Genomic DNA, 114,365 nt, shown 5'->3' with positions numbered 1-114,365 from the left:
CTACAAGGCTGTAACTTCAAACCTTCAGTAACCAAGGCTAATGCTTGAATATTTCCAGCATCTAAATTTACATCTCCTGTAAAAGTGTAATAATCTGGACTAAAACCATGCTCGTCTATCAATGCCCAAGTTACTTCCCAAAGCATTGTTGCCCAAACGGAACCAACTCCGTGTGGTACAGCAGCAGTTTTTATAAAATCGTATGTTTGAGGGTTAACACCCATATCTGTATTGTATGGATAATCACGAATTCCTCCGCCACCTTGACCTTGACCAAATAAGTATGTTCCAACAGCTCTAGAGTCTGTTCCTAAATCGCCTGCTTCAATAGTTAAAATAACTCCAAAAAAGTCGCTCCATCCTTCACCCATTTGCTCTTGATTCTGCAAACATGATGAAGCTAAAGGGCCTCCTGTTAAACGATTTGAAATTCCATGACCATATTCGTGTAAGATTACTAAATTGTCGAAATCTCCATCTTTATCGCCACAAATGTACATTTGCATTGTTGGATTACCACCATCTGGAGGAGTTCCGAAGTTAGCGTTACAAGTTCCTGAACCATCTTGTGCTTCTGCATTTACAGAATCACTTCCTATGCCACCATTTCCGTAGTTATTTTCTTGAAAGTTTCCTCCCACTTCATCAAAACCAAATTGATACATAATGTCGTGAAAAACATTATTCATATAAAAAAGGTTTGTAATCGCTGCATCCTCATATTGATTCGCATTAGTATAAACTTGACTAAACGGATATCCAGTAAATTCTAAATTTGCACCTGCGTCTGGTTGGTAGCCTGAGTTATTTCCATCTTCGTAAGCATTTACGTTGTTACCACGAGTTTTAGTAAATTCTGCTCCAGCAACACCATTGGTATCATGCCATCCAAATGGAGAAGCAGTAGCATTTGCCGGTTGAACCTCAATAGTTCGTGCTCCGTAATATGGGCTTTCAAGTGGTAAAGCAATTACTTCGTAACATTCTGTACACGCAGCAGCTTCTGCTACAAGCGCATTATAATTTGGAACATCGTACAAGTTTGCATTAAAGTTCATTTCTTTCACATCATTGCTATGATCGTGGTGCATTGCACAACTCACCATCCAGTTTGCCTGATTTACAATTGCCCCGGTATTAGCATCAACTCTTAAACTCCACCAATCTTGTTGGCCTTTTTCTTGTATTGAAATATCCCAAGTTAAAACCAATTCATTACTATCGGTTAAGGCATACATCAATTTTGCAGGAATAGGGCTTAAAGATATGCCGCCATTGCTCAACAAAGTTTCTTTAGCAACACCCTTTGCACCTTCCAAAACTGAAAGTGAACCAGAAATTGAATAGTTTAAGTGGCTAGCAGCAGCTTGTACAGCTTGCGCGGCTTTAAGTGATGGCGCGTTAGACCCTTTTAATTTTTGAGAAGTATTTTTTATAAAACTACTATTCTTGGAAATTACCTTCCCATTGGACAATAGATGGATACTTGAATCAGTACCATAAATTTCAATTCCATTAAATAGTTGTCTGTAATAAACATGTTGAATTCCACTAGTGCTACTTACTGTTTCACTAGTTACTTGCCATGTAGTGTCTTGTGGTAATAAATCATTTTGCTCAACAAAATTACTCAATTGTTGATTGATCGCTCCTTTAGAGCTTTGTGCAACCATAGTGCCCGAAAAGACGAGCATAATTGCCAGGAATAGACTCTGGGTAACTTTTTTCATTTGTTTGTTTAGTTTAATTAAAATTTAGACTTTTGGATGGTTAACTTCTGTAAAGCTATTCATTTATAAAGTTTTCACAACATTTTCTTAATGTTCACACAAGTTTTAACATAATTAACCGTCAACTCAATTGTTAATGTTAGTCAGAACAGATTTAATGTAATTATTTATTTCTGTACTTTTACTTTCAAAAAATCAACGGTTCTATGGAACAACCAAACGATCTCATTATAGAGATGCAAAACGGAAGTGAAAAAGCCTTCTCTAGATTATACACTATGTACAGTGAAGCTATACAAGGTATAATCTATAGCATCGTGTTAGACGAAGAAACTGCGGAAGAACTCCTTCAAGATGTTTTTATAAAAGTGTGGAATAATGCAAGCTCTTATTCAGTAAATAAAGGTAGATTTTTTACTTGGTTACTGAATATAGCTAGAAATACCGCAATAGACGAAACACGCTCCAAAGCATTTAAAAACTCTAGGAAAAACCTAAGTACCTCAAACTTCGTAGATATATTGTCATCCTCTGATAGTTTAAACAGAATGACTAACTCCATTGGTATAAAAAAGTTTGTTGACGCGCTCAAGCCTGCCTGTGTAAAAATAATAGACCTCTTATATTTTAAGGGCTATACACAAGCCGAAGCCTCGAAAACACTAGATATACCTTTAGGAACAATAAAAACAAGAAACCGAACCTGTATCAATGATTTACGGGTGATGGTGTTAGGATAAAAAAATTATGAACCCCGAAGAAATTATAGCATCAGGAAAATTAGAAATGTACGTCTGCGGCGCATTGCCGGATGATGAAACATTGGAGGTTGAAGAAGCCATAAATACCTTTCCAGAGGTTAGGCACGAAATTGGACTCATTGAGAAATCATTATTGCACTTAGCAGAAACTGTTTCGCCACCCGTGCAAGCAATGACGTGGACTTCAATTTTAGATTCAATTAGAAAAACTGGCAATTCTGAAATTAATAAAGTTAGAACGCTTAACTGGCCTGCTATGACGGGTTGGGCTGCGGCAATTTTATTTATGGGCGGAATTATGTGGATGATGAAACAAACTAGTGATCTTAACAATTCACTTAGAGTATCTTCTACTGAAAATACGGTTTTACGCGAAGAAAATTCAAAAGCTCAAAGCCAACTCGCAAACAATACGGAAGTTCTTGAGGTTTTAAGATCTAAAGACTACCAAGCCTATACGCTTCCTGGGAACCAAGCTGTTGCTCCCGAAGCATTTGCCAAAGTATATCTAAACAAAAAAGATAACGTTGCATTTATAGATACCAAAGGTTTGCCAATACCGCCACGCGGAAAAGTCTACCAAGTATGGTCGCTTAAAATGGAACCACTTACACCTACGAGTGTGGGCTTAATTTCTGCTGAAAACGAAATAGGTGAAGGAATTTACAAATTTGTGAACTTCCCAGATCCAGAAGCTTTCGGAATAACATTAGAGCCTGAAGGTGGAAGCGAATCACCAACACTATCACAACTATATACTTTAGGAATGATAACCATTTAAGAAGTAATAACATAGTAAACTAAAAGCCTGCACGTATATAGTGCAGGCTTTTTTTTGTTTGAAAAAATATAGAATATTATTTTATAAGAATACAATTTCAATAAAGTTGAAAAAGGTTTTAAATGAAAAAGCGCCCGCAAATTGCGAACGCTTTAACTAACAAAAAAACTCTAAAACTGGATTAACCAGTTTTGTAAAACCTACCAATTTCGTGGTAGATAACCAACCTCTAACATATTTACGTAAATAACTAAAGTGTGGTTTTAATCTACCTATAGTTTCTCAATTTCCTTTGCATTCACAGGTCCTAATTCATAACTAGCACCTAATAATTCTTCTTTTAAAGGCGCTACTTTTTCTTCCTTTCCATTTGCTTTGAAAACCAATGCGGAATGAAAAAGAGCGTTTGGTTCTGAAGTTTTACCAGCTACGTTTTCCTCTATTGTTTTTAAAGCTGCTTCTTTTTGTCCAGCTTTTAATTGTGCATAAGCCAACAATTGATATGTTTCTGGAGTTGCACGATTTTTTACTTCAGTTTCAGCAAGCAATAATGCTTTTTCCGGCGCTGTCTCAGCATATAGATTTATTAAATATGTGTTGTACATTCCCCCATAATTAGGGTTTTCAGCGGCCTTAATAAATAGCTCTTTTTGTTTTTTGGCTTCGGAAGAGTTTCCTTCATATTCCGCCATTTCAGCTTTTAACAGATGGTAATCTGGCACTTTGTGGTTTACCATTACTGAATCTAAAATACGGTTTGCTTCTTCCGTGTTTTTTTCAAATGAATAAACCATCCAAGCAATTTGCTTTTTTACATAATGATTATCTGGTTCTAGCTCTAAAGATTTTAGATAACTATTGTAAGAATCTTCAAGCCGACCCGCGTGACCATAAAAATCGCCAATATTACTATATATCCATATTTTGTAACCTCTATTGTCTCGCTCTTCAGCAATTTGCTTAGCTTGTTCTAAATATTTAATAGCAGCGTCAAGATTGCCGTTATGATCGCTCCATTTTGCTAATCGAATTAAATAATTAAAATCTTTTGTGTTTTTTATTTTTCCCAACAGCGTGTCTGCTCTTTGGTAATTTCCTAATTCCATTGCCACATCAAAAAGCATCATTTCGGTCTCTTTATGATTGTCTGGATAGGTGTACGCACTGTCCAACAAAATTTGAGCTTCCTTAAAACGGTGTTGCGAAATGTAATTATGAGCCAAACTTCTTAAATAACTGTCTTTATTTCTGGCTGAAACTTCTAATGATTTCTTAATTAATTGTTCCGAAATTTTTAATTCTGAAATATCCCCCGTTACTCCAAAAAGCGCTGCGTGTATTCCAGACATTCTACTCATTTCCATTAAATGGGTGGAGTCGTTATTGAAACGTTGCTGCCAAAATTCAAAATCTTTTTCAATGGCATCTTTTGAAGGCGTGAATTCAGTACTTAAATATTGATTGTAATCTTTACTATCTGTGATGTGTTTTGGCTTTTCCTGACATCCAAAAAGAACCACAGCAACAGCTATTGCGAATAATTTTTTCATGACAAATTATATGTTTTTAGGTTGTTTACAGTTTCTGTTAAACCAAAAAAGAGAACCTCAACGGCTCTCTTTTTGAGTTTTGAATTATACCTTTTAAAAAGGTCCAGCCAAATATGGGAAGCTTGTAGAAAAAGCAACATCGTTTGTTGGCACTCCATCGCTGGTTAAACCAGGGTTTTCTGTTCCATCTGCACCACCAAAGATTAAAAGTAACGATACATCAATTACATCGTCGCTTAACGCTCTTCCTGTTAAAATTTCAGTTCCATTAAAGTAAGTGGTAACACCTGTTTGCGCTAACCAAAGTACATCATTAGAAAGTACAGTTGTAAAAACCTCTGCATTTAGGCCTAGTGCATTGCTAGTATAAGCAGGGTTTAAAGCCAATAATCTAGTTTCAAATTTAGTTTGGAAGGCTGCCTGCATTTGCGAAGGAACGGTAACGTTAAAAGCATCTTTAAAACCGGTTGTTCCAAATACTGTATTAATTCCTGGACGCCCCATTTGGTCTTCTTGCTTATAGGTTCCGCTAAAATCCAATGTTTGTCCGCAAGGTTCACAAGCTGTTCCACCGCAATCTATTTCTGTTTCGTCTCCGTTCAAAATTCCATCGGTACAAGTTTCTTGCGTAATTACATTGTCATCATCATCTGTACATTGCACAAAAAACAGTGAGGAAGTAATTACAGCAACAAGGGTTATATATTTATATGTTTTCATCTTTTTATATTTTAATAGTTAGCAATTTTTATTGTTTTCTTTTGGCTTCTACCCACACATTATACATAGGGGTTGATGATGCGAAAGGATTAACTCCAGCCGTTCCAGCAGGTAACATAGATTTTGGAAATTCTACTACAATACTCAAAACGTTTGTTCCCGCAAAAGTATCGGTTCCAGGATCGTCAAAGCTTGTAGCGGTTCCTGCAAGCACCGCATTATATTTATTAAAGTCAAAAAAGAAAGGATCTTCACGTGGTCCTGCAAAAAACTTCATTCCATCTTTTTCTGCTATTTGCACATCTTCTTTGGTAGAAATTTTTACACTTCTTCTTGTGGAAGTTGCAATGCTGCTTTCTAACCCAAGCATAGCAGGTTGAGAAGGACCGAAGAAATACATAGAATCGCCACGTTTAATTGCTTGAATTACTAAATCTTCTACTAAATCGTTATCTACATCTATATTAAATTCTAACAATACGGTTTCATCAAAAATTGCTTGATCGGTAGGTTGCCCAGGAGGCAATAAACCTTGAACATTTGCAGCAAATACAAAGTTGCTACTGTTCTCGCCCTGAAAGGCATAAAAGTCCGTAATATCTGCCGTAGTGCCTGCTACTGCGGGCGCGTCAATATGATCGGCGGATATTAAAAATATCGATAGAGCAGCTATTCCTAGCCCACCGATTACTGTAAAAAGTTTTGATTTTTTCATCTTTTTTGTTGGTTTATATTATTTATTTTTACTTGTTCGTTTATACTTACGTTTAAATGTAATTGCATGGTTTTTAAAGTTGCGTTAATCTTTTGTTAACGTCAAAAACAGTAGCTTTGAGGGCTCTAAAATAGTCAATAAATAAAAAGATGAACCCGTCTGCACTTGATTGGATTTTAAAATTTCTAAATCTTTTCGATAAGAATGATCTTGTAGCGCCTTTTCAAGACGACCATACATTCTATAATTCTTTAAAGGAAACAGGATTTATTTATGGAGTTTCTGTTTCGGCTGTGCCAAAAAAATCGCTTGGCAAATTAAAACTCACCAAAGAAGAGCTTACTAAAATTAATCTTTTCCACGCGTTATTATTTCAATTTCACCAAAAATATGATACTGCAACCAATAAAGAGGCTATAGATAGCATTCTTTTATTTTACGAACATCTTGAAAAAAAGAAGGCTGGATTCTTTAAAAAGTTTTCGCTTTCGCAAAGTCCGTCAAATAGGCTGGAACATATGCTCTCCACAAGATTGCAAGAAGCAAATACTTTGTTGAAGAAAAACACTGTTTCACTTTTAACATATTCGCTCCTATATTTAGATGTATTAGGCTATAAACAGTGGCTTATCGACGAGGCTTCTGCAAAAAATTATTACAAACAATTAGAGATTGCCGCACTTACAAGTTGTTTCTATACATTAAAATCGAAAAGCAAAAAGACAAAATACGACAAATTGTTAATAGACCTTTTTGAAACTTCTTCTGAATACATTATTGACGAAACAGATGGCGGAGTGGCTACATTTTTAGACAGTTTAAACTATTTAAAAAGCAGCGAAGATTCCTTAGAAAAAAATTATTTGTTGGATCTGTGTTGCCTTACCGTTTATGAAGATTTAAAGATGGACGAGGTGGAGCACCAGTTTTTGCAACAATTATTGGTTACGCTTAATCTTTCAAATAAAGAATTGCAAAATAGCCTTGTGGCACTAATTGACTTTTCAAAAAAATATACTGAAAAGATTCTGCTCTTTGAGTTTTCGCATCCTGTGAAGCAATTTTACAAACAATCCTCTTCAACAGTAAAACTTTTAATTATTCGAAATAAAGATCGCTTGGCGCGCGAACTGGAAGAAAGTGGCGAATTAGTGGTGCTTTTAGGACAATCAACTATTCGCGATTTATCGGCGGAAGAAAAATCGAAAGTGAGGGAGCAATTGCTAGATGTTTGTAAAACCATTCCATCGCTTACTATATTCCTGCTTCCAGGCGGCACGGTGCTTCTACCGCTTTTAGTAAAATTTATACCGAAGCTTTTACCGTCTTCATTTCAAGAAAATAGAATAGACAGATTCAGAAAAGAAGAATAACTTTATTCTAACCAGAGTTTAAAATCTTTCACGCGTTCGCGAGCAACAATAACTTCTTGCTCTTTATAACTGTTCAGTTTTAACTGTAGTCGTGAGTTTGTGTACGAAATTATATCTTTTATTGAATTGATATTTATATAGTATTTACGGCTAATACGGAAGAAAGTTGCGGGCGACAGTTCGTTCTCTAATTGCTCTAACGTAGTTTCTAAAAGATAATCGCGGCCGTCTACAGTGTGCGCGTACGTGCCTTTGTTTTCGGAATAAAAACATTCAATTTCATCAACCGAAATCATTTTTATGTGTTGCCCAATTTTAGTGGTAAAGCGTTTTTTATACTCGCGTTCCACAGGATTTACAAGCAATTTTTTAATATCGTCAAAATTGAATTGTACGTTTTTAGGGTTGGGCTTAAAGGTTTGGTATTTTTCAACGGCAGCTTGCAGTTCTTCTTCATCAATTGGTTTCAGCAAGTAGTCGATGCTATTGAGTTTGAAAGCTTGCAGCGCATATTCATCAAATGCCGTGGTGAAAATGATAGCGCTTTTCACTTCAACAGCGTCAAAAATTTCAAAAGAAAGTCCGTCGCTTAACTGAATGTCGAGAAAAATTAAATCGGGGTGCTCGTTATTCATAAACCATTCCACTGCTTCTTCTACGCTGTGCAGCATCTGGCTAACATTTACTTCCTGTTTTTCCAACATACGCTGAAGGTAACGCGCAGATGGTTTTTCGTCTTCAATAATTAAAACGTTCATTTTTTTAATAATTCTTTAATTTGAAATTTTCCTTTAAAATATAATTAATCCGCTTACTATATACTCTCACTGAGCACTGAAAGCTTTTTCTAATTATCTTCATCTAAAAATTGCTTCATCTTCTTTTCTTCCCAGCGTTTTAGAAAGTTAGATTCAAAATTCATCACAAAGAAAACATAAAGTCCGTGACACATCAGGCCAATGCCCCAAAAAAAGGTGCTTACATAATTGGTCCAATGCTCAAAATCTATTGCTCTATCGTTAAACACATTTGCTGAAATAAGTACTATTACAGTGTTTACAAGTATATAAACCACTAAATGACTGTAAAATGCCTTCAAGGTTTCCACTTTTTTCTTGGCCTTTAAATAGGCTAAACTCTTGTTAGTTTCCATTTTGGTCTAGGTTTTATTCTTCTTTTATAAATTTTTCAATTTGTCTTTTTTCCCAGTTTTTTATAAACTTCAATTTATATTGAAAGGCTTTTGAAGCGTGGAAAAGCAATCCGATTCCCCAAAATATTGGAACTATTAAAATATTCCAATCTATCCATTCAACAAAATTTTTATCGGTTGCTTCATTCTGAAAAAACTCCAGCACCTGCCCTCGCACAACGAATAACGCAATATTCACAACAATATAAACTAGCAAGTGTTGATAGAAACTTTTTATCGCTTGTACTTTTTTTCGAGCATTTTTCAATTTTATGTTTTCAGAAATCCCCATCTTAATCCCAATTGGTTTTACCGTTTTTTTCTTCATCTTCCATAAACTTCTTCATCTTTCTCTCCTCCCAGTTTTTCCCAATAAACGGCGTCCATTGAAAAGCCTTTACTGCTTGAAATAAAATACCAATTCCCCATCCAAATGCAGCCCATAAAAACCAGGGATTGCGCAGTCCATCTACATAATAATTTAGCCCAGCCAATGCGCTAATAAAAACTAAGTAAAGCATAAAGCTGGTGTAGAATTTTTTTATATCTGCAACCCGCTTTTTGGCTCTATAATATTTATTGTCGTTGTTTTCGGTTTCCATAATCGTTGTTTTTAAATACAGTATAAAAATACCTAGGATTGAATTGTTGAAAAAAATGAAGCTACTCAACTGTAAATCTATTAGGATGAACTGTAACCTAATTGTCTTTATCCATTAACTCGCGGATTTTGCGCTCTTCCCAGTCTTTTCCTAAAAAGGGATTGTAATTAAAAGTTTCGGCAGCGTGCCCCATTATACCCATACCCCATCCTGCAATCGGGAAAATCGCCCATGGAAAGCCTGCATTCGAAATATAATTTAAGTAAATAAAGACAGGAACGAAAACCAAATAAACCGCAAAGTGGAAATAAAATGCCTTCAACTTCTCTACCCGTTTTTTGGCCAGCTTATATTTTTTTTCTGAAATAAATATGTCTGATGTATTCATAACTTGAATGTTTTCACCCAAAATAGGAATTGCGATTTTGAACTCTTTTTGGTTCTCTTTAATAATTACAGGACGCTTAGTTAAGAGCGCGTATCTATCGCGAATGTTTCGTAAACCAACGCCAGTACTTTCCCTTAAAACCTGTTTTGGCTGGCTGTTATTTGTAACAACCAAATTGCCGTCTTCTTCTGAAATAGTTATGTAAAGTTTTTTGGAAGGCATAACCTGATTGTGCTTCACAGCATTTTCTAACAATAACTGAAGCGATAGCGGAACTACTTTTGCCTGCGGATTCTCTAATTTTTCGGGCATCGTAAAAACAATACTATCCTCAAACCGAACTGCCAACAACGACATATAGAGTTTTGCAAATTTAAGTTCCTCTTCCAATGTTACCAGTTCCTTAGTTTTTTGCTCCAAAACATAACGATATACTTTTGAAAGTGAAGTGGTAAAACGTGTTGCGGCTTCGGGATTTTCTTCAATCAAACTTGTAAGTACATTCAAACTATTAAAAAGAAAATGTGGATCTAATTGGTTTTTTAGCGCATCAAATTTTGCCGAGGCAGTTCCAGCAATTAACTTTTGCTCTGTAACAATTGATTGCTGTTTATTTCGGTAATAATAATATGTGTAAAAAATAGCGGTAACTACTATCGAAATGATAAACGATATGTAATAATACTGCATCTTTTCCGCAGCAATAAATTCTGAAAAACTTCGTCCTTCAGTTACAACTTCCGTGATTATGCGAATAAAAAAGATTCCTAAAAGGGTGACGAAAATTCCACCAAAAATTCCTTTTAAAAGATTCTTCGCCTTAAATACTTGATTCGGAAATCTTTTCAGCAAAAATCCGAAATAAGAAGCATTTGCCATGTAAAGCACAACGGAATACAGCTGGTTATAAAGAAACATTATAAGTATTTCTCTACCATCTGTAAACTCGTACCCGTTGGCATATTGAATTACTCCAAGCACAATAAACACAAGGGATCCAACAGAAAAGGCTTTGCCAAGATCTTTTAAAATTCGCATCAAAATAGTATTTTGTTAAACCACGAAATCACGAATAATTTTACAATTACATTCGTGAATTCGTGCTAAGATTTTTTATAAACAGCTTTCCGCTTGTACTTGCTTTGCGCGTTCTTCACCATAAGTTGGGTAAAATTCGCCCGCTGGTTTAAAAGTAACAAAAAGATCTATTGCGCGCTGAATGTCTTTACAATACGGCTCCAGAGACTGTCCAAAATATTTTGCGCTGCCCATATCCCATTCGGCTTTTGCTAATATAATCCTTGGATTGTCTGGCGCCAAAGCTAACGCTTTTGAGTAAAGCTCCGTTGCTTTCGGCGAATACGTCATCCCGTATTGTTGCCCGTCAAAAATAATCCAAGCTAAGTACAATTGCGCTTGCAACACTAGCAAATCTGGGTTTTCTTTAGAGATTGCTGTTGCGTCGTTAATAAAGTTTTGAGCTTTTCCAAGTTGGGCGGTAAGCTTGGTTTTATCTTTTTCAGTAAAGCTATTAATTACATTTATTTGCGCAACATAATACGGTGGCAACCAATTGTCGGGCTCAGCGGTGGCAATGCGTTCAAATACATTGGCGGCATCCCAAGATTTATCTTCCTGCCAAAGTTTAAATGCTTTTTGCATTCCCTGTTGGTATTTGGAAGGCATAGCTTCATTGTTTTCTGATGAATCAGTTTGCCCCTGCATTATAAAGGCTGTAAAAACAATTAGTAAATAAGTGACTACATTTTGCATGGTTTCTATTATTTAATGGTTACAAATATTATTGATTGATTGTTGTAATTGTTATTCTATTCAAATTTCCTTTAAAAAACCGATTCCGAAAAAACCTATAAACCCAACTGTTGATTTTGTGGATTGAATTGTGATTTACCCTTCGGTCATTGAGCGGAGCCGAAATGAGACAGCGTGGCTTCGGCTCCGCTCAGCCACCGTTATCCTTCAACGGCTAGCTGGCTTTACAAATTATCAAGTTGGTTATCCTTCCCATCATCACTAATAGTCCAGAAAAAGCCAACAAAAAAGAACTGGTCTGCGGCAGGTAATAATTCTCTTCGGGCAAAGTTTCCATTGGCATCTGCAGTATTTGCATATTGATAGCCGTTTATATTTTTAGTAGCTAGCACATTATTGACCGATACATAAAGAATTTGTTGCTGCGAAATTAAATACGCCCAGTTTAAGCTAACACTATTATAAGCGCTCGTTTTATTCTGAAGAAAGCCAGGTTTGTTTAAATCTGTGTACGTTCTTCCGCTGCCATATTGATAACTGAAACCTATTTGGCTTTTCCAATCGTTAATCCAATATTTTCCAACTACAGAAATATTATGTGTATTTACAAAGCTGGGTGTAGTTTTAATAGGGTAATTTCGGTATTTCCGCTCTGTGTCTAAATAGGAATAGCTCACCCAATAATCCACGTTTTTGATGGATTCATTATCGCGCCAAAATAAGTCTAAGCCTTGCGCATATCCATCGCCATCGTTAAAAAATGAAGTGTTTAAATCGGGGAATTCGTCATTATAAGTAACAAGATTGCCGTACTCTTTTCTATAAATTTCCGCACGGAAAATTCTGTTATTAGCTGAATATTGATAATTCATAATATAATGTTGGGTGTGCTGCGCTTCCAAATTATTTGAAAATTTCAACACATCGCTATCTGGCTGCTGAAAGAAATCGCCGTAAGCCAAAGAAAGCTGACTATTTTTTCCAGTTTTATAAGCAAAAGAGATTCTTGGCGAAACTGTAAATTCTTTAAACAATTCACTGTATTCACCACGGACACCTAGTTTAAGTGCGAGCTTTCGTGAGAAAATAATATCAGCTTCCGTAAATGCTGCCGAAATATTATTGTTGAAACCAAGCTCTGCAGCAAAATCGGGATCTTCATAATTTTCGTTGAAATCGGCTACAAACTGTTCCGCCCCAAAATTGAGAATAAAGCGATTGCTAAAGCGTTTTTTCAACTTCAATTTAAAGTGTGCGGAATTTTCAACATCTTTAATCGCAGCTTCGTCGATGCCAATTTTAGTATTTCCGAGCGTGTAACTTCCACCGCCAAAAATTGTCCAATTATTATCTAACACCTCAGTATAATTGGCGTTTGTATAGAAATTTTTATTGTTGAGTTTAAACCGTGTTCCTGCGGGGTTATTGATGTCTTCCTGCGTAAGTTCAAAATCTGAAGTATCAAAAGCACCGTAAATTTTTAAAAGCCCATCCCCTATTCTCTGACGATAAACAGCTTCTCCTGCAGCGGTTTCAAAAGGTTTATGCCAATCATTTCTATCTGGAAAAAGTGCTGTATATGGCGCTAAATTTATATAAGTTGCATTCACGCTCAAAGAGCTTTTTTCCCACTTTTTAGTATGTCCTAAACCGCCACCCACGGTCATTATTGCAATATCTGTCTTTTCCTGAGTTGGCTCGTCAATGGTGTTTAAAAGTAAAACCGAGGAAAGTGCTTGCCCGTATTCTGCAGAATATCCACCCGTTGAAAACGTAATGCCATCAAACAAAAACGGACTGTAACGTCCACGCGTGGGTACATTATTGGTAGTTGGCGAATAAGGGGTAAAAACGCGAATGCCGTCTATAAAAATTTGGGTTTCGCCCGCATCGCCACCGCGAACAAAAAGACGTCCGTCTTCGGCAACTGTAGTTGTGCCGGGAAGCGTTTGCAGTGCGCCTACAAAATCGCCCAAAGCGCTTGCCGTTGTAACAATATCTAAAGGTTTTAAAACCGAAATCTTACTATTATCACCCGCCGAAAAAGACCCAGCGGAAATAGTTACAGTTTCCAAAGAATTTACGTCTTCGCGAAGTTGAATTTTGAGATTCGTCATTTTTGAAACGTCTTCGGTAATTTTAGTTGCTTCAAACGAAACGTAGGATATCACTAAAGTTTGCGTTCCAGTTTCAGAAGTTTCAAAGGAAAAATTTCCGTTTTCTATTGAAGTGCTGCCATCGTAAGCGCCTTCCAAATAAACATTGGCGCCAACAATAGGTATTCCTTTATTGTCTAAAACCGTACCTGATACGGTGGTTTGTGCCAAAAGCAAACTTGGAAAAGCAATAAGTATAAAAATGATGACTGAAATTTTCATGGGTTGGTTGGTTTAATTTTCAGTTCAAAGGTGAAGTTTCAGCTTAACTTTTTAGAAAAAAACAAACTGAACTGTATAATATGAATCCCCAACTGTAGTAAAAATTTAAGATTCTCTATCAATAAAAGATTTCTGTAAATCGTATCTTCGGAAAAAAGTACTCATAAAATGACGGATTCAGAAAAAGTAGATGTTTTCATAGAAAAGCAAACACAGTGGAAGGAAAAGCTAAAGCAACTTCGGACGATTATTGTGAAAACAGAGCTTAAAGAAGAGGTGAAATGGGGCAAACCAACTTATACGCTTAATGGAAAATTGGTGGTGGCTATGGCAGATTTCAAAAACCACATGGCGCTTTGGTTTCATCAAGGGGTATTTTTGAAGGACCAACACAAAAAACTAGTGAATGCACAAGAAGGCGTTACTAAAGCCCTGCGACAATGGCGAATTGAAGTAGATGACGAAATAGATTCCATAATTGTTAAGGAATACGTTGAAGAAGCCATTGCAAACTCGAAGGCTGGAAAAGAGCTGAAGCCAACTCCTAAAAAAGATGTAATTATTCCGCCATTATTAAAACAAGCCTTTAATAATGATAATTCTTTAAAAGATCATTTTAAAAAACTAACGCCCGGTAGGCAGCGTGAATATGCGGGTTATATTGCTGAAGCTAAGCGCGAAGCTACGCAACAAAATAGATTAGAAAAGTGCATTCCTATGATAGAAAAAGGCATCGGACTTCACGACAAATACAAAAACTGCTAATGGCAATAAAACCGCATTTTGAAAGATACACCACCCGCCAGATTTGGTTTTACACGCGGCGTGCATTTTGGATTTTAGTGGCTTGGGTACTAATTTCTAATATTATGTTTTTTTATGAATTCATCACGCTAAAAAGCAATGGCGTATTGAGTTCCAGCTACGATATGTATTCAGCGATAATGGCAAATTTAATCGTTGCAATTTCCGCTGGGCTTATAGGCGGCATTGTAACGGTAAACTTAATGGAGCGCTGGTTGCGGCGTTTGGTTTTCTGGAAAGCACTACTCTATTTAATTATAGCCTACACATTTACAGCCTTTCTCGTTGGATCCTTCGGAGCTATTTATATTAAGAGTGAAGACTTGGGAATACCCTTTTACTCATTTGAAGTATTGCAGCAAACGTTTTATTTCTTCGGATCGTGGCTATTTATAAAGAATTATGTTATTTGGCTTTTTATCATTTTGGTAACGCTAATTGTTTTGATGGTGAACGATAAATACGGTCCAGGAGTTTTTCCCGATTATTTAATAGGTAGATATTTTAGACCCAAACACGAACGCCGTATTTTTATGTTTGCCGATATAAAAAATGCGACTGGCATTGCTGAAAGTTTGGGTGAAGAGAAATATTTTAATTTTCTGAAAGATTTCTTTAGACACATCGCCCCCGCAATTGTGCAAACCCGTGGTGAAGTTTATCAATACGTAGGTGACGAAGTTGTAGTTTCTTGGAAAATGAAATGGGGCCTAAAACACGGAAATGCGATTCAATGTTTTTATAGTATGAAAAAAATTATTGCCTATAAAGCACCTAAATATTTAAAACGATATGGTTATGTTCCCGAATTTAAAGTAGGTCTGCATTACGGTACTGTGATGGTGGGCGAAATTGGACAAATAAAACGGGACATCGCTTTTTCTGGCGATGTTTTAAACACAACTTCTCGCATTCAAGCTATGTGCAACGAACTAGACGTAGAAATTTTAGTCTCCAAACCATTTGCTGATATTGCCTATAAATTACCAAAAGGCGTTTCAAAAAAAGAAATGGGTAAAGAAAAACTTCGTGGCAAAAGCGAAGAAATTGAACTAGTTACTTATTTGAAAAACTAACGTTTTTTCAAATGTAAATACCCCGCAATAGATTTTAAATTTCCGATAATATATCTTAAAAAGTGGGAAATAAAAAGCTACTCCTCTCCTTTTGGGAGACCGGAAGGAGACTTTTTAAACGGGCGAATAATTAACCGCGCGGCTTTGTCGTAATTTATATAGCTATACGTCCAATTAAAGAATGTAATTACTCTATTTCTAAAACCTACCAAAAACCATAAGTGCACGAACATCCATAAAAACCAAGCTATAGCACCGCCAAAGTGCAAATTGCCAATATCTACCACTGCTTTATTTCTACCCACAGTGGCCATAGTCCCTTTATCAAAATACTTAAAAGGATCCATTGGCGAACCTTTTAACATTTTCCTGAAATTTTTCCCTAACTGCTTTCCTTGTTGGATGGCTGGCTGTGCAACCTGCGGATGTCCTCTTGGAAAATCTTCACTTTCCATTAAAGCAATATCGCCTAAAGCATATATATTTTCAAAGCCTTTTATTCTGTTGAATTCATCAACCCGATAACGATTTGCTTTTTCTACCAATGCTTCACCATTAATTCCTTTTATTGGCGCCCCAGTTACTCCCGCCGCCCAAATGAAAGTTGCGGTTTCAAATTTTTTACCGTCTTTAGTAGTTACCGTTTTTCCGTCGTAATCGCTTATAAAAGTTTCAAGATGAACCTGAACGCCAAGTTTTTCAAGGAATTGTTGCGCCTTTGCGGAGACTTTTTCACTCATTGGAGGCAAAACCCTGTTCTGTCCTTCAATAAGATGAACGAACATTTCTTCTTCTTCAAGTTCGGGATAATCGTGTTCAAGAATTCCTTTTCTGAATTCTGCCAAAGCTCCAGCCAATTCCACTCCTGTGGGGCCAGCACCGGCAATCACGAAATTCAATAAACGTTTTCTTTCAGTTTCATCTGAAGTAATATCTGCTTTTTCAATATTCTGAAGCATCAAACTACGAATATTCAACGCCTGCGGAACCGTCTTCATCGGCATACTATTTTCCGCAATACTTTCATTACCGAAGTAATTAGTACGCGTGCCAGTGGCAATTACCAAATAATCAAAATGCAAACTGCCAATAGAAGTGGCAATCGTGTTGTTGTTGGTATTTATATTTTCCACCTCTGCCATTCTAAAGTGAAAATCGATAGTACGTCTAAAAATCTTCCGAAGCGGATAAGCAATGGAATCTGGTTCTAATCCCGCCGTGGAAACTTGATACAGCAATGGTTGGAAGGTGTGGTAATTATGTCTATCAAAAAGAACGATTTGCACATTTTCTTTTTGAATCTTTTTTATGAAGGAAATACCAGCAAATCCACCACCTATAACAACTATTCGTGGACGGCCAGTTTCGGGAATATTCATTTGTTTTTTCTTTCTATAAAGTTACTCATACTAGCAATAGTTAGGGTATTTTTTAGGATTTTTGTAACATAGTACTTTAAGTATACACTAATCAATTACCAACAAAATTACCATTGAACAAAGAACTGGAACATAGTTTTGTAACCCAACTTGAGGAGAACCAAAACATTGTACATAAAATATGTAGGTTATACACAAACGACAGCGACGCCCACAACGATCTGTTTCAGGAAATAACCATACAGCTTTGGCGTGCATTCCCCAAATTTCGGGGCGATTCTAAGTTTAGTACGTGGATGTATCGCGTGGCGCTGAATACCGCGATTACGTTGTATAGAAAATCTAAGCGTACCATAAAAACGCAGGATTATGAAGGGGTTAGCTTTAAAATTTCTTCGGTACCGTATGATGATACCGCAGAGCAACAACTAAAACTGATGTATACTGCTGTAAAAGTTTTAAATGATATTGACAAAGCGCTTGTTTTTCTCTATTTGGAAGACAAAAACTATAAAGAAATTTCCGAAACTTTGGGTATAACCGAAGTCAATGCACGTGTAAAAATGAATAGGATAAAGGAGAAATTACGAACTATTTTAAATCCGTAACCCACTATGGATCAACTAGAATTATTAAAAAAACAATGGCAAAGCACGGAACAAGAGCTTCCGAAACTTTCTTATACCGATATTTATAAAATGCTATTAAAGAAATCTTCTTCCATAGTGAAGTGGATTTTTTATATAAGCATTGCCGAAATTATTTTCTGGACTGTGCTAGCTCTTTTCGTTCCTGAATCCAGTAGAAAATTTACTGACGACATAGGTTTACATACAGTCTTAATTGCCATAAATGTTATAAACTATTCGGTTTTTGCGATTTTTATTTTTCTCTTTTATAGAAATTATCGAAAAATTTCAACCACAGATACCATCAAGGAATTGATGAAAAATATTCTGCAAACTCGTACCACTGTTAAGTATTTTGTCTTTTACAATATAACAGCTTCCATACTTTTAATAATTGGAATAAATATTTACTACTATCTAAATCAAGATATTGTTTTTCAATTTATGATTGAAGATTACGGGGTAGCAAAAATTTCACAAGAGAAGTTTATGAATATGTTTTTCCTTATTCAAATACTTTTTGGAATTGTTATGGTCGTGCTGATTTTGCTTTTTTACCGACTTGTTTACGGTATTCTGCTGAAAAGACTCAACAAAAATTATAAGGAATTAAAGAAAATAGAAGTTTAAAATAAGTTGGCAGTTGCAGTTTTCAGTAACGCCAATGCGAACTGCTTCTGAACTCTGAATACTATATTTAATATCTCCAGTGGCGCTCTTTGTTCAATTCTTCTTCGCTTTTCAATACTGCAGAAGGAATAACTTTTAAAAATGATGGATGTTGCTCTATTGCATATTCCAATTGTTCTACGATTTTCTCCATAGAATCATTTTCGTAATCTATTTCCAAAGGTGGTTTTATTTCCATGGTTTGAAGAATACCACGCTTTTTAATTCGGATTCCTTTTTTATCAAAAGATCTTCTGAAACCATCAATAACAATAGGTACAACTACAGGTTTATTCTTTTTAATAATATGCGCCGTTCCTCGTCTGATTGGTTTCCAAGGTTTCGTAGTTCCCTGTGGAAATGTGATAACCCAGCCATCATTTAATGCTTTGGTGATGTTACTTACATCACTCATTTTTACTTGCTTATTTATATCTTGGCCCTTCTCGCGCCAAGTACGTTCAATACTAACAGAACCTGCATAGGCTAGGATTTTTGGAAGTAAACCAGCTTTCATAGTTTCCTTTGCAGCAACAAAATAAATATTCAGTTTTGGACGCCATAAATAGCCCACGTTTTTAATACTGTCGTCTCTACCGCTTAGGCTAGCATTAAAGACGTGAAGCATTGCTGCCACATCTGCAAAATAGGTTTGGTGATTACTTACAAAAAGCACGTTAGTTTCGGGAAGCGATTTCAAAATCTCGCTTCCGTGAATTTGCAAATCGTTAAAACCTTTGAAACGTCTGTGGGTTAAAGCACCCGCAATCCGGATTAACCAGAGTTTTAAAAAAAGTGAATGCCCAAAAGGGTTTTTTTTGAAAAAAGTCATTTTCAGTGGTCAGTATTCAATGGTCAGTAATCAGTGGTATGTAGCCAGTTGTAGTACATTGTACTTTATCAAGCTCCGTAATTTTAATTCAGATATTTCAAACTATACATCATTCCTTCGGCATTATCCATTGCTAAATATTTAGTCAGGACAAATATACTAAAATATGCTTTTACAGTACCTTTTTAAGCAATTCTCGCACTTCGTTGAGCATCATAGCGGTAGCTCCCCAAACTATGTGTCCGTTCAGTTTAAAGGCTGGCACTTCAATGCTTGTAGCATATGATGTTGTCAGCGTTTGGGTAGTAATGTTTATATCGTTCATAAAATCGGTTAAAGTAACTTCTATTAAAGCTTCCACTTCTTCCTCCTGTGCAATAAATTTGGGCGACTGTGCTGTGATGCCCAAAAATGGTTGCACAAAAAAATCACTCGGCGGAATATAAATTTCGGTAAGTTGTTTTAAAACTGAAATAGTATCTCGCGGCACCCCCACTTCTTCCTCCGTTTCGCGTAAAGCTGCATCTTGTATTGAAAGATCGCTTGTTTCAAGTTTTCCTCCTGGAAAACCCACTTGTGCAGAATGTACGCCTTTATACGTTTTACGAAGAATTAAAATTAATCGTGTTTCAAAATCATCTGCTGGATAAAAAAGTGACATAACTCCTGCCCTCTTTGCGGTATCTTTTTCGCGAGCAACCCGTTTCAATTCCTGCAAGCGTTCCATGGGTGCCATTTTAAATTGGACCGATTCGCCGGGCAGTTCCATTTTTGTTACTTTTACAATCCGTTTTTCAAAATCGCGAAAATCCATTTATGAGAAAGTTGTTTATTTATTGCTTCGGAATAGTTCTATTTTTTGGCAGCTGTGAAGATAAGAAAAAGCAGTTCGATGCCGATAACTATCGGGACGAAACTGAAAAGGATACTTCGGCTACACTGAGTAACCAAAAAATAGAAGCAGAAAAAATCGACGAACCAGAATATGCCCAAATCACGAATGAAAATGTAGTTTCATTTTTAACCGAATACGGCAAAAACAATCCTGAAACCAAGGTTTTAATCACTACCCGTTTTGGCGATATTGAAATAAAGCTTTACAAAGACACCCCGCTACACCGCGCAAATATTATCTATTTGGTAAAGCAACATTATTTTGAAGAAACCTTTTTCCATCGGGTAGTTCCAAATTTTATAATTCAAGTTGGTAATAGCGATCTGTCTTCAACGCAAAAGAAACGTGCGGAACTTGGGAAGGAATATTTGCTTCCTGCTGAAATAATTCCGGGACGAATCCACGAATACGGAACCGTTTCTGGCGCAAAAGAATACCGCGAAAACCCAGATCATAGAACCGCACCTTATGAATTTTTCATATTCCTTGGCCCAAAATCTTCAACAACGCATTTGAATGGAAAATACACCATCTTCGGAAAAGTGACCAAAGGAATGGATGTGGTGGAAGAAATTTCAAAAGTAAAAGCCGATGATGGGGATTGGCCGTTGCAGAATATTTATATTAGTGCAAAGGTTTTAGAATAAAACTATTCTTTTATAAATTTTCCAACTCATCCTTCCTATAAATACTCGGCAACGAAAGATTGAAAGTCACAGCCAGCAACCGAACAACAAATACAATTGAACCTGAAATAACAACTATAAAAGTTTCAGAAATTGGAGTAGCGTGCAACACAAAATAAGCAGTAGCGCCTAAAATACAGGCGGTGGCATAAATTTCTTTTCTGAAAATAATCGGAATTTCATTACAAAGTATATCACGGATTACACCTCCAAAACAGGCCGTTATCGTACCTAATGCAACACAAATTATAGGTTCAAATCCTGCGGCAATCCCTTTCTCTACCCCTACAATTGTATAAAGCGCAATCCCAATAGTATCAAACAAAAACAGTGATCGCCGAATGTAACCTAGTCTTTTTCTAATTATCACTGCAAAAACAGTGGAACCGAATATTACGTACACATATGTTAAGTCACGCATCCACGCTACATTAGCATCAATAAGTATATCGCGCAGAGTTCCGCCACCAACCGCTGTTACGAAGGCAATTATTAAAATACCGAAGGGGTCTAAGCGTTTGTTAAGCGCCATAAGCACTCCTGATATTGCAAAGGCGATTGTTCCGAGTATATCTATTATAAGTAATAACTTCACATGTTCTGGGTATAGTAGTTATAATCTTTTATAACTTTATCAATAAATTTCATTGGTGTTTCTTCTAGTTTTACTTCCATAACTGACGAAACCCGATATGCAAGTTTCAAAATTACATTATGATTTCCGTTATTTCGTGCTTCCACGAAAAGATTCTTAATAGTCTGTATTTCCGAATCGCTAAAAACTGTGACTTGTGGATAACTTGGTTCGTGATCTTCGGGAATATCCATTAAAATAGTTTGAGCAAAATTAACGATTTGCTTCTCAGTAATAACCGTTGTGGCGGCTGCAATATCTCCCACACGCTGCCCTTTTCCGTTCAATAAAATTGTTACAAGCGCCAAGCCACCAGCAGTAGCCGTAATATCTATTAATCTTATAAGCCATCGCAACATATAATTAGAAAATGCAGGCTTTGAGCCATCAGTTTTCACAACGCGTAACTTCAATAAGGCTTTGCCGGGACTTCTTCCGTTCCAAAGTGTTTCCCATATTAAATGGTACAGAAACAGCGGGAGACCAATGGTCATACCGACAATCATATAATAGTCATCAGATAAACTGACGTTAGAAAATAGCATAATCACTATAAAAACGTATAAACCCATAATTATACCGTCAACAAGATACGCAACAATGCGGTCTCCAACTCCTGCAACATTTTGAAGAATGTTTACATTTTGGGCGGTTTCTATTTGAAAATCATCCATTAAATATGTTCCTTTGGGCAAAAGTACTGCACAATATGCGCGAAGCCGCTTTTGCGAAGCAAAATAAGGATAAATGGTTAAAATTTGAAAGTGTTCTTCGGAATAATGTTCAAATGAATCCCGACGAACTTAGCGCACTCTATATTGAAGTAACCGATCATTTAAGCTACGCCCGCACTTTTTACCCCAATAGTAACACACTCAAGTATTTAAACGGAATTTCCGTTTTAGCGCATCAAAAAATTTATAAAACCAAGCGCGAATCGCGTACTAGGTTTATTACATTTTACACAAAAGAATTTCCGTTGTTTTTCTCGCAATACCATAAACAATTGCTTATTGTGTTTGTTGTATTTCTACTTTTCTCAATAATTGGAGCATATTCCGCTGCTACGGATGGCAATTTTGTAAGGCTTATTTTGGGCGATGGTTATGTAAATATGACTCTAGCAAACATTGAAAAAGGTGATCCAATGGCGGTTTACAAAGAGATGGGAGCGCTAAATATGTTTTTAGGCATAACTATTAATAATATGACGGTAGCGCTTTACGCCTTTGTTTACGGGTTGTTTTTAAGTCTTGGAACAATATATATCATTATGCGTAATGCAATAATGCTTGGCTCATTTCAGTATTTCTTTTATGACAAAGGATTGCTTTGGGAATCTGTAAGAACTATTTGGATTCACGGTACAATTGAAATTTCTGTAATTATTATAGCCGCTTGCGCAGGCTTGGTTTTAGGAAATAGCATCTTATTTCCGGGAACTTATACAAGATTGCAATCTTTTATTCGCGGCGCAAAAGATGGATTAAAAATTATGTTAAGCACGGTTCCATTTTTTATAATTGCTGGTTTCCTTGAAGGTTTTGTAACGCGCCACACCGAAATGCCGGATTGGCTAGCAATACTCATAATAAGTAGCTCGCTTTTTCTAATTTTATATTATTATGTTTTATACCCTTTAAAATTGAAAAGAAGAATTGAAGGAGTTTAGAGAAATAATAGAATCATCCTTTTTATCAATACAATCAACACAATTAAACAATAATGAACGAAACAATAAATTTTAAACAACAGCGCGAGCTGGGAACTATTCTAACAGATATTTTCAAATTCATCCGGTTAAACTGGAAATTACTTTTTGAAATGATACTTAAAATTGCCGGACCTGCACTCTTGGTAATGCTTGTTGCTTATGTTTTCTATATGCAATCCATCGTAGGTAGCGCCGGAATTTTAGAAAGCGTTGGTTCTATGTCTGGCTTTTCAAGCAATATGGTCTTGGCTTTTATAGTTTTATTGTTATCAGGATTAGTCTATTACGCTCTTTTAAACGGTGTGATTTTACACTTCATAAAATCGTACATAAAAAATAATGGCGTTGTTATAAAAGAAGAAGTTTACGAAGGCGTAAAAGACGATTTTTGGAAACTTATTGGCACAAGCTTTTTGGTGAGTCTTATCGTAGGTGTCGGTACTATGTTCTGTGTTATCCCAGGAATCTATTTTGGTGTAGTACTCTCAATTGCTTACGCAGTAGTTGTATTTAATAATAATGCAGCATCAGATTCTATCAGTACATGCTTCAACCTTATAAAGGGCGAATGGTGGATTACTTTCGCAACTTTTATAGTTGTTTTCTTGTTGTACTACTTTATTGCTATCATTTTTCAAATACCGCAGTATATTTATTTCTTTACCAACACGCTTACAATGACTCAAGAAGTTTCTGCAGATCCTTCTACTATGTTTGATTGGGTTTACATAACCCTCACAACAATTGGAATGGTTTTTCAATACCTTCTCTATTCAATTATCGTTATTAGTACTGCTTTTGTATATTTTAATCTGAATGAAAAGAAACACTTTACCGGCACCATGGAGACCATAGAATCTATTGGAAAACAGGAAGAATAATATGCGAAAATTGGGGTTTATTTTTTACTTTTTGCTGTTGGTATGCTTTGCGCAATTCAAAGTATTTGCCCAAGATAGCATTGCTACACAGCCGAAAAAAGAAATTCTATACGATACGTCTGAAAATTTAAACCAACCCAATTTCAGCAAAGAAATCATTGGAGAATATAAAAAAGACAGCGCTTTCGATTATACCGAAAAACCGGTTGCCGAAAATTGGTGGTCGCAGTTTACAAACTGGATTTGGGAACTTTGGGTGAAATTCTGGCAATGGCTCGCAGGCGATTTTGAAGCGGGTGGCTTCATTTCATTTTTAGTTCACGTGCTGCCTTATATTTTTCTTATTGCCATTATAGGCTTTGTAATTTGGTTATTTTATAAACTGAATCCAGGTGCTACATTTTTTAAATCGAAAGAAAAACCTGGTGTGTTTTTTTCCGAAGAGGAAGAAATCATTAAAAGCAAAAACATTAAGAAATTAATTGACAAGGCATTGGCTAATAATGATTATAGGCTCGCAGTGCGCTATTATTATTTATTGATTCTGAAAAAACTGACAGATGCCGAACTTATAAATTATGAATTTGACAAAACCAATAGCGAGTATTTTACCGAAATATCTTCAGATAAATTAAATTCCGGATTCCGCAAAGTAACTACGCTGTACGACTATATTTGGTACGGAAGTTTTGCCGTTACCGAAACTGATTACAGAAAAGCCGAGCATACTTTTACTGCTTTGGAAAACCAAATACCAAAACCTCTTGACTAAGCTCCAAAAAATATTCCTCTTTGGTTTCCTGCTTGTGCTGGCTGGATTGGTATATATGGAAGCCAACAAACCACAACCCCTCAATTGGTTTCCCAGTTATAGCAAAGAAGATAAAATTCCGTTGGGAACTTATGTTCTGTTTGATTTGCTGAAAAATTCATTTGATGAAAAACTGGTTGAAAAAGATATTCCTCCTTTTGAAGCTTTGCAGAACAGCGCTTTAAAAGGAACATACTTTTTTTTGAATAACTCATTAGATTTTGACAAAACAGAACTCGATTCACTTTTGGCTTGGGCCGAAAAAGGCAACACGGTATTTATTTCGGCAAATAATTTTGGCGATAAACTGCAGGACACTTTAAAGCTAGAAATAAGTACCGAAGTAAATGTTGAAAAAATAGGCACCGAACCGTTACTGAAACTGGTGAATAAAAAGTTCGATTCACAGAAACCATTTCATATAAAAAAGGATTTACCAGTTCGTTACTTTTCAGAAATAGATACGTTGACTCAAACCGTTTTAGGCGTTTCAGGAACATATATTAATACGCTAGAAATAAAAGAGCCACGTGTTAATTTTATAAAAGCACCTATGGGCAAAGGATGGTTTTTTCTTCATTTGCAGCCTGAGATTTTTTCGAATTACTTTCTTCTTTCCGAAGAAAACGCCCAGCATACCTCGCAAGTTCTTTCGTACATTAATGATGGTAGCACTGTGTATTGGGATAATTATTACAAATCTGGAAAGCGCGTAGATATTTCGCCATTGCGGGTATTGCTTAGCAACAAATATTTTAAGTGGGCATATTATTTTGTACTTATTGGGGTATTGCTTTTCATAATTTTTGAAGGACGAAGAAAACAACGAAGTATTCCAATCATACAGCCGCTAACAAACAAAACCTACGAGTATACACGCACGATTGCCGGAATCTATCTTGATAAAAAAGAAAACCATTTAATTGCTGAAAAACAGATTGCCCTTTTTATGGAATTTATTCGAACCCGACTTAGGGTTCCGACAGAAAAGGTTAACGAACGATTTTATAAAGCGGTTGCGGAACGTAGTGGAAACACCCAAGAAGACACCCTAAAACTGTTTACTTTTATTGAAAAAGTGAACAATCAAAATAATACTTCCCAAGAGGAATTACTGAAATTATATAAAGAAATTAAAGAATTTAAAAAGAAGACCGATGGAAAATCCTGAAGAAAATAATGACGAGTTACACTTTAATAATCGCATTCCGCTGGATGAGCTGAAAACAGCGGTGGAGAGCATCAAAAAACAACTTTCTAAAATAATTATCGGACAGGAAGATTTTATTGAATTGCTTATCGTAAGCCTTTTGGCAAACGGCCACGTATTAATTGAAGGTGTTCCAGGAATTGCAAAAACTATTACTGCAAAGCTTTTCGCCAAAACGTTGAAAACAGATTTCAGTCGAATCCAGTTTACGCCAGATTTGATGCCGAGCGACGTTTTGGGAACTTCAGTACTGAATATGAAAACTTCAGATTTTGAATTTAAAAAAGGTCCAATTTTTTCGAACGTAATTCTAATTGATGAAATAAACCGAGCACCAGCAAAAACGCAGGCTGCACTGTTTGAAGTTATGGAAGAGCGCCAGATAACCATGGACGGAGAGCGACATATAATGGAATATCCTTTTATTGTTCTCGCCACACAAAACCCAGTAGATCAGGAAGGAACTTACGCGCTTCCGGAAGCACAATTAGACCGTTTTCTATTTAAAATAAAAGTGGGTTACCCCAGTTTGGAAGAAGAAATTACCATCTTAAAAACCCATCACGACCGTAAACAGGCAATTCCAGAAAACGCGATTGAAGGCGTTTTAACTCCTGAAGCGTTAAAAACCTTCCGTGCTCAAGTGCAAGAAGTGTTGATTGAGGATAAAATTTTCGCATATATTGCGCAGGTGGTTTATAAAACCCGAAATCATCCGCATTTATTCTTGGGCGCTTCGCCTAGGGCATCACTTGCAATTATGAATGCTTCAAAAGCGTTTGCCGCAATTAACGGACGCGATTTTGTAACTCCAGACGATGTGAAAAAAACTTTGGCTCCTGTTTTAAGACACAGAATAATTCTTTCGCCAGAACGTGAAATGGAAGGTATGACACCCGAAACGGTAATCGACTTAATTAGCCAATCTATAGAAATACCTAGGTAAGTGATTAAATTTCTAAAATCCTTCTACTTAACGCCGCGATTTTTTTACGTGATGGCAACGCTATCTGTATTATTTCTTTTTTCGTATTGGTGGCAGTGGCTTTTTGGAATTGTTTGGATTTTAGTTTTAGTTTTTGCTGTTTTTATTTTGTTCGAAATAACTATGGTTTTTAGCAAAAATGGCTTGGAAGGGCAACGAATTTTACCAGAAAAATTTTCGAACAGCGACAACAATTCTGTTTCTGTACAGCTAATAAATAGTTACCCATTTAAAATTGAAGTGGGCATTATTGACGAATTACCCGTACAATTTCAGAAAAGAGATTTTTTTAAAAGTATTTCAATTGTAGGTAAAAACAAAAACACATTCCAATACGAAGTGCGTCCTGTGGAACGCGGCGAGTACATATTTGGAAATTTAAATTGTTACGTTTCCACTGTAATTGGCGTTGTGCGAAGAAGATATACTTTCAACAATGAACAGTTAGTAAAGGTTTATCCTTCCTTTATTCAAATGAAAAAATATGATTTTTTAGCCATCGACAACAGATTGTCTTTTCTTGGTTTGAAAAAAATAAGACGCATAGGTCACACGATGGAATTTGAGCAAATAAAGGAATATATAGCTGGTGACGATGTGCGAACCGTAAACTGGAAAGCCACTGGAAAGCACGCTCGCTTGATGGTAAACCAATATCAAGATGAAAAAATGCAGCCGGTCTATTCAATCATCGATACGAGCCGCGTGATGAAAATGCCTTTTAATGGCTTGAAGTTACTGGATTACGCTTTAAATAGCGCTTTGGCTTTTTCAAACATTGCCCTAAAAAAAAATGACAAAGTGGGCTTGGTAGATTTTTCTAATATTCCTGGAAATTTTCTTCCTGCCAAGGCCAAGAAAACGTATTTAAACAATATTTTAGAAGCACTATATAATATAGACACCAAGTTTTTGGATGCGGATTATGGCATCTTGCAAGCATTGGTAAAAAGAAAAATAACACATCGAAGTCTTTTGATGCTTTATACCAATTTTGAACACATTTCTGCGCTTCATCGGCAATTGCCCTATTTGCAAGCGATTGCAAAAAAACATGTATTGGTCGTTATCTTTTTTGAAAATACTGAATTGAAAACTTTAACCAATACTGAAGCGAATAGTCTTTCTGAAATTGTGGACCAAACCATTGGACAACATTTCGAATTTGACAAAAAATTAATGGTTCGCGAACTTCAACAACGCGGCATACAAACTATTCTAACTTCACCCGAAGATCTTACTGTAAATACAATAAACAAGTATTTGGAGATTAAGGCAAGAGGCCAGATTTGATATTAGCTTGAAAATTTCGACTCTTCTTCCCTTAAGTTTTTCTTTTTTACTATAAGTTATATTGATGCAAAAGTTATCTTTGCATAAACAATATTTACAATGACGATCACTCAACTTAAGTATGTTTTGGCGGTAGCCGAGCATCAAAACTTTACAAAAGCTGCTGAAAAGACCTTTGTTACACAGCCTACGCTGAGTATGCAAATTCAAAAACTAGAAGACGAGCTAGAAATACTTATTTTCGACAGAAGCAAAAAACCTATAGAACTTACAAGCGTTGGAAAGAAAATTGTGGAACAGGCGCGCAATATTGTGAATGAGTCGGAACGCATGCAGGATGTTGTGGATCAAGAAAAAGGGTTTATTGGTGGAACTTTTAAACTCGGTATAATTCCTACGGTAATGCCAACATTACTCCCCATGTTTCTAAAGAATTTTTCTAATCGCTACCCAAAAGTACAATTGAAAATTGAAGAACTTAATACCGATGAAATAATCACGAAAATTAACGACGGTTATTTAGATGCTGCCATTGCCGCCACACCTTTAGAACACGATAAAATTAAAGAAAGACCTTTATATTACGAGCCATTCGTGGGTTATATTCCTAAAAGTCATCGTTTGGCTTCAAAGGAAAAATTAGAAGTGAGCGATTTGGATATTGACGACATTTTACTGCTGGAAGACGGTCATTGTTTCCGCGATGGAATAATAAATCTTTGCAAAGCGTCAAAGAATGCCAGCAGTGAAAAGTTTCAATTAGAAAGTGGCAGTTTTGAAACGCTTATAAAACTTTCTGATGAAGGTTTGGGAATGACGCTTCTGCCCTATTTACATACTTTAGATATAAATCCGGCACAAAACAAAAATCTGAGATACTTTAAAGAACCTTCACCTGCAAGGGAGGTTAGCTTAATATACAGCAAAAGTGAATTGAAGATGCAAATTATAAATGCGTTACACGATATTATTTCTGGTGTTATTCGTGGCGCCATTGCTTTTCAGGATGTGAAAATAATTAGCCCTGCTAAAAAGTAAAGGGTCGTCTTCGCCTAAAAAAACGCTAAACCCCATAAAAAAATCCCTCTGACAAATCAGAGGGATTTTTTTTATGGGTTTAGGTAGATTAGACATTGATTTAATTGTGGGTTCTGCTTAATAAGAGAATCAATCCACAGTTTAAGTTCCTCAATCTCGTAAGGAAGCAACCGTGTCATTGCTTTTTGTAACTCTTTACAGAACAAATTAACATCAAAGCTTACTTTTGCAAGTACAGCTTTGGTATAATCATACATTGCTCTTGCCATAGCTATTTAAAATTTAATTAGATTTTAGTGAAGTAGCTTTTTATAATAGGCGAAGATTTTAGTATTAATGTGATTTAAATATAGCTATTATTATTGACTTAAACTCTTTTAGTGGTGAATTTCAAGGTGTTAAAATTTCGTTAATTAAATAAAACCATCCCCAACTACTTATGCATAATGACATTAAACTTTTTTTAGCTTCAATGTCCATTCAAACTCGAACGATGAAACTACATCGCCATCTGAGTTCTTTCCTATAGATTTCATGTTAATGGTTTGTCCCTCGCCAGTGGTAATTGCTTTTTTAATTGCATCATCTAATAACACTCCATCTGTACAATTAAATAGAATCCGTCCACGTGCTTTTTTTAGGAAAGTAGCACTGTTATTCGCTACTAGCATCGAAATGTTTTTATTGCTTTCCTTAATTTTCGCCATCACCATTGCTCCGGTGCTTAGTTCGGCAGCCATCCCTTGCACTGCCCAAAACATCGAATTAAAAGGGTTCTGATTTATCCAGCGGTGCTTTACAGTAGTTGTACATTCATTTTCTGAAATTGTTTTTACCCGCACTCCTGTAAAGTAAGCAGAAGGCAATTTAAACAATAGGAAAGTGTTGATTTTACTTGGGCTGAGTTTCATTTCTGTATATATATTCTACGAAGGTATTCAATAAATCAATACCCTCCTATTTGTTAAATAAATGTTAATTATAGTACTATGTGTTACATACTACTGTCTTTTAGACATATATTTGCATAAGAAAATAACAAGCAATGGAAACTACAGTAACAGAAAATCAGAAAAACACAAGTACATTTATTCACTTGTCTACCTTTTTAAAATATTTTTTCCCGTTTGCGAATTATATCGCGCCCATATTAATTTGGACATTCAATAAAGAAAAAGCATTTGTGGACGAACACGGTAAGCAGGCCATTAATTTTCAGTTGAGCACTTTAGTTTATACTATATTAATTGGCTTAATCTGCCTTCCGTTTATTATCATTTTTGCGACAGATTTTATTACACTTATTGAAACCATAGATCATAATTCGGGCGAATTTTCAATAAATAATATTCAGAATCTTTCTGGTTATATTTTATTATTCGGATTGGCAATATTACTGCTGTTGGCGCTCTTCATTTTTGAGCTTTACGCTGTAATTAATGCTACCATTCACGCTTCGCGCGGACAGTTGTATAAATATCCACTTTGTATACCATTTATAAAAACTAACCCTAAAAACCCTATTCAAAATGAGCACATTAGTTAGTTACCTATTGGCTGCCATTTTACAGTTTATAGGCGCAAGCATGCCCACGGAACAGGAAACTGTTAGCGTATTGTCTCATCAACAATGCGAAGAAACCACAAGCGCGCTTCCTTATTCATTCATCATCAATAACGAACAAGAGTTCAAAAAACAAGTAAACGAAAATTTATGAAAATCGAAAACACAAAAGCGCAGATGCGAAAAGGGGTTTTGGAGTTCTGCATCCTTTCCGTTTTAAAAGACGGCGAGGCTTATACTTCAGACATTCTTGAAACTCTAAAAGACGCAAAGATGCTTGTCGTGGAAGGTACAATCTATCCGCTGCTCACAAGGCTTAAAAATGCAGGATTGCTATCCTACCGGTGGGAAGAATCTACCGGCGGACCACCACGCAAGTATTATGAACTTACCGCAACCGGTAAACTATTTTTAACAGAATTGAACGGCACCTGGAGCGAATTGCAACAGGCCGTGAACATTGTAACCAGCGAAAAAAACACAAAATGAACAAGACAGTAAACATAAATTTGGCAGGCACTTCCTTTCACATAGACGAAGATGCCTTTGGGAAACTTTCGCGCTACCTAGACGCCATCAGAAAATCGCTAAAAAGCGCTGACGGAAGTGAAGAAATAATGCAGGACATTGAAGCCCGCATTGGCGAACTTTTTTCTGAAAAGATTGAAAGTCCAACGCAAGTTGTATCGCTGAATATTCTTGACCAAGTAATTGCAGTTATGGGACAGCCCGAAGACTACGAAGTTGACGACGAAATTTTCGAAGACGTTTCTCCTTCATCTAAAACGAGGTCAAAATCGAGTGGAAATTCTTCACATAAGCAACTTTTTAGAGATGTGAATAACAAGTATATCTCTGGTGTATCCTCTGGTTTAGGACACTATTTTGGCATCGATGCCATTTGGGTTCGACTTATTTGGATACTATTAATATTTGCAGGATTTGGTTCGCCAGTTCTAGTATATATTCTATTATGGGTGCTGGTTCCTCCAGCACTCACAACTTCAGACAAACTGAAAATGACTGGAGAGCCTGTGAATATTTCGAACATAGAACGAAAATTCAAAGAAGGTTTTGACAATGTTGCAGACCGCGTAAAAAACGTAGATTATGACAAATATGGTAATAAAATAAAATCGAGCACTTCTGGTTTTTTCGACAATTTGGGAAACGTAATTAAAACACTTTTTATGGTGTTTGCAAAATTTATCGGGGTATTAATAATTATCGTTTCACTTTCTACAATTATCGGGTTGGTAGTGGGATTTTTCACCTTTGGATCCATAGATTTCTGGGGTAATAATACAGTTTTAGACAACTTTGCAATGGTAGATGTTACTAATGTTCCAATTTGGTTATTAGCCTTATTAGGCCTATTCGCCATTGGAATTCCATTTTTTGCATTATTCGTTTTAGGACTAAAACTTCTAATTAGTAACCTGAAATCGATGAGCTCCACAGTAAAAATATTACTGATTGTGGTTTGGGCATTATCTGTTATTGGCTTAGCCTTTTTGGGAATAAAACAAGCTACGGAACAGGCTTACGACGGAAACTATATTGAAGAACAATCTTTAGCCGTTCGCAGCGGAGATACCTTGCGTATTGCTATGCAGGCCGATAAACAATTTAGTTATGAAGTGCGCCGTGAAAGCGGACTTGAATTAAAATATAATGCGGAAGAAAAAAGAGTTATTTATTCAAGTAATATTATATTGAATATTAAATCTTCTAAAGATTCCATCGGAAAAATTGTAATTGAAAAAGCAGCGGAAGGGAACAACAATCTAGATGCTAAAAAACGCGCTAAGGCTATAGATTACAAGTATTCTATTGAAAACAACACTTTGATGCTCGACGGATTTTTCATTACAGATACTTCAAATAAATTTCGCGATCAGCAAATTGAAATAACGGTTTATGTTCCTGTGGGAACAGTAATTTATTCCGAAGAAAATACGGCTTCGTATTACAGCTACAATTCAAATTTTAAGGAATTAAGTAATTGGGACAACGAGGCGCATTATTTCAGAATTCTAAAAAACCAAGTAACATGTTTGGATTGTAAAGAGATAATAGAATCCATTGAAACAACCGACACTTTGGAAACTATAAATTCTCAAAAAGTTGTGGATTCCACGCAAACTATTCAGAAAAATACTTGGGAAGAAAACGTGAATGCAGGTTTTGAAAATTAACAGACAAGTACTGAAAATTTACACAAAACAAAATATTGTTACCATCAACTAATAACCAAAAACTAAAAGAAATGAAAACAACAAGTTTTATAATCGCAATTACCGCAGTACTATTGTTTAGCGCTTGCAACATTAATATTAATAATGGTGAAAAAGGCAACGGAAACGTAGTGACCGAGGAACGTGAAGTTACCGAAGATTTTACTGAAGTACGCGGAAGCGCAGGATTAGAGGTTTTCCTTACCCAAGGCGCCGAAAACAAAATTGTAGTTGAAGCTGATGAAAATTTACTTCAATATATTGAAACCAACATTCAAGGAGGAAAACTACACGTTACCACTTCAGAAAATATTGGACGTTCAGAATCGAAAAAGATATACGTTACTTTTAAAGAACTTAATAGTATTGAAGCCAGCAGTGGCGCAGAAGTAACGGGGAATTCCGTAATAAAAAGTCAGAATTTAAATCTTAAAAGCAGTAGCGGCGCAGAATTAAAAGTAGAAGTTTTTGCACAAGATTTAGTTGCAAAAAGCAGTAGTGGTTCAGATTTGGAAGTATCGGGAAAAGCTACTTCTTTAAATGCAGATGCCTCTAGCGGCAGTGAAATAAACGCAAAGAGACTTTTGGTTATCAATTGTAAAGCAGAAGCTTCCAGCGGTGCGGAAGTAACGGTTACTGTGAAGGAAAAATTAGAAACGAGCGCAAGCAGTGCTGGTGAAATAAACTATTATGGCAATCCAGTTTCAGTAAATTCAGATAAAAGTCATTCGGGAAGCGTGAACAAAATGTAAAGCTATCGACATTCTTTTTATTTTTAAATAGCTCCCGAATAGCCAAAAAGGCTTAACAGTTTCATAAAATACTGTTAGGCCTTTTATTATTTATAATAATTTTAAGAGGTTTTCATCGTTAATATTTCAACTTTATTGCAAACAAAAAAATTATGAAAAAAATAATCATATTATTAGCCATAGTTGTATTTGCATCTTGCAGTTCTGAAGATGATTCAGGGAATGCAAATAGCAGCGAGTTTCAACAAATTAACACCACATTGCCACAAGGTGAATGGATGATAAGTAAGTTAATAGATGGAAATTCAGATCACACTGCAGATTTTGAAAGCTTCGTGTTTAATTTTAATGAAGACGGAACCGTAACTGCCACAAACGATCTTTTTACTGAAAATGGAACGTGGGCTTATGATAATGCTTCTAGCGATATGGAAGAGTTAGTTTTGCAGTTTAGTGAAACTACCCCGTTTAACGAAATTAACGACGACTGGGAAATTGTATCTGTAAGCAATGCGAAAATTGAACTTTCAGACATTAGCGGAGGCGACGGCGATATTGAATTGTTGACGTTTACGAAAATCTAATTTAAATTATAGCCATTAAAAAAGCCGCTTCAATAGCGGCTTTTTTTTATCTGTATTTAGAACGTTTTAGGCAGTAACTTCAGTTTCTATAGTCGCAAGATAACGCTCAGCATCTAAAGCTGCCATACATCCTGTTCCTGCTGCAGTTACAGCTTGACGATACTCTTTATCTTGAACATCTCCACTAGCAAAAACTCCAGGCATATTAGTTTTGGTAGATTTACCTTTTGTAATAAGGTAACCTGTATCATCCATGTCTAACTGACCTTTAAATATTTCAGTATTCGGTTTATGACCAATGGCTATAAATAAACCAGTTATTTCAATTTCTTTCTTTTCGCCGGTTTCGTTGTTAACCATTCTTAGGCCTTCAACCACCGTATCTCCCAAAACCTCATCAACTTCGGTGTTGTAAAGTACTTCTAAGTTTTTGGTGTTATTTACACGGTGTTGCATCGCTTTTGAAGCTTTCATAAAATCTTTACGCACCAGCATAGTAACTTTGCGGCAAATGTTTGAAAGATAGGTAGCCTCTTCTGCAGCGGTATCACCTGCTCCAACGATTGCTACATCCTGATTTTTATAGAAAAAACCATCACAAACTGCACAGGCAGATACTCCACCTCCACGTAATTTTTGTTCGCTAGGAAGTCCCAAATATTTTGCAGTGGCACCTGTTGAAATAATAACTGTTTCAGCTTCTATTTGGGTGCTGTTATCTACAGTCACTTTATGAATTCCACCTACAACATCACTGAATTCAACGTTAGTTACCATTCCAAATCTCACTTCGGTTCCAAAACGTTCTGCTTGTTGTTGAAGTTGCACCATCATTGTTGGGCCATCAATTCCTTCAGGGTAGCCTGGAAAATTGTCAACTTCAGTAGTAGTGGTTAATTGCCCTCCAGGCTCCATTCCTGTGTACATAACAGGTTTTAAATCTGCTCGTGCAGCATAAATGGCAGCAGTATATCCCGCTGGTCCTGAACCAATAATAAGGCATTTTATTCTTTCAATAGTTTCGCTCATAATATGTTTTTCAGTAGTTTTTTCGAAGGGTAAAAATAACAACTTTCAAAAGAATGCCATTCTAAAAGTTATGAAGATTTACTATCGATGTATTAATATTAATTATTTGGTCGATTATTTTGAAATAAGCCAGCGCCCACACGGTTTTTCATAAAATTCAAAATCACAGCATACTAGCAACACGTGTTGAAAATGGAAAATATATTTGAAATTGAACCATTCCAAAATATTCCACCATTACCTTAAAGGGTACTTGCAAAGCATTAATATTTGACTATTTTTGCCGTTCTAAATTTTAATCTCGAAGGCTTTCGAAATTGAATTTTAAAACTCGGGATGTAGCGCAGCCTGGTAGCGTACACGTCTGGGGGGCGTGGGGTCGCAAGTTCAAATCTTGTCATCCCGACTTAACGAAAAATGATCTAGCTTAACTAGGTCATTTTTTATTTTCGGAAACGTCAAAAGCGTGTTTTTGAAAGTGGACGGAATAAAAAATGAGAACGCGACAGGCGTTCATTTTACATTTGCACTAAGGGTTTATTAAGATTCTGTAAATCTTGTCATCCCGACATTATTAAAGAAGACATCTTAAATGGTGTCTTCTTTTTTTTTGGGGGTAGTTTTTCTCAATATTAAAAAGCCTCCATTTAAAAAATGAAGGCTTTAGATTGAATTAAAATAAGGCATAGCATTCAATGCTATTCTTCCTCTTGCCAATTTTCTCCCCTGCGGGTTGGATCTTGATTTTTCTGATTTTCATTTGGATTGTTTCTGTTACCAACTCCCGGGTTTTGATTCTGCTGTAATTGCTGATCTCTTTGATTGTTGGGAGTGTTTTGACTTTGCTGATTATTCCCTTGACGACCTTGTTCAACTTGGGGATTTCTTTCATTTGAATTTTCCATAACAATAAGATTTAGAATTATTTTTTTTTGTTCTATAAAGCTAATGAGGTTTTAGTACAGGTAAATATCTTATAACAAATTCTTTAGAATCATTTAGTGATAATTTAACTGTAACAATTAAAATGAAATTTTTTCTGGTTTCAAAAATTTTGTCGCCTAAAACTGAAATTTGTTAAAGTATTTTAAAGGTAAATACTAGCTATTATTCTTCTTACTAATTTTATTTCACTAATAAAAAAACTACAATATGAAAAACTTAGAAGAATTATTCGAACACCAATTAAAGGATCTTTACAGCGCTGAAGATCAATTAACAAAGGCATTACCTAAAATGGTTAAAAATGCGAAAGACGCCAAATTAAAAAAGGCCTTTGAAGATCACTTAGAAGAAACCAATGAACACAAGAAGCGCATAGAAGAAATCTGCGATGAATTAGACATCGATCCAAAAGGCGAAACTTGTAAAGCAATGAAAGGCCTAATTAAGGAAGCAGAAGATTTTCTTGATGAAGTTAAAGACGAAGACGTTAAAAACGCTGGAATGATCGCTGAGGCGCAACGCGTAGAGCATTATGAAATTTCAGGTTACGGTACCGCGGTTCGTTATGCAAAGGAATTGGGTCATGATTCCATCGCTAAAAAACTTCAAAAAACGTTGGATGAGGAATATAATGCCGACAAGAAGTTAAACGATTTGGCAGAAAAACGCCTTAACAGCAAAGCTAAGTAATGTATTTAAGTGCAATTGAAAAGCCCGTTTTATAGCGGGCTTTTTTTAAATAGAAAATTGGATAGCGTAATGGGAATATCAGATTTATCAATTTTCTGAAACAATGAAGTGAATAAACTAAAACATAAAAAATTAATAATCATTTAAAACAAAGATTATGGGAAATACACAAGATGGTTTTGATAAAAAAAGAGATCACAACCAATACGGAGAAGTAGAAAAAGAGAAAGCTGAAAAGAAGAAAGGGCAACACATTCCAGATTCAAAAGGGAAAAAAGCCAATACCAAAAAGGACGAATAAAGTTCTAGCTGACATTTATCATTTTACACTAGAGGCTCAAAAAGTACTTTTGTATGCTCAATTAAAAAGGCATGCAAAGTACTTTAGTTTCAAAATATAACGTAGCTGGTCCACGATACACTAGTTATCCCACAGTTCCCTATTGGAAAAATGATGACTTCTCCCTTAAAGAGTGGAAAAAAGGAATCATTAAAAGCTTTTCTGAAAGTAATTCCGAAGAAGGCATCAGTCTTTACATCCACCTCCCTTTCTGCGAAAGCCTTTGTACATTTTGTGGTTGCAACAAACGCATTACCAAAAACCACAATGTTGAAACGCCCTATTTAGAATCTGTTTTAAACGAATGGCGACTTTATTTAGAATTATTTCCTCAACGACCAATTATAAAAGAATTGCACCTTGGCGGCGGAACACCAACATTTTTTTCAGCCGAAAATTTAAAATTGCTTCTCAAGGGAATTTTTAGAGATGCAACTATTGCCGAAAATCCTTCCTTCAGTTTTGAAGGTCATCCCAATAATACTTCCGAAGCGCATCTTCAAACACTTTTTGACTGCGGATTTACAAGGGTAAGCTACGGTGTTCAGGATTATAATCCAACCGTTCAAGTTGCAATTCACAGGCTTCAACCGTTTGTAAATGTGAAACGCGTTACTGAAAAAGCCCGTGAAATTGGCTACACTTCTGTGGGACACGACATTATTTTTGGTCTTCCTTTTCAGAAAAAAGAACACATTATTTATACTATTGAAAAAACCAAAGAGCTAATGCCAGATCGCATTGCTTTCTACAGCTACGCTCATGTGCCGTGGATAAAAGGAAACGGGCAACGCGGGTTTAAAGATGAAGATTTACCCAGCGCAACCGAAAAACGTGAGATGTATGAAACGGGCAAGAAAATGCTGGAGGAAGCCGGATATATTGAGATTGGCATGGATCACTTTGCTCTAAAAACCGATAGCCTTTTCAAAGCGATGGAGGGTAAAACTCTGCACCGCAACTTTATGGGTTATACCGATAGCAAAACACAATTAATGCTCGGGCTTGGGGTTTCTGCCATTGGCGACAGCTGGTATAGTTTTGGGCAAAATGTAAAAAATGTAGAGGAATACCAAGAATTGGTAAGCCAAAATATCATCCCAGTTTATCGCGGCCATATTTTAAACGAAGAAGATTTACTGATACGAAAACACATTTTGAATATGATGTGCAAATTGGAAACTTCTTGGGAAGAAGAATCGCTTCAATTTAAAGAATTGCCCGATGTTCTCGAAAAAATTAGGGAAATGGAAGATGATGGTTTGATAGAAATCACTTCCGAAAAACTTCAAATTACAGAAAAAGGGCGTCCGTATGTGCGCAATATTTGTATGGCTTTCGATTTACTTTTACAACGCAACCAACCAGAAACCCAACTGTTTTCTATGACGGTTTAAATTGCGCGTTAATCGGTCTACAAGTTTTTAAAAAACTTTTCTAAAGTTGATAAAGGTCATATTTACTTTCACTCATAAATAAGATTTTTGTATCTGAAATCAATTTAAAGATGAACTTTCTAAAAACTACTTTTTCATTAATTATATTTTTCACAGTCACTTCTTCCTTTTCACAATTTACAGTGGATGCAGAGCTCAGACCAAGGTTTGAATTTAGGCACGGTTACAAAACACTTTTCCCAGATGATGCAGATCCTGCTGCATTTGTGTCGCAACGCACACGCCTTAATTTTGGGTTTAAAACTGAAAAACTTCATTTCTATTTAAGTCCGCAAGATGTACGTGTTTGGGGCGATGTACCACAATTGAACGTTGCAGACGAAAACGGATTTTCGCTTCACCAAGCTTGGGGTGAAATTCCTTTAACGCCAGATTTATTTTTGAAAATAGGAAGACAAGAAATAGTTTACGACGATTCGCGTTTCCTCGGGAATGTAGATTGGGCACAGCAGGGTCGAAGTCATGATGCTGCAGTTTTAAAGTACGAGTCAAATGCTATTAAATTGCACCTTGGCGCTGCTTATAATCAAAATAAAGAAGCCTTGACGGGAAACGTTTTAACCACAAACACATACAAAAGCCTTCAATATATATGGCTTCATAAAGACTGGAAAAAGCTGAATGCAAGTTTTCTGTTTTTGAATAATGGACTGCAATATATTGATGAAATTGAAGAGTCAAATAATGAAACACGTTACAGCCAAACCGCCGGAATTCATTTAAAAGCGAATGTAGCTAAGTTCAATTTTGCTTCAAATATGTATTATCAATTTGGGACAGACGTTGGTAATAATGACCTTAATGCTTACCTCCTATCGCTTGAAGCAAAATACGATGTAACCGAAAAACTAAATATTGGTTTAGGTGGCGAATTACAAAGTGGGAATGATAACGGTGCTTCTGCGAACGGGGAAAATAATGCTTTTAACCCACTCTATGGAACCAACCACAAGTTCAATGGGTATATGGATTATTTCTACGTTGGTAATCACCTCAGCAATGTGGGATTAATTGATGGGTATGCGAATATTAAGTATGCTTTCAACAAAAAATCTAGTCTTCAAGCTACCTTCCATCAATTTTTTGCCGCCGCGGAAATGATAAACGAAACTTCAAATAAGCTGGGGTTCGAAGTAGATTTAGTAACTTCACTGAAAATGAGTGAGTTTACTGGGATTCAGGCCGGATATTCACAATTTTTTGCTTCAAAAGGAATTGAAACTATCAAGAATAATTTCGATGGAAATTCCAATAACTGGGCGTGGATAATGGTGACGATTGATCCCGTATTATTTACTTGGCAGAATCAAAATACAGAAATAAATTAAAGCTTAAAACATCTAAATAACTAACCAATAAAATCCAACCCATGAAAACAAACTTTAAAAAATTAGTCGTTACCAAAGTGCTCGTCGGCATAGGAGCTATGGTCTTACTAACTAGCTGCGTAAATGATCAGTCTGATAAAAAATATAAAGACACCGTAGATATTCCTGTAAATCAAGAAATGATTGCAGAACTTACTTCACCACCATTTGTTCCAACCCCTGTTGGAAAACGTATGGCGAAAAAATTGATTGTAGATCTTGAAATTCAAGAACGTGAAGGTGAAATGACAAGTGGCGTAAAATATGTTTATTGGACATTTGGCGGTACCGTTCCTGGAAGTTTTATACGTACCCGCGTGGGCGACGAGGTAGAATTTCACCTTAAAAATCACCCAGATAACAAGTTGCCTCACAACATTGACCTTCACGCTGTGAATGGTCCAGGAGGTGGAGCAGAATCTTCTTTTGTTGCTCCAGGACACGAAAAAGTTTTTTCTTTTAAAGTACTTAATCCTGGATTGTATGTTTACCATTGTGCTACCGCACCAGTGGGAATGCATATTGCAAACGGAATGTACGGTCTAATTTTAGTTGAGCCAGAAGGTGGTTTGGAGCCCGTTGATAAAGAATATTACGTAATGCAAGGCGATTTCTATACAGAAGGTAAATATGGCGAACGCGGCATGCAAGCATTCGATATGCAGAAAGCAATTAATGAAACCCCAGATTATGTGGTATTTAACGGCCATGTTGGTGCTATGACAGGAGATAATGCATTAACTGCAAAAGTGGGCGAGAAAATACGTCTCTTTGTAGGTAATGGTGGTCCAGGTCTTGTTTCATCCTTCCATGTTATTGGAGAAATTTTTGACAAAGTTCATGTTGAAGGAGGCGATCTAATAAACACTAACGTACAGACTACGTTGATACCTGCTGGTGGAGCAGCAATCGTAGAATTCCGTGTGGATGTTCCCGGAACATTTATAATTGTTGACCACTCCATCTTTAGAGCTTTTAACAAAGGTGCTTTGGCAATGTTGAAAGTAGAAGGTGAAGAAAATAAAACTATTTATTCTGGCGAAATACGCGACGGAATCTACCTGCCTGAAGGTGGCGTAATACAATCTATGCCAACGGGTGGCGCAAAGGTTATAAAAGAAGAAGCAAAAGCTTTAAGTTTTGAAGATCAAATGGCTTTTGGTAAAGACAAATATATGGCAACTTGTGTTGCTTGTCACCAAGCAAACGGGCAAGGAATTGAAGGTGCTTTCCCTCCTTTGGCAAAATCAGATTACTTAAATGCCGATATTAATCGCGCAATCGATATTATATTACACGGTAAAACTGGAGAAATTACAGTAAACGGTAAAAAATACAATAGTGTTATGACCGCTCAGGCATTAAGTGATGAGGATGTTTCAAGTGTATTGACGTACGTTTATAACAGCTGGGGAAACTCCAAAAAAGAAGTTACTGCTGAAATGGTGAAAGCCGTTAGAAACAAATAAATTGATCAAATTGAAGATTTATAGCACCGCCCTTATCGTATTCCTTTCATTATTTTTTGAAATTAATGCTCAAAATAGTGAAATGGCAATGGTAAAAGGCGGTGTTTATTTACCGCTTTACGGCGCCGAAGGAAAACTAATAAAAATTGAGCCTTTCCAAATGGATGTGTTTCCAGTTACAAATACAGATTACTTAAAATTTGTACAGGAAAACCCAGAATGGAAAAAAAGCAATATTAAGGCCTTATTTGCTGATAAAAGCTATTTAACCAAATGGAAGGATGATGGTACTTTTATAGGCCTGCCAAATGCTCCAGCAACAAATGTTTCTTGGTTTGCTGCCAAAAAATACTGCGAGTGTCAAGGCAAACGGCTACCTACCATGGACGAATGGGAGTTTGCAGCAATGGCAAATGAAGATGTTCCCGATGCAAGAAAAATAGAAAAATACAATCAGTATATTTTAGGTTGGTATGAAACACCAAGAACGTACAATAATCCTATTGGTGAAACCTTTATGAATTATTGGGGCATTTATGACCTTCACGGTTTGGTTTGGGAATGGACGTTAGATTTTAATTCGGTGTTAATTTCGGGAGAATCTCGAAAAGACGTTGATAAAGATTCAAACCTTTTCTGCGGAAGCGCGGCAATTGGCGCATCAGATTTAATGAACTATGCTGCTTTTATGCGGTATGCCTTTAGAGGAAGTATGAAAGCGCGTTATTCTTCCCAAAATCTAGGATTTCGATGTGCGAAAGATGTTGAAAATTAAAAAAAGTAAAGATGAAAAATTATAAATATATAGTAATAATGCTCGCTTTAGGAGCATTAATTTCCTGTAATAATTCAACAGAAAAAAAAACGGATATTACTGAAACCGCAAAAGTAAAAAAAGGTGAAGGTGAAAGCATTCCCGAAATGTCTATCTACAATCTTCCCTCCAATTGGACCAATCAAAACGGCGAACAGATTGAATTAAAGAGTCTGCAAGGGAAAGTGGTGGTTATGGTTATGATTTACACAACTTGTAAAGCTGCCTGCCCGCGTTTAGTAGCCGATATGCGTAACATTGAAAAACAGGTGCCGGATGACAAAAAGGACGATGTGCAATATGTTTTTGTGAGCATTGATCCAGAAACCGATACGCCTGAAAGACTAAAAGCATTTGCTAAGGAAAACGAAATGGAGGCTGATAAATGGCTCTTTTTACGAGGAACCGAAAGCGATACCCGCGAATTTGCCGCCGTTCTTGCTGTTAATTACAAACAAATTTCACCAATGGATTTTTCGCATTCAAACATTATAAGTGTTTTTGACCAAAATGGCGAAATGGCGCATCAACAGGAAGGTTTAGGTGTAGATAACAAAGAGACTGTGCAAGCCATTGTTGATTTGGCGAAGTAATTTATTTTATGAAATAGAGTAGAGAGCAGAGAAAGTGAAAAACACTCACCACTAATCTAGCTTCTATGATTTAATCTTTTTCCTTTTCCACTTATAAATCAATTTTTTCCTTTTCCGACGATTCGTATAGTGAAGAATCATACCTACCACAATAGCCAATACCACAATTAAAATTACGCCTGCAACTAAGCCGCTCGTAAAATCTGACCAAAATGTAGAATGTAAAAACATCATCGGTTTCAGGTTAAATTGCTTTTGTGGAATTGGTTAATAGTTAATCGAAACTACTTAAAAAAATGCTAGACTGCACAAAACAGTTGGATATTTTAGAATTTTTCATTTTCAGAAGAGGAAATGTCATCGTCATTCTTCTTTTTGCCTCCCATAACAAAGCTAATTACAATTGCGGTAAGCGCAATACATAATATAGCAAAGAAAATAATAATGGCGGTGCCCATACCCCAATTGGCCAGTGGTAAAATTAAATTTATCATAGTCATTATATTTTTTGGTTATTAATTAATTCATTTTCTGATACGGTGGGTTGGCAATTATAATTTGCATCCACAGATTCGGTCATTGGTTTAGGCGAAATATATGGAATTCCCAAGCCTAGGCCGCGAACTATAAAAAGACACGCAATAACTACTATAAGCACCGGAATTGCACGACGAATACGCTGACGCACTTGCCCATTCAAAAAGTTACCCAGGTAAATTGCTGAAGTCATTAACGGGATAGTTCCCATCCCGAATACTGCCATATATAAACTTCCTTGCAAAGCATTGCCCGAAGCTATCGCCCCAAAAACAGCCATATATACAAGACCGCACGGCAAAAAACCGTTTAGAAAACCAATGGTCAGGAATGTATCGGGCGTTTTCTTTTTAAGTTCCTTTCCCAGTGCCGACTTCACTTTTGAAACTATTTTATAAATAGGTTTGGAAAAATTATATCTATTGAAAGTTCGTTGCGGAATAAAGATTACCAAAAGCATTAAAACGCCAATTGCAATTGAAAGCTGTTGCTGAAAGCCGAATAAATTAAGGCTTTTTCCAACTAATCCGAAAATCAATCCAATAATGCTATAAGCCAATATTCTTCCGAAATGATACAGAAAAATCTGCCCTATTTTCTTAACATTATTATTTCGATCTACTGGAAGCAGAAAGGCAATGGGTCCGCACATCCCTACGCAGTGGAAGCTACCCAATAATCCGAATATGAGTGCGGTGTATAACATTTATTTAATTTTCAATACGCAATTTTCAATTTCCCTTGGGAAGTTATTTGGTATAAACTATTTCATTTTTATACAAATAATCTTCTCCTTCATAGCGCCATTGCACAATTGTATTCCAACGACCAGATACCAAGCGATTGTCTGGTATGAGTATGTTTTTAGCAGACAGTTGCAGCGGCAGTTGAAAATCGAGCTTTTTATCTGAAGGTCTATAAAGGCGAACCGTACCCGTAATTTTTGAGTAGTCTAGATTTTCAGGAAAAGTTAGCATCCATCCAGCTTCAGTTCTTTCACCAGAAATAGATCCGCTTAGGTTATTCGAATTCTGTTCGTCGTCTATTTCCTTTTGATAGACCATTTCTTTTTTATAGTATTCTTCGGTTACCAAATCGTAATCGTACTTTTTTTCGGCACTGATTTTTATAACGAAAAACATAATAAAACCAATAAAAAGCACCAATACAATCGCTAATCCTGTTCCCCAATTCATTTTCATCGTGATATTCTTTAGTGTTATATTTTATACTTTATTTCTGCTTGCAATTCAAGTTTATATTGACACGAGTTTAATTATAACTCCGCGGTCCCAAAAATGTAACGCTGGTTGTTTCAATTAATAAATCGCCACTAAATACTTGAATAACCGCTCTATTTTTATCGCCACTAAGGACCGCATTATTGATTTCAATAAAGAGCGTTCCTTCTGCTAAATCTTGTGCTGGAACTAAAATTTCTCCTTGTTTTACAGTATGTATTGTCCCTTTCGGAGATTTCAACTTAAAGTGAATTTTTTCAATATCTTTTGTAGTTTTGTTCAGCAATTTATAAGTGAAAACATTACTTATCATATTGTCTGCTTTGTGCTCATAAAGTTGGCCTGGAAGCCTAAGTATATTTGCTTCCACATCACTTCTCAAAAACAATAATCCAGAAAGAACACCAATTAAAACTACTAAAACAGCGGTATAACCTTTCAGTCGTGGCGTAAATTTGAAGGGCGCTTTTTTCTCTATATTTTCTTCACTTGCATAGCGAATTAATCCCTTCGGCAAGTTCACGGCTTCCATAATACTATCGCATTCGTCGATACAGGCAGTACAGTTTACACATTCTAACTGTGTTCCGTTGCGAATATCAATTCCTGTTGGGCAAACATTTACACATTGAAAACAATCAATACAATCTCCTTTTCCGGAAGCTTCGCGATCTTCGTTTTTCTTAAATTTTGCGCGTCCCTCTTCCTTCTCGCCTCTTTTATGATCGTAGGCAACAACGATAGATTTATTATCGAGTAATACGCCTTGTAATCTGCCATAAGGGCAAGCTATAATACAAACCTGCTCGCGGAACCATGCAAAGATAAAATAGAAAACACTTGTAAAAATCAGTAATGAAATCAATGTACTTATATGATCTGAAGGGCCTTCAAAAACGTATTGTATTAAGCGGTCGCTTCCTATAAAATAAGCTAAAAACACATTGGCAATTAAAAACGAAATGATAAAGAAAATGAACCATTTTAGAACCCGTTTTTTAATCTTATCGGCATTCCAGTCTTGCTTTGCCAAACGCATTTGCGCACCTCTATCGCCATCAATCCAATATTCAATTCTTCTGAAAACCATTTCCATAAAAATGGTCTGCGGACAAATCCATCCACAGAAAATTCTTCCAAATGCAGCCGTAAATAGTAAAATAAAAACGACCCCGATAACCATCATAATCACGAACAAATAGAAGTCCTGCGGCCAAAATGGAAATCCAAAAATATTGAAACGGCGCTCCAATACATTGAAGAGCAAAAATTGATTACCATTAATTTTAATAAACGGAGCAGCAAATAAACAGGCTAGCAAAAAATAGCTTACGTATTTTCTGTACTGATACAATTTACCTGAAGGTTTCTTGGGGTAAACCCAAGCTCTTTTGCCTTCATCGTTTATAGTACCAATACTATCTCTGAAACGTTCGTTTTCTGGAGTGTCCAATTTTTAAGTTATTTTGATGTTAGATTTGAAATGTTATGGATTTCTAGAATACAACTATAGCATATTGAATTGTTTTATTCAGCAGCTGCGGTTTCTTCACTCCATAAATCTCCTTCGGGTTCTTTACCGTCTGCAGGGTTGGTTCCGTGTAAGGATATAACATAACTGGCCACTTGTGCCATTTCACTTGGTTTCAAGTCAGATTTCCAAGCAATCATCCCTTTTCCGGCACGGCCACCTTCACTTATTGTATGGAAAATATTTTTAATACCGCCACCCAAAATCCAATTGTCGTCTGTTAGGTTTGGACCAATTCCTCCACCTCCAGAATCTTTATGACAAGCTATGCAATTCTCGGTATATATAGTTTTACCAGCAGCTAGATCAGCAGCATCTGTTAGCAATTCAACAGATTCAGCGTCTATTAAATCCTTATTATTTTTTTTGAATTCAGCGATTGCAATTTCCGCTACCACAACTTCTGTTTCATATTCGTCAATCTGGCTAGGACCGTCAAAAACTTCATAGTAAACAAAATAAACGACCGCAAATACAATGGTAAAGTAGAATAAGTACGTCCACCAAGGCGGAAGATCATTATCGAGTTCGCGGATGCCATCGTAATTATGATCTAGTACAATTTCCTGTTCTTGAGCCATAGGCTTGGCACCAAGCATATCATTATACTTTCTTTTATACCAGCCAAAACGGTTTTGTTCGCGCAGTTGGGCTGCTGTATTAAAACGTTGTTTAGCTTCATCGTTTAGCCCTGTAAAAAGAACTCTTTGCAATGCCGCGACAACTATTTCTAAAGCAATGGCGAAAAATAAAACCATTCCTAAAACTGCCCAAATAATTGGATATTTTAGTATTGCCCAACCATCTGCCGAATCAATTGAAATTTCCAGTAGAAAAAAGGCAAGGACCATAAAGCCAATAACCCTTAAAAATGATGCTGTGGTTTTCATTTGTAGATAATATTAGTTTGGTTAGTGAAAGATGAAATGCTCAAATAAGCCATCTTCTTAAATTTTAAATATGTGAATAAGCATTTCATAACGTTTCTTCGTTTTGGTTGATAGTATCGTCTTCCAATGGAATATTGCTCACTTCACTTATATGATCCTTTTTTGCAGTGACTACCCAATAAAAAAGCCCGACAAAAAAGAAGAAAAATATTAAAAGTGATATCATTGGATATATTTGAACATTGTCTATGTTCTCTAGGTTTCCTTTTATAAACTTTAACATAACTATTCGTTTTTGGCTGAAGTATCTTCAGCGGTTTTTACTTTTATATCAGTTCCTAATCGTTGTAAATAGGCAATAACAGCAACTATTTCACGATCCTTCATTTCTATAAATTCTTCACCGTTTTCTTTAGCGTATTTCTTGCTAGCTTCGTAAGTGGTTACAAAATCTGGATCGCTATAAAGGTTTTTCTCAATTTTTGTTCCTTGCTCATCCATCCATTGCTGCGCATTTGCTATTTCTTCTTCGGTATAAGGAACCCCAAGTGTAACCATAGCATTCATTTTAGCTTCGGTGTCAGATTTGTCTAATTCTGAATTTATCAACCAGCTATAAGACGGCATTATAGAACCTGACGATGTGCTCTGTGGATCGTACATATGGTTTAAGTGCCAGTTATCTGAATACTTTCCACCAATACGATGCAGGTCTGGACCAGTACGTTTACTTCCCCATAAAAATGGGTGGTCGTACACATATTCACCAGATTTTGAATATTCACCATAGCGCTCTACCTCGCTTCTAAACGGTCTTACCATTTGTGAGTGGCAACCCACGCAGCCTTCACGTATGTAAATATCACGTCCTTCCAATTCTAGTGGCGTATATGGTTTCACACTTGAAATTATAGGCACATAATCATCAACCATCAACGATGGAATAATCTGTACCATACCACCAATTAAAATGGCTATAGTAGCATAAATTGTCAATTTAATAGGGCGACGCTCTAACCATGTGTGGTAGCCTTCGCCTGTTGTTTGTTTTCTGGTAACTGGTGCAAGTGGCGCTGCTTCGGCCAATTCATCTGTAACTTTACTACCTCTTCTCGCCGTCATTACAATATTATAAAGCAAGATAAATGCTCCTGTAATGTAAAGCGTTCCACCAATGGCGCGCATCCAATACATTGGCATAATTTGGGTAACTGTTTCAAGGAAGTTACCATACGTTAGCGTTCCATCTGGGTTAAACTGGTTCCACATAGAAGCTTGCATAAATCCTGCAACGTACATTGGCAGAGCATACATAATGATACCTAAAGTACCTATCCAGAAATGCGCATTGGCGAGTTTAATGGAATATAATTTTGTTTTGAAAAGTCGCGGCACCATCCAATAAATCATACCGAAAGTCAAGAAACCGTTCCAAGCAAGGGCGCCTACGTGTACGTGGGCAATAATCCAATCGCTAAAGTGAGCAATTGCATTTACGTTTTTAAGTGAAAGCATTGGGCCTTCAAAAGTTGCCATCCCGTAACCGGTAATTGCGACAACCATAAATTTTAAAACTGGATCAACCCTAACTTTATCCCAAGCTCCACGAAGGGTTAAAAGTCCGTTTATCATACCACCCCATGATGGTGCTAAAAGCATTATTGAAAAAGCAACCCCTAAGTTCTGCGCCCATTCTGGAAGTGCAGAATATAGCAAGTGGTGAGGTCCTGCCCAGATATAAATAAAGATTAAAGACCAAAAGTGAACAATAGATAGTCGGTAGGAATATACCGGTCTGTTGGCAGCTTTCGGTACAAAATAATACATCAACCCTAGAAAAGGTGTAGTTAAGAAAAACGCTACCGCATTATGCCCGTACCACCACTGCACCAGCGCATCCTGTACGCCAGCATACATTGAATAACTTTTTAAAGCAGTTACTGGAATTGCCATACTGTTTACAATATGCAATACAGCAACTGTAACCCAAGTTCCTAAATAGAACCACAATGCTACGTATAAATGACGCTGGCGTCTTTTTACCATCGTCATTATTAAGTTAACACCAAATGCTACCCAAATTATTGCAATTGCAATATCAAAAGGCCATTCTAACTCGGCGTATTCTTTTGAAGTAGAATAACCTAACGGAAGTGTAATTGCAGCTCCAACAATTATTGCCTGCCAGCCCCAAAAATTTAGATTACTCATAAAATCACTCCACATACGTGCTTTTAGCAATCGTTGCGAAGAATAATAAACTCCGGCAAAGATGGCATTACCTACAAATGCAAAAATAACTGCATTGGTGTGTAATGGTCTTAAACGCCCAAAGCTGAGCCAAGAAATACCTTCCGTCATATTCGGAAACAAAAACATAAAGGCCAGCAAAAGGCCGACGCTCATACCAATGAGTCCCCAAAAAATGGTGGCATTGACGAATTTTTTGACAATCTGATTGTCGTAGTAAAACTGTTCTGTTTGCATAGTTTTAAAAAAATTATTCCTGCACCTCGGTGGCTTCTGTACGAAGTGGAGTTGCAGGTTCGGTTTCTGGATTGGTTTTAGTTTCTTTTAAATTTTTAGTCTTGTGCGATATATCATCTTTTACTAATTCATCTTCAAAAAGCATACGCACAGAAGGGGTATAAGTATCATCGTATTGGCCACTTCTTACTGAAAAAATAAAGAGCGCAAAAAAGATGAGCGCCACACAAACGCTGATTGCCAATAACATATAAATTATGTTCATACTTAAAAATTATATTCAAAAATATTGCTGCAAACGTCCTTAAAATATGACATTCGTCAATTTTGCTTATTTATATTGGTTCTTAATCTCTTGCCAATAAACTGTGTGGCAATAGTTGTAAAAATCACGATACTGATGGAACTCAAAGGCATCAAAATTGCCGCCACTACAGGACGTAAATGCCCAGTAATTGCAAACGATAATCCAATTAAATTATAGACAAGAGAAAATAAAAATGCCCACTTAATAATCTGCACGCCACTTTTGGCAAGATTTAAGTAATCGCCAATTTTGTTGAATTGCGAAGCATCCAAAATACCGTCGCAAGCGGGTGAAAAAACATTCGTATTTTCTGAAATCACAAAACCCACATTGCTTTGTTTTAAAGCGCCAGCGTCATTAAGCCCATCGCCAATCATTAAAACCTGTTTTCCGCTTTGCTGAAGTGTTTTTATGAAATTAAGCTTGTTATCTGGCTTTTGGTTAAAATAGAGCTTTGTGCCTTTGGGAAGCATTGTTTCCAGCCGCTCTCGCTCGCCTTCATTGTCGCCCGAAAGCACAATTACTTCTTTGTCATTTCCAAGTTGTGAAAAAAGTTCAGAAATGTTATTTCTGTATTCACTATTAAAAACATAACAACCCTTGTAAACCTGATTAGCACTGATGTGAACAGTGGTTTTATTTTTTAATTCGGAAGTATTTTCATTGTAAAATCCTACAAACTCGTACGATCCAACTTTTATAGAATTATCATTTGAAGTTGCAGAAATTCCCTTTCCTATTTCTTCTTCAAATTCATCTAAAGTTTGAATGTTATTCTTGTCTAAAATACTGTAAAGAGAGCGACTCAACGGATGGCTGGAAGCACGAAGCGTGCTAGTTAACAGTTGTTTTTCTTCTGCAGAAAGCGCTAAACCTTCATAAGTTATAATGTTTTTTTGATTGGTTGTTAGCGTTCCAGTTTTGTCAAAAACAATGGTGTCTAGCTTCGCCATTTGTTCAATTACGGAAGCTTCTTTTAAATACAATTTTTCTCTTCCGAAGATTCGTAGCACATTGCCCAAAGTAAAAGGCGCAGCCAATGCAATAGCGCACGGACAGGCAACAATCAGAACCGAAGTAAAAACATTAAATGCTTTTGAAGGATCGAACATTAACCAAAAAATGGTGGAAATAAAAGCGATTGAAAGCAGCACCACGGTAAACCGTTTGCTAATGCTATCTGTAATAGACTCGAAAATTCCTATGTTGTCTTTGCTGAAAACATCGTTGCTCCAAAGTTGCGTTAAATAGCTCTGCGCAACGGGTTTCAATACTTCGACTTCCAAAATACCGGCTTGCTGTTTGCCGCCGGCAAAAAGTTTATCGCCACTTTTTTTGGTAATTGGCTCCGCTTCGCCCGTAACAAAACTGTAATCTATTAGCGCGTTTCCTTTTATTAAAATAGCGTCTACGGGAATAATTTCGTTATTGCGAATAAGTAGCCGATTACCTTTTTTAACGGTGAAAACTTCAGCTTGCTCCTCTACGGTTTTTCCTTCGGTATTTTTGAAAAGTCGCGTAACTGCAATTGGAAAATACGATTTGTAATCGCGTTCAAAAGAAAGGTAACTGTAGGTTTTCTGCTGAAAAAATTTCCCCAGCAATAAAAAGAAAACCAAACCTGAGAGACTGTCAAAGAAGCCCGTACCCAAATCGAACACAATGTCTATGGTGCTTCTTATAAAAAGAACAGCGATCCCCAAAGCGATGGGAACATCGATGTTTAGTATTTTTGAACGAAGCCCTTTGTATGCCGAAGTGAAATACCCACTACCCGAATAAAAAACAACAGGAAGTGAAAAAGCAAACATCAACCATCGAAAAAACGGTTTAAACTGATCCAGCCAAAATTCGGAATGTTCAAAATATTCGGGAAATGAAAGAAACATTATGTTTCCAAAGGCAAAGCCCGCAACGCCTAATTTGTAGGTTAAGCTTCGGTTTATGTATTTTTCCTTTCGCTCAGAATCATCCAGTGAAATATAGGGCTCATACCCTATTCTGCTTAAAAGAATCACTAAATTTTTAAGGGAATTTTCTTCAGCCGTAAAAGTAACTCGCAGCGTTTTTTCGGGAAAATTTACTTGTGAAGTTTTAACGGCAGGATTGAGTTTGTTCAGATTTTCAAGAATCCAAATACAACTGCTACAGTGAATTGACGGTATTAAAAACGAAACAATTTGTGTGCTTCCGTCATTGAATTCCAGCAATTTTTCAACTATAGCTTCATTATCCAGAAAATCGTACTTACCTGCAATTTCTTTGGGAGAAATTCCTGGTGTTTTTTCAATATCGTAATAATAGCTTAGGTCGTTGTTGTGGAGAATTTCAAAAACAGTTTTGCAACCATGGCAGCAGAAGGATTTTTCCTCATGCTTAATTTCAACATCCAAACATGGATCACCACAATGGAAACAATTTACCATTAATCTAAAAGTTGCTCGTTATACCTGCAGCAAAGGTCGCAACGCTTTTAGTTTTGTAAAATGACAATTATCAGCTTTAAAAGGCTATTTAGGCACTTTTAAGAAATAAATATTTTTGAGAAATAAAATTCCCACGGCTATTGGAAATGCACAACTTAGAATTGTGAGCAGTAAATAATAATCTTGAAAAAAAGGAAGGCCTAACCATAGCGCCGTAGCTTTATAAAAAATAAGTAATTCTGTAGTTATAAAGGCGAAAATGAAAATCGAAATGAAGGTTTTGGGAAGTTTTACCAGTTTAAAATATTCAAGAAAAGCGAGCATTGATGTAATTACAATTCCCAAGAAAACCACGTGCAGATAACCAATTACAAAATCTTTTAGTTGAAAAGCCAAGTTAGCGAAATATGGAAAAGCTGAAAAAAGTTGCATAAAAAGTTTTACAATCATAAGTGCTCCGGCGATTTTCAGAAGAAAAAAAGCATTCGTGCTAAATGACTTTTTTATAACTGAAAAGTGACTTTTAAGCAACAAATACAATTCGTAAAAAGCCAAAAGTTGAACCACTGCTCCAGCCAATCCGAGTATATAAATTGCTACAGGCGGTATAAACCAAAGGAATGAAAGAAAGACCGTAAAAAACACCCCAAAATTTAGAAGCAAGTAAAATGATTTCAATTTTTCGGGTTTGAATTGAATTCCCTTTTCTTCTAAAACATAAAATAATATACCCAAAAGAGCTATTATAAACCAACCGTTATACTGAAAGTGCAGGTAGAAATAAATGGACGATTTGTACCAAATGGATTCCGCGCCTAAAGTTGCCATAACGCCACCAATAGCCCACGGTCCGATGCTAGAAATAACTAAATACCATAGTGCAGTTTTTACTAATTTCCACGAAAATCTATTTTTAAAATGCTCGGGAATATACTTAATAGCGAACCATAAAAACCAATAAGTAGCGAACAGAAAAAGTGTAGAAAAAATAATGGAAAACAGTGCGTAGCCTTGAATTGGAAAGCTAATTAACATTCCTAAAATGCAGAAATTGGTAAAAACGAAAATACGTTTGTACAATTTCGGTTTTTGTGCTTCGGCTAGAAATAATTGGTAAATCAAGATTGTTAATCCTAAATAAATCCAACCCAATAATGCGGTGTGCGAATGTGCATGAAGAATAAATTTATAATTGAGTGGAATAGGAATTACGAAAAAAAACCGCAGCAGTAAGCCCATAAGCGCCACCACCAAAAAATACGAGAGGGCAATGGCAATATGTTTTCTTAAATCCATCAAAGTTTAAAATTAAAATAACAGTCCAGAAATTCGATATTATAACTCCCCTTTTTGCCAAACTTCCGAACTGTCAATAAAATCAATTTTAGGTATATCCAGAATCAAGCTTGGATACAATCGTTGACGGTTTTAGTTTTTCTTCAATTTCTTTTCCAAAATCAATGCCTTCGGAAAAAGAATATTATTTTCTAAATGCACGTGCTGATGCAAGTCTTGTTCAAATTCGTCAAGCTTTGCGTAGAATGCACGGTATGTATTACACGCTCCTTGTGGAGGTGTGTAATCTTTGCTTAATTTAGCAATTCTACGTAATATTTCGCCAGCTTCTTCGTGTTCGGCTTCCATCATTTTTATTGGATTTTCAACAGATCCAAAATGAATTGCAGGAACTTCAGTGCCATCACGTTCTGCTTTTACAAGTTTTTTAATGAAAGGGAAAAGTATCAATTCTTCCTTTTTCATATGGGCAGACAACTCCTGAACAACTTTGGTTACAAGAGATTCTATCTCTGCAAGTTCGGTATAATGATGTCCGTGAACTTGGTTTACACGTTTAGCATATTGCAAAAGCAATGGGTTGTTTTCTTCCACATAATTGTGGTGCACATTAATTATATGGTCTGTTAAGAAATCGATTTTCCAACTGTTGAAATCATAGGCACGATCTTGAATGGTGTCTAAACTTAACAGCTCTGCTTCCAAAATAGATGGATCAATCTTTGCTTTTTCGCAGGCTTTTTTAATACTAACGCCGCCCCCACAGCAAAAATCTATTCCGTGTTTTTTGAAAATATGTGCGGCTTTTATGTTTTCAGTAACGACATCGGCTACCGTTTTTTCTTGAAGTGTTGTCATGGTCTTAAAAGTTTTAATGAATATTTATTGAGACAAATTTCAGTATAAATACAGCGGCAAAATATGACCTAAATCATAAAAGGATAATTCTATCTTAAATAAATTTTTATCAATAGGTTTTCTGAAAAATATCTCAAAAAGCAATGTGGTTTTTTGAAAGTGAATTAATTAATTCTCCCAGAAAAGGTCGTGGTATACGGCTTGCGTTTCTTTTTCTATATGGATTTCAGTAATTTTTGCAAGTTGCTCGTCTGTTGCTAATTTTTGAATTTCATTAAAAAGAATACGTTCTTCAAACCGAATATGTGCTTCTAATTCCTCTTCTAATTGATGCAAAGATTTATCTGGGTCTTTGGTATCATGAAACAATCGTTTAATCCTGCGGTGCTCTTTTAGGGCGCGTTCTATTAATTCATTGTTCGCTTCCATTATAGGGAAAATATATAATTCCTCATCCTTAAAATGAGGCTCTATTTCGTTTTTAAAAAACCATTTTGCATATTCCTGTAAACGTTTCGTTTCAATATTTTTACTAAAACCTTTGCGCAACTTCCAACTAAATAACAGTCCAAAATGGTGTTGTCTGCTCAACGGTTGCAAAGCTATATGACGTTTAATAGGTTTTTTTTTCTCCATAAATTTACGGGTTTTCTATATATTTTATTCGTTTGCCGCCACATTCTGAACAGCGTTCAATGATTCTTTTTTTATTTTTAAATCCGTCAACGTGCTCCAGCATAAACTTCCCAACTTTCACGTGTTTATCGCGATGGTTTTTTACATCAATCTGTTTATCCTTCGGCATCTCGCGGGTTTTTGCATCGTACTCTTGATAGCCCCAACAAAATGAACAATTTTTAATGCCCATTTCTTCTGCGAGCTCTTCTTTTGGCCTTTTCTGAAAAAATTCAAGAAAACGATTAATATAGCTCATTTAAGTTAGATTAAAAAAGGATCATTAGTTTTAAAAGACTTGATGACATAAGACCTAATATTATAACTACGTCCCGATATATTTTCGTCTTAGCTCAAGTTTAATAATTAAGCATTTCTTATAAAATTATTATTCCGGTGCCTTCGGGTTAAGCGGTCTAACCGTCATTTCGCTTATCAACATATTATCTGGCGTTTTCAAAATGTGCAATAATGTTGCGGCAATATCTGCGGCTTGAAGCATATTTAGATGCGATTGTATTCCTGAACTTTTAAAAAATTCAGTATCGATGGAACCGGGATTTAGACAGGTAACTTTAATATTATCGCCTCTTAATTCTTTAAAAAGTGCTTCACTAAAACCGCTAATACCATATTTGGTGGCCGAATAGGCGGCACCTTCAGCGCGAGTGGTAATTCCGAGAATTGAACCAATATTCACGATATGTGTGCTTTCGCTATTTTTCTTCATAAGCTTAACAACATCTGAAGTGATGTTATACATGCCGTTTAAATTGGTATTTATCATTTTATACCATTCTTCTGAAGGCATTTCGTCAATTTTTCCGAAGGACCCTGTTCCCGCATTATTGACCAAAATATCGGGAGATTTTACTTCGGAGAAAGTTTCAGTAAACCATTTTTTTACAGCTACTTCATCTGAAATATCTAGCTTAACGGGAATGAATTTATTTCCTATATCTGTTTGAAGTTCTTTAAGTGAATTCATATTTCTTGCAATACCGAAAACGGTTGCGCCAGCTGCTACCAATACTTTTGAAATAGCCGCTCCTAGCCCACTGCTGGCTCCAGTAACGATTGCAATTTTATTTGAAATATTCATCTTTTTTTATTCGTATAAATTTAAAAGAAATCATTCTAAGGATTATAACTTCCCGGCTCTACTCTAAAACTAATCGCCAAACGATTCCAACCATTAATTGCAATAATAGCCATCGTAAGCGCCAAATGTTCCTTTTCATTAAAGTGTTTTTAAACTTCTTCATAGAGCGAATCGGGTACGTCATTTTCAGAAATTAAAGTTAGAGATTCGGTCCAAGCTAATGCAGCTCGCTCTCTTTCTGTATAAAATGATGTTTCTCGCCACGCAGATAAAGCATAAAGTCGCTGTTCGGTCTCGCCCGCTTTTCGCGCATCTTTAGAATGCATGTCTATACAATACGCACAGCCATTAATTTGTGAAGCACGCAGTTTCACAAGTTCATAAAGACTGCGTTCAAGGTTAGAAGTTGAAACGTATTTTTCAAGTTCCAACATTCCTTTTATGGCTTTTGGATCAGTTGCATAATAATCTAATCTTTTATTTGACATCTTATGTTTCTTTGAAGTTATTCTGAAAAAATTAAAACTCCTCTTTTACAATTTTATCGGCAGGCACTTTTAGATTAATTAATTGCTTTTCAACAGCATCCATCATTGGTGGCGGGCCGCACAAATAAAAATAGGAACTTAAAGATCCGCTATTGTTTTTGATAAAATCTTCGGAAATCTGTCCGAAAGCATATTCTTCAGTTTTTTCTTTTGAAAGAATATTTATGAAATTTTCGCCGAGCATCTTCGTAAATTCTTCCTTTAGAATAATATCTTCTGTGGCTTTGTTCGCAAAAATGAGTTTGTTGGATCCTAATTTTTTCTTTTTAGATAAATCTCGAAAAATAGAAATAAAGGGAGTTATTCCTGCGCCACCGGCGATAAAAGTTCCATCGCCTTTGTATTCTATAGCACCGAAAATATCGTTTACAATTAAGCTATCGCCCTTTTTTAAACTGAGTAATTCATTGGTAACGCCCTTATGTTCGGGGTATGTTTTTATGGTGAATTCTAAAAAATTATCCTGTGGCAAGCAAGTAAATGTGAACGGTCTGCCCTCATTTTGCCAACCTTGTTTATCAATAAAAATCTCGGTGGCTTGCCCGGGAGAAAAGTCGTCTCCAAAAGGTTTTTCTGTAACAATCTGCAATACGTCGTGCGTAAGGTGCTTGATCGATTTTATTTTAACAGGTTCATTTTTCATAATAATAAGTTTTGATAAGTAATAATTATTTTCGCTTTATAACATATTAAAGCACTCAATTTCATCATGCTAAATGTCAACAAGTTCTAGCCACTTCGACAAAATAATTACAACGTTTTACTCATTAAGACAAACATTTCAATTTCACCATTTGGGCCACTTTATTTTATTTACTGCGTTTCTCCATTTCTTCCATTGCAATTGTAGCGTGTGCGTAGGCGGCTCCTGCGCGCATTTCTGAGGCTACCCAAATTGCTTCCATAATTTCTTCTTTGCTGGCGCTTTTGCGCATGGCTTGTGGCGTATGAGCACGGATGCAATACGGGCACTGCGTAACGTGAGCTACTGCAACGGCAATAAGTTGCTTCGTTTTTTCATCTAGCGCGCCAGCCTGAAAAACTGTTTTACTAAAATTTCGCCAGGCTTCGATATTCTTTGGAGCGAGGGCAGCTTTTTTTTCTGCTAATTCGCGGGTTGTGTTTGGGAACATAGCTGTGTTTTCCATAATTCTACTTTTCAAATTATAAATATTTAAACGACATTTTCGTGAGCACTCTCTTGATTTACAAATTCAATTTCTGAAGTACTTTCCATAATTGCTATTGCATGAAAATCTGTCATTATTTTTAGGCTGTGTTCCACCATTGCAGGAATAATAAAAGTAGAATCTTGCAAAAGTGAATGTTCTCCATCAGTCATTTTTAGAATTGCTTCCCCTTTCAAAACAACAATTACCACTTCTTTTGTACTATGATGACGTGGCATTTCCATTCCAGCTTTAGCCGTTATATTAAGTGTTTTGAATACTTCGCCATTAATAAGTGGGGTCATTTCGGGTTTATTTGAATTTTTCATAATTTGTCAATTTTATTTTACATTCGCTTTCTATCCAAAAATTGTTTCATCAGAAGAAAGATTTATACAATTCTGGACTCCAATACATAATAATATAGAACAATCCAAAACCGAAGAAAGCAATCAGCAAAGCCCAGACCCAGGCGGGAATAGCTTTTGGTGTTTCGGAACCTTTAATAACGAAGAAATCATTCGTTTCACTTCCGTAGGCATTGATGATTAGTGGAACTTGGGTGTCTACGGTTTCATTTTCCTTTAACCCCACTACCGAAATTGCAGGGCCGTTACGCACCACAAAGGGAATTTCGCGAATACCTTCAATACCATTCGATGATTTAGCCACGATTTTTAAAATGTGTTTGCCATCGGGGATTTTGGTGGTGTCCAAAACAACTTTTACAGGAGGTGCAAAAGACGCAAATGGTTTTGGGGCTTCGTCCAAAAATACTTTTATAATTCTGTTGTCTTCCATAATTTAAAATCCTTCATTTTTAACTATGTTCTTTATATGGTCTGGACTGTTTTCTTGGGGTCTTATTAAATATTTTAGACTTAATATTAAGGTTGCAACGACAATTATTATCCCTCCCCAAATAATTATGTAATCGATTGTTCCCGAAGGGCCCTGCCCGTGGGTTATATTTTCGAAACCAGCGGGTTGATTTTTTTTACATAAATCGCAAGCCCAGCTTAGCTGATTTCCCAATAAAAACAAGACCGCAAAAACTGATAGTATCCTTTTCATCTTTTATTGATTTAATTCGTTCATTACAAAATCTCTAATTTTCTTCACATCCTCTTCCTTCACGGCGGACGCATTATTACCCCAACTGCTGCGCTCATGTGTTGTGATAGCTGCAATTTCTGCGTCGGTTAACAAATCTCCGAATGCTTGCATTACTCCATAATTAGGACGTGCATCATAGCCTTGAAGAACGATTTTAATGAGCATTTCAGGATCTTCATTAGTTACGATTTTACTTCCTGCCAAGGGCGGAAATGCGCCAGCTATACCCTTCCCATTTTCTTGGTGACAAGCCGCGCATGTTTGCGTAAATAAGTTAGCACCATCAAGACCAGCACTTGCTTTATCGCCACTTTCGCCTTCTGTTTGAGTTTTTCTCAATGCTGGAATAAAATCATTCACATTTCCTCCAGGTAGTTCTATTTGTTTTAAGGATTTTAAATATTCCATTAAATTCAACGCATCTTCGGTGGCAACCACTTTTGTTCCAGGTTTGTTAAAATATTCTTTTGGAACCGCAATAGTTCTATCATCTTTGCTAACCAAGGTACTATCTACTTCCTTAAATAACCAAGGGTAGGATGGCATTACAGATTCAGACATTACTGCCCTCGGATTGTACAAATGTAGCAAATGCCAATCTTCACTTGGTTGGCGTTTCCCAATATTTGTAAGATCTGGTCCTGTTCGTTCACTTCCTAAAAGCGAAGGAGATTGTCGCCATACATCCAGTCTTTGTTTGCTGAAATAATAATCTGATGGAATTGACGGACGACTTCCCCATACATTATCCATTTCAATATTTCGAACCTGTTGGGTGTGGCAGGCCATACAGTTTTCAGAAACATAGATTTGCAGCCCTTTTTGCTCGTTGGCTGTTAAAGGTTTTTGGTCTGGAATAGGTTCTGTTTCCTGCATTTGGTATGCGGGAAGTATTGCTACCATTATACTCAATGCTATAAATACAACTCCTGCAGTGAGTACTAAATTTTTATGATCTTTGTGAAAATTGAGCATTTTTAATTGTATTAAAGAGTTATTTCTTCTACTTGACCCGCCTTAACTTCGGTTGTCACTTTCCGATATCCTTTTACCATATAATAGAAATTATACACAAAAACCAGATGCGAAAGAAACATCAGCGAACCGCCAATAGCACGCCATACCCAAAAGGGTTTCATAAGAATGACCGATTCAATAAATGCTTCGCCTTCTATCCAGCTAAGTCCTTTATAAGTTCCTCCTGCCATTAGTGAAATCATATAGGCAAAAAGCCCAAGAAATGCCGTCCAAAAATGTGCGCCAACCAAAACCTGCGGAGGTTCTTTTCCTGTTAATTTTGGAAGAATTGCATAAATGGAAGCCCATAAAAAGAAGGCTATAATGCCATACATCGTCATATGGCTATGGGCTACGTTAAAATCGGTAAAGTGCCACACGAAATTCGTAAAACGGAACGCTTGTACACTTCCTTGCATTGAACCCACGAAGTAAAATATCGTCCCCACCAGAAAGAAAGGCAATACATAACTTTTGGTAATATGGCTCCAACTACCCCGCATTGTCATTAAGAAGTTCGTTGTTCCGGCAATAACAGGAATCGCCATTCCTGCACTAAAAACAATTGCCACTGTTTGTAGCCACCATGGCAACGGACTAAATACAAAATGGTGTGTTCCAATCATAGTGTAAAAAAGCATCTGAGTCCAAAATGCAAGTACACCCAAGGAGTAAGAATATATTGGTTTATTTAAAGAGGAAGGCAAATAGTAATAAACCAAACCCAGCGTAAAGGTCATAAACCACATTCCCACCCCTTGATGCATATAATAACCTTGGATTACGGTTTCGCCTAAACCATCTTGGTAAAATGGTAAATAGGCAATAACTGTTAGAACAATAGTCCAAATTAAAGAAGCGAGGATAAACCAGTTTGATATATAAATTTCGGAAATTTTACGATTTGATACCGTTTTATAGAAATTGAAAAATGTAATTATTAAGGCGATGGCGAAGAGAAGCATTATTGGCCAAATATATTCGCGATACTCCCCGCCTCCATTATTTATACCTGCCATTAGGCTCAAGCTTCCCAAGACAATGGTCGCATTTATGAGCCACCATCCCCACCATGCCAATTTTTGACTGTGAATTACGGTGTTGGATGTTCGGACAATTACAAAGTAACCCAACCCAATCATTGCAAGCGAGGACCATCCCCAAAATACCATATTAGTATGCACCGGACGCAACCTTCCAAAAGATAGCCACGATTGATGGTCCATTTCTGGCCATAGAAATTTCATTCCCAAATACTGGCCAATTAGTGTTCCCAAAACCAACCAAAGAGCTGCTGCACCTATATAATAAATTACAATTTTTTTTAAGGCTTCAGGGGTTTCAATCCCTAATGTTGTTTTCTTCTTTTCATCAAAAAAAGCGTTGTTCGGTTTGTTATCTATATAATATAATAGCCCATTCTCGTCTACTGCTTCATTTTCTCCACCTAACTCTCTACCCGATAATTTATAGTTTAGTGCAGCCTTTCTTTTTTCAAGAATAGAATCGATTTCACCTTCGTCCATTGCAATTAGTTCGTCGTCAAAAGCCAATTTATTTTTATCGTGTTGCTTTCGTTTCAGCGTGTCTATATAGGCATTCAATTTTACTAACAGAATTATTACTGCAACCACCATAACAATGGCTATCAACACGAAAGTGCCAATTATACCAGGGCTAGATAGCCAGTTTTCTGTTGAAATACTACTATTTTGCGATATCGATAATTGTGGAATCCACCCTAGAATCAATAGTACTATCCAATTCTTGTTTCTCATTTGTGCCAGATATTTGCTTTTTGTTTATAATTTATTATTTTCTGACAAAACTATCAGAAATAGGTCTAAATTTTTTTTATCGCTTCAAAAATGACATCCCAACATCTAGTCCGTTTGCCAATTCATGAAGACTTGTATTTTCTAACATTATTCTAAGATTATTTCTAATATCAACAAACTTGTTGTGCATTGGGCACGGTTCTCGAGCATCACAACGGTCAAAGCCAAGAGCACAACCTACATAAATTGAATCGCCATCGATGGCTGATACAATATCGCTCAATTTAATAGTTTCGGCACTACCCGTTAGAATTTCGAAACCTCCGGTAGGGCCTTTTAAGGATGATAAAATATTCTGCTTTGCCAATTGATGCAAAATTTTGGCAGTAAATGCCTCAGGAGAGTCAATGCTTGAAGCTATCTCTTTTAAACTAACGCGATTGGACAATGCCGACTGCGATGCTATATACACCGAAGCCTTTATTCCATATTGGCATGCTTTTGAAAACATATGTTGAAATTAATTCTACAAAGGTATGCAAAATCCTATTTCTGATAAAATTATCAGAAATAAAAAGTCCAAATTTAATTTTCAGGAAAGTTTTAGTTGAAATGAATTTGATTATTAAATTTTCAAAAAGGTCTGCCCTTCTTCCAGATTATTGGCAAGATCCATAACCAATGTGTTTTCACACATCGCTTTCAATCCGTCTCTTACAACCATAAACTGATCGTGAACAGGACATGGATGTGAAGCCGAACATTCGCCCAAACCCAAACCGCAGCCATTAAAAATTTTATCGCCATCAATAATGGCAACAATATGCGATAGTTTTAAGGTGGAATTTTTTTCTAAATAAAATCCGCCATTTGGTCCTTTTTTGGATAAGATTATTCCTTCACGAGCAAGTTGCTGACAAACTTTTGCAGTAAAAGGTTCGGGTGAATCTACAGCTTTAGCTATTTCTGTAATATTGGGACGCAAATCTTTTTGAGATTGTTTGGCGATAAAAAGAACAGCCCTAATGCCATATTCACAGGCTTTTGAAAACATAATTAATATTTTTCTTCAAAAGTATATAATAACAAGCGTAGTCAAGGATAAAATTGTCTTAAAAAAATCTCGCAATTTCAAGGCGAGTTTAATTATGAAATCTTCTTTTCGCCTCACGTTCCAAAGCCTCCCGATGATCGGGATGCGCGATAGAAATAAGTGCCTTTGCACGCTGCTCTAATCCTTTTCCGAAGAGATTCACAACTCCGTATTCCGTTACAACATAATGAACGTGAGCCCTTGTAGTTGTTACACTGGCTCCTTCTTTCAAAAACGGCGTGATTTTAGAAATGCCTTTATTGGTAATAGAAGGCATTGCAATAATAGGCTTCCCTCCTTCTGAAAGTGAAGCGCCACGAATAAAATCCATTTGCCCACCAACACCAGAATATTGGTACATTCCAATACTATCTGCACAAACTTGGCCTGTTAAATCTATTTCAATTGCACTGTTAATAGCCGTTACTTTGGGGTTTCGGCGAATTATTGCTGTGTCATTTGTATAAGATGCTTCTTTGAAATGTACAATAGGGTTGTCGTCTATAAAATCGTATAATTTCTTCGTTCCCATTGCGAAACAAGTAACAATTTTACCCATTTTTATAACCTTATCCTCGCCAGTAATAATCCCCTTTTCAACCAAAGGAAGGATTCCATCGCTGAACATTTCGGTGTGAATTCCCAGTCTTTTATGATCGTGCAAATTATGAAGCACTGCATTCGGAATATTCCCGATACCCATTTGCAGTGTTGCGCCATCTTCAACCAATTCAGCAACATTACGCCCTATAATAGCTTCAACAGCAGATGGTTCCCCAATAATTGAAGCATAAATTGTGGTATTTATTTCCACTCCAAAATCTATATTATTTATATGAATAATACCATCACCATGAGTTCTAGGAACATTTGGATTTATGAGTGCAACAACACGTTTTGCAGTTTGAATAGCGGGCAAAGCAATATCTACCGAGACACCCAACGAACAATAACCGTGTTTGTCTGGCGTAGAAACTTGAATGAAAGCAACGTCCAACGGAAGAATATTTCTTTTAAAAAGCCAATGGATTTCGCTTAAGAAAACAGGAATATAATCGCCGTGAATAGTATTTACACCTTTGCGAACATTATCGCCCACAAAACAACTGGAAAGGTGAAAAGCGTCGGTATACGGCGCTTGCGTATATAATGCCTCCCCGTGGGTGTGGATTTGGATTATCTCTACATTTTCTAATTCGCGATATCTTTCACATAAAGTGTCTATCAACAAATTGGGCGTCATTGCAGCGCCCTGAAAAAATACGCGATTATTAGATTTTACTATAGATACAGCCTCATGGGCAGAAACAATTTGCATGGTTATTTATTTTACCGCAAAGATTGAGAATCTATTATGTTATCGAAATGATATCGGTCACATTTTTTGGGGAAATTGAAGGTTTGAATCAGGACGTTTGGAATCAGGACGATTTGCCGTTAATTCGACGATATTTGTACCGAATCTAAAACATCATTCACAATAGAAACACCTTTGTCATTATTGTACCAAACCTGTAAAATTTCTTTAAAAGCATCGTCAATTTTTCCGTGTTGGGTTTTGTAATCGGTTACCAATTTTGTGGCTGCTTTGGAACGCGGACCGAAGGTTTCAATTACATCAAAATTTTCATCGACCTTAATTACAATAGGAATTGATTGCGAGCCATTGGTTAAAAATTGATCCATCAATTCTGGGTTTTCATCGCGAAGCACAATTTTTAAATCTATGTTTTCTGAAAGTTGTGCAATCTTATTCAAATACGGAAGCGTTTGCGCTGCATCGCCACACCAAGGTTCACTGATTATAAGCCAAGTTTGTTTCTCCGAAATATTGTTGAAAACCTCCAATGCTTCCTCAGAAATTACAGCGGTTTTGTCCAATCTTTTCGTGCGACTGAAATTCAATTTTGTGTAATTTATTTTTTCTGGAGTTTGTTCGCCAGTGGTTCTGTCTTCTTCTACCAATTGTTTAAAAAGCAAATTATACTGTGCATAATCCATTGCCTTTTTAATTGAATTTTCTATCAACGTCTTCATATTGTTCTTTTTAAAATTTCTTTATTATAATTTTCGTTATAAAATCCGCCACGGTTTTCTGTTCGTTTTAAGGATTGTTGAATAATTAAATGCGCCACATTTACCATATTCCGAAGCTGCGAAAGTGCTGTGTTCAGTTTATGTTTTTGATACAATGCTTCAATTTCAAAATATAACTTTTCGAGTTGAAAAGAAGCTTCTTTTAAATCGCTATTATTTCGAACAACGCCAGCAAATCTTCGCATTAAAATTTGTAATTCCGTCGTTTTATGTTGAATAATTTCAGAACCCTGCAACATATTCGTACCAGAATCATCCCAATCTGGAATGGTGGTAGTCGGTCGCAAAGGTAAGTTCTTACCGATATATTTAAAAATACGGTCTGCATAAACTAAAGCCTCTAATAATGAATTTGAAGCGAGGCGATTAGCACCGTGTAAGCCAGTATGCGAACACTCGCCACAAGCAAAAAGATTTCTCAGCGATGTTTTCCCGTCTTTGTCCACCACTACTCCACCACACAAATAATGCGCTGCTGGTACGACGGGAATCCACTCTTTTGCAATGTTTATGTTATTCTGTAAACAGGTTTCAAATATATTCGGGAAATGAACTTTGAAATCGTCTATATCGAGATGTGTACAATCCAAATAAACACAATCATTCCCAGATTTTTTCATCTCGGAATCTATGGCGCGTGAAACAATATCTCGTGAAGCCAATTCGGCCCGATGGTCATAATTCAACATAAAGCGTTCGCCATTTTTATTCCGAAGAAACGCTCCAAACCCACGTACCGCTTCCGAAATTAAAAAGGAAGCGCCGTTTTTTCCATCATAAAATGCTGTGGGGTGAAACTGGATAAATTCCATATTTTCAATTCTCGCTTTCCCCCGATACGCCATCGCAATGCCGTCGCCCGTTGCAACTGCGGGATTGGTTGTGTGACCATAAACTTGGCCCATTCCGCCAGAAGCTAATGTCGTACAATCTGCTTTTATTGTGAAAATACTTCCCGTAATTTGATTCAAAACATAGGCGCCGTAACAGGAGAGTACTTTCGGTTTTTCTTCAGAAAATTGATGCTCCGTAATTAAATCTATCGCGAAATGATGCGGAAGCATTGTAATATTTTCCAATTGGTTGGCGCGTTCCAAAAGTGCGCGCTCAATTTCGTTGCCCGTGGTGTCTTTATGATGAATCACCCTAAATTTTGAATGCCCTCCTTCCCTACCCAAAGTGAGTTCACCATCGGCATCGGTGTCAAAGTTGGCGCCCCATTCCATCAATTCTTTCAGTCTTTTTGGACCTTCTTTAATTACCATTTCCACAACAGCTTTGTCGCAAAGTCCGTCGCCGGCAATCAGTGTATCTTCTATGTGTTTTTGAAAAGAATCTTCTTTTAAATCGAAAACCGCCGCTACGCCTCCTTGCGCATATTTGGTGTTCGATTCGGATTGGTGGGCTTTGGTTACCACTGTGATTTTTTTCTTAGGAAATACTGCCGCAAGTTTCACGGCGAGTGTTAAACCCGCAGCTCCCGAACCAATAATTAAGAAATTTGTGTCCCTCATTATTTCGATAATTCAAGCATTCGCTCAATTGGCAGAATGGCTTTTTTTCGTATTTCTTCAGAAACTTCTATTTGCGGATATTCATTCTTCAAGCAATCGTATAGTTTTTGCAAAGTGTTCATTTTCATAAAAGCACATTCGCTGCAGGCGCAAGTATTGTCTTCCTCCGCTGGAGCAGGAATTAGCACGGCTTGAGGCACTTCTTGTTGCATTTTATGAAGAATTCCAGCCTCAGTTGCAACTATAAATTTTTCTAAAGGATGTTTTTTTACATAATCAATCATTCCCGCAGTTGAACCAACATAAGTAGCCGTTTCCAAAATATGACTTTCACTTTCAGGGTGCGCAATGATTTTTGAACCTGGGTTTTCTTTGTAAAGTTTCAGAAGTTTATCCATTGAAAAGGCTTCGTGCACAATACAAGCGCCATCCCAAAGCAGGATTTTTCTTCCAGTTTTCTTCTGAATATATTTCCCTAAATTTTTATCTGGCGCAAAAATAATCGGTACCTCTTTCGGGACAGAATTCACTATTTTTTCGGCATTGGAAGAGGTGCAAATAATATCGCTTAAAGCTTTTACTTCTGCGGAACAATTAACGTAAGTAATGACCACGTGGTCTGGATGTGCATCCACTAATTTCTTGAAAGCATCCGCCGGACAAGAATCTGCCAGAGAGCAACCCGCCATTAAATCTGGCAACAAAACCTTTTTCGTTGGATTCAATATTTTGGCCGTTTCTGCCATAAAAGAAACTCCTGCAAAAACGATGATATCTGCATCGGTTTCAGCCGCTTTTTGTGAAAGCCCTAAACTGTCACCCACATAATCTGCCACTTCCTGAATTGCGGGCACTTGATAATAATGCGCGAGAATAACAGCGTTTTTTTGTTTTTTCAGTTCAGTAATCTTTTGATGTAAATCCATCGGTTTTATAATTTAATTTTTTGAAGAAATGCTTTGAAAATAGGTGCAGCCACAATTAAAAGTGAAACGAAAATGGTAATTCCAAAAACGAAAAATGAAATGTAATATGGAATTAGGGAATCCTGCATTTCAGAAAACGATCCCACTTTTGAAACGTACATCCAATAACTACGTTTGGCTCCAGCAATTATGAGGGAAACAAAAAATATAAACAGTGAAATATTTAAAGAATAGAAGCCTCGCTTCACCCACTTTTTATCGGTTTTAAAATCTGGGTACAGCTGATGCACGATGTAAAATAAAGCGGAAAATAAAATTGTGGTGTTAATGCCAATCGTGGTTCCCATTGAATGTGCCACCGTAATATGCGTTCCGTGCGTAAAGAAATTGATGGCTGGAATTGAAAACAATAAAGCGAGAATAATATTGACGAAAATCCAAAAATCTGTAGCTAACAAAAATCTGTAAGCCATCGGGTTATTCTCCTTTTCAATCTTTAAAACTGAGCTTTTCCAATTGTAAATAATCGACGCTAAAACAATCCATTCCGTCATACTTATTCCGTAAGCAACGTAGCGAATCCAAGGTTGTGTGGGCAATAAATAAGTGTGGTGCGCCCAGCCAAACATTAAATTTGTAAGCCCTAAAAAGTAAAAGAAAAACGCTACTTTATTTGTAGCCACATTGCTGTCCTTCTTTATTTTGGACATTAAATAGATTGAAATACCATAAACCAGCATATTCCACGAGCCAGTGAAGGAGCCGGTAGATTTCCACTGCACGGCAAAATCTTTGATGAAATTCAACCTAAAAAAATCGAACAGCCAAAAGTGCGCTTCCATTAAATGGTAACACATAAAGACGATTCCCGTGCCCCACATCCAGTAATATACGGGCCAGCCTTTTACGTTTTTATAAAGTGTTTTGAAGTAATTAATTCCGAATAGTATCCACCCCAATAAAATAGGAATTATTAAAATGGAGGTAAAGGCGAAGTATTCTCTGCCCTCTGTATAATCGAACGCAAACGAAATGTAGATTGCGATACCAGTAAGCAGGAAAGTTATGAAATGTAATTTGACCAACAAAGGCGAAAAAAGCTTGAATTTTTCAACATAAGTCAAGAAAAAATAGATACTTCCCGATGCAGAAAGTACAATCCATGAAATTACTGAAGTAACGTGAAATGGTCGAAGTTTAGAAAAAGGAACGTATTCCTTTATAAATTCGGGCATTAAATATTGAAAAGAAGCCGTCATTCCGAAGAACATTCCCAAAAAAAGCGCAACCAGTGCGAAAAGAAGAAAATAAATAGGGGCTTTACTTTTCATTTTTATATATAATTTCAACCCAACCTGTAGCTTCAATCTTGGCGTTGTAGTTTGGGTAAATGCCAGTTTCATCTACCCGTTTTAAGTATTCCACTAAAGCATCTTTTTCACTTTCAGAAAAATTAAACTGCGGCATACTCTTAACACCGCTGTTTAAAAATGCTTTTACATAAAGTGGCCCCTTATTTTCATCAGAATAAACATTTGTAAGATCCGGCCCCAAATACCCACCTAAACCATATAATTGATGGCAAGACCAGCAACGGTTACTTTGGAATAATTGCTGACCTATCACCGCTTTTGGCGATAGTTTTTCGACTGCTACGTAACCATCTGTGTTGTAAATAATATAATTGTAAACGCTAAAAAGGCTAATCAAAATTGCGATTGCTAAAAAGTAGGGCTTTGAATTAGGGATCATTTCTAGGTGCTAAAATTGATGTAAAAATATTTCAACAAAACTGATTTGAATATGATTAATGTCATATTCAGATAAATTTATCCTATTAAAAAAAGCTTCGGTAAATTTCAAAATTTATACCTAGCCAGATATGATTTTAATCATAGCCCTTCTTCCCCATAAACTTTACATTTAGAGCTTATTATCTATGATTATGGTGAATAAACAATTGCTTAAACCCGAGAGTATTGTAGTAATTGGTGCCTCTAACGACACCAAAAAGCCTGGGGGCAATATGCTGAAAAATATAATCTCGGGAGGTTTTACAGGGAAACTGAGCGTTGTAAACCCGAAAGAAGAAAAAGTCCAAGGCATTAAAAGTTATGCTTCCGTTGAAGAAATTCCTGAAACAGATCTTGCAATTCTCGCAATTGCGGCAAAATATTGTCCAGCGACGATTAAAACCTTGGCTGAAGAAAAAAATACCAAAGCTTTTATAATAATTTCCGCAGGTTTTGGGGAAGGCGATGAACAAGGAAAACTATGGGAACAAGAAATTACAGATACCGTAAATAGTGTGAATGGCTGTTTGATTGGCCCAAATTGCATCGGTGTAATTACCAAACATTTTAAAGGAGTTTTTACAGCGCCTGTTCCTCCATTTAATCCAAAAGGTTGCGACCTTATTTCTGGTTCCGGTGCGACCGCAGTTTTTATTATGGAAGCCGGAATGCCGTTGGGCGTTACGTTTGCAAATGTATTTTCTACAGGAAATGCAGCGCAAACCACAGTTGAAGATATTCTGGAATATATGGATATTCACTTCAATCCAGAAACCGATCCACTAATAAAACTTCTTTATTTGGAAACTATTTCCAACCCTAAAAAACTCTTGAAACACGCTTCATCGCTTATTAAAAAAGGAGCTAAAATAGCGGCTATAAAAGCAGGAAGCACTGCGGAAGGCAGCCGTGCCGCAACTTCGCATACTGGTGCAATTGCGAGTAGCGATATGACGGTACGGGCACTGTTCCACAAAGCTGGAATTGTGTATTGCAGCAGTAGAGAGCAATTACTGAGCGTAGCAGCCATTTTCAATTATAAAAAATTAAAAGGAAAAAATATCGGCATTATAACTCACGCGGGTGGCTCGGCGGTTATGCTTGCAGATCAACTTTCCAAGGGCGGACTTAAAGTTCCCGAAATTTCAGGACCAGATGCTGAAAAGTTAAAATCTTTTCTTTATCCCGGTTCTTCAGTTGCCAATCCAATAGATTTTTTAGCGACGGGAACTGCAGAACAGTTGGGTATTATCATCGATTATTGCGAACATAAATTCGACAATATAGATGCCATGGTCGTGGTTTTTGGAAGTGCTGGCTTGTTCGATGTTGAAAATGTTTACAACGTTTTAAGCGTAAAACTGGAAATCTGCAACAAACCAATTTTCCCAGTCTTGCCTTCAGTTGTAAATGCACAGCGGGAAATTCAATCGTTTTTAAAGAAAGGGCATATTCATTTTCCAGATGAAGTGGTTTTGGGGAAAGCTTTGGCACAAGTTTATAATACGCCCGAACCACAATCGCAGAAAATTTCACTCCCAAAAATTGACGTTGAAAAAATTAGAACTGTAATAGATTCTGCTTCCGAAGGATATCTTTCGCCCGAACAAACTGTCGATTTATTAGATGCTGCGGGAATTCCTCGAGTTCATGAAATAGTTGAAAATTCAAAAGAAAAACTACTGCAAGCTATGGGAACGATGGATTTCCCTGTCGTTATGAAAGTTGTTGGCCCGCTTCATAAATCGGATGCACAAGGCGTGGTTTTAAATATTGCCAATAAAGACGAAGCCGCCGAAACTTTTGATATGCTGATGAAAATCGATTCCGCCACAGCGGTAATGGTACAACCACAATTAGTGGGACTGGAACTGTTTGTAGGTGTTATAAAAGAACCTGGTTTCAACCACACTATTCTTTGCGGATTGGGTGGAATTTTCATCGAAGTGCTCAACGATGTTTCGGCAAGATTAAGCCCAATTTCTAAAAATGAAGCTGAAAAAATGGTACAGTCGCTCAGAGGGTATAAACTGATCAAAGGTGCCAGAGGACAAAAGGGTGCAAACGAAGAAATTTTTATAAAAATTATTCAACGACTTTCTGCATTGGTAGAAGCGGCACCAGAAATTATTGAAATGGATATCAATCCACTAATTGGCACACAACGAGCGATTACCGCTGTAGATGCGCGGATTCGGATTGGTTAAATAACGAAATTAATATAAAATTAGTAATAACTAAAAAATAGAAAAAGATGAAAGCACTAGTTTATTATGGCGATCATAATATCGCGTTAGAAGAAAGACCAAAACCAACAATCATTAAGCCAACAGATGTAATTGTGAAGGTTTTAAAAACAACCATTTGTGGTACAGATTTAGGTATTTACAAAGGCAAAAACCCTGAAATTGAAAGCGGGCGTATTCTTGGTCACGAAGGTGTTGGTATTATTGAAGAAATTGGAGACAGTGTTTCTCAGTTTAAAAAGGGAGATAAAGTTATAATTTCGTGCATTACCTCTTGTGGTTCCTGCGAATATTGCAAAAAACAATTGTATTCACATTGTAAAGATGGTGGGTGGATTTTAGGCTATATGATAGACGGCGTACAAGCGGAATATGTAAGAATTCCTCATGCTGATAATAGCCTGCACAAAATCCCTGAAAATATTGATGATGATATAGCTGTTTTATTAAGCGATATCCTGCCTACGGGGCACGAAATAGGCGTGCAATACGGAAATGTAAAACCCGGAGACGACATTGCTATAGTTGGTTCTGGCCCAGTTGGTATGTCTGTACTTTTAACGGCTCAGTTTTACTCTCCCGCTAAAATAATAATGATTGATTTAGATGACAACAGGCTTAAGCTAGCCAAAGAATTAGGCGCAACACACACAATTAATTCTGGAACTGAAAATGTAGAAGAAGCAGTTAAAAAAATAGTTGGCGAAGAAGGTGTTGATGTAGCTATTGAAGCGGTTGGAATTCCACAAACTTGGAATATTTGCCAAAATATTATAAAACCAGGAGCTCACATTGCCAATGTAGGCGTACACGGCAAAAAGGTAGATTTTGAAATTCAAAAACTGTGGATAAAAAATCTTACTATTACTACGGGTCTTGTTAACACCAATACAACCCCAATGTTATTAAAAGCGGTTTCTGCAAATAATATGGATTTAAAGAAAATGATTACCCATCATTTTCCGCTTTCAGAACTGGAGCATGCGTACAAAGTGTTCTTAAATGGTGCTGAAGAAAAAGCAATGAAGATTATTATTAATAATGAATAATTATTGCCTATTCTCACCTATTGTACTTTTATATAGAAACCCTGAGCTGTAGCTCGGGGTTTTTTGTAACTTTTATTTTTTTGAGGATTTTTAAATCACCAACTAAATAACCACGGCAATTTAGATCGTGGATAAGTAGCTCCCTTCTAAATATTGTCAAAATTCATTTTCCTAAATCACCCAAACAACAGTAAACAACAAACCCAAAAACCCAACGAGTAATACTTTCCAAAAGACATTCGCCTTTTTTAATTCCATAAAGAAAAAAGCAACGCCAATAAATTTCAGAAATGCCAAGCATAGAATAATTATGGCGACATATTTCAGATCGAGATTAGCTAAAACGGCGGTTAATATCGTAAGCGCTATTAAAAATATCCAAGTAATATTAAAACTTCTTTCCATCTTTAAAACAGTAAATAAATTATTGGGAAAAGCAACAGCCAAATCAAATCGCACATATGCCAAAAAGTAGCTCCAGATTCGAAATCTTCAATTTTTAGGGTTTCAGGTTTTTTACGGAGCGTTCTTGCCGATAGTGCCAAAATTACGATTCCCACAAGTACGTGAATCACGTGAAATAGGGTAAGCATCCAGTAATACCCAAAGAAATCATTATAGCCAATGGTAAGTCCAGCTTCTACTTTTTCGTAATATTCCACGCTTTTTAAAGCAAGAAACAGAAAACCGCCAAGCATAGTTAGATTTAAAAATAATCTGCTTTTACTGAAATTTCCTTTCTTCAGAAAATGTACAGATTGCGCCATACACCAACCACTACTAAGGAGAAAAACAGTGTTGATTGCACCGAAAGCAGTATTTAAATGCAAACGCGACTCGTGAAACAGCTCTGGTTCAGCCCTTGCGTTAAATGCCATAAAAACCAAGGCAATTCCGAAAGTAACGAGTTCGAGGTAAATAACGATCCACATCAATATTCCGCCCGGCGGATAAAAAACATTTTTATAATCTATTTTAAGAGTATTGGCCATATCAACTTTGGTGTTTTATTTTGTCGTAAAGTTTTACCAGCGACTGCAGCAATTCCACTGGCGTTGTTAGTATTTGGAAATGATTTTGCCCAAACATTTGTGGTAAATAGTATTTCGCCTCTCCTTCAATCGCCAAGGCATACGAATTTATCTTGCGTTGGTTCAATTCACGAAGCGCCTGTTTTACGTCGTTGATGCCGTATTTGCCTTCGTATTTATCGTAATCGTTGGGTTTACCATCTGAAATAAGGATAACCCATTTGTTTTTTGTGTCGCGCTTTTCCAGCAAAGCGCCCGAATGTCTAAGCGCGGTTCCAATACGTGTGTAACCACTTGGCTGCAATGCGCCTACTTTGTGTTTTGCTTTTTGCCAAGGTTCATCAAAATCTTTTAAACTTAGATAGGTACTGTGATTTCTGGTTTTGGAGAAAAAACCTGCAATTGAAAAATCTACATTGAATTCTTCGAGAATTTCCCCAAAAATGATGGAAACCTGCTTTTCAACGTCAATCACTCTGTTGCCATCTGCATAGCCATCGCTGGACAAACTGCTGTCTAAAAGCATTAATATTGAAAGATCTTTTTCCTTTTTCCGGTTGGAGAGATAAATATTTTCCGAAGGTGTGTGCCCCGTGTGAACGTCTACATACAAATCTGTTAAGGCGTCGAGATCAAATTCCTCGCCTTGCACTTGGCGGCGTTGCTGCCGGTATTTATTGTTTACTGAAGTTAGCATTTTCCGCAAACCCATTAAGGTTGAAGCGTGTTCGTGGAGCGTGTTTTTGTAATATGCTGTATCAATTTCGGTTTCTGACTTTGGATATAGTTTGCAAAAATCGGGTTTATAAGCTCGTTTTGAATAATCCCATTCGTCGTATAAAACGTGAGGATCGTTGTTTTCAATTTCGGCACTTTCAGAAATTGTGGTATTTTCAATAAATTCTGCTTGATAAATAGAATGTGTAGGATCGTCAACCCGCACAGTATGTTTCATATTTAAATCTTCAAGCGCATTTGCGTGATCGTCTAATTCATCATCGCCATCAAAATCGCGCCAGCCGCCCTCCCACTCTTCGGCGGTTTCAGCCTTTTCAAAATTGTGGGTGAGCATATAATCTTCCTGCGCTTTTTTATCAACTTCAATAGATTTTATTTCTTCCACTGCATTGGCTTTCAGAATAGTATTTATTTCCTGTTCGATGGCAGTTTTTACTTTTTCTGAAATATTCTGAAGCACTTTTTTCTTTGGCACTTCGGGAGAATTCTCCATCCATTTTCCATAAATAAAAGAATAATCCACTGGATTTTTTTCCGAAGCATCCTTTTCAAAAGCAAGTTTTAATTCAGAATAAATACCTTCCATTCCTGGGAATTGTAGAAACATTTCCTTTAGGATTTTTTTGGAATTTTCAATTGAAATTTGCTGCGCTTCTTCTAAAGTATGTTCCTCACCCAATTCATAATTAAGCTGAAAACTTTTCTGAATTGAAAGGTATAGCGTTCTAAAAATATAGAAGCCTAGATTTTCATCCTCTGTTTCAAATTCTGAAAAGCGTTCGGGTAAAAAGAAGTTATTGTTTTTGTAACCGCCTTCGCGTTCGGCTTCAAAAATTTCTATGGGATTACCAGTAACGGCGCGAGCTACCAGAGTAAGCCGTGGTTTTATTTCGGACAACTTAACGGTGTGCGCTATTGCTTCCTTCGCATTTTTTTTTCTGCGTTTTAGGAATTTTGCAACCTTTGAAAAGATAAACTCATCGGGTTCGAACATGGCTTTGGATTAAATCATCAAATCGCACAAATCTGTGAGGGCTTGGGTTATTTCAAGATCGTCTGTTAAGGGTTCAACTATCGCTACTTTCACAGATAGACGTTTTGGCAAGCCGCTATTTATAAGCATTGCGGCATCGACCAACAAACGTGTTGAAACAGTTTCTGTCAATCCCAATTCGGTGAGATTCCTGATTTTGTGAGCTATGTTTACGAGTTTCTTTGAAGTATCGCGATCTAAACCCGTTTCATTTTCTACTATTTCAGTTTCGTCCTTCGAATTGGGATACTGGAAAGAAAGCGCCACAAATCGTTGCCGTGTGGAAGGTTTCAGCTCCTTAAATCCTTTTTGGTAGCCTGGATTAAAGGAAGCGACCAACATAAAATCTGGATGCGCTTTCACTGTTATTCCAAGTTTGTCTATATAAAGTTCCTTTCTATGATCGGTAAGTGAATGTATTGCAACTACTACGTCTGGGCGCGCTTCGGCAATTTCATCTAAATAGAGGATAGCGCCTTCTTTTACGGCCTTTGTAAGCGGTCCATCAACCCAAATAGTTTCGGCACCTTTAATAATATAGCGGCCAATAAGATCTGTGGAAGAGGTTTCTTCATGGCAGGAAACCGTAATTAATGACTGGTTGAATTGATGCGCCATAAAATCTACAAAACGCGTTTTTCCAGTACCTGTGGGGCCTTTCAAAAGTATTGGTAATTTATTTTTATAGGCGTGTTCAAAAACCTCAACTTCCCGATGAATAGGTTTGTAAAAGGGAATACTTCTTTTTTCTGAAACTTCTTCCGAAGCCATTTTAATAGTATCTGTGGTTGGCATAATTCTTTATTTTAAATTAGTCGTGTCCGACTAAGATGTAAGACCGCTTCGCTGAAAGACTTAAGACATAAGACTTGATTCTTACAATGAAGACAATAAGGTTAAATTGATTAAGCATACTTTTTAGTTGTTAAATCTTAATGGTGATTTGGCTGAACAGAATGTTGTAATATTTTTATTGGACACTTATGATTTTAAATTTCAAACGAAAAAACAAAAGGCCTAAACTCGGTTCTTTTAGAGGAAATATTTTCAGTTTTAATGAAGTTATACTTCCCGTAACTTAGGTATAAGAGCGTAACCTAATTCAGACCTTTATACTGTTTTAATTAGTCGTTTTCAATAATTTCTAAGGCTTCGTCGGTTGGACGGCCGTGTTTAAAAAAGTCTATTATATACATTACTATTCCGATGGCAAACAGACTTGCGCAAAGTAGTAATACCACGAAATGGATACTTACTTCTTTTTGTACAGCCATAAATTCCAGTCCGTATTTTCTTTCCAGATAGACTTGTGCAACGCCAGCAACACCAAAGGCCATCGTCATCCCGATCATCCCGATATTAGTAGTCCAAAAGGCTATGCGCCCGCGAGCTCCGTCGTATAATTTACGTCCTGTCATATTTGGTAAACTGTAACTTATAATTGCAAAAACAATCATTGCGTAGGCACCCCAAAAAGCTAAGTGAGCGTGCATTGCGGTAACCAATGTTCCGTGGGTATATAAGTTAGTTTGTGGCAAAGTGTGTGCAAACCCTAATAATCCCGCGCCAACAAAGGATACTATGGCAGCGCCAAGCGTCCAGAATAGAGCGATTTTATTTGGGTGTTTCTTTTCACCTTTACGATACATATTTACTGCGAAAAGCGCCATTGCTAAGAAAGCCAGAGGTTCTAGTGCAGAGAAAATTCCACCTACTATTAACCAAATTTTATTTACTCCTATATAGTAATAATGGTGACCCGTACCAAGAACTCCCGAAAGGAAAGTAAGCCCCACAATTACATAAAGCCATTTTTCAATAACCTCGCGGTCCACGCCTGTAAGTTTAATTAATAGGAAGGCAAGAATACCACCCATAATAAGTTCCCAAACACCTTCAACCCAAAGGTGAACAACCCACCAGCGGAAAAAACTATCTGTTACTTGGCTGTCAAACGGTAACATTCCGGGTATATAGAGTAATGCTGCAAACACTAGCCCCATTGTAAGAACTAAGGACGTTGTAGTTTTTCTTTTTCCTTTAAAAAGTGTTAACAGTATGAGCGCTAAAAACAGTAATACGTTGGCCACAACTAGGTAATCTAATTGATGTGGAATTTCCAAAAACTTTCGTCCTTCCCATACATTGAAGTGAAAACCAATAATAGCGGCAACGCCTACCAATGCAAGGGAAATCAATTGAACGTAAGCTAGTTTTACGCTTACAAGTTCGCGTTGTGCTTCTTCGGGAATAATGTAGTAAGCGGCTCCCATAAAACCAGAGAGCAACCAAACCACAAGTAAGTTTGTATGAACGGCGCGCGCGGTGTTAAAGGGTATAAATTCGTGCAAGCCGTCCATTCCGATGCGTGCAAAACCCATAATAAATCCGTAAACTATTTGGAGTGTTAGGAGCAGCATCGAGAGGGCAAAAAACCAATATGCTACTTTTTGAGATTTATATTTCATAATACTAATTTTCTGATTGGTTATTAAGTAGTTGTTTGTCTTTTGCTAATGGCGATACAATTCGCTCGAAGCCGTTTAGGTCTATTTCGCCTATCCAATTAAAGAAGGCAATAACGTCATCTGCTTCTTCGGAAGTAAAGCCATAGGCGACCATTTTACGGCCGTTTGGTTCCCACGGAACGGGAGACATAAGGATTGCTTTAATGAGGCCTTCACCTCTTCGTTCCACAACTTTTGTAAGTTCGGGCGCATAATAGGCACCTTCGCCAAGAATGGTATGGCAGCCCATACAGTTGTTTTGTTCCCAGATAACTTTTCCTCGCACTACTTGAGGTGTAATGTTTTCATAGTTGGTTTGATCTTGCCCATCACTGAAGGAATAAATGGTAAGGCCAATAAAAATCAAAAAGGTTACGAACGTCCCTATCAGGAAAAATGCCCGCGCTTGTTGTTTGGATAGCATATTGGTTGGTTTTAAATTATGTATTTAAGACTTTTTAATCTTAATAGCAAATTAAAAACAAACAGCTAAAATTTAATATGACGGTTATCATATTAAGTGAAGTTTTTAAAAGTGCTTATATTAACTTGCAGCTAATACACTTAAGAATACGGATAACCGAACTGATTGAATTTTATAATAGAACTTTTTTGGTAAATTGCGAAAATATAATAGCTGTAATTAAAATGAACATCCTCAAAGCATTCTTATTTACTGCTCTTTTGATTGGTCTCGAACTCATTATAAGTTTTTCCATTGGATATTTAATTGACACAGGTAATTTCGACTTAAGCTCTATAAGACACTATATTGGTATTATTGGAATAGTTCCTTACGTTCTTTCATTTTCAATTATCTTATTCCTAATTTTTAAAATGAAATTACAATGGAAGAAAGGAATTGAAAAAGTAAAAAACATTGAAGGTAATATTATTAAATATCTATTTATTTTAAGTGTAGGGCTCTTCTTTTATGACAGACCATCTTTTGATTTCACAAGAATATTAGATACAATCAATAATGTTTCAATTGAGCCATACGTACAGAAAGAATGGAATATTATAACATTGTTCTATAAGTCAATTTCTGTCCTAATTGTCGCACCAATTTTTGAGGAACTATTTTTTCGAAAATATATGTTCGTCGAACTAAAAAAAAAACATTCACACAACATATCGATTCTGATTTCAAGTATTTGCTTTGCATTAATCCATCTTCCTAGTTATAGAAATCTAATTCCAACTTTTCTTTTCGGTGTTTTTTGTTGTATAATTTATACAAAAACAAGGAATATTATTTACCCAATATTTTTGCACTTCCTTTTAAATCTAACTTGGATAATTTCAATTACGTACGGAGAAAAATACTATCAATGGATATTTGGACTACAGTTTAATATAATTTATTGGAGTATGGTTATTTCTGGGATTGTAGTTGTAATATTTGGATTAAGAAAAATAAATAAAGCTAAAATTGATAACCGTTGCACAACCTCATAGTTTTTAAAACCCGAACTCATATAAGCCGCTATAAGCGGCTTTATTTTTTGTTAAGGCTTGAATAATGTACTATATTCAAAACCCCTACCCAATCTCCAACTGATCCTCCCGTACCCGCAAGATCTCCATTTTAGCTACCTCCAAATCCTGTTCAAATTGCACCTTACTGCGTAAAATGTAATTTGCTGCCAAACCGTGGTAATGCTCAATGCCATCCAAAAGATTCTGGCTGAATTTTTCCCAAGATTTAAAATCGCGTGTAGATGGCGAAGTAGCGCGTTCTATTTCCTTTTTTAGGAAATCTATATAAAGTCTGAGTTCAGTGACAAATAGTGAGGCTCGATTGGGGTTTTGTACAATATCTTTTCGACCATAAATATGATCGGTCATTTCGCGAAGACTGGTGGTTTTTGAAAAATTTACAATGTTCGGTCCCGGACAAATGGTAACGGCTGTTAGTTTTTTCAAAAAAGGAACCTCATAACTTGTAGGTCCCGCATTGCTCAAACCTATGCAAAGACATTCTTTGCTTAGCACATCGTCTACTTGCATATCGTATTCTTGTTTGGAAATATCTAAGGTTTTCAACTGCTCCAATTTTAGCTTTTGATATTTGGTGGAAGCAGTACAAATAGGTGTTTTAGTGAATTCCGTATTCGATTCCAACAACTTTTCGGTACACGGACTACCGGGTTTGTTTTTATTAATTCTTCCTAAGCGCTCTTTTTCTGCAGTGGTACCTTTTAAGTAATTGAATTCAACTCCCAGTGGTGATGCTTTGCTTCGCACCACATCGTTTTCTTTGGAGTCTGCCAATAGTTGCAATGTGTTTTTATCTACCGTTGTGGCTTCCGGACATAGTAAAAATGGAGTGCCCCAACCAGTGCCGTCTACTTCATAATAATCTTGAAGCAAATTGTCTTCTTCACTTGTTCCAATTCCGCCCTGAACTGTTATTCGTATTGGGTGCGGTTTGTCGAATCCTGGTTTTCCTTTCGCTGTAATCGCGGGATTATAAAGTTCAAAAAGGCTATCCTGCAATTCCTGCTTTTTCTCTTTAAATTCTTGAAGAATTGGTCCCATTAGCAAACCTTGAGTTGCAAAAACGTGTCCGCCACAATTTAGGCCAGATTCAATTCTAAATTCGCTAACCCAGATTCCTTTTTTCGCCAAATATTTTCCTTGGATTAATGCAGAACGGTAATCGCTCACTTTAATAATTACTTTTTTATGAAAACCGCCCAATTCATACGCATCAAAAGCTGAAAAGCCTTCCATATAGTTATAAAGACGCGGATTCATTCCTGCGGAAAGAACCACGGCAGAATTGCTTAATTCACAGTCTGCATATCCTTTTAAAGCCGTAACGGCATCAGAACCATTCTCTACGGGTTGTTTGTTTTTATCTAATTGCTCCTTGTCTACCTTGGTCATAATATTGACTTCGATGGAACCGGGAACTAGACTTTCGCGAAGCAATTTTTCAGCAGTTTCTTTTTCTGTGGCATCTGAAAGTGAAAACCATTCGTGATATTTTTCCTTCAATACACTACTGTCGGGAAGCATTTCAAAATACTTTACAATATCTGACCCTGTTTCAAAAGCAGAATTTTTCAGTTTCTCCATTTTGGAAGTAACGATGCGCTGCATCAAATTAAGGTAGTCTGTTATGCGCCGCGCCCGAGAATCTTCTTCCTTTGGGGAAATAGGAACATAGGTCTCATTATTTTGCTGGTAGTAATATTTCCGCATTACCTCTATTAAATTGTCTTCAATAATGGAAAGGGTCGAATTTATTCCGAAATGAGCAACTTTTATAGGCGAATCAATCGTGAAAGCGATTCCCATTACTGGAATATGGAAACTGTGCGGGCTTGTAATCTGCATTTGAATGGAATTTAGATTGAAAAGCAGTAAAGGAAAGAAAACTAATAGCCCTATTTTATGACGGAAATCATAAATAATACTTTTTGCTCTTTATAGTAAAAGAGGGTTGTTTAGTTTTTGTGTTATATTTGAAGGTAAACCGTAAATGATATAATGTGAATAAAAACAACTATTGTGTTTATCCACATGTTGTGAGCAATTATAAAAAAATGACAGCTAAATTTTCAGACTATAAAATATATATTGGACAATCAAGTAATTATTCTGATAAATATGTTGCTTCTATTGAAGAATTTCATAACGTAAAAGCACTAATTGACGACAAGGAGAAAGCGAAGGAAATTTTACGGCCATTATTCGAAAAAGAAATAGAACGCCTTAATTTAGAAAATCAACCGATTCCTAAAAGTGGTTCAGGAAAGGCGAAAATTATTTTTGCGAAAAATGACAAAATTGAAAAATTAAGACCATTTATAGATGAATTTTGGAATAAGATTTTAGGAACTTCTTATCTGACTTCCTTTGTTTCGGACGAAAGTTATTTTCGCGATTGGGAACATTATTTAGATTCGGAAAACAAAACCATTATCGAAAAAGTCAAAATTATTTACGGAATTGATATCGAGTCGATTTATGACAAACCAATTCACATCATTTTAAAGGAAATAAAAAAGCTAATAATTTATCCAACCGAATAAAAAAGTGGTTACGGATAAAATAACTGCTCACAACAATGTATAAAAATAATTGCTCAATTTTGGGTTTAACTAAAGGTCGTTGCAGGTTTACTACGTCTGATTTTCCTGCGGAAAATCCTCGCACGTAAACCCGCAACTATTCTTATACTCACGTTATCCATAATTACCACGAAACCCATATATGACATTAAAAAGAAGAATATTAATTGACCAGTTTTTAATTCCAACAATATTATTATTGGTTTTAGTAATATATTCTTTTAAACAAGGTATATATATGTTTAAAGAATTTTATGGGTTTTATTTATTTTATTTTGTGTTGTGGTTTCTATTTAGCCTAATAATTATTAGCAGAGCGACCAACCACTTAATTAAATACGCTATTGAAAATGAAATTATTAAACTAACAATATATAAGAAGTTCTACACTATTCAACAAATAGAAATCCCCATTAATTCAATTAAAAGCACAAAGCTTCAAACTAGAAATTTTCAATTTGGATTTGATGATTTAAAAATTTACTACCTTGACGAAGACGATTTAAATGACCTTATAGAATTAAGGATTTCGGACAAAAAAGATTGGTTATCAATTTTATCAAAAATCGAAAAAACAAACTAGGTAAAACACCGTACCCTCCTAAAAATCCTTCCGCTTAGCAATTCTCCAAATAAAGAAAGTAGGTAATAGAACCCAAACAAACAGCATTCCCAAAGAGATTAACAAGCCGAAACTTGTACCAAAGAATTTTTGGAAAACCGCTCCAGTATATCCTAAAAGTGCTGAAATGTCAAGTTTTAAAAGTATCAATACGCGCGATAAATCTATAGGGTTTAGCATTGTAGCTAGTAGTGAAAATTTATCTAAGGGATACTCTTCAAAATAGAGCAACGACATTAAAAAGATACCGTCATAAATAACTGCCATAAACAGCCAAAGCAGGATGGCGTAACCAAAACCTTTAATCTTATTTTCGTTGGAAAGGGCAATCACGAAAGCCAGTGCCGTAAAAATAAAGGTGAGAAATGCACCAGTTACCAATAAAAGTGAAAAGTCCCAAATGGCACTACTATTAAAAACTCCGTAAAAAATAAACGGTAAGCCTAAACCAATAATCAAACTCATTGTTAAGGAAGTTGCAACCCCGAAATATTGCCCCAAAAAAATGGAGCTTCGTTTTACGGGTTGCGCTAAGAGCAGTTCGGTGAATTCGCGGGAATTGTAATAATACATTACCCCAAAAATGGTTCCGATTAATGGCACTAATATGATGATAACATTCATCAATGTTATTACTGCTTTTGAAAGGTCGTTGTTTAAAAACAAAAGCACAACGCCAAGCAATAAATAGAATAGAAAATAGACGTAGCTCCAACGGCTGCGCATTAAATCGTAAAAACTGTATTTTAATATCTTAAGCATAACTTGCGGATAAAATGGAGGCTATTGCGTGTTCAAAATCGGGTTGTTCGGTCTTAGATTTCAGTTCGGGAATAGTGCCTTTGAAGTAAATTTTCCCTTCCAAAAGGAAAACAATTTCATCTGCAATTTCTTCCACAAAACTCAAAATATGCGAGGTTACGAGAATGGTTTTTCCTTTTTCTTTTTCGGAAAAGATTAAATTCTTTAACCGTAAATGTGAAATTGGATCTAAGCCACTCGTGGGTTCATCGAGGATTATCAATGGGCTGTCAAACATAAAAGCAAGCACTAAATTCACCTTTTGTTTTGTTCCCCCAGAAAGGTTTACCAATCTTTTATTCAAGAATGGTTGCAACTTAAAAAGCTCTATTAGCTCTTCGTCCTTAGTTGCTTCGGAAGCTCTTAAGTCTTTGATCATATCAATGAGCTCATTCACTTTCAAGTTTCCGGGAAAGTTGGCTATTTGCGGCAGATAATCGATCTTTTCGCGGTATTTAAAATTATTCTTTAATGATTTCTCATTGATGAAAATTTCACCCGAATCTGGCAATACCATCCCGAGAATAGCCTTTATAAGCGTGGTTTTTCCTGAACCGTTTGGTCCGAGAATCGAGAAAATACCGCCTTCTTTTATGGAAAGATCGATGCCCTGAAGCACTTCATTCCTTCCAAATTTTTTATATAAATCCTTAATTTCTATCATGGCGTATAAGTTTCATTCTTGGATTTTCATCCATCAAGTCGTCTGGGGTAAATACTGGGGAAACCTTTTCAGAAAAATCTATAATATCTATAAACAGACTTCGCATTAAAATTATGGTTTCTGGAGTGCGGTTCACTATATATGAAAAGAGCTTTACAGGACGGTAAGCTACATCGCCAATTCCGTTTTTGTCTAGGTCGTAACCCGTGTAAGTACTCCAATAATTATTGTTGAATTTATTGTCGTTGATACGTCCCTTATACGAAATATCGAATGAGTTGTATAAAAAGTTATTATCTATAATGTGGTTTTCGTAGCAGGCACCTTTCACCTTTATTGCATACCCATTGTTTGTAAAATCGTTGTTGGAGTAGTCCAAACGGTTGCTGCCTTCAACAGTTATACCCACCGTATTTTCGAAAAATAAATTGTTTTTAATATTGGCGTCGTTTACTTCTTTCAACAGTAAACCATAAGCTGCGGTACCCCAGTTTTTCTTAATAACATTGTTTTCAACTTCCATAAATTTTGAAAACATTAATGCAATTCCGGCGCCGTTGGTTTCAAAAACATTGTTGATTACATAATTATTATTGCTAAACATAAAATGAAGCCCGTAACGCACATTGTTTTTACTTAAATTATCTTGGATGGTTATATTGTCTGAAAATTCGAGGTATATACCATCGCGAACATTTTGCACGTCGTTGCCACGAACTTCCACATTTTTACAATACCAAAGATGAATAGCGTTTCCTGAATTGAATTCGGTTACAGCTTCTCCCCTCACTTTGTTGTTTAGTACTTTTCCGTGACTGGCTTTTTGAAGATAAATGCCGAAGAATAGTTTTTCGAGCTCTAAATTTTGAATGGTGAAACCAGAGCTGTTCACCACGCGAACCGAAGCGTAATCTGTGGTATAACTCAGTCCTACATTAATAATCTTAAAGCCATCGAGCGTAACATTATCTGCGCCGATGGTGATTATTTCTCCTTTCTTTTCGCCATCAATAGTGGGAAGGTTTTCACCAATAAGAGTGATGCCTTTGTTAATTTTTATATTGGCTTCTTTGTAAATGCCTTTTTTTACCAAAACAGTATCGCCTTCTTCAGCTTGAAGAACAGCTTCCTGAATTGATTTTACAGGGCAGGTAGCACAAACCGTAATGGTTTTTGACCACACGTTTGTAATGGACAACAAGCCAATTAAGAGGAATAATATATAGAATTTGTTTTTCAAAATGGAGTTTAATTATTCAATACGAAGTCATTCTCTTGCGAGTAGATTTAAAAAAATTGAAGATACAGAATTTAAAGAAGTTTCAAGAATTTTGAAATTTTTGAAAATCGGTTAGATTTCGAGTTTAATAAAAAAGACTTCAGCAAATTTTGGAGGCTGTTTAGCTATTCTGAAACTGCCGAAGCCATTTTTCAATTTTATAATTTTAAATAATCTTGGAGTTCTTCCCAAGTGTAAATCTTACCCGTAAATTTTTCTTGTGCTTTTTGTCCCGCTTCTGCGTTTTGAAAAGCCGAAAGGTTTGCTCCCATTGGGCTTTGTAGTTTTTCACTAACCAAATATGAAGCTTTTGTAGCATCAATCAACTCACCTGGCTGGTGAAAATCTGCTGCTAAATAGTGCGTCATTTCTGTACTTTTAAACTCATCCTGTAACGAATGAACCATACATTCAATGGCATCATATTTATAAGATTTGCCCTTTGCTGTCACCACTTGTGAGGCGTGCTGTCTATCTACTATAGTCATATTGCAATAATGACAAGCATCTGAGCCGTAATTAATGGGCTGTGGGTTTACATTGCAGGCTGCAAACAAAACTGAAACAAGTAATAATTGTATGATTTTCATAATTTCAAAAATTTAAAGGTTTACCCCTTTCGTCTTAATAAAACGTTATCAACGTTTTATTAAAAACACCTTCCCCATAAAAAGGGGAAGGAGCTTAATTTAGGCTTTAATTTTTTTATATTCTTTTTTTCCAACAAAGAAGGCAACAACGGTAAGCATCATTCCAAAGAATATCATATAAGCTCCGGTTCCTGGCCATGAATCAACATCAAAATTCAACATTTTTTGATAGCCTATTAGCGGTGGTTTATACGTCATTGGGGTGCCGTCAAGGTTTTCTAATTTCATAATAGCTTTTGGGTCAAGATCAGTTCCGTAATCTAGTAGCCATAGGTTAAAATCGTACATTCCCATTATTCCGAGAACAGACATTAACACAAACCAGCCAAGAAACCATTTGTAACTTACTTTGCCAAAGAAACCTAGAATTCCGATAATCACTCCAAGCGCCACCATTAAACCAATCACTTTTGGAAATACACTAAACTCCCACATATCTTCCACTTTAGGTATTGTTTTCATCCCAATATAATGGTTAAGCCCGTCTATGTTTTGAATGTCAAATTCTTCAACGCCTTGTATTCCTTCAATATAAATATCCATTCCCAGCGGGTCTGGATATTGGGGTGCACCGAGCATAATATTCCACAATGGGAATTTAAAAAGGCCCAATAGTAGCAAGGAGCCAATTATCATTATAATTCCTGCTTTTTTCATTTTATATGAGATTTGAGATGTGAGACTTGAGATACTAGAAATATATGTTTAAGAGTTTAGGTCTCACTTCTAAAGTCTAAAATCTAACGTTTTTAATAAAGACGGGGGAAATCAACAACCCCCGTCTCTAATGAAAATACTATCCATCACTAATCCAGTATTTTCACAACTAAAAACATCTTATTAATCTTCGCCTAGACCCCAAGACAATTCGATTTTCGAATCTGCTGGGCTTACACGTACATATCCTTGCATTTCTTGGTGAAGTGCAGAACAGAAATCTGTACAATAGAATGGCCATACTCCTACTTGCTTTGGCTCCCAAAGTAAAGTCTCTGTAGCTCCTGGCATAATAAGCAATTCAGCATTATTAGCACCAATTACTGCGAAACCGTGTGGTACATCAAAGTCTTGTTCGTGGTTTGTAATGTGGAAGTAAACTTTGTCTCCTACTTTTACGCCTTCAATGTTATCTGGGTTAAAGTGGCTACGGATCATATTCATATAAATATGAACATCTTTCCCATTGCGCTCTACTCTAACATCGCTGTCTTGAAGAACGGCATACTTGTGTTTGTTTTCAGCAAGTTTAAAGATCTTTCTAGATTTTGGCGCAACCAATTCCGCAGGAATAGCAGCTGCATAGTGAGGCTCACCAATGGTTGGGAAATCTAACAACAGTTCCATTTTATCGCCAGTAATATCGAATAACTGAGCAGACTGTGTAAGTTCCGGACCAGTTGGTAAGTATCTGTCTTTTGTAATCTTGTTTAGGGCTACAAAGTATTTACCGAATGGCTTACGTGAGTTTCCTCCGGGAATCATACCGTGACCTACAGAGTAAAACACTGGCTGACGATCTAAAACTTCCCAAGTTCCTACTTTCCATTTTACAACTTCTGAAGAGATAAAGAATGTAGTATACGCATTTCCTTTTCCGTCAAATTCTGTATGAAGTGGTCCTAAACCTGGTTGTTTAACAACACCAGCAAGAATATCCTCAAATTTCAAGATTGGAATTCCGTAAGCTTCTCCGTCAAATTTCTTGTTTTTAATAGCATCAAGCATTTTGGTAAAACTGTGAACAGTTAAATCTGCAGAAAGTTTTCCGTTACCGATGATGTATTCACCTGTTGGGTCTACGTCACAACCGTGTGGAGATTTTGGAGTGGGTAAGAAATATACAGCTCCCGGAACATCCATTGGGTTCACTGTAAGAACTTCTTTTATCATAGTAGAAGTAGCAGTATGAGTGTCTTCATCTAAAATGTTATGTGCGTAATTAGCAGGAACTTTTGTTCCGCCACCGTTGTTTACGTACTCTTCTATTACTTTCCAGTTTACTGCAGCAATAAAATCTTTATCGTTTTGTGAAGCGTTAACTTCTAAAAGCGTGTGGGCTTCTTCAGTATTATAGGTGGTAAAGAAGAACCATCCGTGACTCTTATCGCGTCCAGGGTGAGAAAGGTCGTAGTTAAATCCTGGCATCATTAGCTGGAATTTAATCCCCATTCTTCCTGTTTCTTGATCAACTTTAATGAAAGTTAAAGCTCCTTTAAAGTTCCCTTTGTAGTCCTTAATAGACATATCTTTCTGTGGAACCGGTACAGAGAAACGAGTTCCCGCTACAACATACTCGGTATTTTCAGTAATAAAAGATGAACTGTGGTTACCTGCACTGTTTGGAATTTCAATAATTTCTTCAGTTTTGAAGCTTTCCAAACCAATACGTGCAATTCTAGGCGTGTTATTACCATTAATAAATATCCAACGCCCATCTAAAACACCGTTTGTTTGTGAAATATCTGGGTGGTGAGAATCGTCCCAAGGCACAAAGCCGTAAGATGTGTTTAGCATCGGTTTTGTTTCTTCAGAATATCCCCAACCATTTTCTGGGTTTTGTGAGAATACCGGAAGAACTTTAAGAAGACGTCCTGAAGGCAAACCGTAAACAGCTAACTGCCCACTAAATCCACCCGACATAAATGCATACATTTCGTCGTGATCGCCTGGAGCTACATATACTCTCTCTGCAGCGTTGGTTGCAAGACCACCTTGGCCTTTGCTTCCTTTTCTGTCATTTCCATTATTACAGCCAACTATTGCAGTAGCGATAACAAGAAAAAATAAAATATTAATTGATTTTTTCATTATTTTATTATTTAAATTAAAATGATTTATAATTAGTTAGCTGGCAATATTACTTTATCTACTACGTGAACAATTCCATTTCCTGCAGGTACGCTTGCTAAAATTTTAGCGCCGCCAACAAATACATCGTCTCCGTTTACTTCTACTGTGGCATCTTCACCACTTGCTTGCCCTACTCTTTTGAATTTTTTCAAAAAATCTTTTGAATAGTTACCTGGCGTTACGTGATGTTTAAGAATGTAAGCTAACTTTTCTTTGTTTTCTGGCTTCAACAATTCTTCTACAGTTCCGGCTGGCAAGGCATCAAATGCCGCATTTGTGGGTGCAAAGACCATTAATGGCCCCGCATTAACTAGAGAGTTTTCCAATCCCGCTGCTTGCACGGCTGCTACCAAGGTGGTATGGTCTGGTGACCCAATTGCAATCTGAAGCAAGTTTGGTGCTGACTCATCATCTTCAATAAACGCCTGTCCTTGGTTACTAGAAGAGACATCGCTTTTAGTGGAACTCTCTGCAGTAGCTCCAGTTTCGGTAGTTGTTTCATTTTTACAAGCTGAAAACAGAAGTAATGCAGTTGAAACAAAGAGAAGTTTAAGGATTGTTTTCATTTTCGGTTTGGTTTTAAACCCTTGCAGAAATAGGTTTTCTGCAAGGGTGGTTTGGTTGTTTAAGTATATTATAGGGTTCTAAAATATTCCAATACTTGTCTGGCTTCTTCCTCGGTAAGGTGTTGATTAGCCATTGGGGAGCCGTTAAATTCCATCAAAAGTGCTTTTGCAAGCGGATCTTTTTGTGTCATTTCTTCAGGGTTTAAGATCATATTCATAATCCATTCTGGCGTACGTCTTTCCATAATTCCTGTTGGTGCCGGACCAATAAACTTCTTGTCTGGTTTGTGGCAAGCCATACATTTTGTTTTGTACACTTCCATTCCCTTTGCAGCCATTGCCTTATCAATCGTGGCACTGATTTCTACACTTTTAATTGGTCCAACTCCTTTGTTGGTAAGGTCGATAGTTTCCGAAGGTTTAGTAGTAGCTGCTGGCTCTTCATTTGTTGTTTCAGTAGCAACTGGCTTTTGACCAATTTGAATATCGTTGCTTTTCTTTTCTTCTTTTCCGCCACAACCAATCAAGGTTACGATTGCAATTGCAGCTAGTGATTTCATTATATTTTTCATAGTAGTTAAAGTTAATTTACAGGACAAAATTAACGGTAGAGTACAAGATAGAATATGATTTTGGTCATATAAAAGAGTTTTTTATCCTTAAACTATGAATAATGAAAGCCTTGAAATTTTTCATGTAAGGCATTGATAGATAGGCGCTAATAATGCTTTCCAAACATCTGTGGAGATTTAAAATAAAAAAGCCGTCTAGTTAAAGACAGCTTTTTTTAATAATTAAAATTCACTAAAATTAAAAGTGCATTTTCCCGATTAGTTTAATTAATTCGGGCAAATTAGATGTTTCGTTTCGTCTACCGCCATTCCTCCTGTAACATTTAAAAAAGTAAACCAACCATAACGGTTACCGCCTATTTCGGTTGCAATTACATCTAGTGCAGCGCTACGTGTTTCGGTAAAAACAACAGTACCATTTGCATCGAGCAAGTTAAGATCTACCGCCAGAACCCCTCCATTATCATAAAAATAATGCTGAAGCGTATACCATCCCGCTACTGTTACTTCATAATGATTAAGGCTTTCAAGGTCTTCGCGTGGCGCAAAATTAGTATTATTACTACCAGCCACAAGTAATTTACCCGTAGAGGCATCTTTATTTACGTGAAAGATAAAATCTCGCTGGTGACTGTTATCAAACCCATTTGCCGCAACGGAGTAATCGAAACCTTGAGAGGTTCCCCAGCTAGGGTCTAGATATACATCAACCTCGGCCATCCATGAACCTGGCCAAACGGCACTATAACCTTCAAAACGTGTAAATGGTGCAGAAGTGGCGTCTCCTTCAAAAATAGCGTGATTGAATCCTTCAGAAGAAGCGATTCCATTTGTTCCTGAAGAAACTCGTGTTACCTGTCCGTACCAACTATCATCTGAATCTAACCAGCCACTGGCATCGGTATGGAAGCCTTGGTAAAATTCCATAGAACAGCCGTCATTACAGCTGCCTAGATAATCGCCGTGTGCCAAATGCGCATTTACCGCATTAGCGCTAACGCTCATAGTTTTCCACTTCTTATTAGATTTATGACAGATTGTTACCTTGTGTCCCTTTGAAGCATCTAGATTGTTCTCAATTGTCAAGCTGCGGCTTTCTTCTTGCATTTCATCGAGTGAAGATTTTTCGCAAGAAAATGATAGTACAGCAACGATGGCCATACCTCCTAATAAATAACATAGTTTTTTCATAATAATATATTTAGAGATTAGTTAGTAAAAAAAAGACTAATTGCCTTTTATCGTGAAAAAATGAAGTTAAAACAAACTATCCAAAAAGTCAAAATTTTTCGCCCAGACGGCATATTAATCGTTATACTACTTAAGCACAAGTATTTACATGTATTGAATTTACTATTCAACCTCAAGCTATTATGATAAAAATCATTTTAAAACTAACTCTTAAAAAGTACTTTTGAGAAAATTTAAGACTATGAAAAACATTCTTTTACCAACAGATTTTTCAAAAAATTCAAAGAATGCTATAAAATTCGCAATGCAGTTTTTCGCAGGTGAAACCTGTACGTTTCATATTCTTAATTCGCAAAAACCATCGGGTTACTTAACTGCCGAAGTGATTGCAAGTGCGCCCGGAAATTCAGTTTATGAAGGGATTTTAAACGACAATAAAAAGCAACTAGAAAAAACCATTCAGTACTGTGAGTCACTTTCTGAAAAGGAAAATTTCACCTTTATACCAAAAATTGATTTTGATTCTATTATTGATGCGGCAAATCAAGCTGTAGAACTTAATAATATTGAACTCATTATTATGGGTACCAACGGAGCTACAGGCGCAGGAGAAGTTGTTTTTGGAAGTAACACAATAAAAATTATTCGAAACGTAAATTGTCCCGTTATTGCCGTACCCGAAGGCTATACTTTTGAAAAAATAAACTCAGTATTACTTTCCATTAATTACGAATATGATGTTACGGGTAAAGCAATGGAAATTCTTGTGGAAATAGTGAAAAAGCACCAAGCATCACTAAAAATTCTAGAAATATTAGAAGAAAAAATTGAACTCGCATCCAAAAAAAGTGATCTAAATGAACTTTTTGAGGATATTAAAATTGAACGTTATTGCGTTAAAAATCTTCCAGCTCCAATGGCTATAAATGCTTTTGAGCAGTTAATTCCTGTTCAGCTTCACGCTATGTTTGTGGAGCGTAAGAGTTTTCTGGATCGCTTCGTATTTGGATCGGACACTTCTACGATTAGCTACGGTTCAACGATACCACTTTTAGTACTTCACGAATAAGTTAATATAGAAGTTATTTTATAATTAAAAGGCTGTTCTTTTTTAGCGTGTGCACGAGTGTTTTTACATAATCACGGATAGTAGATGCAGTTCCGGGCGGATCTACAATATTAATTTTTGCACGCCAAATTAAATCACGATCCTTCCCCGGACATAAACAATACAAAGAGGTTTCAGTGTTATAAACGGCATAATCTTCCGAAAATCCGTTATTGTAAATAGGTCTGTTTTCACTATAATACGCACTAAAAGTCTCAAAAGATTTTGTAATATTTCGGTAAGATTGAGCAATTGTAACCTTGTTTTCCTGCCCCGTTACTTTCGAAAAAAGAACCGCATCAAAACCTGCTTTTAATAGCTGTTCTTCTAGATTTGCCAAATTTTCTTCAGATTGACTGATTTCTACTGCAGGCATTTCAAAATAATCTACACTTCGTACAGCAATTACATTTTCATCCACCAAAGCTTTCACCAAACTGTATTCAAACTGCCGCTGCATGTCGATATCTGGGGTTAATCCCACCACCAATACTTTATTGGCTTGAAAATTTGGACTTTCCGCATTAATATATTCATCCACCAATCGACTGGAAGAACAGCTGGAAAGTATGAGTGCGAAAAGCAAAAGAGTAAATAATCTTTTCATTAAGTTTTAATTTTTAAGAACTTTCCTATTAAAGGCATCTGTAAATATACGCTTCTCATGGGCAAATCTTAATGTGAATATAAAAGATGAACTAAACCTAAGCGTTTTCAGCAATCTCAAAGGTGATATTTATCAGTTACTGACGTCTGTATTTGAAATTAAACTGGAATAATATTTATGTGAAGATAATTTAATTATCTTTGTTAACCAAATGGTTAAACCATAAAGTTGAAGAATGGCAAAGACGAATAAAAATAAAGACACTGAAGGGCAAATTTTGAACGCAGCCGAAAGCGTATTCCAAAAAAAAGGGATGGATGGTGCACGAATGCAGGAAATAGCAGACGCAGCAGGCATCAATAAAGCGATGCTGCACTACTATTATCGCAGCAAACAATTGCTTTTTGAAGCTGTTTTTAGCAATGCTTTTTCACTTTTAGCGCCGCAATTAAACAAGATTTTGAACGATGATTCCTCGATTGAGGAAAAGGTGAAAAATTTCACTAGCAATTATATATCCTTTATATCAAAGCATCCATATATCCCCAATTTCATTATCCAAGAATTAAATAGGAACCCAAAGTTTTTTGAAAAAATACAGCAGAATGCAGCCTTTCCAACGCTTGAAAAATTCAATAATCAGGTAAAATCAGAAGTGGAAAAAGGTATTTTGAAACCTATTGAAGGCGAACAACTATTCATTAATATTATCTCTCTGAATATTTTTCCTTTCGTTGCAACTCCATTAATAAAAGGGTTTTTAAAAATTGACGACAAGGGTTTCAAACAATTAATGGAACACCGAAAAGTAGCAGTTTCTGATTTTATAATCAATTCCATAAAAAAGTAAAAATGAAAAGACTAATCTTCATATTATTCAGTCTTGCCCCACTACTCTCAAACGCACAGCAAGTTTTGACCTTGGAAGAATGTTACGTCTTGGCTGAAAAAAATTATCCGTTGGCGAAACAAACCGCACTGATAGAAGAAAAAACAAACTCTGAAATTAAAGTTTTAGAAAAGGAGAGGCTTCCCAAATTAGATTTTAACGCCCAGGCTACGTACCAATCTGACGTTATTGAATTTCCTTTACAAATACCAAATTCGGATATTGAACCACCCAACAAAGACCAATATCGCGCAACGCTGGACGCAAACCAGTTAATTTATAACGGCGGAAACATTGCGGCAAACTCACGATTGAAAACTGCAGAATTAGCAGCGCAACAGCAACAAATTGCCGTTAATCTTTACACTTTAAAATCGCGGATTAACCAATATTATTTCAGCGTTATACTTTTTCAGGAACAGGCAAAATTGCTTCATTCTAAAATGGAACAACTCGATGAACGCCTTAAAGAGGCAAATGTTGGGGTAAAATACGGGGCAGCGCTCCCCGCTTCCGCACAGATTCTGAAAGCCGAGAAACTTAAATTAGATCAACAACTTTCGCAGATTAATTTTGATCGAGAAAAAGCATTGAAAAACCTTTCATTACTTATTTCACAGAATTTAGATAACAATACTACTTTATCCAATCCCGATATTTTAGCCACTTATAATACTGATTCACAACGTCCGGAGATTGAGCTTTTTGAGCTGCAACAAACGCAATTGGAAACTTCAAAAGAAATGATTTCTAAAAGCACTTTCCCAAAGTTATTAGGTTTTGCGCAAGCTGGCTACGGCAATCCGGGATTAAATATGCTGGACAATTCATTTCAAGATTTCTATGTTGTTGGGTTAAAACTCAACTGGAATATTATGGATTGGGGGAAAACGAAGGAGAAAAAACAGGCGGTCGATATTTCAAAAGAAATAGTTACTACCGAAAAAGAAACGTTTTTGTTGAACAACCAAATGCAACAAAAAGAAGCCGAAAGTGATATTAATAAATATGAATCAATGCTTCAAAAAGACGCCGAAATAATAGCGCTGCGCGAGCAAGTTTTGCAAGCAACAACTTCGCAATTGCGAAATGGCGTTATCACTTCTTCAGAATATATTACGGAACTCAACAATCTATACGAAGCGAAAATTAATGAGCAGTTGCACAAAATACAAGTGTCGCTCGCAAAGGCGAATTATAAAGTAATTAAAGGCGAATAAAACGATGACCACGAATATTATATAATTTTTATGCGAAAACCTGCTAACAGGTTTTCGAAAGACAGATAGCTAATCTGCGAAACACCGAAAAACATTCGTGTATTCGTGGTAAAAATAAAACACAATGAAAAAATCATTTATACTCACAGCAACATTCCTTTTTGGAGCGCTCCTCTCCTGCTCCAACGACGAAAAAGCTGATGGCTACGGAAATTTTGAAGCTACTGAAATCACAATCTCTTCCGAAGCAAATGGAAAATTGGAGTTTTTAAATTTAGAGGAAGGGCAAATTTTAGAAAAAGGAGCACTCGTTGGACTTGTTGACACGCTGCAGTTTCATTTAAGTAAACAACAATTGCTTGCTTCAAAGGAAACGGTGGCATCAAAATCGGGTGGCGTTTGGTCGCAAGTGAGTGTTTTGAATCAGCAATTGCAAACTGCAAAAACGGAGCAACAGCGTGTTCAAAATATGTTTACTGAAAACGCCGCAACCCAGCGCCAATTGGATCAAGCCAACAACCAAGTGGATGTATTGAAAAGCCAAATTAAAAATGTGGAAACACAAAACTCTCCAATTGTAAATGAAGTGAAATCTATCGATGCTAAAGTGGCGCAAATTGAGGAACAGATATCAAAAAGCAATATTACAAACCCGATAAAAGGTACCGTTCTCACTCAATATGCTGAACCGGGAGAAATTGTTTCGTTTGGAAAACCACTTTATAAAATCGCCGATTTGGAAGAAATGACATTGCGAGTTTACGTGAGCGAAACACAGCTTCCAAATATTAAAATTGGGCAGCAAGTAACCGTAAAAATCGATTCCGGCGAAGAAATGAAAGATTTTCAGGGAACTATAAATTGGATTTCAGCTTCGGCAGAATTCACACCTAAAATAATTCAAACTAAAGAAGAACGGGTTAACCTCGTTTATGCCGTGAAAGTGACAGTAAAAAATGATGGTAACCTAAAAATAGGGATGCCTGCAGAAATGTGGATTTCTGAAAAGTAAAAAAACTAATAATATGGAAGAAAACACAGACAATTTAGATAACTATTTAGACAATCATTTTATACATAGAAGTAATTGGTTAAGAGCGGCTGTACTTGGAGCTAACGACGGTATTTTGTCTACCGCAAGTATTGCAATTGGGGTCGCCGCCGCGAGTGATTTACGAGATCCAATCGTATTGGCAACAGTTGCAGGATTAGTCGCTGGAGCCTTATCCATGGCCGCAGGTGAGTACGTTTCTGTAAGTTCCCAAACAGATATTGAAAAAGCAGATATAGATCGAGAGCGAATTGAGCTTGCCGAAATGCCAGAAATAGAGTTGCTGCGCTTAGCAGAGATTTATGAGAAAAGGGGCCTGAAAAAGGAAACTGCCTTAATCGTTGCAAAAGAATTTACAGAAAAAGATGCGTTGGCAGCCCATGTTAGAGATGAGTTGGGCATTAATGAAATAAGTCAGGCGGCACCCATACAGGCTGCACTAGCTTCTGGCGCCTCATTTATTGTTGGTGGGGTTCTTCCACTTATAGTTACGCTGTTTTTGCCTTTAAAAACTATGGAATATACCTTATATGGTTCCGCTATTTTTTTCCTAATAATTTTAGGGGTGGTAGCTGCCAAAACAGGTGGTTCAAGCATAGGGAAAGCAATACTTAGAATCACCTTTTGGGGGACAATAGCGATGGGTATCACCGCTTTAGTTGGGTATCTATTCGGAATAAATATTTAATAAACACAATTCGATATAACTTAATTTAAAACAAAGAAAATGAAAAAAATAATCTTAACAACAGCAATCGTTTCAGCTTTATTAATAGGCTGCAACGAAACCAAAACGAAAGAAGAAAGCACCGACATCGTTGAAACTACTGAAGGAATCCACGAACATGAAATGGAAGAGATGCCCGCCGAAATGCATTCAATGAACAATGCTTGGGTTAACGAAATAAAACTTAACAATGGTAACAAATGGCAAGCTAATATGGAAACAACTGATGGGGTTTACAAAATGCTTAGCATGATTAAATCCAGCGACCTAAAAGCCGTGGATGATTATCACAGTTTGGCTACAGAACTAAACGAGGTAAAAAACTTCGTTGTCAAAGAATGTACAATGAAAGGACCATCGCACGATAATTTACACGTTTTTCTACATCCGCTTATTGAGAAAATTGAGGCTTTAGGAAAAGTTTCAACTACAGACGAAGGTGCTGACGTTACCGCGAGCATCAAAGAAAATCTTGATGGATATTATAACTATTTTCAATAGATAATAATTTAAAAACTAATGAGCATTTCCCTCAGCAACATCAGCAAATCCTATAAAAAGGTAAAAGCGGTTCAGGACATTTCGTTCGAGGTGAAGCCGGGGGAACTCTTTGGACTCATCGGACCCGATGGCGCAGGAAAAACAACCATTTTCAGAATTTTGACCACGCTTTTAATTCCTGATAAAGGTACTGCTTCAGTGGCTGGGTTTGATGTTGTAAAAGACTATAAAGCTATCCGAAATTCCGTGGGGTATATGCCTGGAAGGTTTTTACTTTATCAAGATTTGACGGTGGAGGAAAACCTGGCGTTTTTCGCTACAATCTTCGGAACTACGATTCAAGAAAACTACGATTTAATCGAAGATATTTACGTTCAAATCGAACCTTTTAAAGACAGACGCGCGGGAAAACTTTCAGGTGGAATGAAGCAAAAACTCGCTCTTTGCTGCGCGTTGATTCACAAACCGAAAGTACTTTTTCTGGATGAACCCACTACGGGTGTAGATCCTGTTTCGCGAAAAGAGTTTTGGGAAATGCTAAAACGGTTGCAGAAAAAAGGAATAACCATTTTGGTTTCAACTCCGTATATGGATGAAGCCGCTTTATGCGATAGAATCGCGCTGATTCAAGATGGCGAAATATTGGACATTGACACACCCGAAGCAATTGTAAATAAATTCCCTAAAACCATTTACAATGTGGGGGCAAACAATATGTATAAATTGATAAAATCGCTTCAGAGTTATGAGCATTTGTACAGCGTATTTCCGTTCGGAGAATTTGTGCATTATACAGACAAAAGAGATTCTTTCGAAGCTGCCGATTTAAAATCCTATTTGGAAAAGTGCGGTTTAACTGATGTATACATAGAAACTACCCAGGCCAATATAGAGGATGCATTTATGGAATTAGCGAGATAATGAAAGAGGAAAACGTTATAGAAGTTGATCAATTAACCAAAACATTTGGTGATTTCACTGCTGTGAATACCATTAGTTTTGAAGTAAAAAAAGGTGAAATTTTTGGGTTTTTAGGAGCAAATGGCGCGGGTAAAACTACGGCGATGAAAATGCTGATAGGAATTTCCAAACCTACATCTGGCACAGCTAAAATTGCAGGATTTGATGTTTATACTCAAACTGAATCTATCAAGAAAAACATAGGCTATATGAGCCAGAAATTTGCGCTTTATGACGATTTAACGGTAAAAGAAAACATCACTTTTTTTGGAGGCATTTATGGATTGTCTCGAGCAAAAATCAAAGAGAAAAGAGAGCAATTAGTTTCCGAATTGGGATTGGAGAATATTAGCAATAAGTTGGTGGGCTCCTTGCCGTTGGGTTGGAAACAAAAGTTATCGTTTTCAGTATCACTTTTACACGAGCCGAAGATTGTTTTTTTAGATGAACCCACTGGCGGCGTCGACCCAATTACCCGAAGACAGTTTTGGGAAATGATTTATAGAGCGGCAGACCAAGGCACCACTATTTTCGTAACCACGCATTATATGGACGAAGCCGAATATTGCGACCGAGTTTCCATAATGGTGGAAGGAAAAATTGAAGCTTTGGATACACCGAAAAAATTGAAAGAACAGTTCAACGTAGATTCGATGAACGATGTGTTTTTGAAATTGGCACGAAATATTGAATAATCCAGACCTGTCAGGTTTCAAAAACCTGTCAGGTCTAAGCATACAACATGAAACGATTTAAAGGTTTTATAAAGAAGGAATTCTACCATATCTTCAGAGATAAGCGGTCGTTGTTCATACTTTTTGGTATGCCCATTGCCCAAATATTGCTTTTCGGATTTGCTATTACCAATGAAATCAATAATGTGGATATTGCAATTTTGGATCATTCAAAGGATGCCACGACTGAGGAAATAATCAATAAAATTTCGGCTTCAAAATATTTCACTATTGAACAAATGATTGCTCGTGAAGCAGATATAGAACCTGCTTTTAAAAAAGGAAAAATAAAGGCAGTATTGAATTTTGAAAAAGATTTCAGCAAAAATCTTATTAAAGATCAAAAAGCTACAATTCAAATAATAACCGACGCCACCAACCCAAACACCGCGAATTCGATAAGCAACTACATTAATTTAATACTTCAAAATTATCAGCAATCAAAAAATAAAGGGATTGTCGTGGAGTATCAGATAATTCCGCAAACACGGATGGTTTATAATGCAGAACTTAAAAGTGTTTTTATGTTTGTTCCGGGGGTAATGACCATTATTTTAATGTTGGTTTCGGCAATGATGACTTCAATATCCATCACTCGTGAAAAAGAATTAGGCACGATGGAAATTTTATTGGTATCACCCCTAAAACCATTCCACGTAATTATCGGAAAAGTGGTTCCGTATATTTTTCTATCGGTCATTAACGCTTCAGTTATAGTACTTCTGAGCATTTTCATATTTAAAATGCCAGTACAAGGCAGTCTATTTTTATTGGGTGCCGAAAGTGTTTTGTTTATAATCACTTCATTAACATTGGGGATTTTAATCTCAACAATCGCAGAAACACAACAGGCTGCAATGATGATTTCGTTAATGGGTTTAATGCTTCCGGTAATATTACTTTCTGGATTTATTTTTCCAATTTCTAGTATGCCGGTACCGCTTCAAATAATCAGTAACATTATTCCGGCAAAATGGTTTATTATCATTATAAAAGGCATTATGCTAAAAGGTGTTGGAATGGCTTATATCTGGAAGGAAACTTTAATCTTGGTTGTAATGACCATTTTATTTATTGGATTAAGTGTGAAAAAATATAAAATCCGTTTAGAATAATGAAGACTATCGGCTACATCATACAAAAGGAGTTCAAGCAAATCTTTAGAAATAAAGGGATGCTGCCTATTATATTTATCTTGCCTATAATTCAGTTGGTTATTCTATCAAATGCAGCTACTTATGAAGTGAAGAATATAAAGTTTGCATATTTAGATTACGATCACACCTCAACATCTCGCGCCTTGATTGAGCGGTTTAATGCCTCTACTTATTTCGTTGTTTTAACCGATTTTCCTTCGCAAGAAAAAGCAAGCGCTGCAATGCTAGCTGGCGAAGTTGATGTAGTACTGGAGATACCAAATCACTTTGAAAGAAATTTACTTAAAGAAAAAGCCACCGATTTATCTATAACCATTAATGCTATTGATGGCGCTGCAGCTGGCGTAGAAAGTGGTTATGTGAATCAGATTATACAAAGTTTTAATAAAGATGTAAAAATGACTATCATGGATACATCTAAAAAAATTGTACAACCCTTGACAATTGAGAGTATTCCTTCTTTTTGGTACAATACAACTTTAGATTATAAAACTTTTATGGTGCCGGGGATTTTAGTTTTACTAGTAACGATGATAACTCTATTTCTCTCGGGAATGAATATTGTTCGAGAAAAAGAAATAGGCACTTTGGAACAAATTAATGTAACGCCTATTCGCAAAAGCCAGTTTATTATCGGCAAATTATTTCCGTTTTGGGTAATAGGAATGGGTTTATTAACCATAGGACTAATACTTGCAAAAGTAATTTTTAATGTTCCAATGGTGGGCAGTTTAGTACTGCTGTATCTGTATACTTCTATTTATATTTTGGTAATTCTCGGGATGGGACTGCTAATTTCGAATTTTACAGATACCCAACAACAGGCCATGTTTATCGCATGGTTTTTTATAGTAATATTTATTTTAATGAGCGGCTTATTTACCCCAATAGAAAGTATGCCTAAATGGGCACAGATAGTTACGGAATTTAACCCTATAAAGTATTTTGTAGAGATTGTAAGGATGGTAATGCTTAAAGGCTCCGGATTTATGGATATTTTACCACAGCTGTGGAAAACACTGTTATATGCCGTTGTAATGAACGGACTGGCCGTATGGAGTTATAAAAAAGTAAATTAATGGAAAAAGAACCTAAATATTATTTAATTTAAAGCTCAAAAACCTACAGTGGTTATAATTTTGCCACTAGATTGAAGTCTATTTCAATCTCTTCTTTTATCACAATTAAACCAAACATTTTTTTAGGAGGTTCGAGATTAAAATCATTTATATCTAATTTTAGTTTGCCAACAAAACGATTTAATGGCGCAGAAAAAATGTCTATCAGGAAAGTGTATTCTTTTTTCGTTCCTGCAATGGTAATTAGGACATTCGCACTGGCTTTCTCACCGTTTTTCAAGGTTATTCCAGTTAATTCAATGGTGATATTTGGATACTCTTTGGTGTTGAGCAAGGAATGGAAGTCTTTGTTTATACCTCTATTGCCACAATCAAAACCGTTATTTTTTAAAGAAAGGACTGCATTCCTAAAAAGAATATTATTCCCGTTTCTATTAAACTCTACTTCTCTACATTCCTCTAAATAAAATGTGTTGAATTCACATCCAAACTCGCTAATGTTGGTATCTCCTTTTATAGAAAGTTCACTGCTCGCAAGGATTTTAAAGGTTTTTGAAACAAAATCATTTTGAGACCAACCATCAAGGCTGAGCATAAAAACCAAACTGTATAGTACAAAACGGTTCATAATTCTTTAATTTATAAAGGTGGAGAAATTTTATTTCCTCCACCTTTGTTTATTGATGTTGACTTTTTAGAAACTTATTACAGCTTCAAATACAACTCCGTCAAACTTACCTCCATTTCTGATATCGTTTGCTTGGAAGCCGTCGTATTTCTGGTTTACATATTCAAGTTTAGCAAGAATATTTTTTGTCATAAACCATCCAGCAGAAAGGTTGAATCGTGTAATATCCACATCTGTTCCACCAATCATTTCTCCTTCAACGAGATTATAACGCCCACCTACATATAGATTTTCGTTGGTTCCGAAGCGATAGATAAGTTCAGCAGCGTATTGGTTGAAACTTCTTGTTTCTAGTTCTGCATCTGCTTTTCCAGAAGCCATTTCATAAGTTCCGAAGAATTCAAGTCCTTGGTATTTTACAAATGGATTTATCATAAATGATGTAAGTTCATTTTTTAATCCAGGATTGAATCTACCTGAAGTAAAATTACTTGAGGTTGAAGCCCCTTCTTCTTCCATTACAAGATAGTATCTTGAACCGGCTCTATCTGCACTGTATAAATATGCGTTTGCACTTTTATTGGTACGGTATAAAGACCCTGTAAGTCTAACTCTTAAATCATCATTAATATAATCGTCATACCCTATTTTAGCTATAATAGACGGATCGGTTTTACCAGGGTTATTTACGCCTTGGTTTAATTTACCATTGGTAACTCCTAACATACCAATAAAGCCACTTTTAAAGTAATATACCTCTGCTCCTACTTCTGTAGTAAAACCGTCCATAATTAGGTTGCCAACAAATGGATTGTAAATTGCCTCCGCATTATCAGTTCTTCTGAAATGTGCATCACCATAGTTGTTTTCCATATGGCCTATTTTAACTCTAACATTTTGCATAAGGTCTTCCATAAAACCTTCACTTACAAAATCTAGTTTATCGATTTGGATATACCCTCCCTTAACATATGGTTCTGTGTGGTGACGTGAAGACAAATAGGTTCTTAAGTGCATAGATACACCATCGTACAATTGCACATCAAAGTCAAGGTTTGCTGTAGGTAGGTTAAAGTTATTACCTATTTCAATCAACGAAACTGGATCGCCATCGGCATTTACAGGTGTACCCGTACTTTCGTGGTCTATGCCCTGAAATTGAATTGCGAATGCTCCTCCTATGCGTACTTTCACCCCGTCAAAGGTAGTAGCCGTGTCTTTTTTGGCTTCAAATTGTTCAATTCCGCGTTGGTCTCGATACCTAAAGTTATCTAAATCGCGTGCTTCTTTTTCTTGTGCAATTGCCTGAAATCCAAACAGCAATATCATCGCTGTGCTGAAATAATTAATTAAATTTTTCATATTGTTAGTTTTAAATTTGGGTTAAAATTGTTATATATTATTTTGTAAAGTTTGATTCAAATTTGATGTCAAGGGCATCGCCGGTAGTAATTGTTCCAAAAATTGCCGTTGGCGGATCCACTCCAAAATCGGTCATTTTGATAGTTTTGCTTCCTGAAAGAGCTATTTCAGACTCCCCAATTTTCATATCAAAAGTGATTTCAATCGGTTTGGTTTTGCCAGCTATTGTTAGATTTCCAGTTGCAACTACATTACAGCTATTACTGGTAGAACAGTTAATGCGCTTCACCTTAGTTAGCTTAAAGGTTATTTGCTTGTACTTTCCTGTATTTAAAGCTTTATAAGTATTCTTGTCCATGGAGGATTTTCCACTTTTTAAACTTTCAGCCTTTACAGTAAAATCCAGTTGCTTTATTGCAATGAGTTTTCCGTTTTCAAAACTTGCTGCAAGCTTGCCTTGTTGGCTTTCTGCAGTTATCTGCCAATCGTGAATATTTGATGTGCCGTCTATTGTTAATGTGGAAGCAGCATTGTTTAATTGGTATGTTTGAGCCACAGAAATTTGTGAAGAAAAAGCCATTACTATTAGGCTTGCGGTTACTAATCTTAATTGATTTAAGGTTTTCATAATTTACTTTTTTAATTCCCAACAAAGATATATTTTGACTTCCTGCTGCATTATGACAATGGTCACTAAACACTAGTATTTACGGTGGATTCAGTATTATTTGAACAAAAGAAATTCTAGGAATTTTAGGAAGTATCGGGAACCCCTATTAACACTATAAAAGCTAATCTGAATGTTAAGAAAGAAAGATGGAAAGAGTGTATTTATAAATTGGGAATGTGGATAGTATAACCACAAAATTGCTCCCCTATTTTTTATATATAATATATAGGAGTAGAAGAAAAAACTAAGATGAAAAATTGAGAGGAAATAAATACGCAATTAATAATGCGAAAGCAGAGTTGGCTATACTGAAATCTCTTTAATGCTATAGAGTTTGGGAATACTAACTTTCCAACCATAAGTATCATGAAGCTTCACCCTTAAAGCATCCTGAGCACTAGCTTCGCCATGAATAAGAAATACCTCTTCAGGAGCGTTCTTCATGTTACTTGTCCAGTCTAATAAACCTTGTTGATCTGCGTGTGCCGAAAGACTTTCTATATGTTCTATTTCCGCTTTTACAGGATAAAATTTACCGAAGAATTTTAGTTCGTGCGCTCCTTCTAACATTTGTCTTCCGCGAGTTCCTTCGGCTTGGTAACCTACTAATAAAACTGTAGTGTTAGTTTTGTCTATTAGCTGTTTCAGATAAGTCAAAACTCTTCCACCAGTTACCATTCCACTTCCCGCAATAACTACTTTTGGCTGTGGATTATCTATGGTTTCCCAAGTTTCTTTATAGGAAGTAATAATATTCATGCGTTTATTCATCGCGTTGAAATCCTTCATTGGCAGCTTATGCCAATCCGGAAAATTCTGAAATACCGAAAGCACATTGTTACCCATCGGACTATCAATAAATATTGGAATATTTGGAATTTTGTTTTCGTTATACAGTTTCCAAAGTAGAAACATTAGTGTCTGCAAACGTTCCACTGCAAAAGAAGGAATAATTAAATTACCACGATTGTGGATGGTTTTGGTAATGAGTTCCACCAGTTTTTCTGAAACACTTTCCTGCGGATGTAGCTTATTGCCGTAAGTGCTTTCTATAAAAAGATAGTCAGCTCTTTCGGGTTTTTCTGGTGGGAAAAGCAATAAATCTTCCTCCCTACCAATATCTCCAGAAAACACAAATATTTTGCCATAAATATCAAGTTCTATAAAAGTGGCACCAATAATATGCCCGTTATATCGAAAACGATATTTTATGTTCTCCGTAAGTTCAATCCATTGGTTTTTTTCTTCAGCTTTAAAAAAACCCAGTGTAACCTCAGCTTCTTGTAAGCTATAAAATGGTTCGGTGGGTTTGTGTTTTGAATAGCCTTCTTCGTTGGCCTTTTCTGCTTCCTCTTCGTGAATTTTGGCACTGTCCAACAGAATAATTTTTGTGATTGCAAGCGTTGGCGCAGTACCAATAATTTTGCCGCGGAAACCTTGTTTTACCAATCGTGGTAAATAACCAGTATGATCTAAATGACCGTGCGTCAATAATACCACATCAATTTCAGCAACATCAATCGGCAGGTGTTCCCAGTTTTTTTCGCGGAGTTCCTTTAAACCTTGAAACATTCCGCAATCTATCAAAAGATTTTTCTTGGGAGTTTCAATCAAAAATTTTGAACCAGTTACGGTGCCAGCAGCGCCCAGGAAATGGATTTTTATATTTGGCATAACTATTTTTTATTGCACAGAAGTTTAATTTCATCTAAAATCCGCTCTTTTCGTGTTTCGGAAATTCCCAAATGATCTAGGTAGAAAGCGTCATTTATTAATTGTTTACAAAGCACAACATCGCGGCTAAGTAGAAATTGCTTTTCGCGCTCACTAAGCAAAGTGGAAACGGTTACAGGATAAAGGCCCAAACGGTCTATGCGATCTCTAATTCCGTTATCTTTTGGAAGATCCCAACTTAAAAGATAAAGGTTTGCGCATTTTCCGTACGTTATGGCATCTTCGGTAAAACGGGTATTTGTAACAACCCAACCTTCGTTCGGTTTTTCAACATTATCATTTTCACCAAAATTATTGAGAATGTCTCTATAGCGCGAATGGATATACAATGGAATTTTCACATTGCAATTATTACCTTCATCACTGTGAAATTTGCATTCAGCCACAATATATTGGCCGTTTTTACGTGCAACTACATCTACTTCGTGGGTTACACATTTTCCTTGAAAAAACTGACCGGTTTTTACTTCATAACCGCTATAAAAAAGTAAGGCACCCACAAATTTTTCAAAAGGAAAACCTGTGGGGCCTAATTCATAAATTGCTTTTTTCAGCTTATATTTTGAAGCGTAACCTTTTTTCTTTTTTTTAAGAAGTGCAAAAGCACGATTGTAAATCTCTTTTGTTGAAATACCTTGATAAAGTTCATCGCGAACGTTGCTAGAAATTTCCTTCACCATTGATTCTTCCGCGCCACTTTTTCGAAGGGAGTTTTCTAATTTTTCAATTGAAAATTTTGCTTTTTCTCCAGAGTATTTTACAACTTCAATATTTGAACTGTTTTTAGCCATCAAAATTAATTTCTCAAATCGTGCATTGCTAGTAGCGGAACAGTAGTGTGCATACCAAGTTCTTTAACCAATGGATTTGAAAATATACTTCCAAAGAAGTTGTGTTTTTTATTAACGAAAGCAATCATTTCACTTTCTCGGCTCTGCACAAAGCAACGCACGCCATCTTGCAAATCTATATCGTAAAGTTTGTGATTGGTGAAATCTGCTCCACCCAGAATTCCTTCTAACAAGGCCTTATTAGCTAGCTGATCATCACTTAATTTTTTGCCTTTTTGAACGTGCAGAATACGAATTGGTGCATTTGTTAATCGTGATATTTCAACCAAAGTTTCCAATTCTCTTTCTTTATAATGTGTTTTAAAACTGGTTGGAAAAACAATCTCATTCGGATCTTTATATAGCGTATTTGCAGGAATGGCAAGCACTGGGCAGTTTCTTATCTCCTCCATTGCATTAACGGAATTACTACCAAGAATTACAGTATTATCGTCCGTTTCTCCGCGGGTTCCCATAATTACAAGTTTTATATCTTCCTTTTCAATGGTTTTTTTCAAAACGTCGAAGAAGGGACCAAATTCATTTTTAAAATTAAATTCGTGATTATCATTTTTATCATAAATATCCATCTGAAGTTTCAACATCTCCATTCTTTTTTCAGAATTTTCCTTAACCGTCATTTGTGTTTTCTCGGACGGTTTAGGAACTAAAAGATTATCTTTAGAATACCCAGAATGGTAATATGTATGTAAAATAATGAACTCACAAGATTCTCTTTTATAAAGCTCCATTGCGTATTTAATAGCATTGTAGGCGTTTTTCGAAAAATCTGTAGGGATCAGAATGCGTTTTTTCATCTTTTATATTTTTAATTATTGCTTAATTTTCTTTGTAAGCTACTAATTTTTAATGGGAATAACCAATGTGGGCACATGTGTATGTTTCCCTACCCTACTAACAACGGGTTCACGGAACAGTTGTTTTAGAAATGCGTGCTTGTGATAAACCAAGGCTAATAAATCTATATTTTCGTTATCTATAAAGCTGTGAAGTGTTTTAGAAATATTTGTCTTTTTCGGAACAAAGTGAAATTCAGTATCATATTCCGATAGGTCATTTTTATAGTGCTCCAGGTTTTGTTGTTGTTTAGCGTCCAATTCACTTTCGGCGCCAATGTGAACTAAATGTATGATGGAATTATACTGGCGTACCAAACGAACAATAGGTCGTAAATTCGATAACTGGTAAAAATCGTTGTAGTCTGACGCAAATGCAATTTTTGTTGGAATTACAAAATCCACCTCGCGCGGTACGATAAGCAACGGACAACCTTCCAGTGATTTTGTGATTGTAACAGTGGTACTTCCCACTAAAACATCTTCTGCTCCCGTGCGACCTTTACTACCCATTACTACAAGGTCTATACCTTCAGTAGAAACTAATTTATTTATAGTTTTTGCCAAGCTTGCAGGTGTAGAAATAACTTCGAAATTATGCGGAACCTTAGTACTGTCTAATTTAATTTTATGCATTAATTGAATCCCATCTTCTTCAGAATGACGATACAGTTTTTCGATTATATTATCTGAACGGCCAATATCTATACGGCTTGTAAGTTTACCTACTTCTTCCCCAAAAGAGTGTAGAATGGTTATGTGCAATGCTTCATCACTAAAAAGCTTTGTAACATAAAATAATGCCGCATACGCGTTTTTAGAGAAATCGGTTGGAACAAGAATTTTTTTCATATGTATAAAAAATTTAAGATAATTGAACTTGAAATACCCAAAATACTTATTTCAGTCGCGCTAAAATTTGAAGGTGAGAATTTCATATTTATGATTTTTAAAAGTTTTATCGGGGCAAATTTTGAAGTACTAAAAATGGAATATCAATCTGTAATCCTATTTTTTCGACAGTTGATTGATAAAGAATATTTTCCAAATATGAATGTCGAGTATTTATTAAAACCAGCATATCTATTGGGTTTTCAATAACAAAGATGTTGATGGTGTTTGTAACATCGCTTTCTGCCGCTTGATGAAAGTGAATCTGATTACCTTCAAAAGAAGCTTTCAGAAAATCTTTATTATCCTGCTGGCGCAATGACAATGATGGAAATTTGGAGACGTAAAGAAAATCTACTTTGCACGCAAAGCATTTTGAAAAAGTGCTTACTAGTTTTAATTCGCGTCTTTTGTACGGTAATTGAAAGTCTGTTGAAAATAATATATTCTTCGGTTGCACATCGCCATAACCTGCTGGAATAGCAAGTACGGGGCATTTTACATATTTAATAACCTGAAGCGTATTGCTGCCAAAAGTGAGTTTTTTATCTGCAGTTTCACCCTTGGTGCCCATAACTACCACATCAATATTTTCTTTTTCAACCCAATCGTTGGTAGCATCTACTAACTGTCCGAACTCTGCAATTGTAAGAATTTTATGTTTCGGGTTTGGGGAAATTTCAACAATTTTAGCTCGAAATTCCTCCAAAGCTTCCTTTGCCCTCGCAAGCGTTTTTTGTTGAAGTTCTTCAAAGATTTCATTTGCTAATCGTGTTTTTGCGTCATACACTTCATCAGCAAAAGCGTGGAGTAGATAAATCTCTGCATGGTCATATTTAAATAGCTCCGAAGCGTATTTAATTGCGTTCAGTGAGTTTTCAGAGAAATCAGTTGGTACTAATATTTTTCGCATGGAGATTTATTTAAATTTAACTACGTAAAGATAACCAATAGAACACCCTTAAAATATGACAATTATCAATCAATAGCTTGATTTTTAGCGAATAATTAATAAAGAGCAACTTCAATATTTTGTAAATTGTACTAAAAAAATAATGAAGCCTTCTCCATTTACATACTTAGCCATAACCACGCTAATACTTGTTACGGTTGCAATTTTTGCCGCAATGGGTTTTCCCTTTTCTTTGGTGTTTTATCTCACAGTTATTGGTCAGGTATTTTTGGTGTTTTCAGTTGTAAAAGTTCTAAAAGACGATTATACTACAGACAAAACCTTTGAAGATTTTTATGAAGATTTTCCTATTGATCGGGAGGAAATGTTTCTATAATATTTTTCAAGCTAAGCGTATTCAATATTCAAATTGAAAAATTACTCGTGCAGTATTAAAAACGGCACTTCGTATGGAAAAGAGATTGATTTGTTTAGCTGTTTAAAAAGAAGTCGTTGTGTTAAATTTAAATTTTTTGCCACTAACGCTATCAAATCTATTTCCCAAGTTTCTACAAAATCTTGTACTCCGGATTCAATATTTTTATTTTCTAAAAAATGAAAACTGTGTTTAGCATCTTTGAAGAAATAGTGCAAAAACCCTTTATTATCGGTTTGCGATGCGGTCAATACAGCATTTTGAGAACGAATGTGAAGAATTCTAAGGGCTGCTTGTTGCAATTGTAGCATCTCTGATAGCCCGCTGGTCACTTTGCTGCGGTATATGCAGTTGTAATCTGTTAAAAACGCAATGTTATTTATTTTATTAAACCTTGCATTTTCAGGAATTACAAATACTGGGCATTTCACTTTAGTTATTACTGCGCTGGTATTACTGCCTATTTCGTTTCTATCAATTTTTGAAGCCCCTTTTGTTCCCATCAAAATATAATCAATCTCCTTTTCGTAAATATGTTTACGAATGGCCTCCACTAAAAGTAAATTTTCGTGAATACTATAAAATTGATGCTCGGGGTTTTTAGCCAACAGCAAGCAGGACTTTATTTCTTCCTGCATCATTGCAAATGGCCCTTTAATTATATGCTTTTCTGTTCCTGTTTCAAGCAACAAATCTGGCTCTTCATCTTTTTGTAACGAATCTTTCAGTGAAATGTGAAGCATATAAAAATTCACTGGTATATCGGCAAAATATTCCAACGCATAGCGAATTGCATTGTGTGAGTTATCGGAGAAATCCGTTGGAATTAATATATTCATCATTACATCAAAATCTTACCGACAAAAATATTTGTATACGTCGGTATAGGAAATGATATAAATCAGTTTAAGAAAGTTTGTCCTTAGATTATCGTTGAAAACAACTGTAAATGGTGAAAAATAAAAGATTATTCAATATTGCGTAGACTTTCCAAATCTATAATACGAATGTCGCGACCTTCAATTTCAATAATGCCTTGCTTTTTAAAATCTGAAAGCGTCCGTATTAAACTTTCAGTAGCAATACCAGCAGTTGTGGCAAGGTCATTACGCGAAATTTTAAGCGGTGTATCGGGTCTTTTATTCATTACCTCCACAAAAAGAAGAATGGTAGCAGCTGTTTTTTTACGAACAGAACTGTAAGCCATTTTCACCAATTGTAATTTTATGTCGGAAAGATTATCGGTTAACAAATTCATCAGTTCCAAAGAAATATCTTGACTTTTTTTCAAAATATCTTTTACATATTTCTTTGAAATGCCAACAACTTCCGTTTCTTCCACGGCTGTGGCAGTTTCATTATAGGGAATGTTATCATCAAAAGATGTAAAACCCAAAAAGTCGTCGGCTTTATAGAGACCAGTTATTAATTCTTTAGCGTTAGCATCCATTGTGTGTGTTTTCACAACACCTTTTAGGATGAGAAACATACTGTTTGAGTGATCGCCCTTTTGATAAACAGTTTCTCCTTTTTTATATTTTGCAGCTGTACCTTCATCGCAAAAATAATTTTTTAACTGATTAAGGTTCTGTGGATTTTCATCATCTTCAGCTGAAACTTGCGATTGATTATTTGAACGCATCGCCATAATAATCGCTCTAGCTAAACGGCTTTCCACGGCGCTTATCAACTCCTCTTCATCAAAAGGTTTGGTTAAGTAATCATCGGCACCCATATCCATTCCTTTTCGAATTTCTTTGTGCTCCGTTTTTGCAGATAGGAAAATGAAAGGAATATGCTTCGTTTTTTCTTCCGAAGAAACGCTTTCAAGTACTCCATAACCGTCAATTTCGGGCATCATGATATCGCAAATAATAATATTTGGAATTTCCTTTTTGGCTTTATCAATACCAATTCTTCCATTTGCTGCCGTGATTACACTATAACCGGAAAGCTCCAAAAGTTCAGCAGTATTCTCTCTTAATGCTATATCGTCTTCAATAAGAAGTATTGTTGTCATATTAATTTAAATTTTTATTTGTGGGGAACGTAATTGTAAACTTGCTCCCTTTGCCTATTTCACTTTCAAAAATAATTGTACCGCCCAAACTTTCTAAGTGGCTTTTTACAATATTTAAACCTATCCCTGTGCCTTGGGTGAGTAAAGCATTTTCTGCACGAAAATATCTATTGAAAATAAACTTCTGCTCCTTTTCTGGAATACCCATTCCTTCGTCTATAATTTCTATAGTAAGTAAATTATCTTTTGGAATTACAACCACATCAATTGTTGTAAATTCTCGGGAGTATTTTATAGCGTTATTTATTAAATTGGTAAGAGATAATTCTAAGATTTTTTCGTCAAAATGAACCGTAATATCGTCAACATTATTTGGATAGCCAATGCGTTGACCATCTTTTAATAACATGTTTGAATTATAGATTACCTCGTTAACTACTTTGCTCAACGGGAAAGTATCAAATTTATACGTGGCTTTACCCGATTCTAAGCGTTCTATGGATAAAAAGTCATTCAGAATATTATTTAAATACTTTACTTTACTATGAATGGTTTTTAAATGCTTCTCTCGTTTCTCCTGTTGATCGGTCTCCGTGTATTTACCCACAAGTGTAGCCGAAGTAAGAATGCCGCTTAAAGGTGTTTTAAACTCGTGCGAAACAAGCGATAGAAACTTTGTTTTCAACTCATTCAGTTCCCGTTCCTTTCGAAGCGATTCTGTTATTTTGTATTCTGCTTCTTTACGTTTTGTTACTTCTTCTTTTAACTCGTTAATAGTATTATTCAGCTCTTTGGTGCGGTCATTAATCTTTTGCTCCAAATACAAATTAAGCTCTAGAATTTCCTTCTCTTGGTTTTTACGAACAGAAATATCTGTTACAAGCGCCATTACATATTTGCTTCCGTATGCCTCAAATGGGTTAAGTCCTGCCTCTACAGGAAAAACACTACCATCCTTTCGCAAGCCATAAAGATCACGCCCATGTCCCATCTGTCGCGGGTCACTTTTTTCCAAAAATCCATCCACTTGTTTGTGATGATTTTTCACATAATCTTTCGGAATCAATACATCTAATTTCCTGCCGGTAAGTTCATTATGCTCATAGCCGAACATCATATCGGCAGCCTCATTAGACGTTACAATCTCTTGTTTCTCATTAACAATAACAATACCTTCAGAAATTGCTTCAGATAGAATCTTGAAAATATTCCCTTTTTTTTCCTCAAATACCTTCATTCCCCAAAAGTAAGGATTTAAAACAGTTTTCGAGAACTGATTTATGTCATAATATTTCAGAAAAATTCATCTTAGTTTTACATTATTAAAAATCATTAAAAATATAAGATCATGGGCACAGAGGATAAACCGCAATTGCTGTTTTACCAAAAGATGGGAGAGCTTTTTTATGCAATCGCAGCAGCCGATAAAGTAGTGCGAAAAGCAGAATACAGCACATTGAAAAATATTGTAGCAGAAGAGTGGAAAAATCTTGATGATTATGAAGATCCATTCCATACCGATGCCGCATACCAAATAGAAATTGTATTTGATTGGTTTGATTATGAGCAACTTGACGCCAATGAATGTTTTGAAAGTTTTGCCGATTACCACGCAGAAAATTCCCAGCTTTTTACAAAAGAAAGAAAAACGCTAATTTGGAAAACAGCAAACGCAATTGCAAATTCTTTTTCGGGTAAAAACAAAAGTGAGGTGATAATGCTCGCCAAATTGAAAATGCTTTTTGAAAATTAAAATAACTAAATAGACATTCCTTTTTTTCGCACTAATTCTTTCCCTATTTTTATGATTCAAAACCCAAAAAACATGAAATTTTTTCTGTCAATCGTATTTCTTTTCACATTAATCGCTTGTAAAAACGATCCTAAAAACGAAGAAATCGACACTTCTACTCCACTAAACAACCAAGAAGAAATTGTAGATTCCTTAAGCGTTTCCGATAAGAATTTAGAACTGCAACAAAAAACACTCAACTTAAAACGAACCGAATTACTAGAGAAGAGAGATTCAAAAGTTGAACTGGAAAAACTCCTTATTTCGAAATCGTTTTTAAAAGAAGGTAATTGGTATACACTGGATTTTAAATATCCATATCTAAACGAAAAAATTAAGCCACAATTTGAAAATTTCAACGAATATATAAGCAAGTTTTACTTAGATGCCAAAGGTGTTGAAAAACAAATTTTGGAAGAAAAACGACTGTGCGATTCCTTAGGTATTCCGAAGCAAAACGAAAAGCGTACGGTAGATTATAAAATTTACAACCTCAACGATAGACTTATAAGCGTACTTTTTTACAAAGAAAATCAATACACTGGCGCAGCTCATGCAGCCTATACTTTTGACTGTCTAAATTTTAATTTAGAAA

General features: G+C 36.2%; 124 protein-coding genes and 1 tRNA gene (2 of these 125 running past the window's edge). 47 read left to right on the top strand and 78 right to left on the bottom strand.

Going from position 1 to position 114,365, the window contains the following annotated elements:
- Positions 1-1,730: the 5' portion of a M36 family metallopeptidase gene (locus tag AC3RVG_RS08600; RefSeq protein WP_489691043.1), read on the bottom strand. It extends 1,711 nt beyond the left edge of the window; only the first 1,730 of its 3,441 coding nucleotides appear in the window; its start codon is at positions 1,728-1,730; its stop codon lies off the left edge, out of view.
- A gap of 206 nt (positions 1,731-1,936) precedes the next feature.
- On the opposite strand from AC3RVG_RS08600, the gene AC3RVG_RS08595 reads away from it, so the two are divergent.
- Positions 1,937-2,470, top strand: coding sequence for an RNA polymerase sigma factor (locus tag AC3RVG_RS08595; protein WP_489691042.1), 534 nt, complete (start codon positions 1,937-1,939; stop codon positions 2,468-2,470).
- Between the two features lie 7 nt (positions 2,471-2,477).
- Positions 2,478-3,272 carry an anti-sigma factor gene (locus AC3RVG_RS08590; protein WP_489691041.1) on the top strand — a complete coding sequence of 265 codons (795 nt, stop codon included), beginning with the start codon at positions 2,478-2,480 and terminating at the stop codon, positions 3,270-3,272.
- Between the two features lie 272 nt (positions 3,273-3,544).
- Here the strand turns inward: AC3RVG_RS08590 and AC3RVG_RS08585 are convergent, their stop codons facing one another.
- From AC3RVG_RS08585 to AC3RVG_RS08575, 3 genes are all read right to left on the bottom strand, one after another.
- Positions 3,545-4,822: a tetratricopeptide repeat protein gene (locus AC3RVG_RS08585; RefSeq protein ID WP_489691040.1), complete on the bottom strand. Its 1,278-nt coding sequence runs from the start codon at positions 4,820-4,822 to the stop codon at positions 3,545-3,547.
- 93 nt (positions 4,823-4,915) lie between these two features.
- Complete coding sequence (locus tag AC3RVG_RS08580) at positions 4,916-5,542, bottom strand: DUF4331 family protein (protein WP_489691039.1); 627 nt, start codon at positions 5,540-5,542, stop codon at positions 4,916-4,918.
- Positions 5,543-5,570: 28 nt separating this feature from the next.
- Positions 5,571-6,257, bottom strand: coding sequence for a DUF4331 family protein (locus AC3RVG_RS08575; protein ID WP_489691038.1), 687 nt, complete (start codon positions 6,255-6,257; stop codon positions 5,571-5,573).
- Positions 6,258-6,406: 149 nt separating this feature from the next.
- On the opposite strand from AC3RVG_RS08575, the gene AC3RVG_RS08570 reads away from it, so the two are divergent.
- Complete coding sequence (locus AC3RVG_RS08570) at positions 6,407-7,630, top strand: LETM1-related biofilm-associated protein (protein WP_489691037.1); 1,224 nt, start codon at positions 6,407-6,409, stop codon at positions 7,628-7,630.
- A 2-nt stretch (positions 7,631-7,632) separates the two neighbouring features.
- On the opposite strand, the gene AC3RVG_RS08565 is transcribed toward AC3RVG_RS08570, so the two are convergent.
- The 7 genes from AC3RVG_RS08565 to AC3RVG_RS08535 all read right to left on the bottom strand — a co-directional run bounded on the left by AC3RVG_RS08565 (position 7,633) and on the right by AC3RVG_RS08535 (position 13,963).
- Positions 7,633-8,388 carry a LytR/AlgR family response regulator transcription factor gene (locus AC3RVG_RS08565; protein WP_489691036.1) on the bottom strand — a complete coding sequence of 252 codons (756 nt, stop codon included), beginning with the start codon at positions 8,386-8,388 and terminating at the stop codon, positions 7,633-7,635.
- A gap of 89 nt (positions 8,389-8,477) precedes the next feature.
- Positions 8,478-8,783: a 2TM domain-containing protein gene (locus AC3RVG_RS08560; protein ID WP_489691035.1), complete on the bottom strand. Its 306-nt coding sequence runs from the start codon at positions 8,781-8,783 to the stop codon at positions 8,478-8,480.
- 13 nt (positions 8,784-8,796) lie between these two features.
- On the bottom strand, positions 8,797-9,150 hold the full coding sequence (locus AC3RVG_RS08555; protein ID WP_489691034.1) for a 2TM domain-containing protein: 354 nt from the start codon (positions 9,148-9,150) through the stop codon (positions 8,797-8,799).
- The gene (locus AC3RVG_RS08550) at positions 9,116-9,424 is read right to left on the bottom strand and encodes a 2TM domain-containing protein (protein ID WP_489691033.1); all 309 of its coding nucleotides are present in this window, start codon (positions 9,422-9,424) and stop codon (positions 9,116-9,118) included. Before AC3RVG_RS08550 ends, AC3RVG_RS08555 begins: the two co-directional genes overlap by 35 nt.
- A gap of 97 nt (positions 9,425-9,521) precedes the next feature.
- Entirely contained in the window at positions 9,522-10,850 is a 1,329-nt protein-coding gene (locus tag AC3RVG_RS08545) for a 2TM domain-containing protein (protein WP_489691032.1), read from the bottom strand.
- 75 nt (positions 10,851-10,925) lie between these two features.
- Positions 10,926-11,585, bottom strand: coding sequence for a tetratricopeptide repeat protein (locus tag AC3RVG_RS08540; RefSeq protein WP_489691031.1), 660 nt, complete (start codon positions 11,583-11,585; stop codon positions 10,926-10,928).
- 224 nt (positions 11,586-11,809) lie between these two features.
- Entirely contained in the window at positions 11,810-13,963 is a 2,154-nt protein-coding gene (locus tag AC3RVG_RS08535) for a TonB-dependent receptor (RefSeq protein WP_489691030.1), read from the bottom strand.
- Positions 13,964-14,131: 168 nt separating this feature from the next.
- Here AC3RVG_RS08535 and AC3RVG_RS08530 point away from each other — a divergent pair, with 168 nt between their 5' ends.
- Together AC3RVG_RS08530 and AC3RVG_RS08525 are read left to right on the top strand one after the other, a co-directional pair.
- Positions 14,132-14,728 carry a YdeI/OmpD-associated family protein gene (locus AC3RVG_RS08530; RefSeq protein ID WP_489691029.1) on the top strand — a complete coding sequence of 199 codons (597 nt, stop codon included), beginning with the start codon at positions 14,132-14,134 and terminating at the stop codon, positions 14,726-14,728.
- Positions 14,728-15,843 (top strand): adenylate/guanylate cyclase domain-containing protein, encoded by a 1,116-nt coding sequence (locus AC3RVG_RS08525; RefSeq protein WP_489691028.1) that lies wholly within the window; start codon positions 14,728-14,730, stop codon positions 15,841-15,843. The genes AC3RVG_RS08530 and AC3RVG_RS08525 overlap by 1 nt, the downstream gene beginning before the upstream one ends.
- A gap of 77 nt (positions 15,844-15,920) precedes the next feature.
- On the opposite strand, the gene AC3RVG_RS08520 is transcribed toward AC3RVG_RS08525, so the two are convergent.
- Entirely contained in the window at positions 15,921-17,222 is a 1,302-nt protein-coding gene (locus AC3RVG_RS08520) for an NAD(P)/FAD-dependent oxidoreductase (protein WP_489691027.1), read from the bottom strand.
- A gap of 113 nt (positions 17,223-17,335) precedes the next feature.
- On the opposite strand from AC3RVG_RS08520, the gene AC3RVG_RS08515 reads away from it, so the two are divergent.
- Together AC3RVG_RS08515 and AC3RVG_RS08510 are read left to right on the top strand one after the other, a co-directional pair.
- Positions 17,336-17,830 (top strand): RNA polymerase sigma factor, encoded by a 495-nt coding sequence (locus tag AC3RVG_RS08515; RefSeq protein ID WP_489691026.1) that lies wholly within the window; start codon positions 17,336-17,338, stop codon positions 17,828-17,830.
- A gap of 6 nt (positions 17,831-17,836) precedes the next feature.
- Complete coding sequence (locus AC3RVG_RS08510; protein ID WP_489691025.1) at positions 17,837-18,481, top strand: DUF8845 family protein; 645 nt, start codon at positions 17,837-17,839, stop codon at positions 18,479-18,481.
- A gap of 67 nt (positions 18,482-18,548) precedes the next feature.
- Here the strand turns inward: AC3RVG_RS08510 and AC3RVG_RS08505 are convergent, their stop codons facing one another.
- Both AC3RVG_RS08505 and AC3RVG_RS08500 read right to left on the bottom strand, forming a co-directional pair.
- Complete coding sequence (locus tag AC3RVG_RS08505) at positions 18,549-19,352, bottom strand: lysophospholipid acyltransferase family protein (protein WP_489691024.1); 804 nt, start codon at positions 19,350-19,352, stop codon at positions 18,549-18,551.
- 172 nt (positions 19,353-19,524) lie between these two features.
- Positions 19,525-20,166, bottom strand: coding sequence for an NUDIX hydrolase (locus tag AC3RVG_RS08500; RefSeq protein WP_489691023.1), 642 nt, complete (start codon positions 20,164-20,166; stop codon positions 19,525-19,527).
- 2 nt (positions 20,167-20,168) lie between these two features.
- On the opposite strand from AC3RVG_RS08500, the gene AC3RVG_RS08495 reads away from it, so the two are divergent.
- Positions 20,169-20,894, top strand: coding sequence for a peptidylprolyl isomerase (locus AC3RVG_RS08495; RefSeq protein ID WP_489691022.1), 726 nt, complete (start codon positions 20,169-20,171; stop codon positions 20,892-20,894).
- Between the two features lie 10 nt (positions 20,895-20,904).
- Here AC3RVG_RS08495 and AC3RVG_RS08490 read toward each other — a convergent pair whose 3' ends face one another.
- On the bottom strand, positions 20,905-21,528 hold the full coding sequence (locus AC3RVG_RS08490; RefSeq protein ID WP_489691021.1) for a trimeric intracellular cation channel family protein: 624 nt from the start codon (positions 21,526-21,528) through the stop codon (positions 20,905-20,907).
- Positions 21,525-22,241: an RDD family protein gene (locus AC3RVG_RS08485; RefSeq protein WP_489691020.1), complete on the bottom strand. Its 717-nt coding sequence runs from the start codon at positions 22,239-22,241 to the stop codon at positions 21,525-21,527. The genes AC3RVG_RS08490 and AC3RVG_RS08485 overlap by 4 nt, the downstream gene beginning before the upstream one ends.
- 35 nt (positions 22,242-22,276) lie before the next feature.
- Here AC3RVG_RS08485 and AC3RVG_RS08480 point away from each other — a divergent pair, with 35 nt between their 5' ends.
- From AC3RVG_RS08480 to AC3RVG_RS08450, 7 genes are all read left to right on the top strand, one after another.
- Positions 22,277-23,239 (top strand): stage II sporulation protein M, encoded by a 963-nt coding sequence (locus tag AC3RVG_RS08480; RefSeq protein WP_489691209.1) that lies wholly within the window; start codon positions 22,277-22,279, stop codon positions 23,237-23,239.
- Between the two features lie 53 nt (positions 23,240-23,292).
- Complete coding sequence (locus tag AC3RVG_RS08475; protein ID WP_489691019.1) at positions 23,293-24,162, top strand: hypothetical protein; 870 nt, start codon at positions 23,293-23,295, stop codon at positions 24,160-24,162.
- Between the two features lies 1 nt (position 24,163).
- Positions 24,164-24,934 carry a DUF4129 domain-containing protein gene (locus AC3RVG_RS08470; RefSeq protein ID WP_489691018.1) on the top strand — a complete coding sequence of 257 codons (771 nt, stop codon included), beginning with the start codon at positions 24,164-24,166 and terminating at the stop codon, positions 24,932-24,934.
- Positions 24,927-26,144 (top strand): DUF4350 domain-containing protein, encoded by a 1,218-nt coding sequence (locus tag AC3RVG_RS08465; protein WP_489691017.1) that lies wholly within the window; start codon positions 24,927-24,929, stop codon positions 26,142-26,144. The genes AC3RVG_RS08470 and AC3RVG_RS08465 overlap by 8 nt, the downstream gene beginning before the upstream one ends.
- The gene (locus AC3RVG_RS08460) at positions 26,131-27,129 is read left to right on the top strand and encodes an AAA family ATPase (protein WP_489691016.1); all 999 of its coding nucleotides are present in this window, start codon (positions 26,131-26,133) and stop codon (positions 27,127-27,129) included. The genes AC3RVG_RS08465 and AC3RVG_RS08460 overlap by 14 nt, the downstream gene beginning before the upstream one ends.
- Positions 27,130-28,461, top strand: a complete 1,332-nt coding sequence (locus AC3RVG_RS08455) for a DUF58 domain-containing protein (protein ID WP_489691015.1) — start codon at positions 27,130-27,132, stop codon at positions 28,459-28,461.
- A 99-nt stretch (positions 28,462-28,560) separates the two neighbouring features.
- Entirely contained in the window at positions 28,561-29,499 is a 939-nt protein-coding gene (locus tag AC3RVG_RS08450) for a LysR family transcriptional regulator (RefSeq protein ID WP_489691014.1), read from the top strand.
- Positions 29,500-29,570: 71 nt separating this feature from the next.
- Here the strand turns inward: AC3RVG_RS08450 and AC3RVG_RS08445 are convergent, their stop codons facing one another.
- Positions 29,571-29,768 (bottom strand): hypothetical protein, encoded by a 198-nt coding sequence (locus tag AC3RVG_RS08445; protein ID WP_489691013.1) that lies wholly within the window; start codon positions 29,766-29,768, stop codon positions 29,571-29,573.
- 183 nt (positions 29,769-29,951) lie between these two features.
- Positions 29,952-30,410, bottom strand: coding sequence for a DUF4442 domain-containing protein (locus tag AC3RVG_RS08440; RefSeq protein ID WP_489691012.1), 459 nt, complete (start codon positions 30,408-30,410; stop codon positions 29,952-29,954).
- Positions 30,411-30,544: 134 nt separating this feature from the next.
- On the opposite strand from AC3RVG_RS08440, the gene AC3RVG_RS08435 reads away from it, so the two are divergent.
- The 6 genes from AC3RVG_RS08435 to AC3RVG_RS08410 all read left to right on the top strand — a co-directional run bounded on the left by AC3RVG_RS08435 (position 30,545) and on the right by AC3RVG_RS08410 (position 34,636).
- A complete protein-coding gene (locus AC3RVG_RS08435) occupies positions 30,545-31,045 on the top strand; it encodes a DUF4870 domain-containing protein (RefSeq protein WP_489691011.1) in 501 nt (166 codons plus the stop codon).
- A complete protein-coding gene (locus tag AC3RVG_RS08430; RefSeq protein ID WP_489691010.1) occupies positions 31,029-31,217 on the top strand; it encodes a hypothetical protein in 189 nt (62 codons plus the stop codon). Before AC3RVG_RS08435 ends, AC3RVG_RS08430 begins: the two co-directional genes overlap by 17 nt.
- The gene (locus AC3RVG_RS08425; protein WP_489691009.1) at positions 31,214-31,552 is read left to right on the top strand and encodes a PadR family transcriptional regulator; all 339 of its coding nucleotides are present in this window, start codon (positions 31,214-31,216) and stop codon (positions 31,550-31,552) included. The genes AC3RVG_RS08430 and AC3RVG_RS08425 overlap by 4 nt, the downstream gene beginning before the upstream one ends.
- The gene (locus AC3RVG_RS08420) at positions 31,549-33,261 is read left to right on the top strand and encodes a PspC domain-containing protein (RefSeq protein WP_489691008.1); all 1,713 of its coding nucleotides are present in this window, start codon (positions 31,549-31,551) and stop codon (positions 33,259-33,261) included. The genes AC3RVG_RS08425 and AC3RVG_RS08420 overlap by 4 nt, the downstream gene beginning before the upstream one ends.
- A gap of 71 nt (positions 33,262-33,332) precedes the next feature.
- Positions 33,333-34,052: a head GIN domain-containing protein gene (locus tag AC3RVG_RS08415; protein ID WP_489691007.1), complete on the top strand. Its 720-nt coding sequence runs from the start codon at positions 33,333-33,335 to the stop codon at positions 34,050-34,052.
- Positions 34,053-34,204: 152 nt separating this feature from the next.
- The gene (locus tag AC3RVG_RS08410) at positions 34,205-34,636 is read left to right on the top strand and encodes a hypothetical protein (RefSeq protein ID WP_489691006.1); all 432 of its coding nucleotides are present in this window, start codon (positions 34,205-34,207) and stop codon (positions 34,634-34,636) included.
- A gap of 66 nt (positions 34,637-34,702) precedes the next feature.
- Here AC3RVG_RS08410 and trxB read toward each other — a convergent pair whose 3' ends face one another.
- The gene (gene trxB, locus AC3RVG_RS08405) at positions 34,703-35,665 is read right to left on the bottom strand and encodes a thioredoxin-disulfide reductase (RefSeq protein ID WP_489691005.1); all 963 of its coding nucleotides are present in this window, start codon (positions 35,663-35,665) and stop codon (positions 34,703-34,705) included.
- Positions 35,666-35,997: 332 nt separating this feature from the next.
- Between trxB and AC3RVG_RS08400 the strand changes: the two genes are divergently transcribed.
- A tRNA-Pro gene (locus tag AC3RVG_RS08400) sits at positions 35,998-36,071 on the top strand.
- Positions 36,072-36,363: 292 nt separating this feature from the next.
- On the opposite strand, the gene AC3RVG_RS08395 is transcribed toward AC3RVG_RS08400, so the two are convergent.
- Complete coding sequence (locus tag AC3RVG_RS08395; RefSeq protein WP_489691004.1) at positions 36,364-36,570, bottom strand: hypothetical protein; 207 nt, start codon at positions 36,568-36,570, stop codon at positions 36,364-36,366.
- A gap of 247 nt (positions 36,571-36,817) precedes the next feature.
- Between AC3RVG_RS08395 and AC3RVG_RS08390 the strand changes: the two genes are divergently transcribed.
- The 7 genes from AC3RVG_RS08390 (at position 36,818) to AC3RVG_RS08360 (ending at position 43,340) form a co-directional block, all read left to right on the top strand.
- Entirely contained in the window at positions 36,818-37,300 is a 483-nt protein-coding gene (locus AC3RVG_RS08390; RefSeq protein WP_489691003.1) for a YciE/YciF ferroxidase family protein, read from the top strand.
- Positions 37,301-37,457: 157 nt separating this feature from the next.
- Positions 37,458-37,601, top strand: coding sequence for a hypothetical protein (locus AC3RVG_RS08385; RefSeq protein WP_489691002.1), 144 nt, complete (start codon positions 37,458-37,460; stop codon positions 37,599-37,601).
- 71 nt (positions 37,602-37,672) lie between these two features.
- Positions 37,673-39,037: an oxygen-independent coproporphyrinogen III oxidase gene (gene hemN / locus AC3RVG_RS08380; protein ID WP_489691001.1), complete on the top strand. Its 1,365-nt coding sequence runs from the start codon at positions 37,673-37,675 to the stop codon at positions 39,035-39,037.
- 110 nt (positions 39,038-39,147) lie between these two features.
- A complete protein-coding gene (locus tag AC3RVG_RS08375; protein ID WP_489691000.1) occupies positions 39,148-40,425 on the top strand; it encodes an alginate export family protein in 1,278 nt (425 codons plus the stop codon).
- Between the two features lie 41 nt (positions 40,426-40,466).
- Entirely contained in the window at positions 40,467-41,933 is a 1,467-nt protein-coding gene (gene nirK, locus AC3RVG_RS08370) for a copper-containing nitrite reductase (protein WP_489690999.1), read from the top strand.
- Positions 41,934-41,943: 10 nt separating this feature from the next.
- Complete coding sequence (locus AC3RVG_RS08365; protein ID WP_489690998.1) at positions 41,944-42,708, top strand: formylglycine-generating enzyme family protein; 765 nt, start codon at positions 41,944-41,946, stop codon at positions 42,706-42,708.
- An 11-nt stretch (positions 42,709-42,719) separates the two neighbouring features.
- A complete protein-coding gene (locus tag AC3RVG_RS08360; protein ID WP_489690997.1) occupies positions 42,720-43,340 on the top strand; it encodes an SCO family protein in 621 nt (206 codons plus the stop codon).
- A gap of 326 nt (positions 43,341-43,666) precedes the next feature.
- Here AC3RVG_RS08360 and AC3RVG_RS08355 read toward each other — a convergent pair whose 3' ends face one another.
- The 30 genes from AC3RVG_RS08355 to AC3RVG_RS08210 form a co-directional block, all read right to left on the bottom strand.
- A complete protein-coding gene (locus AC3RVG_RS08355) occupies positions 43,667-43,834 on the bottom strand; it encodes a hypothetical protein (protein WP_489690996.1) in 168 nt (55 codons plus the stop codon).
- Positions 43,835-43,839: 5 nt separating this feature from the next.
- A complete protein-coding gene (locus tag AC3RVG_RS08350; protein WP_489690995.1) occupies positions 43,840-44,583 on the bottom strand; it encodes a sulfite exporter TauE/SafE family protein in 744 nt (247 codons plus the stop codon).
- Positions 44,584-44,626: 43 nt separating this feature from the next.
- On the bottom strand, positions 44,627-45,079 hold the full coding sequence (locus AC3RVG_RS08345) for a FixH family protein (protein ID WP_489690994.1): 453 nt from the start codon (positions 45,077-45,079) through the stop codon (positions 44,627-44,629).
- Positions 45,080-45,149: 70 nt separating this feature from the next.
- Positions 45,150-46,571 (bottom strand): cytochrome c oxidase accessory protein CcoG, encoded by a 1,422-nt coding sequence (gene ccoG, locus AC3RVG_RS08340; RefSeq protein WP_489690993.1) that lies wholly within the window; start codon positions 46,569-46,571, stop codon positions 45,150-45,152.
- A 74-nt stretch (positions 46,572-46,645) separates the two neighbouring features.
- The gene (locus tag AC3RVG_RS08335; RefSeq protein WP_489690992.1) at positions 46,646-47,539 is read right to left on the bottom strand and encodes a cbb3-type cytochrome c oxidase N-terminal domain-containing protein; all 894 of its coding nucleotides are present in this window, start codon (positions 47,537-47,539) and stop codon (positions 46,646-46,648) included.
- Between the two features lie 85 nt (positions 47,540-47,624).
- Complete coding sequence (locus AC3RVG_RS08330) at positions 47,625-47,822, bottom strand: CcoQ/FixQ family Cbb3-type cytochrome c oxidase assembly chaperone (protein WP_489690991.1); 198 nt, start codon at positions 47,820-47,822, stop codon at positions 47,625-47,627.
- A 2-nt stretch (positions 47,823-47,824) separates the two neighbouring features.
- Complete coding sequence (ccoN, locus tag AC3RVG_RS08325) at positions 47,825-50,026, bottom strand: cytochrome-c oxidase, cbb3-type subunit I (protein ID WP_489690990.1); 2,202 nt, start codon at positions 50,024-50,026, stop codon at positions 47,825-47,827.
- A gap of 13 nt (positions 50,027-50,039) precedes the next feature.
- Complete coding sequence (gene ccoS, locus AC3RVG_RS08320; protein WP_489690989.1) at positions 50,040-50,291, bottom strand: cbb3-type cytochrome oxidase assembly protein CcoS; 252 nt, start codon at positions 50,289-50,291, stop codon at positions 50,040-50,042.
- A gap of 56 nt (positions 50,292-50,347) precedes the next feature.
- Positions 50,348-52,759, bottom strand: coding sequence for a heavy metal translocating P-type ATPase (locus AC3RVG_RS08315; protein ID WP_489690988.1), 2,412 nt, complete (start codon positions 52,757-52,759; stop codon positions 50,348-50,350).
- A gap of 84 nt (positions 52,760-52,843) precedes the next feature.
- Entirely contained in the window at positions 52,844-54,055 is a 1,212-nt protein-coding gene (locus AC3RVG_RS08310) for a hypothetical protein (RefSeq protein ID WP_489690987.1), read from the bottom strand.
- A gap of 132 nt (positions 54,056-54,187) precedes the next feature.
- The gene (gene ric, locus AC3RVG_RS08305; protein ID WP_489690986.1) at positions 54,188-54,913 is read right to left on the bottom strand and encodes an iron-sulfur cluster repair di-iron protein; all 726 of its coding nucleotides are present in this window, start codon (positions 54,911-54,913) and stop codon (positions 54,188-54,190) included.
- Positions 54,914-55,081: 168 nt separating this feature from the next.
- Positions 55,082-55,549, bottom strand: a complete 468-nt coding sequence (locus tag AC3RVG_RS08300) for a hemerythrin domain-containing protein (protein WP_489690985.1) — start codon at positions 55,547-55,549, stop codon at positions 55,082-55,084.
- Between the two features lie 4 nt (positions 55,550-55,553).
- Entirely contained in the window at positions 55,554-55,847 is a 294-nt protein-coding gene (locus AC3RVG_RS08295) for a hypothetical protein (protein WP_489690984.1), read from the bottom strand.
- Between the two features lie 129 nt (positions 55,848-55,976).
- Positions 55,977-56,690 (bottom strand): SDR family oxidoreductase, encoded by a 714-nt coding sequence (locus tag AC3RVG_RS08290; protein WP_489690983.1) that lies wholly within the window; start codon positions 56,688-56,690, stop codon positions 55,977-55,979.
- A gap of 149 nt (positions 56,691-56,839) precedes the next feature.
- Positions 56,840-57,178 (bottom strand): carboxymuconolactone decarboxylase family protein, encoded by a 339-nt coding sequence (locus AC3RVG_RS08285; protein WP_489690982.1) that lies wholly within the window; start codon positions 57,176-57,178, stop codon positions 56,840-56,842.
- Between the two features lie 31 nt (positions 57,179-57,209).
- The gene (locus AC3RVG_RS08280) at positions 57,210-57,881 is read right to left on the bottom strand and encodes a ferredoxin reductase domain-containing protein (RefSeq protein WP_489690981.1); all 672 of its coding nucleotides are present in this window, start codon (positions 57,879-57,881) and stop codon (positions 57,210-57,212) included.
- Positions 57,882-58,047: 166 nt separating this feature from the next.
- A complete protein-coding gene (locus AC3RVG_RS08275; protein ID WP_489690980.1) occupies positions 58,048-58,386 on the bottom strand; it encodes a carboxymuconolactone decarboxylase family protein in 339 nt (112 codons plus the stop codon).
- 26 nt (positions 58,387-58,412) lie between these two features.
- On the bottom strand, positions 58,413-58,736 hold the full coding sequence (locus AC3RVG_RS08270; protein WP_489690979.1) for a cupin domain-containing protein: 324 nt from the start codon (positions 58,734-58,736) through the stop codon (positions 58,413-58,415).
- Positions 58,737-58,785: 49 nt separating this feature from the next.
- On the bottom strand, positions 58,786-59,208 hold the full coding sequence (locus AC3RVG_RS08265; protein ID WP_489690978.1) for a cytochrome C: 423 nt from the start codon (positions 59,206-59,208) through the stop codon (positions 58,786-58,788).
- 3 nt (positions 59,209-59,211) lie between these two features.
- Positions 59,212-59,481, bottom strand: a complete 270-nt coding sequence (locus AC3RVG_RS08260) for a hypothetical protein (RefSeq protein WP_489690977.1) — start codon at positions 59,479-59,481, stop codon at positions 59,212-59,214.
- A 3-nt stretch (positions 59,482-59,484) separates the two neighbouring features.
- A complete protein-coding gene (locus AC3RVG_RS08255; RefSeq protein WP_489690976.1) occupies positions 59,485-60,498 on the bottom strand; it encodes a cbb3-type cytochrome c oxidase subunit II in 1,014 nt (337 codons plus the stop codon).
- A gap of 11 nt (positions 60,499-60,509) precedes the next feature.
- A complete protein-coding gene (locus tag AC3RVG_RS08250; RefSeq protein ID WP_489690975.1) occupies positions 60,510-62,318 on the bottom strand; it encodes a cbb3-type cytochrome c oxidase subunit I in 1,809 nt (602 codons plus the stop codon).
- A gap of 76 nt (positions 62,319-62,394) precedes the next feature.
- A complete protein-coding gene (locus AC3RVG_RS08245) occupies positions 62,395-62,829 on the bottom strand; it encodes an RrF2 family transcriptional regulator (protein WP_489690974.1) in 435 nt (144 codons plus the stop codon).
- 114 nt (positions 62,830-62,943) lie between these two features.
- Positions 62,944-63,372: an RrF2 family transcriptional regulator gene (locus AC3RVG_RS08240; RefSeq protein ID WP_489690973.1), complete on the bottom strand. Its 429-nt coding sequence runs from the start codon at positions 63,370-63,372 to the stop codon at positions 62,944-62,946.
- A gap of 88 nt (positions 63,373-63,460) precedes the next feature.
- Positions 63,461-64,729 carry an acetyl-CoA hydrolase/transferase family protein gene (locus tag AC3RVG_RS08235; protein ID WP_489690972.1) on the bottom strand — a complete coding sequence of 423 codons (1,269 nt, stop codon included), beginning with the start codon at positions 64,727-64,729 and terminating at the stop codon, positions 63,461-63,463.
- 119 nt (positions 64,730-64,848) lie between these two features.
- Positions 64,849-65,448 carry a thioredoxin family protein gene (locus AC3RVG_RS08230; protein WP_489690971.1) on the bottom strand — a complete coding sequence of 200 codons (600 nt, stop codon included), beginning with the start codon at positions 65,446-65,448 and terminating at the stop codon, positions 64,849-64,851.
- Positions 65,445-67,022, bottom strand: coding sequence for an L-aspartate oxidase (gene nadB, locus AC3RVG_RS08225; RefSeq protein ID WP_489690970.1), 1,578 nt, complete (start codon positions 67,020-67,022; stop codon positions 65,445-65,447). Before nadB ends, AC3RVG_RS08230 begins: the two co-directional genes overlap by 4 nt.
- Positions 67,022-67,948, bottom strand: coding sequence for a quinolinate synthase NadA (nadA, locus tag AC3RVG_RS08220; RefSeq protein WP_489690969.1), 927 nt, complete (start codon positions 67,946-67,948; stop codon positions 67,022-67,024). The genes nadB and nadA overlap by 1 nt, the downstream gene beginning before the upstream one ends.
- A gap of 5 nt (positions 67,949-67,953) precedes the next feature.
- Entirely contained in the window at positions 67,954-69,279 is a 1,326-nt protein-coding gene (locus tag AC3RVG_RS08215; RefSeq protein ID WP_489690968.1) for a cbb3-type cytochrome c oxidase subunit I, read from the bottom strand.
- Positions 69,269-69,700, bottom strand: coding sequence for a c-type cytochrome (locus AC3RVG_RS08210; RefSeq protein ID WP_489690967.1), 432 nt, complete (start codon positions 69,698-69,700; stop codon positions 69,269-69,271). Before AC3RVG_RS08210 ends, AC3RVG_RS08215 begins: the two co-directional genes overlap by 11 nt.
- Before the next feature lie 193 nt (positions 69,701-69,893).
- On the opposite strand from AC3RVG_RS08210, the gene AC3RVG_RS08205 reads away from it, so the two are divergent.
- A complete protein-coding gene (locus AC3RVG_RS08205; protein WP_489690966.1) occupies positions 69,894-71,948 on the top strand; it encodes an acetate--CoA ligase family protein in 2,055 nt (684 codons plus the stop codon).
- Between the two features lie 47 nt (positions 71,949-71,995).
- Positions 71,996-73,036 (top strand): zinc-dependent alcohol dehydrogenase family protein, encoded by a 1,041-nt coding sequence (locus tag AC3RVG_RS08200; RefSeq protein WP_489690965.1) that lies wholly within the window; start codon positions 71,996-71,998, stop codon positions 73,034-73,036.
- 171 nt (positions 73,037-73,207) lie between these two features.
- On the opposite strand, the gene AC3RVG_RS08195 is transcribed toward AC3RVG_RS08200, so the two are convergent.
- The 6 genes from AC3RVG_RS08195 to AC3RVG_RS08170 all read right to left on the bottom strand — a co-directional run bounded on the left by AC3RVG_RS08195 (position 73,208) and on the right by AC3RVG_RS08170 (position 78,769).
- Entirely contained in the window at positions 73,208-73,441 is a 234-nt protein-coding gene (locus AC3RVG_RS08195) for a cytochrome C oxidase subunit IV family protein (protein ID WP_489690964.1), read from the bottom strand.
- A 2-nt stretch (positions 73,442-73,443) separates the two neighbouring features.
- On the bottom strand, positions 73,444-74,028 hold the full coding sequence (locus tag AC3RVG_RS08190; RefSeq protein WP_489690963.1) for a cytochrome c oxidase subunit 3: 585 nt from the start codon (positions 74,026-74,028) through the stop codon (positions 73,444-73,446).
- A 1-nt stretch (position 74,029) separates the two neighbouring features.
- Complete coding sequence (locus tag AC3RVG_RS08185) at positions 74,030-75,799, bottom strand: nitric oxide reductase activation protein NorD (protein ID WP_489690962.1); 1,770 nt, start codon at positions 75,797-75,799, stop codon at positions 74,030-74,032.
- A 9-nt stretch (positions 75,800-75,808) separates the two neighbouring features.
- Positions 75,809-76,633 (bottom strand): CbbQ/NirQ/NorQ/GpvN family protein, encoded by an 825-nt coding sequence (locus AC3RVG_RS08180; RefSeq protein ID WP_489690961.1) that lies wholly within the window; start codon positions 76,631-76,633, stop codon positions 75,809-75,811.
- Positions 76,634-76,962: 329 nt separating this feature from the next.
- Positions 76,963-78,306, bottom strand: coding sequence for a cbb3-type cytochrome c oxidase subunit I (locus tag AC3RVG_RS08175; protein ID WP_489690960.1), 1,344 nt, complete (start codon positions 78,304-78,306; stop codon positions 76,963-76,965).
- A gap of 4 nt (positions 78,307-78,310) precedes the next feature.
- A complete protein-coding gene (locus tag AC3RVG_RS08170; RefSeq protein ID WP_489690959.1) occupies positions 78,311-78,769 on the bottom strand; it encodes a c-type cytochrome in 459 nt (152 codons plus the stop codon).
- A 77-nt stretch (positions 78,770-78,846) separates the two neighbouring features.
- Between AC3RVG_RS08170 and AC3RVG_RS08165 the strand changes: the two genes are divergently transcribed.
- Positions 78,847-79,806: a CPBP family intramembrane glutamic endopeptidase gene (locus AC3RVG_RS08165; RefSeq protein WP_489690958.1), complete on the top strand. Its 960-nt coding sequence runs from the start codon at positions 78,847-78,849 to the stop codon at positions 79,804-79,806.
- A gap of 84 nt (positions 79,807-79,890) precedes the next feature.
- Here the strand turns inward: AC3RVG_RS08165 and AC3RVG_RS08160 are convergent, their stop codons facing one another.
- Positions 79,891-81,693 carry a hypothetical protein gene (locus AC3RVG_RS08160; protein ID WP_489690957.1) on the bottom strand — a complete coding sequence of 601 codons (1,803 nt, stop codon included), beginning with the start codon at positions 81,691-81,693 and terminating at the stop codon, positions 79,891-79,893.
- Between the two features lie 209 nt (positions 81,694-81,902).
- Here AC3RVG_RS08160 and AC3RVG_RS08155 point away from each other — a divergent pair, with 209 nt between their 5' ends.
- Both AC3RVG_RS08155 and AC3RVG_RS08150 read left to right on the top strand, forming a co-directional pair.
- Positions 81,903-82,391 carry a hypothetical protein gene (locus tag AC3RVG_RS08155; protein ID WP_489690956.1) on the top strand — a complete coding sequence of 163 codons (489 nt, stop codon included), beginning with the start codon at positions 81,903-81,905 and terminating at the stop codon, positions 82,389-82,391.
- A 181-nt stretch (positions 82,392-82,572) separates the two neighbouring features.
- The gene (locus tag AC3RVG_RS08150) at positions 82,573-83,013 is read left to right on the top strand and encodes a hypothetical protein (protein ID WP_489690955.1); all 441 of its coding nucleotides are present in this window, start codon (positions 82,573-82,575) and stop codon (positions 83,011-83,013) included.
- 18 nt (positions 83,014-83,031) lie between these two features.
- Here AC3RVG_RS08150 and AC3RVG_RS08145 read toward each other — a convergent pair whose 3' ends face one another.
- From AC3RVG_RS08145 to AC3RVG_RS08105, 9 genes are all read right to left on the bottom strand, one after another.
- Positions 83,032-83,814, bottom strand: a complete 783-nt coding sequence (locus tag AC3RVG_RS08145; protein WP_489690954.1) for an ABC transporter permease — start codon at positions 83,812-83,814, stop codon at positions 83,032-83,034.
- Positions 83,807-84,517, bottom strand: coding sequence for an ABC transporter ATP-binding protein (locus tag AC3RVG_RS08140; protein WP_489690953.1), 711 nt, complete (start codon positions 84,515-84,517; stop codon positions 83,807-83,809). The genes AC3RVG_RS08145 and AC3RVG_RS08140 overlap by 8 nt, the downstream gene beginning before the upstream one ends.
- Positions 84,504-85,757, bottom strand: coding sequence for a nitrous oxide reductase family maturation protein NosD (locus AC3RVG_RS08135; RefSeq protein ID WP_489690952.1), 1,254 nt, complete (start codon positions 85,755-85,757; stop codon positions 84,504-84,506). The genes AC3RVG_RS08140 and AC3RVG_RS08135 overlap by 14 nt, the downstream gene beginning before the upstream one ends.
- Positions 85,758-85,954: 197 nt before the next feature.
- Positions 85,955-86,386, bottom strand: coding sequence for a nitrous oxide reductase accessory protein NosL (locus tag AC3RVG_RS08130; protein WP_489690951.1), 432 nt, complete (start codon positions 86,384-86,386; stop codon positions 85,955-85,957).
- A 99-nt stretch (positions 86,387-86,485) separates the two neighbouring features.
- On the bottom strand, positions 86,486-87,103 hold the full coding sequence (locus AC3RVG_RS08125; protein ID WP_489690950.1) for a hypothetical protein: 618 nt from the start codon (positions 87,101-87,103) through the stop codon (positions 86,486-86,488).
- 183 nt (positions 87,104-87,286) lie between these two features.
- A complete protein-coding gene (gene nosZ, locus AC3RVG_RS08120; protein ID WP_489690949.1) occupies positions 87,287-89,254 on the bottom strand; it encodes a Sec-dependent nitrous-oxide reductase in 1,968 nt (655 codons plus the stop codon).
- A 32-nt stretch (positions 89,255-89,286) separates the two neighbouring features.
- Positions 89,287-89,862 carry a fasciclin domain-containing protein gene (locus tag AC3RVG_RS08115; RefSeq protein ID WP_489690948.1) on the bottom strand — a complete coding sequence of 192 codons (576 nt, stop codon included), beginning with the start codon at positions 89,860-89,862 and terminating at the stop codon, positions 89,287-89,289.
- Between the two features lie 68 nt (positions 89,863-89,930).
- Positions 89,931-90,434, bottom strand: coding sequence for a c-type cytochrome (locus AC3RVG_RS08110; RefSeq protein ID WP_489690947.1), 504 nt, complete (start codon positions 90,432-90,434; stop codon positions 89,931-89,933).
- Between the two features lie 267 nt (positions 90,435-90,701).
- Positions 90,702-91,625 carry a hypothetical protein gene (locus AC3RVG_RS08105; RefSeq protein WP_489690946.1) on the bottom strand — a complete coding sequence of 308 codons (924 nt, stop codon included), beginning with the start codon at positions 91,623-91,625 and terminating at the stop codon, positions 90,702-90,704.
- A gap of 241 nt (positions 91,626-91,866) precedes the next feature.
- Here AC3RVG_RS08105 and AC3RVG_RS08100 point away from each other — a divergent pair, with 241 nt between their 5' ends.
- Entirely contained in the window at positions 91,867-92,694 is an 828-nt protein-coding gene (locus AC3RVG_RS08100; RefSeq protein WP_489690945.1) for a universal stress protein, read from the top strand.
- Positions 92,695-92,707: 13 nt separating this feature from the next.
- Here AC3RVG_RS08100 and AC3RVG_RS08095 read toward each other — a convergent pair whose 3' ends face one another.
- Entirely contained in the window at positions 92,708-93,340 is a 633-nt protein-coding gene (locus tag AC3RVG_RS08095; protein ID WP_489690944.1) for a putative periplasmic lipoprotein, read from the bottom strand.
- A gap of 235 nt (positions 93,341-93,575) precedes the next feature.
- On the opposite strand from AC3RVG_RS08095, the gene AC3RVG_RS08090 reads away from it, so the two are divergent.
- The 9 genes from AC3RVG_RS08090 (at position 93,576) to AC3RVG_RS08050 (ending at position 101,658) form a co-directional block, all read left to right on the top strand.
- Positions 93,576-94,190, top strand: coding sequence for a TetR/AcrR family transcriptional regulator (locus AC3RVG_RS08090; RefSeq protein ID WP_489690943.1), 615 nt, complete (start codon positions 93,576-93,578; stop codon positions 94,188-94,190).
- Positions 94,191-94,192: 2 nt separating this feature from the next.
- Positions 94,193-95,449, top strand: coding sequence for a TolC family protein (locus AC3RVG_RS08085; RefSeq protein ID WP_489690942.1), 1,257 nt, complete (start codon positions 94,193-94,195; stop codon positions 95,447-95,449).
- A gap of 124 nt (positions 95,450-95,573) precedes the next feature.
- Entirely contained in the window at positions 95,574-96,461 is an 888-nt protein-coding gene (locus AC3RVG_RS08080) for an HlyD family secretion protein (protein WP_489690941.1), read from the top strand.
- Between the two features lie 13 nt (positions 96,462-96,474).
- Entirely contained in the window at positions 96,475-97,188 is a 714-nt protein-coding gene (locus AC3RVG_RS08075) for a VIT1/CCC1 transporter family protein (protein ID WP_489690940.1), read from the top strand.
- A gap of 39 nt (positions 97,189-97,227) precedes the next feature.
- Positions 97,228-97,728, top strand: a complete 501-nt coding sequence (locus tag AC3RVG_RS08070) for a hypothetical protein (protein ID WP_489690939.1) — start codon at positions 97,228-97,230, stop codon at positions 97,726-97,728.
- 18 nt (positions 97,729-97,746) lie between these two features.
- The gene (locus tag AC3RVG_RS08065; RefSeq protein WP_489690938.1) at positions 97,747-98,649 is read left to right on the top strand and encodes an ABC transporter ATP-binding protein; all 903 of its coding nucleotides are present in this window, start codon (positions 97,747-97,749) and stop codon (positions 98,647-98,649) included.
- A complete protein-coding gene (locus AC3RVG_RS08060; protein WP_489690937.1) occupies positions 98,649-99,383 on the top strand; it encodes an ABC transporter ATP-binding protein in 735 nt (244 codons plus the stop codon). The genes AC3RVG_RS08065 and AC3RVG_RS08060 overlap by 1 nt, the downstream gene beginning before the upstream one ends.
- A gap of 47 nt (positions 99,384-99,430) precedes the next feature.
- Positions 99,431-100,537: an ABC transporter permease gene (locus AC3RVG_RS08055; RefSeq protein ID WP_489690936.1), complete on the top strand. Its 1,107-nt coding sequence runs from the start codon at positions 99,431-99,433 to the stop codon at positions 100,535-100,537.
- Entirely contained in the window at positions 100,537-101,658 is a 1,122-nt protein-coding gene (locus AC3RVG_RS08050) for an ABC transporter permease (RefSeq protein ID WP_489690935.1), read from the top strand. Before AC3RVG_RS08055 ends, AC3RVG_RS08050 begins: the two co-directional genes overlap by 1 nt.
- 52 nt (positions 101,659-101,710) lie before the next feature.
- On the opposite strand, the gene AC3RVG_RS08045 is transcribed toward AC3RVG_RS08050, so the two are convergent.
- The 8 genes from AC3RVG_RS08045 to AC3RVG_RS08010 form a co-directional block, all read right to left on the bottom strand.
- Positions 101,711-102,286: a YceI family protein gene (locus tag AC3RVG_RS08045; RefSeq protein WP_489690934.1), complete on the bottom strand. Its 576-nt coding sequence runs from the start codon at positions 102,284-102,286 to the stop codon at positions 101,711-101,713.
- A 66-nt stretch (positions 102,287-102,352) separates the two neighbouring features.
- The gene (locus AC3RVG_RS08040; RefSeq protein ID WP_489690933.1) at positions 102,353-103,648 is read right to left on the bottom strand and encodes a hypothetical protein; all 1,296 of its coding nucleotides are present in this window, start codon (positions 103,646-103,648) and stop codon (positions 102,353-102,355) included.
- A gap of 37 nt (positions 103,649-103,685) precedes the next feature.
- Entirely contained in the window at positions 103,686-104,276 is a 591-nt protein-coding gene (locus AC3RVG_RS08035) for a YceI family protein (RefSeq protein WP_489690932.1), read from the bottom strand.
- A gap of 345 nt (positions 104,277-104,621) precedes the next feature.
- Positions 104,622-105,992, bottom strand: coding sequence for an MBL fold metallo-hydrolase RNA specificity domain-containing protein (locus AC3RVG_RS08030; RefSeq protein ID WP_489690931.1), 1,371 nt, complete (start codon positions 105,990-105,992; stop codon positions 104,622-104,624).
- Positions 105,993-105,994: 2 nt separating this feature from the next.
- Positions 105,995-106,843 carry an ATP cone domain-containing protein gene (locus AC3RVG_RS08025; protein ID WP_489690930.1) on the bottom strand — a complete coding sequence of 283 codons (849 nt, stop codon included), beginning with the start codon at positions 106,841-106,843 and terminating at the stop codon, positions 105,995-105,997.
- A 5-nt stretch (positions 106,844-106,848) separates the two neighbouring features.
- Positions 106,849-107,700, bottom strand: coding sequence for a universal stress protein (locus AC3RVG_RS08020; RefSeq protein WP_489690929.1), 852 nt, complete (start codon positions 107,698-107,700; stop codon positions 106,849-106,851).
- A 42-nt stretch (positions 107,701-107,742) separates the two neighbouring features.
- On the bottom strand, positions 107,743-108,591 hold the full coding sequence (locus AC3RVG_RS08015) for a universal stress protein (RefSeq protein ID WP_489690928.1): 849 nt from the start codon (positions 108,589-108,591) through the stop codon (positions 107,743-107,745).
- Positions 108,592-108,697: 106 nt separating this feature from the next.
- Positions 108,698-109,543, bottom strand: coding sequence for a universal stress protein (locus AC3RVG_RS08010; RefSeq protein ID WP_489690927.1), 846 nt, complete (start codon positions 109,541-109,543; stop codon positions 108,698-108,700).
- Between the two features lie 142 nt (positions 109,544-109,685).
- Between AC3RVG_RS08010 and AC3RVG_RS08005 the strand changes: the two genes are divergently transcribed.
- Complete coding sequence (locus tag AC3RVG_RS08005; RefSeq protein WP_489690926.1) at positions 109,686-109,919, top strand: hypothetical protein; 234 nt, start codon at positions 109,686-109,688, stop codon at positions 109,917-109,919.
- Positions 109,920-109,960: 41 nt separating this feature from the next.
- Here AC3RVG_RS08005 and AC3RVG_RS08000 read toward each other — a convergent pair whose 3' ends face one another.
- From AC3RVG_RS08000 to AC3RVG_RS07990, 3 genes are all read right to left on the bottom strand, one after another.
- Positions 109,961-110,800, bottom strand: coding sequence for a universal stress protein (locus AC3RVG_RS08000; RefSeq protein ID WP_489690925.1), 840 nt, complete (start codon positions 110,798-110,800; stop codon positions 109,961-109,963).
- A gap of 125 nt (positions 110,801-110,925) precedes the next feature.
- Positions 110,926-111,978 (bottom strand): response regulator, encoded by a 1,053-nt coding sequence (locus AC3RVG_RS07995; RefSeq protein WP_489690924.1) that lies wholly within the window; start codon positions 111,976-111,978, stop codon positions 110,926-110,928.
- Position 111,979: 1 nt separating this feature from the next.
- The gene (locus AC3RVG_RS07990; RefSeq protein ID WP_489690923.1) at positions 111,980-113,215 is read right to left on the bottom strand and encodes a PAS domain-containing sensor histidine kinase; all 1,236 of its coding nucleotides are present in this window, start codon (positions 113,213-113,215) and stop codon (positions 111,980-111,982) included.
- A gap of 111 nt (positions 113,216-113,326) precedes the next feature.
- On the opposite strand from AC3RVG_RS07990, the gene AC3RVG_RS07985 reads away from it, so the two are divergent.
- Entirely contained in the window at positions 113,327-113,731 is a 405-nt protein-coding gene (locus AC3RVG_RS07985; protein ID WP_489690922.1) for a hypothetical protein, read from the top strand.
- A gap of 72 nt (positions 113,732-113,803) precedes the next feature.
- Positions 113,804-114,365, top strand: the 5' portion of a protein-coding gene (locus tag AC3RVG_RS07980) for a DUF3298 and DUF4163 domain-containing protein (RefSeq protein ID WP_489690921.1). 308 nt of this gene lie beyond the right edge of the window; 562 of the gene's 870 nt are visible here — the first part of the coding sequence; its start codon is at positions 113,804-113,806; its stop codon lies beyond the right edge, outside the window.

This window comes from Aequorivita sp. IT1282 (assembly GCF_058068205.1).
The sequence above is the reverse complement of the archived record's forward strand: the minus strand, read 5'-3'. Positions and strand labels throughout refer to the sequence as shown.

Bases quoted from the DNA above. Each gene is read 5' to 3' on its own strand.
- AC3RVG_RS08025 (WP_489690930.1), bottom strand. From the start codon at position 106,843: ATGGCTAAAAACAGTTCAAATATTGAAGTTGTAAAATACTCTGGAGAA.
- AC3RVG_RS08045 (WP_489690934.1), bottom strand. From the start codon at position 102,286: ATGAACCGTTTTGTACTATACAGTTTGGTTTTTATGCTCAGCCTTGAT.
- AC3RVG_RS08440 (WP_489691012.1), bottom strand. From the start codon at position 30,410: ATGAAACTCAGCCCAAGTAAAATCAACACTTTCCTATTGTTTAAATTG.
- AC3RVG_RS08430 (WP_489691010.1), top strand. From the start codon at position 31,029: ATGAGCACATTAGTTAGTTACCTATTGGCTGCCATTTTACAGTTTATA.
- AC3RVG_RS08260 (WP_489690977.1), bottom strand. From the start codon at position 59,481: ATGAAAAGGATACTATCAGTTTTTGCGGTCTTGTTTTTATTGGGAAAT.
- AC3RVG_RS08140 (WP_489690953.1), bottom strand. From the start codon at position 84,517: ATGATAGAAATTAAGGATTTATATAAAAAATTTGGAAGGAATGAAGTG.
- AC3RVG_RS08385 (WP_489691002.1), top strand. From the start codon at position 37,458: ATGGGAAATACACAAGATGGTTTTGATAAAAAAAGAGATCACAACCAA.
- AC3RVG_RS08085 (WP_489690942.1), top strand. From the start codon at position 94,193: ATGAAAAGACTAATCTTCATATTATTCAGTCTTGCCCCACTACTCTCA.
- AC3RVG_RS08075 (WP_489690940.1), top strand. From the start codon at position 96,475: ATGGAAGAAAACACAGACAATTTAGATAACTATTTAGACAATCATTTT.
- AC3RVG_RS08150 (WP_489690955.1), top strand. From the start codon at position 82,573: ATGACATTAAAAAGAAGAATATTAATTGACCAGTTTTTAATTCCAACA.
- AC3RVG_RS08495 (WP_489691022.1), top strand. From the start codon at position 20,169: ATGAGAAAGTTGTTTATTTATTGCTTCGGAATAGTTCTATTTTTTGGC.
- AC3RVG_RS08210 (WP_489690967.1), bottom strand. From the start codon at position 69,700: ATGATCCCTAATTCAAAGCCCTACTTTTTAGCAATCGCAATTTTGATT.
- AC3RVG_RS08110 (WP_489690947.1), bottom strand. From the start codon at position 90,434: ATGAAAAATATAATGAAATCACTAGCTGCAATTGCAATCGTAACCTTG.
- AC3RVG_RS08060 (WP_489690937.1), top strand. From the start codon at position 98,649: ATGAAAGAGGAAAACGTTATAGAAGTTGATCAATTAACCAAAACATTT.
- AC3RVG_RS08190 (WP_489690963.1), bottom strand. From the start codon at position 74,028: ATGGCCAATACTCTTAAAATAGATTATAAAAATGTTTTTTATCCGCCG.
- AC3RVG_RS08535 (WP_489691030.1), bottom strand. From the start codon at position 13,963: ATGAAAATTTCAGTCATCATTTTTATACTTATTGCTTTTCCAAGTTTG.
- hemN (WP_489691001.1), top strand. From the start codon at position 37,673: ATGCAAAGTACTTTAGTTTCAAAATATAACGTAGCTGGTCCACGATAC.
- AC3RVG_RS08540 (WP_489691031.1), bottom strand. From the start codon at position 11,585: ATGCAAAATGTAGTCACTTATTTACTAATTGTTTTTACAGCCTTTATA.
- AC3RVG_RS08550 (WP_489691033.1), bottom strand. From the start codon at position 9,424: ATGGAAACCGAAAACAACGACAATAAATATTATAGAGCCAAAAAGCGG.
- AC3RVG_RS08030 (WP_489690931.1), bottom strand. From the start codon at position 105,992: ATGCCAAATATAAAAATCCATTTCCTGGGCGCTGCTGGCACCGTAACT.
- AC3RVG_RS08485 (WP_489691020.1), bottom strand. From the start codon at position 22,241: ATGGATGATTTTCAAATAGAAACCGCCCAAAATGTAAACATTCTTCAA.
- AC3RVG_RS08335 (WP_489690992.1), bottom strand. From the start codon at position 47,539: ATGAAAACCACAGCATCATTTTTAAGGGTTATTGGCTTTATGGTCCTT.
- AC3RVG_RS08480 (WP_489691209.1), top strand. From the start codon at position 22,277: ATGCGCGAAGCCGCTTTTGCGAAGCAAAATAAGGATAAATGGTTAAAA.
- AC3RVG_RS08310 (WP_489690987.1), bottom strand. From the start codon at position 54,055: ATGGATTTAAGAAAACATATTGCCATTGCCCTCTCGTATTTTTTGGTG.
- ric (WP_489690986.1), bottom strand. From the start codon at position 54,913: ATGACAACACTTCAAGAAAAAACGGTAGCCGATGTCGTTACTGAAAAC.
- AC3RVG_RS08390 (WP_489691003.1), top strand. From the start codon at position 36,818: ATGAAAAACTTAGAAGAATTATTCGAACACCAATTAAAGGATCTTTAC.
- AC3RVG_RS08545 (WP_489691032.1), bottom strand. From the start codon at position 10,850: ATGCGAATTTTAAAAGATCTTGGCAAAGCCTTTTCTGTTGGATCCCTT.
- AC3RVG_RS08180 (WP_489690961.1), bottom strand. From the start codon at position 76,633: ATGCCAACCACAGATACTATTAAAATGGCTTCGGAAGAAGTTTCAGAA.
- AC3RVG_RS08590 (WP_489691041.1), top strand. From the start codon at position 2,478: ATGAACCCCGAAGAAATTATAGCATCAGGAAAATTAGAAATGTACGTC.
- AC3RVG_RS08580 (WP_489691039.1), bottom strand. From the start codon at position 5,542: ATGAAAACATATAAATATATAACCCTTGTTGCTGTAATTACTTCCTCA.
- AC3RVG_RS08585 (WP_489691040.1), bottom strand. From the start codon at position 4,822: ATGAAAAAATTATTCGCAATAGCTGTTGCTGTGGTTCTTTTTGGATGT.
- AC3RVG_RS08035 (WP_489690932.1), bottom strand. From the start codon at position 104,276: ATGAAAACCTTAAATCAATTAAGATTAGTAACCGCAAGCCTAATAGTA.
- AC3RVG_RS08205 (WP_489690966.1), top strand. From the start codon at position 69,894: ATGGTGAATAAACAATTGCTTAAACCCGAGAGTATTGTAGTAATTGGT.
- AC3RVG_RS08265 (WP_489690978.1), bottom strand. From the start codon at position 59,208: ATGGAAGACAACAGAATTATAAAAGTATTTTTGGACGAAGCCCCAAAA.
- AC3RVG_RS08115 (WP_489690948.1), bottom strand. From the start codon at position 89,862: ATGAAAACAATCCTTAAACTTCTCTTTGTTTCAACTGCATTACTTCTG.
- AC3RVG_RS08435 (WP_489691011.1), top strand. From the start codon at position 30,545: ATGGAAACTACAGTAACAGAAAATCAGAAAAACACAAGTACATTTATT.
- AC3RVG_RS08105 (WP_489690946.1), bottom strand. From the start codon at position 91,625: ATGAAAAAACTATGTTATTTATTAGGAGGTATGGCCATCGTTGCTGTA.
- AC3RVG_RS08510 (WP_489691025.1), top strand. From the start codon at position 17,837: ATGGATCAACTAGAATTATTAAAAAAACAATGGCAAAGCACGGAACAA.
- AC3RVG_RS08275 (WP_489690980.1), bottom strand. From the start codon at position 58,386: ATGGAAAACACAGCTATGTTCCCAAACACAACCCGCGAATTAGCAGAA.
- AC3RVG_RS08295 (WP_489690984.1), bottom strand. From the start codon at position 55,847: ATGAGCTATATTAATCGTTTTCTTGAATTTTTTCAGAAAAGGCCAAAA.
- AC3RVG_RS08235 (WP_489690972.1), bottom strand. From the start codon at position 64,729: ATGCAAATTGTTTCTGCCCATGAGGCTGTATCTATAGTAAAATCTAAT.
- AC3RVG_RS08230 (WP_489690971.1), bottom strand. From the start codon at position 65,448: ATGAAGACGTTGATAGAAAATTCAATTAAAAAGGCAATGGATTATGCA.
- AC3RVG_RS08300 (WP_489690985.1), bottom strand. From the start codon at position 55,549: ATGGAGAAAAAAAAACCTATTAAACGTCATATAGCTTTGCAACCGTTG.
- AC3RVG_RS08570 (WP_489691037.1), top strand. From the start codon at position 6,407: ATGAACCCGTCTGCACTTGATTGGATTTTAAAATTTCTAAATCTTTTC.
- AC3RVG_RS08095 (WP_489690944.1), bottom strand. From the start codon at position 93,340: ATGAAAAGATTATTTACTCTTTTGCTTTTCGCACTCATACTTTCCAGC.
- AC3RVG_RS08415 (WP_489691007.1), top strand. From the start codon at position 33,333: ATGAAAACAACAAGTTTTATAATCGCAATTACCGCAGTACTATTGTTT.
- AC3RVG_RS08215 (WP_489690968.1), bottom strand. From the start codon at position 69,279: ATGAAAAGTAAAGCCCCTATTTATTTTCTTCTTTTCGCACTGGTTGCG.
- AC3RVG_RS08240 (WP_489690973.1), bottom strand. From the start codon at position 63,372: ATGTTTTCAAAAGCCTGTGAATATGGCATTAGGGCTGTTCTTTTTATC.
- nadA (WP_489690969.1), bottom strand. From the start codon at position 67,948: ATGGATTTACATCAAAAGATTACTGAACTGAAAAAACAAAAAAACGCT.
- AC3RVG_RS08420 (WP_489691008.1), top strand. From the start codon at position 31,549: ATGAACAAGACAGTAAACATAAATTTGGCAGGCACTTCCTTTCACATA.
- AC3RVG_RS08470 (WP_489691018.1), top strand. From the start codon at position 24,164: ATGCGAAAATTGGGGTTTATTTTTTACTTTTTGCTGTTGGTATGCTTT.
- AC3RVG_RS08165 (WP_489690958.1), top strand. From the start codon at position 78,847: ATGACGGTTATCATATTAAGTGAAGTTTTTAAAAGTGCTTATATTAAC.
- AC3RVG_RS08280 (WP_489690981.1), bottom strand. From the start codon at position 57,881: ATGAAAAATGAACCTGTTAAAATAAAATCGATCAAGCACCTTACGCAC.
- AC3RVG_RS08575 (WP_489691038.1), bottom strand. From the start codon at position 6,257: ATGAAAAAATCAAAACTTTTTACAGTAATCGGTGGGCTAGGAATAGCT.
- AC3RVG_RS07985 (WP_489690922.1), top strand. From the start codon at position 113,327: ATGGGCACAGAGGATAAACCGCAATTGCTGTTTTACCAAAAGATGGGA.
- AC3RVG_RS08245 (WP_489690974.1), bottom strand. From the start codon at position 62,829: ATGTTTTCAAAAGCATGCCAATATGGAATAAAGGCTTCGGTGTATATA.
- AC3RVG_RS08170 (WP_489690959.1), bottom strand. From the start codon at position 78,769: ATGCTATCCAAACAACAAGCGCGGGCATTTTTCCTGATAGGGACGTTC.
- AC3RVG_RS08565 (WP_489691036.1), bottom strand. From the start codon at position 8,388: ATGAACGTTTTAATTATTGAAGACGAAAAACCATCTGCGCGTTACCTT.
- AC3RVG_RS08080 (WP_489690941.1), top strand. From the start codon at position 95,574: ATGAAAAAATCATTTATACTCACAGCAACATTCCTTTTTGGAGCGCTC.
- AC3RVG_RS08195 (WP_489690964.1), bottom strand. From the start codon at position 73,441: ATGGAAAGAAGTTTTAATATTACTTGGATATTTTTAATAGCGCTTACG.
- AC3RVG_RS08145 (WP_489690954.1), bottom strand. From the start codon at position 83,814: ATGCTTAAGATATTAAAATACAGTTTTTACGATTTAATGCGCAGCCGT.
- AC3RVG_RS08520 (WP_489691027.1), bottom strand. From the start codon at position 17,222: ATGAATATTCCCGAAACTGGCCGTCCACGAATAGTTGTTATAGGTGGT.
- AC3RVG_RS08255 (WP_489690976.1), bottom strand. From the start codon at position 60,498: ATGCTCAATTTTCACAAAGATCATAAAAATTTAGTACTCACTGCAGGA.
- AC3RVG_RS08395 (WP_489691004.1), bottom strand. From the start codon at position 36,570: ATGGAAAATTCAAATGAAAGAAATCCCCAAGTTGAACAAGGTCGTCAA.
- AC3RVG_RS08375 (WP_489691000.1), top strand. From the start codon at position 39,148: ATGAACTTTCTAAAAACTACTTTTTCATTAATTATATTTTTCACAGTC.
- AC3RVG_RS08560 (WP_489691035.1), bottom strand. From the start codon at position 8,783: ATGGAAACTAACAAGAGTTTAGCCTATTTAAAGGCCAAGAAAAAAGTG.
- AC3RVG_RS08500 (WP_489691023.1), bottom strand. From the start codon at position 20,166: ATGGATTTTCGCGATTTTGAAAAACGGATTGTAAAAGTAACAAAAATG.
- AC3RVG_RS08020 (WP_489690929.1), bottom strand. From the start codon at position 107,700: ATGAAAAAACGCATTCTGATCCCTACAGATTTTTCGAAAAACGCCTAC.
- AC3RVG_RS08315 (WP_489690988.1), bottom strand. From the start codon at position 52,759: ATGGTAAATTGTTTCCATTGTGGTGATCCATGTTTGGATGTTGAAATT.
- AC3RVG_RS08475 (WP_489691019.1), top strand. From the start codon at position 23,293: ATGAACGAAACAATAAATTTTAAACAACAGCGCGAGCTGGGAACTATT.
- AC3RVG_RS08055 (WP_489690936.1), top strand. From the start codon at position 99,431: ATGAAACGATTTAAAGGTTTTATAAAGAAGGAATTCTACCATATCTTC.
- AC3RVG_RS08175 (WP_489690960.1), bottom strand. From the start codon at position 78,306: ATGAAATATAAATCTCAAAAAGTAGCATATTGGTTTTTTGCCCTCTCG.
- AC3RVG_RS08070 (WP_489690939.1), top strand. From the start codon at position 97,228: ATGAAAAAAATAATCTTAACAACAGCAATCGTTTCAGCTTTATTAATA.
- AC3RVG_RS08525 (WP_489691028.1), top strand. From the start codon at position 14,728: ATGGCAATAAAACCGCATTTTGAAAGATACACCACCCGCCAGATTTGG.
- AC3RVG_RS08345 (WP_489690994.1), bottom strand. From the start codon at position 45,079: ATGAAAATGAATTGGGGAACAGGATTAGCGATTGTATTGGTGCTTTTT.
- AC3RVG_RS08410 (WP_489691006.1), top strand. From the start codon at position 34,205: ATGAAAAAAATAATCATATTATTAGCCATAGTTGTATTTGCATCTTGC.
- trxB (WP_489691005.1), bottom strand. From the start codon at position 35,665: ATGAGCGAAACTATTGAAAGAATAAAATGCCTTATTATTGGTTCAGGA.
- AC3RVG_RS08250 (WP_489690975.1), bottom strand. From the start codon at position 62,318: ATGAGAAACAAGAATTGGATAGTACTATTGATTCTAGGGTGGATTCCA.
- AC3RVG_RS08155 (WP_489690956.1), top strand. From the start codon at position 81,903: ATGACAGCTAAATTTTCAGACTATAAAATATATATTGGACAATCAAGT.
- AC3RVG_RS08350 (WP_489690995.1), bottom strand. From the start codon at position 44,583: ATGTTATACACCGCACTCATATTCGGATTATTGGGTAGCTTCCACTGC.
- AC3RVG_RS08125 (WP_489690950.1), bottom strand. From the start codon at position 87,103: ATGAAAAAAGCAGGAATTATAATGATAATTGGCTCCTTGCTACTATTG.
- AC3RVG_RS08160 (WP_489690957.1), bottom strand. From the start codon at position 81,693: ATGCAGATTACAAGCCCGCACAGTTTCCATATTCCAGTAATGGGAATC.
- AC3RVG_RS08010 (WP_489690927.1), bottom strand. From the start codon at position 109,543: ATGCGAAAAATATTAGTACCAACTGATTTCTCTGAAAACTCACTGAAC.
- AC3RVG_RS08270 (WP_489690979.1), bottom strand. From the start codon at position 58,736: ATGAAAAATTCAAATAAACCCGAAATGACCCCACTTATTAATGGCGAA.
- AC3RVG_RS08530 (WP_489691029.1), top strand. From the start codon at position 14,132: ATGACGGATTCAGAAAAAGTAGATGTTTTCATAGAAAAGCAAACACAG.
- AC3RVG_RS08065 (WP_489690938.1), top strand. From the start codon at position 97,747: ATGAGCATTTCCCTCAGCAACATCAGCAAATCCTATAAAAAGGTAAAA.
- AC3RVG_RS08555 (WP_489691034.1), bottom strand. From the start codon at position 9,150: ATGAAGAAAAAAACGGTAAAACCAATTGGGATTAAGATGGGGATTTCT.
- AC3RVG_RS08355 (WP_489690996.1), bottom strand. From the start codon at position 43,834: ATGATAAATTTAATTTTACCACTGGCCAATTGGGGTATGGGCACCGCC.
- ccoN (WP_489690990.1), bottom strand. From the start codon at position 50,026: ATGCAAACAGAACAGTTTTACTACGACAATCAGATTGTCAAAAAATTC.
- AC3RVG_RS08100 (WP_489690945.1), top strand. From the start codon at position 91,867: ATGAAAAACATTCTTTTACCAACAGATTTTTCAAAAAATTCAAAGAAT.
- AC3RVG_RS08090 (WP_489690943.1), top strand. From the start codon at position 93,576: ATGGCAAAGACGAATAAAAATAAAGACACTGAAGGGCAAATTTTGAAC.
- AC3RVG_RS08330 (WP_489690991.1), bottom strand. From the start codon at position 47,822: ATGTTAAAGTTTATAAAAGGAAACCTAGAGAACATAGACAATGTTCAA.
- AC3RVG_RS08460 (WP_489691016.1), top strand. From the start codon at position 26,131: ATGGAAAATCCTGAAGAAAATAATGACGAGTTACACTTTAATAATCGC.
- AC3RVG_RS08000 (WP_489690925.1), bottom strand. From the start codon at position 110,800: ATGATGAATATATTAATTCCAACGGATTTCTCCGATAACTCACACAAT.
- AC3RVG_RS08005 (WP_489690926.1), top strand. From the start codon at position 109,686: ATGAAGCCTTCTCCATTTACATACTTAGCCATAACCACGCTAATACTT.
- AC3RVG_RS08285 (WP_489690982.1), bottom strand. From the start codon at position 57,178: ATGTCAAATAAAAGATTAGATTATTATGCAACTGATCCAAAAGCCATA.
- AC3RVG_RS08050 (WP_489690935.1), top strand. From the start codon at position 100,537: ATGAAGACTATCGGCTACATCATACAAAAGGAGTTCAAGCAAATCTTT.
- AC3RVG_RS08445 (WP_489691013.1), bottom strand. From the start codon at position 29,768: ATGGCAAGAGCAATGTATGATTATACCAAAGCTGTACTTGCAAAAGTA.
- AC3RVG_RS08185 (WP_489690962.1), bottom strand. From the start codon at position 75,799: ATGTTCGAACCCGATGAGTTTATCTTTTCAAAGGTTGCAAAATTCCTA.
- AC3RVG_RS08505 (WP_489691024.1), bottom strand. From the start codon at position 19,352: ATGACTTTTTTCAAAAAAAACCCTTTTGGGCATTCACTTTTTTTAAAA.
- AC3RVG_RS08040 (WP_489690933.1), bottom strand. From the start codon at position 103,648: ATGAAAAATTTAATTAATTATTTCAGCACAGCGATGATATTGCTGTTT.
- AC3RVG_RS08200 (WP_489690965.1), top strand. From the start codon at position 71,996: ATGAAAGCACTAGTTTATTATGGCGATCATAATATCGCGTTAGAAGAA.
- nadB (WP_489690970.1), bottom strand. From the start codon at position 67,022: ATGAGGGACACAAATTTCTTAATTATTGGTTCGGGAGCTGCGGGTTTA.
- AC3RVG_RS08360 (WP_489690997.1), top strand. From the start codon at position 42,720: ATGAAAAATTATAAATATATAGTAATAATGCTCGCTTTAGGAGCATTA.
- AC3RVG_RS08015 (WP_489690928.1), bottom strand. From the start codon at position 108,591: ATGAAAAAAATTCTTGTTCCAACCGATTTCTCTAAAAACGCGTATGCG.
- AC3RVG_RS07990 (WP_489690923.1), bottom strand. From the start codon at position 113,215: ATGAAGGTATTTGAGGAAAAAAAAGGGAATATTTTCAAGATTCTATCT.
- AC3RVG_RS08425 (WP_489691009.1), top strand. From the start codon at position 31,214: ATGAAAATCGAAAACACAAAAGCGCAGATGCGAAAAGGGGTTTTGGAG.
- AC3RVG_RS08450 (WP_489691014.1), top strand. From the start codon at position 28,561: ATGACGATCACTCAACTTAAGTATGTTTTGGCGGTAGCCGAGCATCAA.
- AC3RVG_RS07995 (WP_489690924.1), bottom strand. From the start codon at position 111,978: ATGACAACAATACTTCTTATTGAAGACGATATAGCATTAAGAGAGAAT.
- nirK (WP_489690999.1), top strand. From the start codon at position 40,467: ATGAAAACAAACTTTAAAAAATTAGTCGTTACCAAAGTGCTCGTCGGC.
- AC3RVG_RS08595 (WP_489691042.1), top strand. From the start codon at position 1,937: ATGGAACAACCAAACGATCTCATTATAGAGATGCAAAACGGAAGTGAA.
- AC3RVG_RS08130 (WP_489690951.1), bottom strand. From the start codon at position 86,386: ATGAAAATCATACAATTATTACTTGTTTCAGTTTTGTTTGCAGCCTGC.
- AC3RVG_RS08290 (WP_489690983.1), bottom strand. From the start codon at position 56,690: ATGAATATTTCAAATAAAATTGCAATCGTTACTGGAGCCAGCAGTGGG.
- ccoS (WP_489690989.1), bottom strand. From the start codon at position 50,291: ATGAACATAATTTATATGTTATTGGCAATCAGCGTTTGTGTGGCGCTC.
- nosZ (WP_489690949.1), bottom strand. From the start codon at position 89,254: ATGAAAAAATCAATTAATATTTTATTTTTTCTTGTTATCGCTACTGCA.